We start from the raw sequence: 115,343 nt of genomic DNA on the forward strand, positions 1-115,343 counted from the left end.
GGACGGAGGCGGTGGGCAGCCACCAGGGGGCGAGCACCGGGTTGGTCACCCCGGCCTCCTCCAGGCTGCGCCCGCACCGCTGCCACAGCTCCAGCGCGCCGTCGAGGTCACCGCGCTCCCGGCGGACCCGGCCCAGGGTGTAGAGGTGGTGGTGCCATTCCCAGATCCGCCGGTCCACCCCGCGCCGGCCGCCGTGGGCGAGGGCGGTCTCGGCGCGTTCGAGCTGCCCCTGGGAGAGCAGCGCGCTGCCGAGGGCTATGTAGGGCAGGGGCGAGGAGGGGCCGCGGACCGTCTCGGCGAGGTCGACGGCGGCGCGGGCGTCGACGGCGGCGCCGCCGACGTCCCCGATGGAGTGGCGGACGACGGACCGGCCGGACAGCGCCGCCATGTGCAGGCCCGGTTCGTACCGGTCCCAGCTGGAGGACAGGACGCGGCCGAGCCCGGTCAGGGCCTCGTCCGTCTCGTCGGCGATGCCGAGGACGAGGGACGCCCCGAACACCCACCAGCCGACGGGCGCGGGCTCCTCGACCTTCAGGGCCCGGCGGGCGAGGGCGACGGCCTGCCGGGCGGGCCTGCCGTCGAGGGCGGCGAGGACGCCCATGCCGGACAGCAGCCGGCGCTCGGCCGGGCTGTCCCCCGGGGGCACGGGCCAGGCCGCGGCCCGTTCCTGGACCCCGGCCAGGGCCGCCTTCTCGTTGACGGCGGTGACCAGCAGGGTGGCGGCGACGGAGGTGCGCAGCTCCGTGTCGGCGGGGTCGGTGCCGGGCTCCGGCTGGAGGGCGGTGAGCGCCTCGCCGAGGACGCGGACCGCGTCGGGGGCGTCACGGGTGCCGAGGGCGGTCATCCCGTACTCGACGGCGATGGGGGCCCGTTCCCCGGGGGTGGTGGCGTCGGCGAGGGCCTGCCGCAGGTGGCACAGCGCGGTGGCGGGGGCCACCGGGGCCGAGGCGCGGGCCAGTTCGATGCGGACGACCTGGCGCTGGGTGCCGGTGAGGTCCGCGTCCAGGGCACGGCGCAGATAGCGGATGGCGGCCCGGGAGGTGTCGCGGTCGGGTGCCTCGGCGGCCGCGTCGCGCAGGACGGCGAGCATCCAGGGCTCGGCGAGCTCCTTGAGGAGGAGGAGCTGGTCGGCGACGTCGGCCGCGGGGCGGCCCGCGTCGTTGAGGACGCGGGCGGCACGGGCGCGCAGCGACTCCAGGCGGGCGGCCGGGAGGCCGGCGAGGACGGCGTCGCGGACGGCGTCGCGCATGGTGACGACGGGGTGGCCGGCGGCCGGTCGTACGACTCCCCCGGTGGGGCCGCCGGCGGTGTCCTCGGGCGGGCCGTCGACGACGCCGTTGCGGCGCAGGGCGTCCAGGGCTTCGGTGAGGCGCCTGCCGGTGACGCCGGAGAGGGCGGCCAGCGGATCGGAGCAGGAGCGGCCGAGGACGGCCAGGGCCTGGGCGACGGCGCGTTCGGGGCCGGGGCAGCCGGCCAGGTGGGCGGTGACGGACTCGGCGAGGACGGCGTCGCCGGTCCGGCGCAGATGGCGGGTGCCCGCGGCGTCGGGCCCGAGCCCGGCCGCGCTCACGCCGGTGAGGAGGCGTACGAGCCGGGCCGGGTTGCCGCCGCTGATCTCCGCGCAGTGGCGCAGGAAGGATTCGTCGGCGGGGCGGCCGAGGGTGCGGACGGCCATCCTGGCGGTGTCGGCCCGGGTGAGCGGACCGAGGTCCAGGGTGGCGCAGCGGCCCTGGGCGAGGAACTCGGCGAGCATGTCCGTGCCGGGGCCGTGGCATTCGGTGCGCTGGGCGAAGAGCACCAGCAGGGGCAGGGCGGTGGCCCTGCGGAGCACGAAGTCGACGCTGCGGAGGGAGGCTTCGTCGCACCACTGGGCGTCGTCGACGACCAGCGTGAGCGGGCCCGCCGCGAGCAGACCGGCGAGGTGCCGGTGGAAGCGGCGGTGGAAGGCGTAGGCGGCGTGGGCGGCGGGGGTGCCGGGGAGGGTGGCGGCGGGCTCCGGGAGGGCGTGCGGGTCCTGGCCGAGGAGCCGGCCTAACACCCGCCGGCCGTCCTCCGCCTGCTCGCTGCCGGCGCAGTACCGGACGGCGCCCCCGGCCGCGGCCGACCGGTCGGCGAAGGCGGCGAGCAGGCTGGTCCGGCCGATGCCGGCCGGGCCGCGGACCAGGACCGCCCGCGCGCCCTCCCGGCGCGCGCCCTCGGCGTGACGGGCGAGCGTGGCGAGCTCGGCGGAGCGGCCGACCAGGAACCGGGGGGTCTCCTTGCCCTTGTCGCTGATGACCGCCACGGCGTTTCCTTCTTTCGTGAAGCCACACTCGAGCTCCGTCGATCGACGTGGCGGAGACGGTTCCTAAGACGGTTCCAAGTCCCGACTTGCACGATCAAGATCAGAAATGACGGTAACAGGACAGCTGATGGGGACCCATCACCTTTGAGACAGAATGCGAAGCATCCATGGCCAAAGATGAACGCTGAGTTCCCGGCCGCCTACGCGGCGTGGTGCCCCCTCAGTCTGCCGCAAGTGAGCCGAAACCCGTCCGCGCCAAGAATGCCGACATCCGCTTGTCATTCGCTTGCCGTACGCTGCACCGTCCGTCCCGACGGCCCGGCGGACCCCGCCGCCACCGGCACGGACGCACTGAACACGGCGTCCCGGACCGGGGCCGGCGGAAGCGCCCGCCGGGGCACGCGGCGCGGCCGGACCGGAACCCGGAACCGGGAGAAGACGGACGGGAAAGGGGCTGCCGCGTGGGCGGACTGCTGGAGCTGCTCGAAGACTATTACGACGCCGTGCCACGCGGTACGGCGCGCGCCGAGGACTTCGGCCCTCTGACCCTGTTCGTCCGGGAGGGCGAGGGCTGGCCGTACTACGCCCGGCCCGCCCGGTCCTGGCGCGGCCCGGTGACCGCGGCCGACGTCCGGCGGGTCCGCGACCGCCAGCGCGAACTGGGCGTCCCCGAGAGCTTCGAGTGGGTCGCCGAGACCACCCCCGCGCTCCGGGCCGCCGTGACGGAGGCGGGCCTCACCGTGTGCGAGCACCCGCTCATGGCGCTGGACCCGGCGGCCGGGACGGAGGGCACGGACGGACTCCCCGAGGGGCTTTCGGTGCGGGTCGTCGGCCCCGGCGACCCGGCCCTGCCGAGCGCCGTGGCCGTACCGAACGTCGCGTTCTCCGAACCCGGCCCGGCCGTCGGCGGGGCGGGCCCGGCCGAACTGGCCGCGACGGTCCGGAAGCTGAGCGCCGACGGCTCCGTGGACCGGCTGGCCGCGCGCGTCGAGGCGGGCCTGACCGTGCTGGCCGCGGCCGTCCGGGACGGCACGGCCCTGTGCGCGGGGCAGCACCAGCCCGTGGGCGACGTCACCGAACTCGTCGGCATCGGCACCCTCCCCACGGCCCGCCGCCAGGGGCTCGGCCTCGCGGTGACGGCGGCCCTCGTGGCGGACGCGCGGTCGCGGGGGGTGCGGACGGTCTTCCTGTCGGCGGGGGACGAGGTGACGGGGCGGGTCTACGGCCGTGCGGGGTTCCGGCGGGTCGGGACCGCGCTGATCGCTGGGCCGGGGTAGGAGGCGGGGGCTTTTTCCCCCGCCCCTTCCCGAACGGGGCTCCGCCCCGGACCCCGGTCCTCAATCGCCGGACGGGCTGATTTTCAGCCCGTCCGGCGCTTGAGGACATTCGGGAAGGGGCGGGTAGGGGAAAGCCCCGCGCAGCGGCACCCCGTCAGCGGATACCCACCCCCGACACCGCCCTCGCGATGACCAGCCGCTGAATCTCGCTCGTGCCCTCGAACACCGTGTAGATCGCCGCGTCACGATGCATCCGCTCCACCGGATACTCCCGCGTATAGCCGTTGCCGCCCAGGATCTGCATGGCCTGCGCCGTCACCGTCTTCGCCGTCTCCCCCGCGAAGAGCTTCGACATCGAGCCCTCCGCCGAGGTGAAGGGGCGGCCCGCGGTCGCCATCCACGAGGCGCGCCAGACCAGCAGGCGGGCCGCGTCGATACGGGTGCGCATGTCCGCCAGCTGGAAGGCGACGCCCTGGTTGTCGATGATGGGGCGGCCGAACTGGACCCGGTCCTTGGCGTATTCGAGGGCCACCTCGTACGCGGCGCGGGCGATGCCCACCGCCTGCGCGCCGACGGCCGGCCGGGACGCCTCGAAGGTGGCCATCGCGGCGTTCCGGGCGCCGGCGCCCGTCTCGCGCTCGCCCTTCGCCCGTTCCCGGGCGCGGGCCAGCCGGTGCTCCAGCTTCTCGCGGCCGCCGAGCAGGCAGTGGCCGGGGACGCGTACGCCGTCGAGGACGACCTCGGCGGTGTGCGAGGCGCGGATGCCGTGCTTCTTGAACTTCTGTCCCTGGGACAGGCCCGCCGTGCCCGGCGGCACGATGAAGGAGGCGTGCCCGCGCGCCCCGAGGGCGGGGTCGACCACGGCGACCACCACATGGACGCCGGCGATCCCCCCGTTGGTCGCCCAGGTCTTGGTGCCGTTCAGCACCCATTCGTCCTTCGCCTCGTCGTAGACGGCGCGGGTGCGCATGGCGGAGACGTCCGAGCCCGCGTCGGGCTCGGAGGAGCAGAAGGCGGCGACCTTCACCTCGGCGGCGTCCCCGTACATCTGCGGGACCCAGGTGCCGATCTGCTCCTCGGTGCCGTTGGCGAAGACGCCGACCGCCGCGAGGCCGGTTCCGGCGATCGCGAGGCCGAGGCCCGCGTCGCCCCAGAAGAGCTCCTCCATGGTCATGGGGATGCCGAGGCCGGTGGGGTCGAGGAATTGCTGGGCGAAGAAGTCGAGCGAATACAAGCCGATCTTGGCGGCCTCCTGGACCACCGGCCAGGGGAACTCCTCGCGCTCGTCCCACTCGGCCGCCGCCGGGCGCATCACGTCCTCGGCGAAGCCGTGGAGCCAGTCCCGCACCCCCCGCTGGTCCTCGTCGAGCTCCATGGTGAACTCCGCCATGACCCCTCCCACCCCTCATTACTCAAGGTAACGCGAGTATGTTACCCATGGGTAGAGGTGTCAACCGCCCCCGCCTCCCCGATTCGCTCGGTGCAGCGGGTGTTACGTTGCGCATGCGTGACGATTCGCAGGGGCGGGGAGGCATTCCTATGGAGAACAACAGTCAGCGGGACGATCAGCAGCGTGCCGCGGAACGGCGGCGCAAGGAGCTGCTGGAGGCCGCGGACCGCGTGGTGCTGAGGGACGGCCCCGGGGCGTCGATGAACGCCATCGCGGCCGAGGCGGGCATCACCAAGCCCATCCTCTACCGGCACTTCGGCGACAAGGGCGGGCTCTACCGCGCGCTCGCCGCCCGCCACACCGACGCGCTGCTCATCGGGCTGCGCGCCGCGCTGGACGCCCCGGCGGACCGCCGGGAGCGGGTCGAGACCACGCTGGACAGCTACCTCGCGGCGATAGAGGCCCGGCCGCAGGTCTACCGCTTCCTGATGCACCCGGCCGACGAGGCCCACCCGGCGGAGCAGGGCTTCGACGTCGGCCGGCACTCCGCGCCCCTGCTGCGGCGGATGGGCGAGGAGCTGGCCCAGGTCATAACCGAGCGGGTCGACCTCGGCCCGGGCAGCGAGGAGCTGGCCCGGGCCTGGGGGCACGGCATCGTCGGGATGATGCACGCGGCGGGCGACTGGTGGCTGCGCGAGCGGCCCTTCCCGCGCGCACACCTCGTACGGCATCTGGCGGACCTGCTGTGGGGCAGGCTGGCGGCGGCCGGGAACCTGCCGGGCGGCCCGGGCTTCTAGGGCCGCACCCGGGCGGCGCCCCGCCCACCGGGTACGGCCTTCCCACCCGGTTCCGGGCACGGCCTTCCCCGCCCGGTTCCGGGCCCGGGCTCAGCCCTGCCGGCCGCCGAGCGGAGCCCCTGCGGCGGGCGCGAGCCCGCCCCGGCGGGCGGCCCGCAGCGCGCGCCGGCGCCGCAGCCCCGTCAGCCGGTCCAGATACAGCCCGCCCTCCAGGTGGTCGCACTCGTGCTGGAGGCAGCGCGCGAAGAACCCCGTGCCGCTCACCCGCACCGGGGAGCCGTCCACCATGAAGCCCGCCACCTCCGCGTGGTCGAAGCGCTCCGTGCCCGCCTCGACGCCGGGCACGGAGAGACACCCCTCGGGCCCGCGGAAGGCGATGCCGTCCGCCGTGACGAGCCGGGGGTTCACCAGGTGCCCGAGGTGGCGGACGTCCTCGTCGTCCGGGCAGTCGTAGACGAAGACCCGAAGCGGTACACCGATCTGGTTGGCCGCGAGGCCCACGCCCCGCGCCGCGTACATCGTCGCGAACATGTCCTCGACGAGCTCCGCGAGGCCCGCGTCAAACTCCGTGACCTCCTCACAGGGGGTCGCGAGACCCTGATCTCCGAGCAGCCGCAGGGGCCGTACACGTCCTGAACCACCGGGAATCGAGCCTTTGCGCATGGGGGCAACCCTACGTTCCGAGGACTGCGGGTTCGGGCCCACGGCCGGATCTCGATAGGCTGATCCCCGACCGAGGCCCCCTGGCCGACGTTCGGCTCGGAGGGGGCGTTCCACCGGCGGACCAGGAACAGGCAGCGGCGCCGGATTGCAAGGAGGATCTAGGACGATGGCAGGCAACACGGGGCCGCTGTCGCCGCGGGCCAAGCTGGCCGTGACGGCGGGCAAGGCAGCTGCGGCGGTGTCGCGCGCCGCGGGCCGCGGCAGCGGATCGGTGATCGGCGGCAAGGTCGCGCTCAAGCTCGACCCGGATCTGCTGGCCCGGCTGGCGACCCACCTGGACGTGGTCCTGGTGTCGGCCACCAACGGCAAGACGACCACGACCCGGCTGATCGCCGAGGCACTGCGGGCCAGCGGGCCGGTGGTGTCGAACGCGCTGGGCGCGAACATGCCGGCCGGCATCACCTCCGCCCTCGCAGGCGGCTCGGACGCGCGCTACGGCGTGATCGAGGTGGACGAGAAGTACCTGGCGGGTGTCGCCCGGGACGTCTCGCCCAAGGCCATAGCGCTGCTGAACCTCTCGCGCGACCAGCTCGACCGGGCCGCGGAGACGCGCATGCTCGCCGAGAAGTGGCGCGAGGGCCTGGCCGGCACCAAGGCGGTGATCATCGCCAACGCCGACGACCCGCTGATCGTCTGGGCGGCGTCCTCGTCGTCGAACGTGGTGTGGGTGGCCGCGGGCCAGGAGTGGAAGGACGACGCCTGGTCGTGCCCGTCCTGCGGCGGTGTGATGCAGCGCCCGGGCGACGACTGGTTCTGCGGTGAGTGCGGCTTCCGCCGGCCCACCCCGAGCTGGGCGCTGTCCGGCGACTACGTCCTCGACCCGCACGGCAGCGCGTGGCCGATCCACCTCCAGCTGCCGGGCCGGGCCAACAAGGCGAACGCCACCACCTCGGCCGCCGTCGCGGCCACGTTCGGGGTGCCGCCGCAGGTGGCCCTGGAGCGGATGTACCAGGTGCAGGCGGTCGCGGGCCGGTTCGACGTGGTGCAGTTCCTGAACCGGGACATCCGGCTGCTGCTGGCGAAGAACCCGGCCGGCTGGCTGGAGACGTTCTCGCTGATCGACGGGCCGCCGGCGCCGGTGATCCTCGCCGTGAACGCCCGGGGTGCGGACGGCACGGACACCTCGTGGCTGTGGGACGTGGACTACACCCGGCTCGCCGGGCACCCGATCTTCCTCCTCGGCGACCGCAAGCTCGACCTCGCGGTGCGCCTGGAGGTCGCGGGGCTGGACTTCCGCGTCTGCGAGACCGTCGACGAGGCCGTGCAGGCGGCGCCGCCCGGCAGGATCGAGCTGATCGCCAACTACACCGCGTTCCAGGACGTCCGCCGCCGCGTCGGCAACTGACCCCACGACAGGATTGTGAGCATGAGCCAGAACAGTCTGCGGGTGGTGTGGGTCTACCCCGACCTGCTGAGCACCTACGGCGACCAGGGCAATGTCCTGGTCCTGGAGCGCCGGGCGCGTCAGCGCCGGCTGGACGTCCAGCGCGTGGACATCCGTTCCGACCAGCCGATCCCCACCTCCGGGGACATCTATCTGATCGGCGGCGGTGAGGACCGCCCGCAGCGGCTGGCGGCCGAGCGGCTGCGCCGCGACGGCGGTCTGAACCGGGCGGTCGCCAACGGCGCGATCGTCTTCTCGGTCTGCGCGGGCTACCAGATCCTGGGCCATGAGTTCATCAACGACCTCGGCCAGCGGGAGCAGGGCCTCGGCCTGCTCGACGTCGTCAGCACCCGCGGCGAGGGCGAGCGGTGCGTCGGCGACGTGCTCGCCGACATCGACGACCGGCTGGGGCTGCCGCCGCTGACCGGCTTCGAGAACCACCAGGGCATCACCCACGTCGGCCCGAACGCGCGCCCCTTCGCGCGCACCCGGATCGGCAAGGGCAACGGCACGGGCGACGGCACCGAGGGCGCGTACAACGACACCGTCTTCGGTACGTACATGCACGGTCCGGTCATGGCGCGCAACCCGCATATCTCGGACCTGCTGATCAAGCTGGCGCTGGACGTCAACGCCCTTCCGCCGGTGGACGACCGCTGGTACGAGGCGCTGCGCAACGAGCGGATCGCGGCGGCCAGCCAGCCTTCCTGACGGACCGGGGCCGTACGCGCGCCCGGATGACGGACGGCTGTGTCCCCCCGCCACCTCTCGCTTGTATGGTGGCGGGGATCCAGCCGGACGACGGGGTCCGGTCACCCGCCCTGTTGTGAAGGTTCCCTGTCATGCGCATCGGCGTACTCACCTCCGGTGGCGACTGCCCCGGTCTGAATGCCGTCATCCGGTCCGTGGTGCACCGCGCCGTCGCGGACCACGGTGACGAGGTCATCGGCTTCCACGACGGCTGGCGGGGGCTGCTGGAGGGCGACTTCCGCAAGCTCGACCTGGACGCGGTCGGTGGCATCCTGGCCCTCGGCGGCACCATCCTCGGCTCCTCCCGGGTCCGGCCCGCCGATCTTCGCGACGGCGTCGAGCGGGCCCGCGGCCATGTCGCGGACCTGGGCCTGGACGCGATCGTGCCGATCGGCGGCGAGGGCACCCTCAAGGCGGCCCGGCTGCTGTCGGACGCCGGCCTGCCCATCGTGGGCGTCCCCAAGACCATCGACAACGACATCGCGTCGACCGACGTGACCTTCGGCTTCGACACGGCCGTCGGGGTGTCGACCGAGGCCCTGGACCGGCTGAAGACCACCGCCGAGTCCCATCAGCGGGTGCTCATCGTGGAGGTGATGGGCCGCCACACCGGCTGGATCGCCCTGCACTCGGGCATGGCCGCGGGCGCCCACGCGATCGTCGTGCCGGAGCGCCCCTTCGACATCGACGAGCTGGCCGAGGTGGTCGGCCGCCGCTTCGAGGCGGGCAAGCGCTTCGCGATCGTGGTGGTCGCCGAGGGCGCCAAGCCCCGCGCGGGCTCGATGGCCTTCGAGACCGGCGACACGGACTCCTACGGCCACGAGCGGTTCGCGGGCGTCGCCCGGCAGCTGGCCGTCGAGCTGGAGCGGCGCCTCGGCAAGGAGGCCCGCCCGGTGATACTCGGCCATGTGCAGCGCGGTGGCACGCCCACCGCGTACGACCGGGTGCTGGCGACCCGCTTCGGCTGGCACGCCGTGGAGGCGGTGCACCGCGGGGCCTTCGGGATGATGACGGCGCTGCACGGCACGGACATCACCCTGGTGCCGCTGGCGGCGGCCGTGGAGCGGCTGAAGACCGTTCCGGCGGAGCGCTACGCCGAGGTCGAGTGCGTCCTGTGAAGTGATCTTCGCGTACCTCGCCGTACCGCCCCCGGCCGGAGCTCCGGCCGGGGGCGGCTCTACTCTGGTCCCGGCGCATCGGTACGAAATGGGAGAGACGCGGATGGATCACAGCGGGCACGGCATGATGATGGACATGCCGCCGTTCACGCTGGGACGGGGTCTGGAGTTCAGCGGCGATCCGTTCTTCATGATCGGTTGCTTGCTGGGGCTGGCCCTGTACGGCTGGGGTGTGGTGCGGCTGCGGATGCGCGGTGACGCCTGGCCCGTCGGCCGTACGGTCGCGTTCGTGCTCGGCGTGCTGACGGTGTGGCTGGTGATGTGTACCAAGCTGAACGACTACGGCATGGTCATGTTTAGCGTGCACATGGTGCAGCACATGGTGATCAGCATGCTCTCCCCGATCCTGCTGCTGCTCGGCGCCCCGGTGACGCTGACGCTGCGGGCGCTGCCGACGGCGGGACGCGGGCGCAAGGGCCCGCGGGAGTTGCTGGTGGCGCTGCTGCACAGCCGCTACATGCGGATCATCACCCACCCGGCGTTCACGATCCCGCTGTTCATCGCGAGCCTGTACGCCCTGTACTTCACACCGCTGTTCGACTTCCTCATGGAGTCGAGGACCGGGCACATCGCGATGATGGTGCACTTCCTCGCGGTCGGCCTGGTGTTCTTCTGGCCGATCATGGGCGTGGACCCGGGTCCGCACCGGCCGGGTTATGTGATGCGGATGCTGGAGCTGTTCGCCGGCATGCCCTTCCACGCGTTCTTCGGCATCGCCCTGATGATGGGCACGGAGCCGATGATCAAGACGTATATGCACCCGCCGGCCTCGCTGGGCATCGACGCGCTGGAGGACCAGCAGGCGGGCGGCGGCATCGCGTGGGCGTTCAGCGAGATCCCGTCGGTCGTGGTGCTGCTCGCGCTGGCCTACCAGTGGTACCGCTCCGAGCAGCGCCAGTCGCGGCGCTCGGACCGGGCCGCGGACCGCAACGGCGACAAGGAGCTGGCGGAGTACAACGCCTACCTGGCCTCGCTGCAGGCGCGCGGGCGCTGAGCCGGGGGCACACCCGGGGGCACGGGTATGGCGGTGAGGGCCGCGGCCGGGAGACGATGGTCTTCTGGCCGCGGCCCTCTCGCGTCCGCGCGTCGGGCCGCCGTGAGGAGGTGCGGGCATGCCCGGATCGGCGAAGGCGATGACGGGGCTGACGGTGGGGGGACTCGTCACGGTGACCGCCTACACGGTGACCATCGGGAGCGACGGCTGGCTGTGGTTCACCTGGGTGGTGCTGATGCTGATGACGATAGGCACCCTGGTGGCACGGGGGACGTGACACGGGGCCCGGGCACCGGGGCGTCCGCCGGCTAGAAGCGGAACACCGCTCCCGTCGCCACGTCGAGCCCGCACGCGTTGGGGTACGTCTTGTGCCAGACGACGGGCCGGTCGTTCCAGTCACCCTCCACGGCGGCGGTGACGGGGTCGTACTCCCTGGTGCACAGGTGGCCCTCGCCGGCGAGCGCGTCCGGCTCACCGTTGGCCCGCTGGAGGTCGGCGCAGGCCGCGGCCGCGTGCGGGTGGTGGCCGCCCGCCTCGGGGCAGGCGAGCTGCACGCCCCGGATCCAGGTGTTCCGCGCGCCGGAGACGGTCAGGAGCAGCCGCCCGCGTTCGGGCTCGCCCGCCGTCGCGGGGCCCGCGGCGAGGCAGAGGAGGGCGGTGGCGGTCGTCGCGACGGCCACGGGGGTGCGTACGGACATGCGATGCCTCCTGGGGCGCGGGGATGCCCGGTACCAGGCCATCGCGCGCGGGGGCCGCGGGGCAAGCGGCCGCACCGGGGAGTCCCCCGGACGGCGGCGCACTCCCACCCGGACGGGCCCATGGGCAGGCGCACACCGTACCGCCACGACGACCACCACCCGACCACCCGGACCGGCCCCGGGCGCCTGTGCCGCCACCGGCCTGCGGGAAGGCCCGCGGGCGGCGACGGCGGGCAATCCGTACGAGCGGTCCCGCGCGGGCCCGTGGTTCAGCCCGCGAGCCTCTTCTTCAGTTCGGTCACCTGGGGGCCGGAGTCCTTGGCCGGGATCTCCCAGCGGAAGGTCTTGCCCTCTCCGTCGGTGTAGACGAGGGTGCCGCCGCGCTGGTGCTCGTTGATGTCGAAGGTCCTGGCGCGCCATTTGGCGGTGCCGGCCGGGATGGGGCCGCCGGCGTCGAAGCCGCTGAGGAAGACGTTCGCGGCGTTGCCGTCGCCCGCGCCGACGGCCTGGCCGTCGGCGGCCACCCACTGCCAGCCGCCCCGCTGGGCCGGGGCCGTCTCGGCGACGGCCGACGCCGACGTCGGGCGGTCCCGCACGGACACGATGACGAAGAGGCCGTTGGTGGGCTTGTCGGCCATCGCCTTGTTCGCGTAGACGACGCTGGTGGGCGTCACTTCGAGGCGTCCCACGCCGCCCGATCCCACGGTCGGGGCGCCCTTGCCCATCGGCTGGACCCCGCCCTCGGGGCTGTCCCCCGTGGTGGCCGAGGAGGCGGTGGCGCTCGCGGACGGCTTGTCCTTCGTCTCGGTGCCGCACGCGGTGAGCGGCAGCGCGGCGACGAGGCAGACGGCTATGACGGTGCTGGTGCGCATGTATCCCCTGAGGTCTGGACGGACCGGCGAAACGTACCGCCGGTAACAAGCCCTACCGCGAGGTCTGTTCGAATCGTGATCAGTCCGCGACCGCACCGCGACCCGCCGCGCCACGCCACCCGCTACGCAGAAAAGCCTCACCCCGGCCCTTACCGGACCGGGGTGAGGCTCGCTATGTCGTGCTGTGTTCCGTTACGCCCAGGGCTACTTGGCCGCGGCGGCCTTCGGCGCCGGGACGGCGTGCGGGGCGCACGTCACGTCCTTGGCATCGACCTTGCCGTCGAGGAGGTAGGCGTCGACCCGGGTGTTGATGCAGGGGTTGACGAGCCCGGTGACGCCGTGCGAGCCGGCGCCCTTCTCGGTGATCAGGCGCGAGCCGCGGAAGCGCTTGTGCAGCTCGACGGCGCCGGCGTACGGGGTGGCGGCGTCACGGTCGGACTGCACGATGAGGGTCTGCGGCAGGCCCTTGTGCGTGGTGACCTCGACCGGCGTCTGCTGCGGGGCCTTCCAGGTGGCGCAGGGGAGGTTCATCCAGGCGTTGGCCCAGGTCATGAACGGGGCCTTCTTGTGGATGCGGGTGTTGTCCCGGTCCCACTTGTTCCAGCTGGTGGGCCACTTGGCGTCGGCGCACTCGACCGCGGTGTAGACCGCGTTGCTGTTCTCCTTGTCGATGTTGCCGGCCTTGTCCGCGAGGTCCGGGCCGGCCTCCGCGATCAGCGGCTTCTCGTCACCGGCGACGTACTTGCTCCAGGTCTCGGCGACCGGGACCCACGAGGAGTCGTAGTACGCGGCGCTCTGGAAGAAGTTGATCAGCTCGGCCGGGCCGACGACCCCGCCGATGGGCTTCTTCTTGGCGGTGGCCCGGATCTTCTCCCAGCCCTTCTGGACCTCGGCCTGCGTCTTGCCGAGGTGGAAGGCGTCGTCGTGCTTGGCGACCCACGCCTCCCAGTCCTTGAAGCGGCCCTCGAAGGCGACGTCCTGCTCCAGGTTCGCCTCGTACCAGATGTTGTCCGTGGCCGGGTTGACGACGCTGTCGACGACCATGCGGCGGACGTGGGACGGGAACAGGGTGCCGTAGACGGCGCCGAGGTAGGTGCCGTAGGAGACGCCCAGGTAGTTCAGCTTCTTCTCACCGAGCGCGGCGCGCACGACGTCGAGGTCGCGGGCCGTGTTCAGGGTGGTGAGGTACGGCAGCAGGTCGCCGCTGCGCTCGGCGCAGCCGTCGGCGTACTCACGGGCCAGCTTGCGCTGGGCGCGCTTGTCGGCCTCGCTGCCGGGCACCGGGTCGGCCTTGGGGGCGCCGACGAACTTCTGCGGGTCGACGCAGGAGATCGGCGCGGAGTGGCCCACGCCGCGCGGGTCGAAGCCGACGAAGTCGTACGCCTTCGCGGTCTTGGTCCACAGCGGGCTCTTGGTCGTGATCCGCTTGGGGAACCGCATGCCGGAGCCGCCGGGGCCGCCCGGGTTGTAGATAAGCGAGCCCTGGCGCTCGTCCGCGGTGCCGGTGGAGCGCACGCGGTCGACGGCTATCTCGATGGTGCGGCCGTCGGGCTTGGCGTAGTCGACGGGGACGCGCACGAAGCCGCACTGGATCGGCTTCTCCAGGCCCCAGGAGGCCGGGCAGTCCTGCCACTTGACGCCGGTCTTGGCCGCGCGCTCGGCGGCTATGCGTGCACCGCGCGCCTCGGCGGCACCGCCCGGCACGCGCTCGCCGGCGCTGGCGGCCGGGGCGGTCAGGAACCCGGCCACCAGCGCGCCGGTCACCAGAGTGCCGGCCGCGCCGAGTATGGATGTAGCTCTCACGTAGGAATCCCCCTGCTGAGTGCGCCGCTTGGAGCGGCGTGATCGCAATGCACTGCTTGCCGGGATCCTTCCGTCTCCCATGCCACATACAACAGGTCGTACGGGTGTTTCTTTACTAATTCGTAAGGATGACGTCATAAAAAGCGGCACACGTGGCGCTGTTCACCACTCCTGCCCCCAAAAGCCCCCATCACGGTATTCCCCGGCGCATTCCTCCAGCCCCCGGTCCAGGGCCCCGCGCAGCTCCAGGCCGTCCCGCGCCACCGCGCCCACCACCACGGCCGGACCGGCCAGCGGCAGCAGCGCGGCGCCCCCGCCCAGCACCCGGGACGCCATCGGGCGGGCCTCGAAGGCCGGGTCGACGAGGAGCAGTTGACCGGCCGCCCGGTGGCCGCCCAGCACCGCCCCGCCGTCCCATCCGGGCACCCCCGGCCCGTACGCCAGCTCCTGGTCGAGCAGGACCCGCCCGGCCCGGCGGACGGTCAGCCGGGACCGGAGCCGCCCCGGCTCCTCCCCCGCCCGCCCGAGGATCTGCTCCTCCCGCAGCACCAGCCGGGCCGTCGGCGCGAGGTCGACCCGGGTGGTCGTCCGCAGATCGCTGCCGCGCGCGGAGATCAGCGGCTCCGGCAGCCAGCGCAGCGTGGCGCCTTCGCCGACCTCGATCCGGGTGTCGTACGTGGCCGGTTCCCCGGTGCGGCCCGGCAGGGCGAGGGTGGCGGCCGTGGTGGTGAAGGTCAGCGCGGTGCCGTCGCCCACCTCGGCGGTGAGGGCGAGCCGGTCGCCGCCGAGCGGTGCGCTCATCGCCCCGACCAGCGCGACCCGCGCCCCGGGCCCGTACGGCCGCAGCCTGCGCAGGGCGAACGGGCCCGCGCCGTCGAGGACGGGCAGCGCGGTGCCGCCCCGGCCGTCCGCGGCGGCGACGATCCGGGCGGTGGCCCGGACCCCGGCACCGGGGCGCGGGGCGGCGGCCGTCACGGCCTGGCGGCCCAGTCCGCGAGCCGCGCGCGCACCCACTCGACCACGGGTGTCACACCGCCCTCGGTGACGAGGGAGGTGAAGGCCACGGGCAGGTCGCCGCGCTGGGCCGCGGCGTCGCGCGCCATGCCGTCCAGGTCGGCGCCGACGTACGGGGCGAGGTCCGTCTTGTTGACGACGAGCAGGTCGGCGGTGGTGACGCCGGGGCCGCCCTTGCGGGGGATGTCGTCGCCGCCCGCGACGTCGATGACGAAGATCTGCGCGTCGACCAGGCCCTTGGAGAAGGTGGCCGTGAGGTTGTCGCCGCCGGACTCGACGAGGATCAGGTCCAGCGGGCCGACCGCGTCCTCCAGGTCCTCGACCGCTTCGAGGTTGGCGGAGATGTCGTCGCGGATCGCGGTGTGCGGGCAGGCCCCGGTCTCCACGGCGGTGATGCGCTCGGGCGGCAGGACGGCGTTGCGGAGCAGGAACTCGGCGTCCTCACGGGTGTAGATGTCATTGGTGACGACGGCGAGCGAGAGGCCGTCGCGCAGTTCGCGGCAGAGCGCGGCGACGGTCGCGGTCTTGCCGGAGCCCACGGGCCCGCCGAGTCCGATGCGCAGGGCACGGCGGGTGCCGTCGGCGCGGTGGGGGTCGGCGGCGCTGTAGGTGTGCCGATGGGGGTAGCCGTCGGCGTGGTCGAGGTGCACGGGGGTCTCCGGAGGGTCGGGGGTGCGGGGGTTCGAGGGTTCGGGGTCGGCGGGGGGCACGGGCGCCGCGCCCGCCCGTCACGAGGCGAAGAGCCGTACCGGCCAGGCCGCGTGCTGCTCCGCCATGATGTCCAGGAGCGGCGCCGAGGGTGCCGGGAGGGCGTCCGGGCCCTCGCTCAGGGCCCGTAGCGCGGCCTCGGCGGCCCGGGTCGCCACATGATCGAGTTCGGGTGCCAGGCGGGCCTGCGCGGCCGTCGCGTCGAACGGGTCGAGGCCGAGCAGCCGTACGGCCGCCGTGGTGGAGCCGCTGACCGTCTCGTGGGCGGCGGCGAGCGCGGCGTCCAGCGGTCCGAGGCCGGCGGCGCGCGCGGCGAGGCCGAGGACGACCGGCTGGTGGGCGCCGCGCGGCCGGGCGGCGGCCAGGGCGTCCAGCTCGGGGGACGGCCAGGTGGCACGGGCGGCGCGCAGCAGCTGGCGGCCGAGCCTGCGGGCCGCGGCCCGCAGGGCGGGCGCGGGCGTGCGGGCGTCGGCGGCGGCGTCCAGGCCGAGCGGGTCGAGGCCGGCGGCCGCGGCGGCGGCGAGGGCCGCGGCCGTGAGCCCGGCGGTGTGCAGCCGCCCCCGGCAGAACTCCTCGAGCGTCCGGGCGTCATGGATCCGCCCGGCCTTGACGGCGGCCTCGGCGCCGCCGGAGTGCGCGTGACCGCCCGCGGGGAACCGGCCGTCCGCGAGGACGAGGAGCGCGGCGCGACTCCCGGCGGCCGCGGGGAAGCGGACCGGCGCCGGCCCGGGCACGGCGTTCAGGACACCGGGGGAAGCACTCGTCGGAACCACCCCCATCAGAAGAGGAAGTAACGCTGGGCCATGGGAAGTTCCGCCACGGGGTGCGGGTCGACGGGGTCACCGTCGACGGTGACCGTGAAGGTGTCGGGGTCCACCTCGACGCGCGGGCGGGCGTCGTTGTTGCGCATGTCGGCCTTGGTGAGGCCGCGGGTGGAGCGGATGGGGACGAACCGCTTGCCGAGGCCGAGCCGTTCGGGCAGGCCGTCGTCCAGGGCCCATTGGGTGGTGAAGTTCAGCGAGTTGGCGGCCGGGGCCCGGCCGAGGGCGCCGAACATGGGGCGCGGCAGCACCGGCTGCGGGGTGGGGATGGAGGCGTTGGCGTCGCCCATCTGCGCGTACGCGATCTGTCCGCCCTTGAGCACCAGCAGGGGGCGGACGCCGAAGAACGCCGGTTCCCACAGCACGAGGTCGGCGAGCTTGCCGGACTCCACGGAGCCGATCTCGTGGTCGAGGCCCTGCGCGACGGCCGGGTTGATGGTGTATTTGGCGACATAGCGGCGCGCCCGTGTGTTGTCGGCCGGCCCGTCGCCCGGCAGCGCGCCGCGCCGCCGCTTCATGGCGTGGGCGGTCTGCCAGGTGCGCAGCACGACCTCGCCGACGCGGCCCATGGCCTGGGAGTCGGAGGAGATGATCGAGATGGCGCCGAGGTCGTGCAGGACGTCCTCGGCGGCGATGGTGCCGGGCCGGATGCGGGACTCGGCGAAGGCGAGGTCCTCGGGGACGGCCGGGTTGAGGTGGTGGCAGACCATCAGCATGTCGAGGTGTTCGTCGACGGTGTTGACGGTGTGCGGGCGCGTGGGGTTGGTCGAGCTGGGCAGGACGTTGACGGCGGAGACGACGGTGATGATGTCGGGCGCGTGCCCGCCGCCGGCGCCCTCGGTGTGGTACGCGTGGATGGAGCGGCCGGCGATGGCGGCGAGGGTGTCGCCGACGAAGCCCGCCTCGTTGAGGGTGTCGGTGTGGATGGCGAGCTGGGCGCCGCTCTCCTCGCAGACGGACAGACAGGCGTCGATCACCGCGGGGGTCGCGCCCCAGTCCTCATGGATCTTGAAGCCGACGGCTCCGGCGCGCAGTTGGGCGCGCATCGAGTCGTACGAGACGGTGTTGCCCTTGCCGAGGAGGCCGATGTTCAGGGGGTACCCCTCCATCGCCTCGAACATCCGGGCGAGGTGCCAGGAGCCGGGCGTGATGGTGGTGGCCTTGCTGCCCTCGGCGGGGCCCGTGCCGCCGCCGACCAGCGTGGTGACGCCGGAGGCGAGGGCCTCGTCGGCGATCTGCGGGCAGATGAAGTGGACATGGGCGTCCACGGCGCCGGCGGTGAGGATGCGGCCGTTGCCGGCGATGACCTCGGTCTCGGGGCCGATGACGAGATCGGGGTGGACGCCGTCCATGGTGTCGGGGTTGCCGGCCTTGCCGATGCCGGTGATCCGGCCGTCACGGATGCCGATGTCCGCCTTGACGACGCCCCAGTGGTCGAGGATCACGGCCCCGGTGATGACGGTGTCGGGGGCACCCTCGGCGCGGGTGACGCGGGACTGGCCCATCGACTCCCGGATCACCTTCCCGCCGCCGAACACCGCCTCGTCGCCGGCGTGGCCGGGGCCGCCGCTGCGGTCCTCCTCGATCTCGACGAGCAGGTCGGTGTCGGCGAGCCGGATCCGGTCGCCGGCCGTCGGACCGTAGAGCTCGGTGTAGGCGGCGCGGCCGAGCTCAGTCATCGAGCGGCCCTCCGCACTCGCCGCGCAGGCCCTCGACGACGCGCTTGCCGCCGATGGGCACGAGCTCGACCTCGACGGGGATGCCGGGTTCGAAGCGCACGGCGGTGCCGGCGGCGACGGAGAGCCGCTTGCCGTGCGCGGCGGCGCGGTCGAAGACCAGGCCGGGGTTGGCCTCGGCGAAGTGGTAGTGGGAGCCGACCTGGACGGGCCGGTCGGCGGCGTTGAGGACGGTGAGCCGGGTGCGCGGCAGCCCTTCGTTGAGGCGTACGGGCCCGTCGGCGGTGAGGATCTCGCCGGGAATCATCGCGGTGCCCCCGTCAGCCGATGGGGTCGTGGACGGTGACGAGCTTCGTGCCGTCCGGGAAGGTGGCCTCGACCTGTACCTCGCGGATCATCTCGGGGATGCCCGCCATGACGTCGGCCCGGGTGAGCACCTGCCGGCCGGAGGACATCAGCTCGGCCACGGTGCGGCCGTCGCGGGCGCCTTCGAGGACGTGGACGGTGATGAGGGCCACCGACTCCGGGTGGTTGAGCAGCAGCCCCCGGGCGCGGCGCTTGCCCGCCACGTCGGCGGCCACGTGGACGAGCAGGCGTTCCTGCTCGTGCGGGGAGAGTTGCATGGGTCCACCTCACTGACGAACCGGGGTCCCGGTCGAACGCACCAGGCGCACAGTCGAGTTCAACACACTGTTGACCTGGGGTTCTTCTTCCGGTGACCAGGGATTGCAGATTAGGGCGGAACCTTTTCCAACGCGTTAACTGACCCTTTGCACATCCATGGCCAGGGGTGCCGGATCCAGGGAAACGTCACCCGGAGCCCGCGCGGACACGGGACACTCGCACCCCACCCCTCTCCCCCGCCCCGGACGGGCACGGACCGATCGGCTGCCGTCTGCAACTACGGGATCTTCTGGGCCGGATCAACTCCGCACGCGCGCATGACACGTACGGCGGTCTACGGGCCGCGCAGACCTTGGTCGTCGCCGCCGCGGGACCGCCCGGCACGCCCGAACCGGCGTTCGGCCCGGGCCGTCGGGAGTGGCACGCGGTACGCCCTGACGCGGGCGGTGCCGGTGCCGGCCGGGGTGCGGCGGGCGCACCAGGGCGCTGTCCCGCTCACGCTCCCGCCCGCACCCGCGGCACCCTGGTCGGCGGGCGGATAAACACCGCTCCCGCAGACGCCGGACGGTGTCGTAGACGGCGCGCGGTGATCGATTTCAACCGGGCACGCACACCGCGCCGGAGCAGGTCCGACGGCCCGCAGGCCAGGGCCTCAACAGGGGAACCCGGACATGATCGAATCGCCGCGTGTCCACCGGAATCGCCCAGGAGTGATCAGGCTCACATACCTCTGGTTCCGCTCGGCATCCGTACCAGGGCTGCGCCAAGATCCGGTCGACGACAAGACCCCGCCATCCCGGCGGGGCGGTCCAGGCGGACGCCGAACCCCGCCGCTGTCTGGATGCCGGGTCGACCGAATTCATCGGTGGGGATGGAGGACCCAAGCACGGTGGGACGACCAAGAGTAGTGCGGTCGGCCCTTGGGGTGAAGCCGTTGACACGGCCGGGCAACCTTCGCCTGCCCGAACCCGACAGGTCATCCTTCACAGGCGGCTGACGAAGGGTTGGCACATGGGCGCGCACAAACGTCCGTCAAAGCTGTCCAAGGCCGGCGCAGCCTCGGCCCTCACACTCGCCGCCGTCGGCGCCACGGTGCTGGTGCCCGGCGGCGCGGCCGAAGCGGAAGCCTCGTCCGTCTCGACCACGGCGCTGAGCGTCGCGGCCTCGAAACAGGGCTCCCCCTACCAGTGGGGCGCCACCGGCCCCTACCGCTTCGACTGCTCGGGCCTGACGCTCTACTCCTTCAAGCGGGCCGGGAAGTCCCTGCCCCGCACCGCCGCCCAGCAGTACAACGGGACCAACCACATCCCGCGCGCCGCCCGGGAACGCGGCGACCTCGTGTTCTTCGTCTCCGGCCGGGGGATCTACCACGTCGGGATATACGCGGGGAACGGCAAGATCTGGCACGCCCCCAAGACCGGCACCGTCGTCCGCCTGGAGCGGATCTGGACGAACAACGTCCTCTACGGCCGGGTGGACTGACCGCCGGCGGGCCCCGCCCGCCCCACCGGAGCCGGGACCGGTCGTCGCGTGCCACGCGGGGGCCGGCCCCGGCCCTGTTCGCCGCACTGAGCGCTCAGCGCTCGGCGACCACCTGCGCCGTCCAGGGCAGCGAGATCCAGACCGTCTTGCCGCCGTCCGAGGTCGGGGTGAAGAACAGCCGCCCGCCGTACTCCGCCGTGAGACAGCGGATGATGACCAGGCCGCGGCCGTTGTCCTGCTGGACGGCCGCGGGCAGCCGACGCGGGAAGCGCGGATGGCTGTCCGTGACCCCGATGCGCAACTGCTGCTCCTGGTCGAGCCGGACGTCCACGGTGAAGGTCGGCGACTGACCCCGGGTGTGCTGAACGGCGTTGGTGGCGAGCTCGGAGACGATCAGCCGGACGGTCTCGGCGGTGTCCGTGCCCCCCGGCAGCCCCCAGTCCGCGAGCACGCCCGCCACATAGCGGCGGGCCGTGGAGACCGAGGCGGGGGCGCTCGGCAGAGTGACGGTGGCTTCTTGATGGTCGGCCATGACCTGTCCCTTTCCCACCGAGACCGGATCCCGACGCATCGCGTAGCGGGCGATTGCCGAAAGTGGGGTGCGGTTCTCGGACGGCTCTTCGCGACAGAGTGCCACTGATAACAGCAGTGATGTGAGCGATCCACCGAGATATGCATATATCTGTCGCCCGAAGCGGTGAACTCTACGACGGAAGACCGGATTTGGACGGCACACTGGTCTATCGACACCGACGTGACGTGTTCGCCCCGCCCGCCGGGAGTTCACCTCGATCACCTCGGGCGGTAGGGAGGGCAGATGCGATACGGACCCGCGGTGCGCCGCCGCAAACTCGGTGCGGAGCTGCGCCGCCAGCGCGAGCTCGCCGGGCTGACGAGCCTGGAGGCCGCGCGCGCGGTGGGCTGGCACCAGTCGAAGGTCAGCCGGATCGAGACGGGCAGCAGCGGGGTGAAGTCCACGGACGTGGCCCTGTTGCTGGACGCCTACGGAGTGACGGACACCGAGCTGCGAGCCCTGCTGGGAGCGCTGTGCGGGGCCGGGTCGGCCGATGCCGAAGGCGCCCGCCGGGGCTGGTGGTACGCCTATCGCAATCTGCTGCCACCGGCCTATCTGGACTTCATCAGCCTGGAGTCGGAGGCGTCGCGCTTACGGACCCTGGAGACCACGGTGGTGCCGGGGCTGCTGCAGACTCCCGCCTACGCCCGTGCCGTCACCCGCGCGGCCCTGCACGATCCACCCGCCGAACAGGTGGAGGAGCTGGTGCGGGTGCGCATGGCGAGGCAGTCGGTGCTGCGCGGCAGGCAGCCGCTGGAGCTGTGCGCGGTGCTGGACGAAGCGGTGCTGCGCCATGAAGTGGGCGGGCGGAAGGTGATGGCCGGGCAGTTGCGGCACCTGGTGGAGACGGGAGCGCAGCGGCATGTGCGGCTGCACGTTCTACCGTTCACCAGTGGTGGTCATCTCGGTATCACCGGGCCTTTTGTTATCTTCTCATTTCCGCGCATTGCTGATCTGGATGTGGTTGTTCTCGACCACTTGACGAGTAGCCTCTACTTGGAGCGGAAAGAAGACCTCCGGGCGTACGTCACGGCATTCACCACGCTGCAGGCGCACGCCCTCTCGCACGAGAACTCGTTGGAATTCATCGCCGGGATCAACGACGGCGCGTAAGGAGGCACCATGTCCGCAATGCCTCGGTACGTTCCCTCTACATCGACCCTGGGCGCCGCAGCGTGGCGGCGCAGCAGCCACAGCACCGGAATGAACAACTGCGTCGAGACGGCGGAGCCGGCCCCCGGGTTCCTGGCCGTGCGCGATTCCAAGCGCGCGGCGGGGCCCGCCCTGCTGTTCACCCCGGCCGTCTGGTCCTCGTTCGTCGGAGGGCTGAGCGAAGGGGCGCTCCGCCCCGTCGCCGGTCACTGAGCGAGCGGCCCCGAGCGACCCGTCGCACCATATGCCGGACGGCACGGCGTCGAACGGCCCGGGCGGACCCGCGCGGCAGGCGGGCGGGCCCGGGTGGTCCCCGAACAGCGCGGCTCCGAGCACTCAGGCGGCCGGCGCGGTCCTCAGGACCGTGGCGGCCGCCTCCGCTATCTGCCGGTCCGACAGGTCCGCCCGGGCGGTCAGCCGCAGCCGGGAGACGCCGTCGGGCACGGACGGCGGCCGGAAGCAGCCCACCGCGAGCCCCTCGGCCCGGCAGTCCGCCGCCCAGGCCACCGCGGCCTCCGGGGACGGCGCCCGTACGGACACGACGGCGGCGTCGGGGCGTACGGACAGGTGGCCCGCCGCGGTCACCCTGCGGTGGAGCTCGCCGGCCACGTACCGGACGCGGGCCGCCCGTTCCGGCTCGCGGCGCAGCACCTCGAGGCTCGCGAGGGCCGCGCCGACGGCGGCCGGGGCGAGGCCGGTGTCGAAGATAAAGGTGCGGGCGTTGCTGACGAGGTGGCGGATCACCCGGGCGGGGCCGAGGACCGCACCGCCCTGACTGCCCAGCGACTTCGACAGGGTGACGGTCGCGACGACGTCCGGGGCGCCCGCGAGACCCGCCGCGTGGAGGGCGCCGCGGCCGCCGTCGCCGAGGACGCCGAGCCCGTGCGCGTCGTCGACCAGGAGCGCGGCGCCGTGCGCGCGGCAGGCGTCGGCGAGGGCGGCGAGCGGCGCGGCGTCGCCGTCCACGGAGAAGACGGAGTCGGTGACGGCGAGGGCGGGGCCCCCGTGGGCCTCCAGGGTCTTGCGGACCGCCTCCGGGTCGGCGTGCGGGACGACCGCCGTCCCGGCGCGGGCGAGCCGGCAGCCGTCGATGAGCGAGGCGTGGTTGCCCGCGTCGGAGACCAGCAAGGGCCCGGGCCCGGCCGCGTCCGCGGGCCCGGAGAGCGCGGTGACGGCGGCGAGGTTGGCCGTGTACCCGGAGGAGAACACGAGCGCGGCCTCGAAGCCGCAGAAGTCCGCGAGCTCCGCCTCCAGGCGGGCGTGCAGTTCGGTGCTGCCGGTCACCAGCCGGGAGCCGGTCGCGCCGGCGCCCCAGCGGCGGGCGGCCGCGGCGGCCGCGGCGGTGACCTCGTGGTGGCGGGTGAGGCCCAGGTAGTCGTTGCCGGCCAGGTCGATCAGGGACGGGTCGGCGGGGCGCGGGCGAAGGGTCCGCACAAGCCCGGCGGCACGGCGTCGCGCGTGGTGCCGGTCGATCCAGTCGAACGGGTCCTGAGCCAGCGGAGCCATCTGCCGCCCTTCGCGTCGTGTCGTCCCCTGCCGCGCCCCGGCGCGCTCCCCGGGCCGCGCCGCTGTGGCGATCTTCGTAGTGAACGGGGTCGCCTTCTGTACGGTCCCACCAGAGCACATGGGATCTTCCTAGAACCTAGCCCCGGTCCCGCCTGGTCAGGGTGTGGCAATACACACACCTCGAACACCCGGTGTTGTGTGATTCCTCCCTGGCCCAGGGTGGTGGGGGTGGGGAAGGATCTCCGCCATGGACCTGCTGAACACGCTGGTGGACAAGGGGCTGCGGCGGGAGCTGCCGACCCGCGAAGAGGCGCTCGCCGTACTGGCGACCTCCGACGACGAGCTGCTCGATGTGGTGGCCGCCGCGGGCAAGGTGCGCCGCAGGTGGTTCGGGCGCCGAGTGAAGCTCAACTATCTGGTCAACCTCAAGTCCGGGCTCTGCCCCGAGGACTGCTCGTACTGCTCGCAGCGGCTCGGCTCGAAGGCCGAGATCCTGAAGTACACCTGGCTCAAGCCGGACGAGGCGTCGAAGGCGGCGGCCGCGGGTGTCGCCGGCGGCGCCAAGCGGGTCTGCCTGGTGGCCAGCGGCCGCGGCCCGACGGACCGGGACGTCGACCGGGTCTCCAAGACCATCGAGGCCATCAAGGAGCAGAACGAGGACGTCGAGGTCTGCGCGTGCCTCGGCCTCCTCTCCGACGGGCAGGCCGAGCGGCTGCGCGCGGCGGGCGCCGACGCCTACAACCACAACCTCAACACCTCCGAGGCCACCTACGGCGGCATCACCACGACCCACACCTACGCGGACCGGGTCGAGACCGTGCAGCAGGCCCAGGCGGCGGGCATGTCCGCCTGCTCCGGCCTGATCGCGGGCATGGGCGAGAGCGACGCGGACCTGGTGGACGTGGTCTTCTCGCTGCGCGGGCTCGACCCCGACTCGGTGCCGGTCAACTTCCTGATCCCCTTCGAGGGGACGCCGCTGGCCAAGGAGTGGAACCTCACCCCGCAGCGTGCGCTGCGCATCCTGGCGATGGTCCGCTTCGTCTGCCCCGACGTCGAGGTACGGCTCGCGGGCGGCCGCGAGGTGCACCTGCGCTCGATGCAGCCGCTCGCCCTGCACCTGGCCAACTCCATCTTCCTGGGCGACTACCTCACCAGTGAGGGCCAGGAGGGCAAGGCCGACCTCGCGATGATCGAGGACGCGGGCTTCGAGGTGGAGGGCGCGGGCACCACGACGCTCCCGCAGCACCGGGCCGACGCGCTCGCCGAGGCCGGCGGCTCCGCCTGCGGCGGGCACGGCGGTGGCGGCTGCGGCCCGTGCGGTGACGGCGGCGCCGAGTCCGCCGCGGCCACCGGGACCGCCGCTCCGGCGCCCGCCGAGGTGCCGGCGCCCGCCGGTGAGGTCCGTACGGACCTGGTCGCCGTGCGCCGCCGCGGCGCGGGGACGGACCTGCCGCCCAATGCCTGATCTCACCCCCCGTGAGCTGCTCGCCCTCGACCGGCAGCATGTCTGGCACCCCTACGGCCCGATGCCGGGCCGGCAGGAGCCGCTGGTCGTCGCCTCCGCGTCGGGGGTGCGGCTGCGGCTCGCCGAGCCCGTCGCCGGCCGGCCGGAACCGGCGGAGCTGATCGACGGGATGTCGTCGTGGTGGTCCGCCGTCCACGGCTACAACCACCCGGTGCTCAACGAGGCCGCACAGGCGCAGCTGGGGCGGATGAGTCATGTGATGTTCGGCGGGCTCACCCACGAGCCCGCCGTGCGGCTGGCCGCCCGGCTGGTGGAGATCACCCCCGAGGGGCTGGAGCACGTCTTCCTCACCGACTCCGGATCGGTCTCGGTCGAGGTCGCCGTGAAGATGTGCCTGCAGTACTGGCGTTCCCTCGGCCGGCCCGCCAAGCGCCGTCTGATGACCTGGCGCGGCGGCTACCACGGGGACACCTGGCAGCCGATGTCGGTGTGCGACCCGGACGGTGGGATGCACGAGCTGTGGTCGGGGGCGCTGCCCCGGCAGCTCTTCGCGGACACCCCGCCGGAGGGCTTCGACGCCGGCACCGACCCGGCGTACGCGCGGCACCTGTGGGATCTGATCGGCCGGCACGCCGACGAGCTCGCGGCGGTCATCGTCGAGCCGGTGGTGCAGGGCGCGGGCGGCATGCGCTTCCACGACCCGGGCTACCTGCGGGTGCTGCGGGAGGCGTGCGACGCGCACGACGTGCTGCTGGTCCTGGACGAGATCGCGACCGGTTTCGGCCGTACGGGCGCGCTGTTCGCGGCCGACCACGCGGGGATCACCCCCGATGTGATGTGCCTGGGCAAGGCGCTGACCGGCGGTTACCTCACGATGGCGGCGACGCTGTGCACACCGCGCGTCGCGGACGGCATCTCCCGGGGCGAGGTCCCGGTGCTGGCGCACGGCCCGACGTTCATGGCCAACCCCCTCGCCGCCGCCGTGGCGAACGCCTCGATCGACCTGCTGCTGTCCCAGGACTGGCGGGCGGAGGTCGCACGGATCGAGACCGGGCTGCGGGCCGGCCTGGCGGACGTCGCCGGCCTGCCCGGCGTACGGGACGTCAGGGTGCTCGGCGCCATCGGCGTCGTCCAGCTCGACCACGGGATCGACATGGCGGCGGCCACCGCGGCCACGGTCGGTGAAGGGGTCTGGCTGCGGCCGTTCCGGGACCTGATCTACACCATGCCGCCCTACATCACGACCGACGAGGACGTCGCGCGGATCTGCGCGGGGGTCCGGGCGGCCGCGCGGGCGGGCTGAGCCCGGGGCCGCCCACCGGCCCGGGAATCGAAGAACGACGGAGGGATGTTCATGTCGGTACTGGTCGTCACGGGGACGGGCACCGAGGTCGGGAAGACCGTGGTCACGGCGGCCGTCGCGGCCGCCGCGCTGGCCGCCGGCCGCTCGGTGGCCGTGCTCAAGCCGGCCCAGACCGGTGTGGCCCCCGGGGAGCCGGGTGACGTCGCGGAGGTGCGGCGGCTGGCGGGCCCGGTGACCGGTGCCGAGCTGGCCCGCTTCCCCGAGCCGCTGGCCCCGGACACGGCGGCCCGCCGGGCGGGCCTCGCGCCGGTCGGCCCGGAGGAGATCGCGCAGGCGGCACGGGAACTGGCGGCCTCGCACGACCTGGTCCTGGTCGAGGGCGCGGGCGGACTGCTCGTCAGGCTGGACGAGGCGGGCGCCACGCTCGCGGACGCCGCGGGGCTGCTGGACGCCCCGGTGCTGGTCGTCGTCCAGGCCGGGCTGGGCACGCTCAACACCACGACGCTGACCGGCGAGGCGCTGCGCTCGCGCGGGCTGGCCTGCGCGGGCGTCGTCATCGGCAGCTGGCCGGCCGAGCCCGACCTGGCGACCCGCTGCAACCTGGCGGACCTTCCGGGGGCGGCGGGGGCACCGCTGCTGGGCGCGGTGCCGGAGGGGGCGGGCGCGCTGGGTCCCGAAGCGTTTCGCGCTGCGGCGCCGGGGTGGCTGGGCGCGGACCTGTCGGGGACGTGGACGGCGGAGCGGTTCGCCTCGGAGTACGCGGCGGGCCCGTACAGGGGGTGATCCCCAGCCCCGCCCCTTCCCGAATGTCCTCAAGCGCCGGACGGGCTGATTTTCAGCCCGTCCGGCGTTTGAGGACCGGGGTCCGGGGCGGAGCCCCGTTCGGGAAGGGGGAAAAGCCCCCCGTCGCGGGAACAATCGCGGTAGCCGTCGGTTCCCTTCACGAAAGGGTGTGCCATGCCGCTTCGCCCCAGCCCCTCGAACGACCCCGTCCACCACCCGGTCTTCTCCCGCGTCTACGCCGCCCTCAGTCCCCGCCTCGACGTCCGGGCCGGTGTCGCCGCGCACCGGCGGGAGCTGCTGGCCGGGCTGTCCGGCCGGGTGATCGAGATCGGCGCGGGCAACGGGCTGAACTTCGCGTACTACCCGGAGACCGTCTCCGAGGTGGTGGCGATCGAGCCCGAACGGCGGCTGCGCAGACTGGCCGTGGAGGCCGCGGTGCGGGCCGGTGTGCCGGTGGACGTGGTGCCGGGCACGGCGGAGGCCCTGCCGGTGAAGAGCGAGGCGTTCGACGCCGCGGTGCTGTCGATGGTGCTGTGCTCGGTCCGGGACGTCCGGCGCTCCCTCATGGAGTTGCGACGGGTCGTCAAACCGGGCGGTGAGCTGCGCTTCTTCGAGCACGGGCGGGCGTCGGGGCGGGTGCCGGCGGCCGCTCAGCGGATCCTGGACGCGACGGTGTGGCCGACCCTGTGCGGCGGCTGCCACACGGCGCGGGACCCGCTGCGGTCGATCTCGGCCGCCGGGTTCGAGGTGGGCGCGTACCGGCGGCTGCGGGTGCCGGAGAGCCGGATTCCGCTGCCCGCGTCGGTGTTCGTGCTCGGCACGGCACGGCGCCCGGCCGCCGGGCCGGAGGACCCCCGTTCGCCGTGAGCGGCTCCGCACGGTCTTCGTCTCCTCAAGCGGCCTCGTACGGCCTCGCGCGCCGTGGGCGCCCCCTCCCCCGTGAATTGGATCACGGCGTTTCCGGGCGAACGGCGGGAAATGCGGATCATGAACACACGCCTCCGCGAGGACCGGCGGGCCGCACCGGACTAACCGGAGCCACCCTCCGGTAAGTTGTCCGCACCACCGTCGTCCTGGGGGATCCGATGACACGACCGTTCCGTTTCGCCGTCAACATGCTCACGCCCGGCTCCGCCGCGCAGTGGCGCGAGAAGTGCCGTAAGGCCGAGTCCCTCGGCTACGACGTCATCCTCGTACCCGACCACCTCGGCATGCCCGCGCCCTTCCCCTCGCTGGTCGCCGCCGCCGAGGCGACCGAGCGGCCGCGCCTGGGCACCCTGGTGCTCAACGCCGGCCTGTGGAACCCGGCCCTGCTCGCCCGCGAGGCGGCGACCACGGACCAGCTCACCGGCGGGCGCCTGGAGCTGGGTCTCGGCACGGGCTATGTGAAGGAGGAGCACGACCGGGCGGGGCTGCCCTTCGGCTCGCCGCGCGAGCGCGTGGACCACCTGGAGCACATGGTCACGGAGCTCGACCGGCTGCTGACCGACCCCGGGCACGCCCCGTCGCCCGCGCAGGCGCCGCGCCCGCCGCTGCTGCTCGGCGGCAACGGCAAGCGCATGCTGCGGCTGGCCGCCCGGCACGCCGACATCGCGGCGTTCAGCGGGGCCGCGTCCTCGGACTCGGGGGCGCTGAGCCTGCTGAGCCCGTCCGTCATGGACGAGCGGATGGCCCTCTACCGGAGCTTCGCGGCCGGGCGCGAGACGCCCGCCGAGCTGAACATCCTGGTGCAGGTCGTGGCCACAGGCGCGGACCGCCGTGCCACGGCGCGCAAGCTGGCCGGGCAGACCCCGGACCTCACCGAGGACGAGGTGCTGGAGCACCCGGTCGTCCTGGCGGGCTCCGTCAAGGACATCGCCGACCAGGTGCGCGCCCACCGGGAGCGGTTCGGCTTCAGCTATCTGACCGTCCTGGAGCCGAACCTGGAGGCGTTCGCGCCGGTGCTGGAGGAGCTGCGGGGCTCCTGACCGGCCCCTGACCGGCCCCTGACCGGCCGGCGGCGTGGAGCTGCCGGCCCCGGCTGCGGCGACCTGCCGTTTTGCTGGTCCTTTACCATGGTAGGCAGTAATTGCCACCCGGTACCCACGCGTACCCCCCGTTTGAAAGGTGTGAGCGTCCGCCCATGGGCGAGCCTCCCAGTAGCCGACACCGCGCGACCCACCCGCCTCTGCCCGACCATGGGACGGAGGTGAACCGATGACCGAAGTGCTCCTCCTGGTGGCGGCCCTGGTGCTCACCCTGGCCTGCGCCGTCTTCGTCGCGGCGGAGTTCTCGCTCACCACCGTCGAGCGCGCCGAGCTGGAGCGGGCCGCCGAGAACGGCGACCGCGGCGCGGACAGCGCCCTCAAGGCCGCCCGCAGCCTCACCTTCCAGCTCTCCGGCGCCCAGCTGGGCATCACCGTCACCGGCCTGATCATCGGCATGATCTCCAAGCCGTCCATCGCCGCCCTGCTCACCGGGCCGATGGAGGCGCTCGGCCTCGGCGCCTCGGCGGCGGCCTCGACGGCGCTGGTCCTGGGCACCGTGCTGTCCACCGTCGTGCTGATGGTGATCGGCGAGCTGGTCCCCAAGAACTGGGCGATCTCCCGCCCGCTGCCCGTGGCCAAGAAGGTGTCCGGGGCGCAGCGCGCGTTCAGCGCCGCGTTCGGGCCGCTGATCCGGCATCTGAACAACACCGCGAACCGCGCCCTGCACCGCATGGGCCTGGAGCCCGCCGAGGAGCTGGCCACCGCGCGCGGCCCGCAGGAGCTGGCCGCGCTGGCCCGGCACTCCGCCAAGGAGGGCACGCTGGAGGCGGACACCGCCGAGCTGTTCGTGCGGACCCTGAGCCTGGCCGGGCTGACGGCCGAGAACGTGATGACCCCGCGGGTCCAGGTCACGGCGCTCGATGCGCAGGCCACCGCGGAGGACGTGGCGCACGCCACCCGCGCGACCGGCCTGTCCCGCTTCCCGGTGTACCGCGGCAATCTGGACACCGTCATCGGCATCGCGCACATCAAGGACGTGCTGGCGATACCCGCCGAGCGCCGCCCCCACCACCCCGTCACCGCGATGCTGCGCGAGCCCCTGCTCGTACCGGAGTCGCTGACCGTGGACCGGCTGCTGGACCGGCTGTCCGGCCGGCGGAGCATCGCCGTCGTGATCGACGAGTACGGCGGCACGGCCGGGGTCGTCACCCTGGAGGACATCGTGGAGGAGGTCGTCGGCGAGGTGCGCGACGAGCACGACCCCGACGAGCTGCCCGACCTGGCACCGGCCGGCACGGACGCCGAGGACCGCCCGCTGTACGACGCGGACGGCGCGGCCCGCACCGACCAACTGGAGATCATCGGGCTGCGGGCACCGCACGGGCCGTACGAGACGCTGGCCGGCCTGGTCGCCACCGAGCTCGGCCGGATCCCGGCCGAGGGCGACACCGTGGAGGTGGCCGGCTGGCGGATCGACGTCGTCGACGCCTCCGGCCGGCGCGCCGCGCGCGTACGGCTCACGGCGCCCCGCACGGGCGGCCCGGACGCGACGGACGGGGAGGCCGGCCGATGACCTTCGTCCAGTTGCTCATCGGCCTGGCGACGCTCGTCGTCAACGCCTTCTTCGTGGGTGCCGAGTTCGCCATGATCTCGGTGCGCCGCAGCCAGATCGAGCCGTACGCCGACCAGGGCGACCGGCGGGCCCGCAGCGTGCTGTGGGGCCTGCGGCACGTCTCGGCGCTGATGGCCGCGGCCCAGCTCGGGATCACCCTGTGCACGCTGGTGCTCGGTGTGGTCGCCGAACCGGCCATCGCCCATCTGCTGACGCCGCTCTTCGACGTGGTGGGCGTGCCGGAGGGGCTGGTCCACCCGGCGTCCTTCGTGATCGCGCTGGCCGTGGCCACGTATCTGCACATGCTCTTCGGCGAGATGGTGCCGAAGAACATCGCGCTGGCCGAGCCGGTGCGCACCGCGCTGCTGCTCGGCCCGCCGCTGGCCGCCCTGGCCCGGGCCCTGCGCCCGGTGGTGTTCACCATCAACTCGCTGGCGAACGGGCTCCTGAAGCTGATGCGGGTGGAGCCCAAGGACGAGGTCGCCGCGACGTACTCGGACGACCAGCTGGCCCGGATCGTCGCCGACTCCAGCGCGGCGGGGCTGCTCGACGACCGCTCGACCGAGCGGCTGCGGGACGCCCTGGAGCTGGGCACCCGTCCGGTCATGGACGTGGTGACGCCCGTCGAGCGGGTCGTCTCGGCCCGGCTCGGGGTCACCCCGGAGCAGCTGGAGCGGCTGTCCGCCGAGTCCGGCTTCTCCCGCTTCCCGGTCATCGACGGCGCGGGCCGGATCCTCGGCTATCTGCATGTGAAGGACGCGCTGGACGCCAAGCCGCGCGACCTGCCGTTCCCGCTCCAGCGGATGCGCCGGATCGCGACCGTGCGGGCGTCGACCCCGCTGGACGACGTGATCACAACGATGAGCGGCACCGGCACGCACCTGGCGGCGGTCATCGGCGAGGACAACCGCCTGGCGGGCCTGGTCACCCTGGAGGACGTGCTGCGGGAGCTGGTGGGACGGCGGGCGTGAGGGGCGTGCCCGCCCGCCCCGGACCGAAGGGCCCTGCCCACGGTCCGGGGCGGGCGTCCGCGGGGCGCGGGGATTCGGAGTAGGATCTCCGCGCCATGCAGATGAATGCCACGTACACCAGTTTTGTCGCGGTCGGGGACTCCTTCACGGAGGGCATGTCGGACGGGCTCCCGGACGGCACGTACCGCGGCTGGGCCGACCTGCTCGCCGCGCGGCTGGCCGCCCGTACGCCCGGCTTCCGGTACGCGAACCTCGCGGTGCGCGGCAAGCTGATCGCGCAGATCGCGGACGAGCAGGCGACGGCGGCCGCCGCGATGGGCGCCGACCTGGTCACCCTGGTCGGCGGGCTGAACGACGCGCTGCGGCCCAAGTGCGACGTGGACCTGGTGTGCGCCCGGCTGGAGGAGGCCGTCGGCCGGCTGGCGCCGGACTGCAAGCAGCTGGTGCTGATGCGCAGCCCGGGGCGCCGGGGTCCGGTGCTGGAGCGGTTCCGGCCCCGCATGGAGCAGCTGTTCGACTTTATCGAGGAGCTGGCCGGCCGGCACGACGCGCTGGTCGTGGACCTCTACGGCGCCGAGGCGCTGGGCGACCCGCGGATGTGGGCCGAGGACCGGCTGCACCTGAACGCCGAGGGCCACCGCCGGGTGGCCGAGGCGGTGTGGCAGGCGCTCGGGCACGAGCCCGAGGAGGACTGGCGGCGGCCGCTGCCCCCGGCCGCGCGGCCGGGCTGGGCGAGCCGGCGGGCCTCCGACGCCCGCTTCGCGCGCGAGCACCTCGGGCCGTGGATCGGCCGCCGGCTCACGGGCCGCTCCTCGGGCGACGGCCGCCCGCCGAAGCGCGCCGAGCTGCTGCCCTACGACGCCTCCTGACCACGCTTCGTAGCAAGCTACGAACCGGGGCGCGGCACGGACCTGCGCGAACCGCCAGTAGAATCCGGTCACGTGACTGCTGCGTCTTTGAAGCCCCGCATCCCGAACGTCCTCGCCGGCCGCTACGCCTCCACCGAGCTGGCCGTCCTCTGGTCCCCCGAGTACAAGGTCAAGCTGGAGCGCAAGCTGTGGCTCGCCGTGCTCCGCGCCCAGAAGGACCTGGGGATCGAGGTGCCGGACGCCGCCCTCGCCGACTACGAGCGGGTCCTCGACCAGGTCGACCTGGCCTCGATCGCCGAGCGCGAGAAGGTCACGCGCCATGACGTGAAGGCCCGGATCGAGGAGTTCAACGCCCTCGCCGGCCATGAGCACGTCCACAAGGGCATGACCTCCCGCGACCTCACCGAGAACGTCGAGCAGCTCCAGATCCGGCTCTCGCTGGAGCTCGTGCGCGACCGCGCCGTCGCCGTCCTGGCCCGGGTGGGCCGGCTCGCCGGCGAGCACGCGGAGCTGGTCATGGCGGGCCGCTCGCACAACGTGGCCGCGCAGGCCACCACGCTCGGCAAGCGCTTCGCGACCACGGCCGACGAGCTGCTGGTCGCCTTCGGCCGGCTGGAGGAGCTGCTCGCCCGCTACCCGCTGCGCGGGATCAAGGGCCCGGTCGGCACCGCCCAGGACATGCTCGACCTGCTCGGCGGCGACGCCGCGAAGCTGGACGAGCTGGAGGGCCGGATCGCCGCGCACCTCGGCTTCGCGCACGCCTTCACCTCGGTCGGCCAGGTCTACCCGCGCTCGCTGGACTACGACGTGGTGACCGCGCTGGTGCAGCTGGCCGCCGCGCCGTCCTCGCTCGCCAAGACGATCCGCCTGATGGCCGGGCACGAGCTGGTCACCGAGGGCTTCAAGCCGGGCCAGGTCGGCTCGTCCGCGATGCCGCACAAGATGAACACCCGCTCCTGCGAGCGCGTCAACGGCCTGATGGTCATCCTGCGCGGCTACGCCTCGATGACCGGCGAGCTGGCGGGCGACCAGTGGAACGAGGGCGACGTCTCCTGCTCCGTGGTGCGCCGCGTGGCCCTGCCGGACGCCTTCTTCGCGCTCGACGGCCTGCTGGAGACCTTCCTCACCGTCCTCGACGAGTTCGGCGCCTTCCCGGCCGTCGTCGCCCGTGAGCTGGACCGCTACCTCCCGTTCCTCGCCACCACCAAGGTGCTGATGGGCGCGGTGCGCGCGGGTGTCGGGCGGGAGGTCGCCCATGAGGCGATCAAGGAGCACGCGGTGGCCTCCGCGCTGGCGATGCGCGAGCTGGGCGCCGAGCGCAACGAGCTGCTCGACAAGCTGGCGGCCGACGAGCGGATCCCGCTGGACCGTGCGGCCCTGGACGCCCTGATGGCCGACAAGCTGTCCTTCACCGGTGCCGCCGCCGCGCAGGTCGCGCAGGTGGTCTCCCGGATCGAGGAGATCGCCAAGCGGCACCCGGAGGCGGCCGCGTACACCCCGGGGTCGATCCTCTGACACCGCCGGGGAAGCGATTCCCCGTGCACGGCCGAGGGGCCGGTGGACCTCCACCGGCCCCTCGGCCGTACGGACGTCCGCGCGTGCCGCACACCTTGGGCGCGGTGTCCCGAATGTAGCGTTCTGCGTGCCTCATCGGACGTCCGGACGCCAGGGAGCCGACCGTGTTCAAGGGTTTCAAGAACTTCGTCATGCGCGGTGACATCGTCACCGTGGCCGTCGGCCTGATCATCGCCCTGGCGATGAGCACCCTGATCAAGGCGTTCACCGACTTCGTCGTCAACCCGGTCATCACCCGCCTCCAGGGCGGGCATTCGATGGGCCTGGGCTGGCAGCTCGGCCGGCCCGGCAACAGGGCGACCTATCTCGACCTCGGGTCGTTCCTCTCCGCGGTGATCTACTTCCTCATCTTCATGGCCGTCGTCTACTTCTTCGTCGTCGTGCCCTACAAGCATGTGCAGGCCCGGCGCGGCCAGGTCGTCTTCGAGGAGCCGGGCCCGCTCAAGACCTGCCCGGCCTGCCTCTGCGAGGACCTGCCCGCGGCCGCCTCCAAGTGCCTGCACTGCGCCTCCGACCAGCCGCCGGCCGGCCCGGCGCGGACGGCGTAGGAGGGCGTAGGAGGGCGCCCGGGGCGGCCCGGGCCGGACGCCGGGCCCTGCGTATCATCGGGAGGACCGCCTTCCCGAGCCGCCAGGAGAGCCGCCCAGTGATCGGTGACGTGATCGCCGAGGACCTGCGGGTCCTCTTCTGCGGGATCAACCCCGGGCTGATGTCCGAGGCCACCGGCCACCACTTCGCCCGGCCCGGCAACCGGTTCTGGCCCGTCCTGCACCTCTCCGGCTTCACCCCGCGCCGGCTCGCGCCCGCCGAGCAGGAGGAGCTGCCGGCCTACGGGCTGGGCATCACCAATGTGGTGGACCGGCCCTCCGCGCGGGCCGACGAGCTGAGCCGCGAGGAGTACCGCGAGGGCGGCCTGATCCTCGCGGAGAAGGTCACCCGGCTGCGCCCGCGCTGGCTGGCCGTCGTCGGCGTCACCGCCTACCGCGCCGCCTTCGACGACAGGCGCGCGGTGATCGGCCGGCAGGAGCGGACGATCGGCGACACCAGGATCTGGGTGCTGCCCAACCCCAGCGGGCTCAACGCCTCCTGGTCGCTGCCGAGGATGACCGAGGAGTACGAGCGGCTGCGCGCCGCCGTCGACGACGAGGGCTGAGCCCGGCCGCACCGAGCCCGCTCGGGCGCCCCGGCGGCACATCACCCACCGGCCGGCGCCGCCCGGTCCACGCGCCGAGCGCCCCTTCGGGTGCGGCGTGCGGGATCCGCCCGCGGTGACGGCGCGGCGCGGTCCCAGATCTCGCCGCCCCGACCGTCACCCGATACGATCCGCCAGACAGCAAAGAGCGCGCAAAGCGGCGCGGAACGAGGAGGCGGCACGTTGGCGCGGCTGACCGGTGGGGACCCGTCCCTGCTGCGGCGGATCAATTCGGCCGTGGTGCTGCACGCGCTGCGTACGGCGGCCCCGGCCGCCGCCCCGACGCTCACGGACCTGGTCAAGGTGACGGGACTGTCCCGGCCGACCGTGGAGGGCGTCGTCGAGGGGCTGATCGACGCCGGCCTGGTGGTGGAGGCCGCCGCCGAGGAGGGTGAGGCCCGGCGCCAGGGGCGGCCGGCACGGCGCTTCCGGTTCCGCCGGGAGGCGGGCCATCTGCTGGGCATCGAGATCGGGCCGCACCGGATCGCCGTCCTGATGGCGGACCTGGGCGGCCGGGTGATGGGCTCGGCGGCCCAGGAGATCGCGGCGACGGCCTCGGCCGACGAACGGCTGGACGGCGTCCTGGCCACGGTCTCCGACCTGCTGCGGCGTTCGGGCGTACCGCGCGGCCAGCTGCGGGCGGTGGGCGTGGCCACGCCCGGCATCGTCGAGGCCGACGGGACCGTACGGCTGGGGACGGCGCTGCCCGGGTGGACCGGGCTGCCGCTCGGCGAGCGGCTGCGGCGCTCGTTCCGGTGTCCGGTCCTGGTGGAGAACGACGCGAACGCCGCCGCGGTGGCGGAGCACTGGAAGGGCGCGGCCACGGCCTCGGACGACGTGGTGTTCGTGCTGGCGGGGCTGAGCCCCGGGGCCGGGTCGCTGATCGGCGGCCGGCTGCACCGGGGGTACGGGGGCGCGGCCGGCGAGATCGGCGCGCTGCACCTGCTGGGCCGGGAGGCCACCCCGGAGCAGGTCCTGTCCACGACGGGCGAGCCGCTGCACCCGCTGGACGAGGCGCAGGTGGCACGGGTCTTCGCGCTGGCCCGGTCGGGCGACGAGCGGGCCGAGGCGGCCGTGGAGCGCTTTATGCGGCGGCTGGTGCACGACGTGGCGGCGCTGGTGCTGGCGCTCGATCCCGAGCTGGTCGTAGTGGGCGGCTGGGCGGCCGGTCTGAGCGGGGTCCTGGGCCCGCTCCGCGCCGAGCTGGCCCGCTACTGCCTGCGCCCGCCGCAGGTGGTGCAGTCGCTGCTGGGCGAGGCGGCGGTGGCGACGGGCGCGCTGCGGCTGGCCCTGGACCATGTGGAGGAGCAGTTGTTCGCGGTGGAGAGCACGGTCACGGCCCGGCGCTGAGCGGCCGGGCCGTGCCTTCCTGAACGGGGCTCCGCCCCGGACTCCTTCCGCGCTGACGCGCGATGTCCTCAAGCTCCGGACGGGCTGATTTCAGCCCGTCCGGAGCTTGAGGACAATTCGGGAAGGGGCGGGGTGGGGAAAACCCCCGCCGTCAGCCCGCCAGCAACTGCATCCCCGCGTCGCCGAACGTCAAGCGGCACGTGTCCGCCCGGTACGTCGCCACCGCGACCGCCGCCGTACGGCCCGCCACGATGTACCGCGTCGTGACGAGGAGGACGGGCGCGCCGGGCAGCCGGTCGAGTTCCTTGGCGTCGTCGGCGCGGGCGGAGCCGAGCTCGACGGACTGGTCCTGGCCCTCCAGCGGCAGGCGCTGGAGTTCGCGGAGGACCAGGCGGGCGCGGGCGGGGCCGGTCGGGGCGTCGATCCCGGTGAGGCCGGGCACGGAGCGCGCCGGTACGTACAGCAGCTCGGCGGCGACGGCCTGGCCGTGGCTGCGGCGGATCCGGCGGACGGTGTGCGCGAGCTCGCCGGGGACGGTGTCGAGCAGCCGGGCGACGGCCGTGGGCGGGGCGGCCGCCTCGCTGTCGACGGGCTCCCAGGTCTCGGTGCCGGGCCAGGTCTGCCCGGTGTCGCCGACGGCCACGCCCACCCGGGGCGGGGCGACGGTGGTGCCGACGCCGCGGCGGCGCTGGAGGCGCCCCTCCAGTTCGAGCTGTTCGAGGGCCTGGCGGAGCGTGGCCCGCGCGACGCCGAAGCGGGCCGCGAGCTCGCGCTCGTTCGGCAGGATCTCGCCCACGGCGAACTCGGAGTCGAGTGCGTCGGTGAGCACGGTCTTCAGGTGCCAGTACTTCGGCTCCGGCACCGATTCCAGCTGCGTGGTCCCCACCCTGATCCTCCGCAAAGGCTTTTTGCGCGCTTCTTTATTAAAGGTTGTTGCAGTATGCCTGCGACCATAGGACGACGCACAGACTTGGTCAAGACCAATGCCTTTCCTTCCCCGCGAGGTCGGATACGGTCGTTGATCATCCGATGGTGCGACAAGGAGTGTGCGCATGGGCCAGGTCACCGTGGTGACGGGCGGCAGCAGGGGCATCGGCGCGGCGGTCGCGCTGCGACTGGCCAAGGATGGCCACGCCGTCGGCATCGGCTACGAGCGGGCACGGGAGGCCGCCGAGGCGACGGCCGAGGCGGTCCGCGCCGAGGGCGTCGGCTGTGTGACCGTCCAGGTCGACACTAGTGTCGAGGGCGAGGTCGACGCCCTCTTCGACGAGGTGCGGGAGCGGCTCGGACCGGTCACCGGCCTGGTCAACAACGCGGGGATCACCGGTCTGCTGGGCCGGTTCACCGAGACGCCCGTGGAGCGGATACGCCGGGTCGTGGACGTCAATGTGACGGGCGCGCTGATCTGCGCCCGGCGCGCGGCCCGGGAGCTTTCGACCCGTCACGGCGGGCCGGGCGGTGCGATCGTGAACATCTCCTCGGGCGCCGCCACCCTGGGCTCCCCCGGTGAGTACGTGCACTACGCGGCGAGCAAGGCGGCCGTCGACGCGATGACGATGGGCCTGTCCAAGGAGCTCGCCGCGGAGGGCGTCCGCGTCAACTCCGTACAGCCGGGGATGATCGTCACCGACATCCACGCGGCGATGGGCGACCCGGAGCGGCCGTGGCGCGACTCGGGCCGGGTGCCGATGGGGCGGCCGGGCGAGCCCGAGGAGGTCGCCGGGGCGGTCGCCTGGCTGCTGTCCCCGGAGGCGTCGTACACCACCGGGGCCGTCCTGCGGGTGGCCGGCGGGCTGTGACCGGCGGCCCCGGCCTATGGGAGGAGCCCCATGAGCTTGTCGGGGTTGCGCTGGATGTAGACGGCCGTGACGAGGCCGTCGGCCACGTCGAGGCCGAGGACGGTGTGCGGCCGGCCCTGTGACAGGACGAGCAGCGCCGTACCGCCGTTGATCTCCATGAAGCGGTACTCCGGCTCGGGCATCTCCGTCCCCGCGACGGCGATGAGGAAGCGCCCCACCTTGTCGGCGGATTCGATGACGCGCAGCGGGGCCTTGGTCTTGCCGCCGCTGTCGCCGATCAGGCGCACGTCGGGGGCGAGGAGCTCCAGCATCCGCTCGATGCTGCCGCCGGTGGCGGCGGCCAGGAACCGCTCGGTGAGGTCGCGCCGGACGCCCGGGTCCACGGTGAAGCGCGGCCTGCGCTCGTCGACGTGGCGGCGGGCCCGGCCGGCCAGCTGGCGGACGGCCGCCTCCGAGCGGTCGAGCGCCTCGGCGATCTCCTGGTACGGGAAGCCGAACGCCTCGCGGAGCACGAAGACCGCGCGCTCCAGCGGGGAGAGCGATTCCAGGACGACCAGCACGGCGAGCGAGACGGAGTCGGCCAGCACGGCCCGTTCCGCGGTGTCGGGCACGGTCGTGCCGAGGTCGGTGGCGACCGGCTCGGGCAGCCACGGCCCGACGTACGCCTCGCGGCGCGTCCGTGCCTGGCGGAGGCGGTCGAGGGCCAGCCGGGTGGTGACCCGTACGAGATAGCCGCGGGCGTCGCGCACCTCGTCCCGGTCGGCCGCGGACCAGCGCAGCCACGCCTCCTGGACGACGTCCTCGGCGTCCGCGAACCCGCCGAGCATGCGGTAGGCCACTCCGTTCAGAAGGGAGCGGTGTTCCTCGAAGGCGTCCAGGACTGTTTCACGTGCGGTCACGGTGCCATCCCAGCGGAACGGATGCGCGCTTGTCCAGACGGGCCCCGGCCAGGCCGTGAACGGGGCCCTGTGATGGGATCCGGACAGGGTCTACCCAGCGGTAACCGTTGCTGACATCCTGTCTACAACCTGTCGCGGACGACGGACCCGAGCGGACGACGAGGAGCCTCCATGGCCGACACGGTCGCCTTCCCCATCGGCACCCCCAGCGGGACACGCACGGTCGAGGTGTCCTACGAACGGCGCGGCGGCGGGGCACCCCTCGTCCTGCTGCACGGCATCGGCCACCACCGCCAGGCGTGGGACCCGGTCACCGCCCTGCTCGCCGCCGAGCGCGAGGTCGTGGCCGTCGACCTGCCGGGCTTCGGCCGCTCCCCCGCGCTGGCCGACGGCGTCCCCTACGACCTGGACCACGTGGTCCCCGTCCTGGGCGCCCTGTTCGAGGCCCTGGAGCTCGACCGGCCGCATGTCGCGGGCAACTCCCTGGGCGGGCTGCTCGCCCTGCTGCTCGGCCGGGACAAGCTCGTACGGAGCGTCACGGCGCTCTCCCCCGGTGGCTTCTGGACCGAGGCCGAGCGCCGCTACGCGTTCACGGTGCTGCGCGCGATGCGGCGCGGCGCGGTGACGCTGCCCCCGCGGACCGTGGCCCGGCTGGCCGGCACGGCGGCCGGGCGGGCGGCGCTCACCGGATCCATCTACGCCCGGCCCGGCCGCCGTTCGCCCGAGGCGGTGATCGCCGAGACCCGGGCGCTGCGCGAGTGCACCGGGTTCGCCCCCACGCTCGCGGCCGGCCGCGAGGTGCTGTTCACCGACGACGTGCCGGACGTCCCGGTGACCGTCGCCTGGGGCACGGCCGACCGGGTGCTGCTGCGCCGTCAGGGCGTCCGCGCCAAGAAGCTGATCCCCGGCGCCCGGCTGGTGCGGCTGCCCGGCTGCGGTCATGTGCCGATGAACGACGACCCCGCGCTGGTGGCGCGGGTCATTCTCGACACGTCGCGCTGACGCGTTCAGGCCGAGGGACGCGGCGCGGCGGCGTTCCCCAGCGCGGCGGAGTTGGACCAGTCACGGGTGGAGAGCACCAGGCGGTAGCCGTCGGGGTCCTCCACCGTGACGCCCCAGGTGTCCCAGTAGGGGTTGTGGGCCGGGATGAAGTGCAGTGTCTCGACTAGTACGGATGTTCTTATGCTCGGTAATAACTCAACGGCAGTACGATCGCGCGTATGCAGCTTCGATACCAGTTCCGCGTCTATCCGACGCCTGGTCAGCGCATCAGCGCGGCCAGGGTGTTCGGGTGCAGGCGTGTGGTCTGGAATGACGCGTTGGCCCGGATCAAGCCGGTCAAGGCATCGAACAAGCTGCTCGGGAACCCGAAGGGCCGCACCGCGCAGGGCCCGTACCAGTTCGTGCCGAAGAACCCTGACCTGTCCAAGGCTCTGATCACAGAGGCGAAGAAGACCCCCGAGCGGGCGTTTTTGACGGATTGCCCGGCCCCGGTTCTCCAGCAGACTCTTCGGGACCTGGACGCGGCGTGGAAGGCGCACGAGGACTCCAAGACGGGCAAGCGGAAGGGGCCGAAGGTCGCGCCGCCCCGCTTCAAGTCGAAGAAGGACAACCGGCAAAGCGCGCGGTTCACTGCGAACTCCCGCTTCAAGATCACCGAAGGCGGCAGGCTGAGGCTGCCGAAGATCGGCGACCTGAAAGTGAAGTGGACCCGCGATCTCCCCTCCGGCCCCACGTCGGTGACACTGATCAAGGACCGCTCCGGCCGGTACTTCGTCTCCTTCGTGGTCGAGTCCGACCCGGCCGCGGACATCCTTCCTCCGGTCGGCGGGGATCAGGGCATCGACCTGGGCCTGACCCGGTTCGCGGTCCTCGCGGACGGCTCGCACATCGCCTCGCCGAAATATCTGCGCCGTGCGGAGAAGAAGCTGAAGAAGCGGCAGCGGGAGCTGTCACGGAAGGAGAAGGGCGGCAACAACCGGGACAAGGCCCGGGTCAAGGTCGCTCGCGCACACGCCGCCGTGGCGGATGCGCGCCGCAACTTCCACCACCAGTGGTCTCACAAGCTGACGAGCGAGAACCAAGCCGTCCACTGCGAGACCCTGAACGTGCGTGGACTGGCGCGCACCCGGCTGGCCAAGAGCGTGCACGACGCGGGCTGGGCACAGTTCGTGATGTTCTGTGAGTACAAGGCGACCCGGCGCGGAAGAGACTTCGCCAAGGTCGACCGGCACTTCCCGTCGTCCCAGATCTGTTCCGCCTGCGGGCACCGCGACGGCCCCAAGCCACTCCACGTCCGGCAGTGGACGTGCCCGAACTGCAAAACCCGGCACGACCGCGACTGGAACGCCGGGCGCAACGTCAGGAACGAAGGCCGCCGCATCCTCGCGGCGACAGCACCATCCACCCCAGGACCTGGGGCCCGACGCCGGTAACGGCGCCGGTAAACGCCTGCGGAGCGCACATAAGACCAGGCAGCAGCCAGGCAGCGCGCACAACCCCCACCCCACGTGGGAAGGAACCAGGAACCCACCCGGAGCGGGCAGCCCTCACCTGCGGGGACCACTCACAGACGGAGAATCCTCGCCCTCAGGGCGATGGAGGAGGTCAAACCGAGAAGAACGTGGACGTCCTCGCCGCCCGGTCGGTGCGCGCCTTCGGCGAGTACTTCCCGCTCTCGGCCCGCCGCCCGGACGGCGACGGCCGGCTCTACCGGGTGCTGCGGCACGGCCCGCTGCTGGACGTCTTCGTCCTCGACATGCGCTCCTACCGCAACGCCAACTCCCCGAACCGGCGGCCCGACGACACCCAGGGCATCCTGGGCGCCCGGCAGCTCGCCTGGCTCAAGCGCGAGCTGGCGGCGTCCCGGGCGGTGTGGAAGGTGATCGCCGCCGATATGCCGCTGGGGCTGGTGGTCACGGACGGCCCGGCGAACTTCGAGGCGGTGGCACAGGGCGACCCGGGGGCGCCGCTGGGCCGCGAGCTGCAGATCGCGGAGCTGCTGCGGCACATCAAGCACCGCCGGATCACCGGCACGGTCTGGCTGACGGCGGACGTGCACTACACCTCGGCGCAGCACTACGACCCGGCGCGGGCGGCGTTCAAGGACTTCGCGCCGTTCTGGGAGTTCGTGTCGGGCCCGCTGAACGCGGGCGGCTTCCCGGCCAACGCCCTGGACGCCACCTTCGGCCCCGAGCGGGTCTTCCTCAAGGCACCCGCCACGGCGAACGTCCCGCCCGGCCGGGACAGCCAGTTCTTCGGCGAGGTCGCCATCGCGGGCGACGGCGGCGAGCTGACCGTACGGCTGCGCGACGAGACGGGCGCGGTGCTGTTCACCAAGGTGCTCCAGCCGGGGCGCGTCGGACAGTGACGCCCCGGGGCGCCGGTGGGAAGGTGGGAGCGGCCCAGCGGTGCGAGCGGGAGGTCCGGTGTCATGGCCGAGCAGGTGGACGTCGTCGTCATCGGCATGGGGCCGGGCGGTGAGCACGTGGCCGGGCGGCTGGCCGAGTCCGGGCTGAGCGTGGTGGGCGTCGAGGCGGAGCTGGTCGGCGGCGAGTGCCCGTACTGGGGGTGCGTGCCGAGCAAGATGATGATCCGGGCCGGGAACCTGCTCGCGGAGGCGCGGCGGGTGCCGGGCATGGCCGGCGCGGTACGGGTCGAGCCGGACTGGGCCCCGGTGGCCGGCCGGATCCGGGACGAGGCCACCGACGACTGGAACGACCAGGTGGCGGCCGACCGCTTCACCGGCAAGGGCGGCCGCCTGGCGCGCGGGCGCGGCAGGCTGGCGGGGCCCGGCCGGGTGGTGGTGGACGGCCCCGGCGGCGGGGAGTTCCAGGCCCGGCTCGGGGTGGTCGTCGCCACGGGCACCAAGCCCTCGGTGCCACCGGTGCCGGGGCTGGCCGAGGTGCCGTTCTGGACCAACCGGGACGTCGTCGCCGCGAAGGAGGTGCCGCGCTCGCTGACCGTCCTCGGCGGCGGCGCGATCGGCCTGGAGCTCGCCCAGGTCCTCGCCCGCTTCGGCACCCGTGTCGAGGTGGTGGAGGCCATGGCCGGGCTGCTCCCGTCGGAGGAGCCGGAGGCGGGCGAGCTGCTGGTGAAGGTGCTGCGCCGGGACGGCGTGGTCGCGCGGACGGGGGCGCGGGCGACCGGGGTGCGCCACCACGGCGACACCTTCACCGTCACCCTGGAGAGCGGCGACGACGTGACGGCGGACCGGCTGCTGGTGGCCACGGGCCGCCGGGTGGACCTCACGGACCTGGGGCTGGAGACCGTGGGCCTGGACCCGGGGGCCCGCGCGCTGCCGGTGGACGGCCGGCTGCTGGCGGCGCCCGGCCTGTGGGGCGTGGGCGATGTGACGGGGCACGGGGCGTTCACGCACGTCGCGATGTACGAGGCGGAGATCGTGGTGCGGGCGGTGCTCGGTGAGCCGGGCCCGGCGGCGGACTACCGCGCCCTGCCGAGGGTGACGTTCACCGATCCGGAGGTCGGGGCGGTGGGGCTGACGGAGCGGCAGGCCCGGGAGAAGGGGCTGCGGGTGCGCACGGGGCTGGCCCAGGTGCCGGCCTCGACGCGCGGCTGGATCCACAAGGCGGGCAACGAGGGCCTGGTCAAGCTGGTCGAGGACGTGGACCGGGGCGTCCTGGTCGGCGCCACCACGATCGGGCCGGCGGGCGGCGAGGTGATGTACGGCCTGGCCGTGGCCGTACAGGCGGGGGTGCCGGTCGAGGCCCTGCGGCACATGATCTACGCCTATCCGACGTTCCACCGGGGGGTGGAGGAGGCGCTCGCCGATCTCCGGTCGGGTGACACCCCGGAGTAGGCCCGTACCGCCGGGAGCCGGGGCGGCGACCCGCCCGGGAAACCGGACGGATACCTACAAGAGCCGTGCTTTTACCCGTCGGTCACAGGCTGTTTGTGATCACGCAACACCGCTCGGTCAAGGTGGGCCCATGACCGACGAGACCCGCGCGAAGCGATCCCACCGCACCCCTCACTGGCGCCGGGACGTGGTCGAGCTGGCCGCCCTGTTCACGGCGGTCGCCACCGCCGAGTGCGTGGCCGGCACGGTGGCGCACGCCCCGGACGGCCCGGCCGTCCTCGTCGCGTCGGCCGGCGCCCTGCTGGCCGCTACCGGCTTCCACACCTGGTGGTCGCGGCTGCCCGGCCGCGCCGAGCGGGAGACGGCCGCCCCGGAGCCCCCCGCGCCGGAGGTCCCGGCCGCCGCCCCCGAGGGCGGCACCGCGCTCTGGCGGATGCGCACGACCGTGCGCGACGAGCCCGGCAGCCTGGCCGCGCTGTGCCTGGCCCTCGCCCGCCACCGGGTGGACATCCTGGCCCTCCAGACCCACCCGCTGGCCGACGGCGCCGTGGACGAACTGCTGCTCCGCGCCCCGGAGGCGCTGACCGACGCCGAGCTGAAGGAGGCCGCGACCACCGGCGGCGGCAGCGCGACCTGGCTGGAGCGGGCCGACGCCCACGACCTCGTCGACGCCCCGACCAGGGCGCTCACCCTCGCCACCCGCACGGCCCTCGACACCGCCGAGCTCCCGCTCGCGCTGCGGCAGCTGTTCGGCCGCTGCACCGTCCGCTCGACGCCGGCCCGCTCCCCGCGCGGCGGCGCGCCGGCCGCGCCGGTGCCCGCCGAGGGGGTGTGGGAGGACACCGTGCTGCGGCTGCCGGACCCCTCCGGCGGGACGCTCACCATCGAGCGCCCGTACCTGCCGTTCACGCCCGCCGAGTTCGCCCGCGCCCGTGCGCTGGTCGAGCTGGACGCCCGGCTGGGCACCCGGGTGCCGCCGCGCGGCGAGGTGCTGACGCTGCCCGAGGGCGAGGAGATCACCGTCCGGCGGGCCGACCCCGGCGACCTCGCCGCGGCGCGCGAGATGCACGACCGCTGCTCCGCCACCACGCTCGCCCGCCGCTACCACGGCCCGATCGGCGACGCCGACCGCTATCTGCGCCACCTGCTGAGCCCCCGCTTCGGCCGGACGCTCGCCGCCCACACCTCCTCCGGCCGGCTCGTGGCCCTCGGCCATCTGCTGTGGGACGGCGAGGAGACCGAGGTGGCGCTGCTCGTCGAGGACGCCTGGCAGCGCCGCGGCGTCGGCGGCGAGCTCCTCGGCCGGCTGGTGGCCCTGGCCGCCGAGGCGGGGTGCGGACGCGTCTACGCCGTCACCCAGTCGTCCAACACCGGGATGGTCGCCGCGATGCGCGCCCTGGACCTGCCGCTGGACTACCAGGTCGAGGACGGCACCCTCGTCGTCACGGCCCGGCTCGCCCCGGCCCGCGTACCGGTCCTGCCGGCGGCCGCGCCCGGCGCCGCCACCGCATGACCGGTATCCCCCGAGTCCTGACATAACCCCGCCTGTCAGGGGTCCGAACCAGGAATGCCCATGACGCGGCGGCACCCCGCGTACGAGGATGGCCGCATGCCCAACGACACCAGCAATCACCTGCCCCGACAGGTCGCCGACGCCTACGTCGACGCCGTCATCGAGCTCGACCCCATCACCGGCACCTTCCTCGGCGTGCCCGGGTCCGCGCGCCGGCTGCCGGACTACTCCCCGGCCGGCAGCGCCGCCCTCGTCGGCCTGGCCCGGGAGACCCTCGGCCGGCTCGACGACGCCGAGAAGCGGCCGGGTGCCGACAGCGACATCGAGCGGCGCTGCGCCCGGCTGCTGCGCGAGCGGCTGACCGCCGAACTCGCCGTGCGGGACACGGGCGAGCCGCTGCGCAACGTCAGCAACATCGAGTCGCCGCTGCACTCGGTGCGCGAGGTCTTCGCGATGATGCCGGTCGACACCGCCGAGGACTGGTCCGCGATCGCCGAACGGCTCCGCGCCGTGCCGGCGTCGCTGGAGGGCTACCGCGCCTCCCTCGCCGAGGGGCTGCGGCGCGGGCTGCCCGGCGGCCCGCGCCAGGTGGCCACCGTCCTTACGCAGCTGGGCGAGTGGATCGGCACGGACGGCGGCTGGTTCGCCGACTTCGTCGCCCCCGGCCCGGCGGAGCTCCGCGCCGAGCTGGACCGCGGCGCGCGGGAGGCGACCGAGGGCCTGGCCGTGTTCCGCGACTGGCTGCGGGACGTCTACGCCCCGGGCGTCGCCGGTGCCCCCGACGTCGTCGGCCGTGAGCGCTACGCCCTCTGGGCGCGCTACTGGAACGGCGCGGACCTGGATCTCAACGAGGCGTACGCGTACGGCTGGTCGGAGTTCCACCGGCTGCTCGGCGAGATGCGCGAGGAGGCCGAGAAGGTGCTGCCGGGCGCGCGGACGCCGTGGGAGGCGATGGCCCACCTGGACGCGCACGGCACGCACCTGGAGGGCGTCGAGGAGACGCGGGTGTGGCTCCAGCGGATGATGGACGAGACGATCGAGGCGCTGGACGGCACCCACTTCGACCTCGCCGAGCGGGTCAAGCGCGTGGAGTCCCGCATCGCCCCGCCCGGCGGCGCCGCCGCGCCGTACTACACGGAGCCGTCCGAGGACTTCTCCCGGCCGGGCCGCACCTGGCTGCCGACCATGGGCGAGACCCGCTTCCCGCTCTACGACCTGGTCTCCACCTGGTACCACGAGGGCGTGCCGGGCCATCACCTCCAGCTCGCGCAGTGGGTGCACGTGGCCGACCGGCTGTCCCGCTACCAGACGACGCTCGGCGGGGTCAGCGCCAACTGCGAGGGCTGGGCGCTCTACGCGGAGCGGCTCATGGACGAGCTGGGCTTCCTGACCGACCCCGAGCGGCGGCTGGGCTATCTGGACGCCCAGATGATGCGGTCCACCCGGGTGATCGTCGACATCGGCATGCACCTGGAGCTGGAGATCCCGGCGGACTCCCCCTTCCACCCCGGCGAGCGCTGGACGCCCGGGCTCGCCCAGGAGTTCTTCGGGATGCACAGCGGCCGTCCGGCGCACCACATCGAGAGCGAGATGGTGCGCTACCTCGGCATGCCGGGGCAGGCGATCGGCTACAAGCTGGGCGAGCGGGCCTGGCTGGCCGGGCGCGAGGCGGCCCGGAAGGCGCACGGCGAGGCGTTCGACGCGAAGGCGTGGCACATGGCGGCGCTGTCGCAGGGGTCGCTGGGCCTGGACGACCTGGTGGCGGAGCTGTCGGTGCTCTGACGGCCCGCGGGACGGGCGGGCGGGCCCCGTACGGCGGTACGGGCCCGCCCGTTCCGGGAACGGCTCCGTCCCGCGCGCTCAGATCCGCCAGGCGCGGATCCGGTCGGCGCACTCGTAGACGTCGACCCGGTACTCCTTGATGTCCCGGGCCAGGTCCACTATGGAGCCGTACGGCGGGTCGATGCCCTCGCCCGCCGCGGCCATGTAGGCCACGACGACCATGCACGCGTAGAGGCTGCTGCGCACGGGGAGCGGCTGGAGCCGGACGAGGGTGTGCATCAGGGCGGCGGCGCGCCAGGCGGCGTCGGGTTCGTGGTCGAACTTCGCGACGTCGAAGGCGTGCCGGGAGACGGCCGCGGCGAGGGCGGTGTAGTCGTGCACGGCGGGCTCTTCGTACAGCTTCTGCTCCTGTACGCCCAGGAGCCAGGGCAGGTCGATGAGCAACGACATCAGGCGGCCGCACCGCCTTCGGACGTCGGCGCCTCCTCGGGGAAGGCGGCGTCGAATTCCTCTATGTGCTCGTTCCAGAACTTGGCGGCACGTTCCACGAAGCGGCGGCGCTGCTGCTCGCGCACCGACAGGTCGTGCACATACGCCTTGATGCTCTTCCCGTCGGCGGCGGCGGCCTCGCGGATGGCCGCGAGTTCCTCTTCCGTGAATTCGATGTTGAGTGCCGGCATGGCTCCAAGGTACCGGCACAGTACCGGCGTCGGCAGCGGCTCGTGGCGCGCGCCGTTACCGGCCTTTTCCCCCGTGCGCCGTTCCGCCGGGGCGGCGGGCTCGGCAGAGTGGGGTCCGCCGGCCGGGACGGCCGGAGCCCGAGAACCGACAGCACGAACAGCACGAACGGGACAGCCTGGATCTCTAGGAGAGGACAGACACGTGCGTTCGAGACTGTGGATCGTTCCCGTACTCACCGCGCTGGTGGCCGTGGCGGCGGCGCTGCCCGCGGTGCCACGGCCCGCGTCCGGCCCGGCGGGCACGCCCCCGGGCGGGCCCCGACCCGACGCCACGGGCGTGGTCCTGGCGGTGCACGGCGGGGCGGGCACCGCGCTGCGCCGGGGGGACACCGACGCGCGGACGGAGAAGGCGTACCGCGACGGCCTGGCCGCCGCCCTGCGGGCCGGCCGGAAGGTGCTGCGCGAGGGCGGCGGCAGCGTGTCGGCGGTCGAGGCGGCGGTGCGTGCGCTGGAGGACGACCCGCTGTTCAACGCGGGCAAGGGGGCGGTGTTCAACGAGGACGCCGGGCACGAGCTGGACGCGTCGATCATGCGTGGCTCGGACCGGGCGGCGGGGGCCGTCGCGGGGGTGCGCTCCGTGCGCAACCCCGTCTCGGCGGCCCGGCTGGTGATGGAGAGGACGCCGCACGTGCTGCTCGCGGGAGAGGGCGCCGACCGCTTCGCCGAGCGGAACGGGCTGGCCCCGGTGACGCAGGACTACTTCTGGACGCAGGCGCGGTGGGACAGCCTGATGAAGGCCAAGGAACGGGCGAGGAGGAGCGGTGGGAAGGCCGTGGGCGGATCCGGGCCGGGCGAGGCGGCGCTGGGCACGGTCGGGGCCGTCGCCGTCGACCGCGGCCACGGTCTGGCGGCCGCCACCTCGACGGGCGGCATGACCAACAAGATGGTGGGCCGGGTCGGCGATTCACCGCTGGTGGGCGCGGGCACGTACGCGCAGGACGGCACGGTGGCGGTGAGCGCCACCGGCGCGGGCGAGGCGTTCATCCGGAGCGCCGCGACGGCCACGCTCGCACATCTGATCGAGTTCGGTGGGAAGGACGTGGTGGCGGCGGCCCACGAGGTCGTCGGGAAGCGGCTCACCGGGCTGGGCGGCAAGGGCGGGGTGATCGCCCTCGACCCCCGGGGCGTGCTGTCCGCGCCGTTCAGCAGCGAGGGCATGCTGCACGGCTTCCTCACGGACGACGGCCGGATCGTCACCCGGGTGTTCCCCGACGAGTCGCCCGGTCACCGGTGACACGGCGCCGCCCGGGTTGCGCTGGAGCGCACTCCAGCTCGTAGCGTCGGAGGCACCACCCGCCCGGGAGCGGACGGGCGCGGAGACGGAACGGGGAGCATCGTGCGGTACACATTGTTCGGCAGGACCGGTCTGCGGGTGAGCGAGCTGGCCCTCGGGGCCATGACCATGGGCTGGGGCGCCGACAAGGAGACCAGCGGGCGGATCCTCGACGCCTACGCGGACGCGGGCGGCAACTTCGTCGACACGGCCGACATCTACGCGGGCGGCGACTCGGAGACCATCGTCGGCGAGCTGCTCGAAGGCCGCCGGAACGGCTTCGTCCTGGCGTCCAAGTACACCTGCGCCACCCGCCCGGGTGAGGTGAACTCCGGGGGCAACCACCGTAAGAACCTGGTCCGTTCGGTCGAGGAGAGCCTCGGCCGGCTGCGCACCGACCATCTGGACGTGCTGTGGGTGCACGCGCGGGACAACTTCACCCCGGTCGAGGAGACCGTACGGGCGCTCGACGACGTCGTACGGGCGGGCAAGGTGCTCTACGTGGGGGTGTCCGACTGGCCGGCCTGGGAGATCGCGCAGGCGAACACGCTGGCCGAACTGCGCGGCTGGACGTCCTTCGCGGGTTCACAGCTGCGTTACAGCCTGCTGGAGCGGACGCCGGAGCGCGAACTGCTCCCGCAGGCCCGCGCCTTCGACCTGGCCGTCCTCGCCTGGGGCCCGCTCGCGGGCGGCAAGCTGACCGGCAAGTACCGCCGGGGCGAGGCGGGCCGGTACACCGCCGACGGCGGCGGGGCGGTGGACCCGCGCGAGGAGGCGGTGATCACGGCGGTGCTGGAGATCGCCGAACAGGGCGGCTGGAGCCCGGCGCAGGTGGCGCTGGCCTGGCTGCGCGGCCGGCCCGGCAACATCGTCCCGATCGTCGGCGCGACCCGGGAGAGCCAGCTCGCCGACAATCTGGCCGCCCTGGACGTCACGCTCGACGCCGGCGCCGTGGCACGGCTGGACGCGGTGAGCGCGGTGCCGCTGGGGTTCCCGCACGACTTCCTGCGGGAGCCCGGCATCGTGGAGAACGTCTACGGCGACCGCTGGGCGGCGATCGAGGACCGCCGCTCGACGTACCGGCGGACGGCGCACGACGTCCTGTAGGGCGCGGCGGGCGGCGGGTCCACGGGCCCGGCGACGGACCGTGCACATGTGATCCCCGGCAAAACCCTTGTTCAACCGGTGATTTCACTGCTAGACATCGCACATGACCGGCTATTCCCCTGACGCCACCGACTGGCGCATTCTCGACGCCCTCCAGACCAACGGCCGCGCGGGCTTCGCCGAGTTGGCGCGCACCGTGAACATGTCCCCCAGCGCCGTGACCGAGCGGGTCCGCCGGCTGGAGGACGCGGGCGTGATCGGCGGGTACACCGCCGTCGTCGACCCGGAGAAGCTGGGGATGCCGGTGCTGGCGTTCGTCCGCCTCCGCTATCCGAACGGCAATGACAAGGCGTTCCACGATCTGCTGGAGACGACGCCGGAGGTACTGGAGGCGCATCACGTCACGGGGGACGACTGTTTCGTCATCAAGGTGGCGGCGCGTTCGATGCGGCATCTGGAGGAGGTGGCGGGGCGGATCGGGGTGCTCGGGTCGGTGACGACGAGTGTGGTGTATTCGTCACCGCTGCCGCGGCGGGCGCTGGGGCGGTGACGGGTGCCGCTGCGCGGGGCGTTTCCCCAGTCCCGTCCCTTCCCGTAACCGGGGCTCCGCCCCGGACCCCGGTCCTCAAGCGCCGGACGGGCTGAATTTCAGCCCGTCCGGCGCTTGAGGACATTCGGGAAGGGGCGGGGCTGGGGAAAAAGCCCCGCGCAGCGGCACCACTAGCCCGCGTCCAACACCCGGTGCCGCACCACCGACCCCGACCGCCCCTTCACCACCTGCAACTGCGCAGCAACCCGCTGCCGCAGATCCGCCACATGACTGACGATCCCCACCGTACGGTCCCGCTCCCGCAGCGCGTCCAGAACGTCCAGCACCTCGTCCAGCGTCTGCTCGTCCAGGCTGCCGAACCCCTCGTCGATGAAGAGGGTGTCCAGCCGCACCCCGCCCGCCTCCTCCGTGACGACGTCGGCGAGGCCCAGCGCGAGGGCGAGGGAGGCGAAGAACGTCTCTCCGCCGGAGAGTGTCGCGGTGTCCCGTTCGCTGCCGGTCCAGGCGTCGATGACATGCAGGCCGAGGCCCGAACGGCGGGCTCCGGCGCGGGCGTCGGAGTGGACGAGGGTGTAGCGGCCGGAGGACATCCGCCGCAGCCGGGTCGTGGCGGCGGCCGCGACCTGTTCGAGGCGGGCGGCGAGTACGTAGGACTCCAGGCGCATCTTCCGCTCGTTGAGGGCGGAGGTCCCGGCGGCGAGCCCCGCGAGACCGGCCACCCGGTGGTGCTCGTCGCGCAGCGGCGCGAGGCCGCGGGCGTCGGCGGCGGCCCGGCCGGAGAGCAGGTCGAGCTCCTCGCAGCGGGTACGGGCCGCGGACTCCTCGGCGGAGGTGGCGCGCAGCCGCCGGGTGGCGGCCGCCAGCAGGGCGTCGGCGGCGGCCGGGTCGGCGGGCGGCTGCCCGGCGGCGGCCGCGACCCGCGGGTCGGCGAGCTCGGCGGCGGCCCCGGCGGCCTCGCCGTGCCAGCGGTCGAGGCGGTCCTGGAGCTCCCGCTGGGCGGCGGCGCCCAGCAGGGCCTCGGCGGCGAGCCGGGGGGTGTCGAAGCCGGCCCGGACGGCTGCGTCGGCGAGCCGTGCCGTCGCCTTCGCCAGGTCGTCGGCGGCCGCGGCGGCGGCCCGTACGGCGTCGAGGGCACCACCGAGACCGGCCAGCTCCCGCTCCAGGAGCGCGGCGCGGCGGGCGACGCTCGCCTCGCCGCCCCGTGCCAGGAAGAGCTCCTCCTCCAGCGCGTGCAGCTCGGCGTCGAGGTGTTCCCGGCGGGCGGTGCGGGCGGTGATCCGCAGCTGGGCGTGCTGCCGGGCCTCGACGCGGAGGCCGTGCTCGCGCTCGGCGCGCTCCAGCGCCTCGCGGGCGGCGTGCGCGTCGGCACCGGCGTCCCGGGCCTCGGCGAAGGCGCGCCGGGTGGTGTCGAGGAGGGCGGCGAGGGCGGCGGCGGTGTCCGGGCCCGCGTCGGCGGTGGCCCGCTCCAGGGCGTCGCGCAGCCCCCGGAGCTCACCCTCCGCGTGCTCGCGGGCGGTGTCGGCGCGCTGGGCGGCGTCCAGCGCGCGCTCCTCCTCGGCCCGGTCGACGTGGCCGGCGGCGGTGCGGGCGGGTGCCGGGTGCTCGGTGGCGCCGCACACCTTGCAGGGTTCGCCGGGGCCTAGGCCGGCGGCGAGTTCGGCGGCTATGCCGAGCAGCCGGCGTTCCTTGAGGTCGAGCCACTGCTCGCGGGCGCGCGTGGCGCGCTCCCGGGCGTCGAGCAGCCGGGCCTCAGCGTCGGCGGCGGCGCCGGCGAGGCGGTCGCGCTCCCGGGCGGCCTCCAGCCGGCGCCGGGCGGGGGCGATCTCGCCTTCGAGCCGGGCGGCGTGGGTGGCCGCCTCGTGCGCGTCCTCGACGCGCCGCTCGTGGGCGGCGCGCAGGGACTCCCAGCCGACGAGCCAGTCGGCGGCGTCGGCGAGGGTGTCCTCGTCGGCGAGGGCCTCGCGGTCCAGCCCGGCCCGTTCGGCGGTGAGGGCGGCGGCCCGCTGTTCGGCACGGCGGGCGGCGGACAGCGAACCGAGGTCCTCGCGGAGCCGGTGCTCCAGGGCGGCGAGCCGCTCGCCGGAGGCGGTCCGGTGGTCGGCGGGGAGCCGTTCGCGGGCGGCGCGCTCGGCGGTGAGGGCCGCGCGGTGGGCCCGCTCGGCCTCGTCGCGCAGCTCCAGGGCGGGGCCCACGGCCGCGGCCGCGCGGGCCCGCTCCAGGCGGGCGCCGATCTCACGGCGCTCGTCCTGCCGGGCGTCGAGCGCCTCGGCGCGCCGCCGGGCCTCGGCGTGCCGGCGCTGGAGGCCGGCCAGCTCGCGGGCGGCGTCGGCCCGGCCCTGGGCGGCGTGGTGCGCCTCTTCCGCGGTGCGCGCGGCCAGGGCGGCGATGTCACGCCGCTCGCGCGCGCTCGTACGGGCCAGGGCGGCCCACTCCAGCACGGCGTCGGCCAGGCCGGGGTCGCCGGGGCCAGGGGCTGCGGGTCCTTGCGGGCGGCCGGGCGGGAGGCGCGCCGCGCGGGCGGGGCCGGGGAGGCGGCGGCCGCGTCGCCGGGTCCCGGTGCCCGGCGGGCGGTGGTGCGCGGGCCCGCTGCGCCGGCAGGGCGGCGGGGGCCGGGTCGCAGGCGGCCGGGTCGGCGGTGCCCGGCTCGGGCAGCGTGGGGTCGCCGGCGGCCTGGTGCATCCGGTGGGCGAGGGCGAGGAGCCGCTCGTCGCCGGTGCGGACCTGCTGCTCGGCGGCGCGGCGCAGCTCGGCGAGGCGGTCCTCGACGGCGGCGAAGCGGCTGGTGTCGAAGAGCTTGCCGAGCAGCTTGCCGCGTGCGGTGTCCTCGGCGCGCAGGAAGCGGGCGAAGTCGCCCTGGGGCAGCAGGACGACCTGGCAGAACTGCTCCCGGCTCATGCCGAGGAGCTGGCCGATCTCCTCGCCGATCTCCTGGTGGGAGCGGCTGAGGCCCTGCCAGGTGCCGTCGTCGGTCCGCTCCCGCAGGGTGCTGGCCGCCTTCTCGCGGGTGGAGCCGGTGCCCCGCTTCTTGGGGCGGAGCTGCTCGGGCCGCCGGGTGATCTCCAGGCGGCGCCCGCCGACGGTGAGGTCGAGGACGACCTCGGTGGGGGTGCCGGGTTCCGCGTGGTCGCTGCGCAGGGTCAGCCCGGCGCCCTGGCGGGTGCCGGGCACGCCGCCGTAGAGGGCGTAGCAGACCGCGTCGAGGACGGAGGTCTTGCCGGCGCCCGTGGGGCCGTGCAGCAGGAACAGTCCGGCGGCCGACAGCTCGTCGAAGTCGATGTGCTGGGTGCCGCCGAAGGGCCCGAAGGCGGTGATCGTGAGCTGGTGCAGCCTCACCGGGCGACCTCGCGGGCGGTGTCGTCCAGCCGTACGGCGTCGAGCGCGGCGGTGAGCACGGCCCGCTCCTCGTGGTCGGGGCCGCGCCCGGCGCGCACATGGGCCACGAAGTCCTCCGCGATCTGCTGGTCGCTGCGGTTCCGCAGCCGCTGGGCGTAGGAGGCGAGCGGGTCCTCCGGCGCCCGGTCGGGCTCCAGGGCGAGGCTCACGACGTGCGGGAAGCGGGTGGCGAGCCTGGCCATGGGCTCGTCGGGGCGGTGCGGGTCGGTGAGGGTGGCCTCGACCCAGGCGTCCTCGTGGCGGTCGAGCGCGGGGTCGCGGAGCAGGTCGTCCAGGCGGCCGCGGATCCGGGCGAGGCGCCGGGGCACGGGGCAGTCGAGGCGCTCGCCGGTCACCCCGCCCCGGGCGTCGAGGTCGATCAGCCACATGGTCTTGCGGTGGTCGGCCTCGGAGAAGGAGTAGGCGAGCGGCGAGCCGGAGTAGCGGACGCGCTCGGTGATGGTCTGGCAGCCGTGCAGGTGGCCGAGGGCGGTGTAGTCGACGCCGGCGAAGACCTCGGCGGGGACGGAGGCGACGCCGCCGACGGTGATGTCGCGCTCGCTGTCGCTGGGGGCGCCGCCGGCGACGAAGGCGTGGGCGAGGACCACGGACCGGGTGCCGGCGGGCCGGGTGGCGAGGTCGGCCCGGACCCGCTCCATGGCGGCCTCCAGGACGGCGGTGTGCCCGCCGCGCCGCGCGCCGAGCTCCTCGCGGACCAGGGCGGGCTCCAGGTAGGGCAGCCCGTAGCAGGCGACGTCGCCGTGGGCGTCGGCGAGCAGCACGGGGGTGCCGCAGCCGGCCGGGTCGGTGCGCAGGTGGATCCCGGCCCGCTCGATGAGCCCGGCGCCGACGCCGAGCCGGCGCGCCGAGTCGTGGTTGCCGGAGATCATCACCGTGGGCACGCCGAGATCGGCGAGCCGGTGCAGGGCCTCGTCGAAGAGCTCGACGGCGGCGAGCGGCGGTACGGCCCGGTCGTAGACGTCCCCGGCGACGAGGACGGCGTCGACCTCGTGCTCGCGGACGGTGGCGACGAGGTGCTCGACGAAGTCGCGCTGGGCGCGGAGCAGGCTGATCCGGTGGAAGGAGCGGCCCAGGTGCCAGTCGGACGTGTGCAGGATTCTCAAGACGGGCGCTCCGCTCCTCCGCGCTCTGGTGGGCACCGACCCTGCACGGTACTCGATGGCACTGACAGAGGGGGCCGGAAGCGTCGGACGGGGCCCGGCCCGGCCGGAGGCGCCCCTGGCGGGGCCCGGCCCCGGCGCCGCGCCGGGAGGCCCGTACCCCGCTTCCCGGCACGAGGGGGGGGAGGGCCCGTGCCCCCGGCCGCCACGAGGTGCCTCTCCGACAGGGCCGGGCCGCATCCGGATCGGCTTCCGGCCCGTCCGGCCCCCGGCGCCACGGCGCGAAGCGCGGCGAGGAGCCCCCGGAGCGCGAGCCCTGGGCGGGGACGGCGGGGGACGGCAAAGTCCCGTCACCGCCGGACCTGACCCGGACCTTCCCCGGACGTGTTCCGGGACGCCTAAGCGCTCCGCGCAAAGTCCGGTGCGCCGTCCGCGGGTGCGTCGTGGCTGGTCGCGCAGTTCCCCGCGCCCCTTCGGGCGCTGCCGAACCGCACCGGACTTCGCCAAGCCCGCTTAGCCCGGCCCTTCGCCGGGACACCCGGAAGCCCTCGCTCCCGGCCCGTCCGGCACTCGCGGAGACCGCGCCCGGCACGGTGGGGATCCGGGGCACGGGGCACGGGCCGGCCTCCGGCCCGTCCGGTGTCCGGGGACACCGCGCGAAACGCGGACGGGCCGGGGCGCAGGCCCCGGCCCGTGGGGCCGTCCCGAGGGCTTACGGCGCTACTTCAGAGCCGACCGCTTCTGCCACTGGTCCCACGTCTCCATCCACACCGACAGCCCGTTCCCCGGGTCCGTCACCTTGGTGCTGGTCGTGTTCTTGACCTCGACCGTGGAGCCGACGGGCAGGAAGTCGTAGACCCGCTTCGCGTCGGACGTCGTCATGCCGAAGCAGCCGTGGCTGTTGTTCTCCACGCCGATCGACTGGTTCCACGGCGCGGAGTGCAGGAAGGTGCCGGAGGCGGTGAGGTGCGTGACCCACTTGGAGTCGAGCATCCACTCGTTGCCGTGGCCGATGGTGGCCGAGTCCATGGTCTCGTCGGCGTTCTTGCTGCGGACGGTGTGGACGCCGCCGCGCGTGGGGTCGACGGGCGAACCGGCGGAGCCCTTGATGTCGCCGACCGGCTTACCGTTCTCGTACATGGTCAGGGTGTGGGAGGGGACGTCGATGACGGCCTTGTGGTCGGCGCCTATGGTGAAGCCGAAGTCGTAGTTCTTCGCGAACCAGCCGCCCTCGCCGGAGTTCACACCGGACAGCAGGCCCTTCACCTTCACCTTGGTCCCGGAGGGCCAGGTCTCCTTGGGCCGCCAGTCGATGCGGTCCTGGCCCGACCAGTCCTTGACCCAGCCCCAGGCGCCCTCCACCTTCGGCGTGGAGGTGACCGTCAGGGACTTCTCTATGTCGGCGCGCTTGCTCTTGTCGATGGGGTGGTCGAAGAGGATCGAGACCGGCATGCCCGTGCCGACGGTCTCCCCGTTGGCCGGAGCGTTCGTCAGCTTGTTGACGCTGGGCGCCTGCTGGGTGGTGAAGGTGGCCGTCGAGGAGGTCTCCTTGCCCTTGCCCTCCTTGCCGGCCTTGGCCGTGGCGCGCACGGTGTAGGTGGTCTTCGGGCCCGCCTTGCCGTCGGACGTCCAGGTCGAGCCGTCCTCGGCCACCCGGCCGGTGACCTCGTTGCCCTTGTCGTCCTTGGCCTCGACCTTGGTGATCCGGCCGCCGTCGGCCTTCACCGTGATCGGGCTGCCGAGCGCGACGTCCGTGCCGCTGCCCGGGGTGACGGTCAGTCTGGCCTCGGCCTTGGCGTCGGTGGAGTCACCACCGGAGCCGCCCGAGCAGGCGGAGAGCGCCAGGGACCCCATGAGGGCGGTTGCCAGCAGGGCGGAGCGACGACCCGATACGGCGTGCACGTGAGTCGGCCTTTCTACGGCGGCGGTGCGGCGGACCCCGGCCTCGGTGCCCGCCCTGTGTGACGGCGTTTCGCGCCACGTCACTACAGATGACCTGCACGCTTGTGCGGTTGCACGGAAATGGAAACATTTGTGCGCACCCTTTCTTTACGTCAGGTCTACGTCAGGTCCGGGTGAGTGCCGTCAGGCCGCCTCGGCCACCGCCGTCGCCTCCGCCGCCCTCTGTTCGCGCACCCGTACGGCGTGTTCGTCGGTCCGCTGGTCGTAGGAGAGCAGCTTCGGGAGCGCGACGGCGAGCAGTCCGACGGAGGCCAGGCAGGCCAGGCCGCCGGCCCACACCGAGGTGCGGGCGGTGGTGAGCGCGGCCGTGGCGCCCACCCGGACCTGGCCGAGCTGGGGACCGACGGAGTACGAGAGCAGCTCGATGCCCGCGAGCCGGCCGCGCAGTCCGTCCGGGATGCTCTGGTCCCACATGGTGGAGCGGAAGAGGCCGCTCACCATGTCGCAGCCGCCGGCGGCCGCGAGGAACAGCAGCACCAGCCGGACGTCGTGCACCCAGCCCGCCAGGGCCATCGCGAGGCCCCAGCCGAGGGCCGAGCCGACCACCATCCGGCCGTGCCGGTGGACCCGGGAGGCCCAGCCGCCGGTCAGGCTGACCACGAGGGAGCCGACGGCACCGGCCGCGTACATCGGGCCGAGCGCCCAGGGCGCGCCCAGGTCGTCCGCGAGGAAGGGGAAGACCGCCGTGGGGTAGGCGAAGAACATGGCCGCCAGGTCGACGGCGTAGGTGCCGAGGAGCTCCTTGCGGCTCCAGGCGTAGCGGGCCCCTTCCAGGACGCCCCGGAGCGAGGGCCGTTCGGCTCCGGGCGCGGCGGGCGACGGGGCCAGGCCGAGGGTGAGGGCCGCCGAGAGGACGTAGGTCGCGGTGTCCAGGACGTAGGCGGGCCGGACCCCGGCGAGGGTGATGATCACCCCGGCCAGGGAGGGGCCGGCGATCGCCCCGACCTGCCAGCGCATGTGGTTGAGGGTGGTCGCGGCGGGCAGCTGTTCGTGGGGGACGATCCTGGGCACCATCGCCTGGAGCGCGGGGCGCTGAAGCCCGGTCAGCGCGCTGACCAGCGCGGCCACCGCGTACAGCGGCCAGACCAGCGGGTGCGGCAGCAGGGTGTTGAGGAACAGGACGCAGGTCAGGACGCCTAGGCCGGCCTCGGTCCAGAGGATCAGCCGGCGGCGGTCGAGGGCGTCGGCGAGCGCGCCGCCGTAGAGTCCGCAGACGATCAGGGGGGCGAGCTCGGCGGCGCCGACCGCGCCGACCGCGAGGGCGGAGCCGGTCAGCTCCTTGAGCTGGAGGGGCACCGCGACGAACGTCAGGAAGCTGCCGAAGACCGTCACCAGGCCCGCCAGCCACAGCAGCCGGAAGTCGCGGGAGGTCCGCCAGGGCGTCAGATCGGGCAGGAGCGCGCGCATCCGGCGGGGGGCGACCGGTCGCAGGGCCCGGACGGACCGCAGGGCCCGGACGACCCGGACGCCCGTGACGGGAGGGAAGAAGGAGCGCCCGCCGCGAGGTGTCCCGCGCTCCTTCCGGCCGGCGGGTTCGCCGGGCTCCTCGGACGCACCGTCAGGCATATCGGACGCATCAATCGTTTCGGTCACGCCACCTCATGCTTGACGCCCGGAAAGATCGAAACAATCGATATGTCCAAATAAACACCATTTGGTCTAGTTTGACGTTGGGAAGGTCGGGAGCTCCGGGGCCCTCGCCGCGCGCGGACGGCTGGGCCATACTCGGTGTGCCCGATCCGGAAGCGCGAGCGGAGGGAGTTGGGGAAGCGTGTCGGAGGCGACGCTCCTCGTCATGGGCAACACCGCGATGACGCCCTGGGCCCGGGACCAGATCCGGCGGCTCAGCGCACAGGCCCGGCGCCGGGGAGTGCGGCTGCTGGGCGCCGACACCGCCGCCAATCTGCGGCGGGCCGCACCCGGGGAGCTCTCCCTCGTCGACGAGGTGGTGGCGCTCGACGTCTACGACGGCGACGCCTGCCGGGCCTGGGCGGCCGGCCGCCCGGCCGTCGACGCGGTGCTGACGATCCGGGAGCTCTCGGTCCTCCCCGCCGCGCTGACCGCCGAGGCCCTGGGGCTGCCCGGCAACGACCCGGAGGCCGTGCGGCGGGTCCGCAACAAGGACCTGTGCCGGCAGCGGCTGCGGGAGGCCGGGTTCCCCCAGCCGCTCACCGCCCTGTGCCGCGACGCGGCCGACGCCGAGTGCTTCCTGCGCGACACCCCCGGCCCGTGGATCGTCAAGCCCCGGGACGGCCTGGCCGGCATCGGCGTCTCGCGCGTCGACGACCCCCGGGAACTGCCCGCCGCGCTGGCCCGGTTCGCCGCGCCGCCACCGGCCATGGGCCCGCTGCCGCCGTCCCCGTACTTCCTGGCCGAGACCTTCGTCGAGGGCGAGGAGTATTCGGCGGAGGGCGTCGTGCTGGGCGGCGAGCCACAGGTCCTCGCCCTCACCCGCAAGGGCACCGCCGGCGGGTTCGTCGAGGTCAGCCAGCGGGTGCCGGCCGGGCTGGACAGGCACACGGCCGACCGCGCGCGCACCGCCGTCGGCGCGGCCCTGACCGCCGTGGGCGTCACCCGCGGCATCTTCCACGTCGAGTTCTGGGTGACCGCCTCCGGGATCGTCCTCGGCGAGCTCCACGACCGGGGCGGCGGCGACTACATCCACGCCCTCGTCGAACACACCCGGCCCGGCCTGGAGCTCTACGGAGCCCTCGTCGACGACCTGCTCGGCGCCGCCCCCCGGCCGTTCCCCGAGCCCGTCGGCAGCGCCCGCGCCGAGTTCCTCCTCGCCCCCGCCGGACGGCTGCGCGCCGTGCGCGGCTGGGAGGAGGTCGCCCACCACCCCGCCGTCGTCGCCGCGCACCTCCAGGTGGCGCCCGGCGACGTCATCGGGCGGGCGAACGACTCCTACACCCGCTCGGGCGTCTTCGTCGCCACCGCCGACACCCCCGGCGGCGTCGACACCCTGGCCACGGCCCTCGCCTCACGGATCATCTTCGACACCGAGTGACCGCGACCGGCGGCCGCCGGGAAGGGCGTCGGCGACCGCCCGCGCCACGGGCCTGCGGAGGAAGCCTCATGGACCCCATGCTCAGCAATCTGCTCTACGACCACCCGGAACTGTACGAAGAGGTCTACCCCGACACCGAGACGGACATCCCGGGCATGTGCCGGCGGCTCTTCGCCGAGCACGGCGCCCCGGCGCCCGGGACCCTGCTCGACATCGGCTGCGGCACCGGCCGGCACCTGGAGTACTTCACCGGGGCGGGCTACGCCTGCGTCGGCGTCGACTGCCAGGACGCCATGGTCGGCTACGCCCGCGGCCGCCGCCCGCACCTGGACTTCCGGGTCGGCGACATGCGGACGCTGCGCCTCGGCCGCACCTTCGCCGCCGTCACCTGTCTGGGCTGGGCGCTCTCCAACATCCACAGCAACGCCGACCTGCACCGCGCGATGGAGACCTACGCGGCGCACTCCGGGCCCGGCACCCTGCTGTTCCTGCACGTGCCCAACGCCATCGCCACCCCCGAAGGCCATGCCTTCCAGCAGCGCTTCAGCATCGACACGCCCGCGTTCCGGGCCACCGCCGAGGCCGACTACCGTCTCGACCGCCGCAACCAGCTGCTGGTCCGCACCCGCGACTGGCTCATCCCCGGCCGGGCGCCGATGCGGGACCACGTACGGTTCCGGCTGCTCTTCCCCAAGGAGTTGGAGGGCTATCTGACGGCGCACGGGTTCACCGTGCTCGCCATGTACGACAACACGGCCGCCGCGGCGAGCGAGCTGGCCGGTGCGGCGCTCTACGTCCTCGCGCGCTTCGGCGGCGCGGCGCCGGCCGCGCACCCGTGACGGCGCGGCCGGTCCGCTCCGCCGTCACTCCGCCAGGTTGACGGTCACGGTCTTGGGCCGCTGGTACTCGGTGACGGCCAGCACGCTCAGGTCCGTGCCGTTGCCGGACTGCCGGCGCCCGCCGTGCGGCAGCTCACCCGTCTGCTCCAGATGGCAGTTGACCCACACCTCCCCCGCGTCCAGCCGGGTGGCGAGGCCGAGCACCTCCGGCACCGCCCGGCCCCACACGCTGGCGGCCAGCGCGTGCGGCACCCCGTTGGCGGCCTCGACCAGGGCGTCCGGGCCGTCGACCGCCTGGACGGTGAGCACCGGGCCGAAGACCTCCGTCAGGACGGCCGGGTCGTCGTCGGGCAGCTCGGCCAGGATCATGCCCGGGCGCCAGTAGCCGCCGCTCTCGTCCTCCGCCGTGGCCACGTCGCCGACGTACCGGGCGCCGGCCCGGCTGGCGTCGACGATGCCGTCGAAGCGCTTGAGCTGCTCGGGGTTGTTGAGGGGGCCGAAGTCCCGGCCGGCCCGCCGCCGCCCCATCGCCGTGGCGAGGCCGGCGACCGTCCGCTCGTAGGACTCCCGGAGGGTCAGCACCCGCGCGGGGGCGGCGCAGCTCTGGCCGGCGTTGTAGGTGGCGGCGCGCACCAGCCGCTCATAGGTGTACTCCGGCGCGTCGGGGAGCACCAGCGCCGCGCAGTTGCCGCCGAGTTCCAGGCTGACCTTGCGCAGCCCGGCGCGGGCCGCGACGTCCAGGCCGCCCGCGCGGCTGCCGGTGAAGGCGATGCCGTCCACCCCGTCGTGGCCGACGAGCGTACGCCCCGTGGTGCGGCCGCCGGGCAGCGCGGTGAGGACACCGGCGCCGAGGGTCTCCCGGGCGTGCGCGGCGGCCAGCAGCGCGCTGTCCGGGGTGGTCCCGGCCGGTTTGAGGACGACGGTGTTGCCCGCCGCGAGCGCGGGCGCGAACCGCCACACCGCCATCAGGAGCGGATAGTTCCAGGGGACGACGGCCGCGACGACGCCGAGCGGTTCCCAGCGCACCCAGCTCTCCCGGCCGGGTAACCGGTGCCCGCCGCCGGGCGCGAGGTCGGCGCGGACGGCACCGGCGTAGAACCGTACGAGGTCGACGCACTGTTCGAGCTCGCCCGCCGCCTCGGCGGCGGGCTTGCCGGTGCCGGCCCGCTCCGCGCGGACGAGCCGCTCGGCGTCGTCCTCCATGGCCGAGGCCAGGCGCAGCAGCCGGCGGGAGCGCTCGCCGGTCGTCAGCCCGGCCCAGCCGGGCAGCGCGGCGCGGGCGGCCCGGACGGTCGCGTCGACGGCGCGCGGGCCGGAGGCGGTGGGGTGCGACCGGTCGCGGCCGTTCCTCGGGTCGGTGAGCACGGTCTCGGCCTCCGGGAAGTGGGCGGGGGCGCGCCGACCGGGCCGGCGCACCCCCTCGGGGACGGGGTTCATCGCCGGGGCGCGGGCCCGCCGCCGGGGCGGGCGGTGCCGCGGACCGCGTCGAGGACGGCGGTCCACAGGCGGGCGCGGGCCCGGAGCGCGTCCGCCACCGCGTGCGCGCACTCGTCCCACCGGCCGGAGTCGTCACCGCACAGGTCCACGAGCAGGCGCATGGCCATCGGGGTGTGTTCGTCGGCGTCGACCTCGATATGCCGGGACAGGTAGTCCTTGAACCGGGTGAGGGTGGCGTGCGGGTCCTCGATGCGTACGACCTGTTCGAACATCTCCGGGATCAGGTCCTCCCGGCCGAAGGCGAAGACGGCCGCCTGGCAGTGCACGGGCTCGTCCTCCAGCACGGTCCAGGTGGCCGAGAGGAAGTCGGCGGAGGCCCGGGGCGCGCCGGCCGCCTCCAGCGCCTTGCCCACGGGGACGCCCTCGCGCAGGGCCCGGACGAAGGAGTCGATCGGCCCGGTGTCGGCGCCCGCGTCGGCCATGCCGGCGCGGTAGAGCTCGAAGTGGCTGAGGTAGCCGTCCCCGAGCTCGTCGCTCTCCTCCACCAGGACGATCTCGTTGATCAGCCGCCGGCCGGCCGCCGTGCCCTCGGGTACCCAGGGCACCCGGACGCAGGTGAGGTGCCGCTGGAGGCTGGTGAGGAGCGACATGAAGTCCCAGACGGCGAAGACGTGGTGCTCCATGAAGACCCGGGCGGCGCCGGTGGTGGTGATGCTCCGGTAGACGGGGTGGCGGACGACCTCGGTGCGGACGGGTTCGATCCGCTGCTTGAGGGCGGTCAGGCCCGGGTGGGTGATCCGGGCGTGGTAGCGGGAGAGTGTCATGGTGTGTGCTTCCGGTGTCGGCGCGCGGCCGGTTCGGGCCGCGGCTCGGGGCGGGCAGGGTCGCGGTTCAGTGCCGCGCGTGGTCCGCCCGCGCGCACGACCGGCACGGGCAGTGCGCGCACCCGACGTCGTGCAGATAGTCGGGCGGCTGGGACTTGCTGTCGCAGATCAGGCAGTGCAGTCCGCCGATCTCGCTCAGCACCTCCTCGTAGGCCACGACCTCCATCCGCCGGTCGGAGTCGACGGGCATGTGCGGGGCGCCGATCGCGAGGATCACATGGTCCGTGAGGGCGCCGACCGCGTGCGAGACCGCGCCCTCGACGAGGTAGATCTCACCGGCCGCGGTGCGGTGCACCCGCCCGTTGTAGGTGATCGTGCCCTCCCCGCCGAGGACGACGAGCACATGGTGGCCGGGGTGGGTGTGCGGGGGGAACCCCGCGCCGGCCGGGAGCCGGATGATGTCCGCCCCGATGGTGCCGTTGCTCACCAGGCCCAGCCCGCTGGCGGCGGCGCCGTGCATGGGCACCGGGCGCTCGTCGTGCGGGATGTGCAGCGAGGTGGCGGTGTCGCCGATGGTGGCCGCCGCCCACCGGACGATCGACAGCTCCTCCTGCCCCGGCCGCTCCAGGCCCCGGGTCACGACGCCCCGTCCTTCCCGCTCTCCGTGAAGTACTCGGCGTTGATGGTGGCGAAGTGCTCCCACTCCGGTGGCAGTTCCTCCTCCCGGAAGATCGCGTCCACCGGGCACACGGTGGCGCAGAGGTCGCAGTCGACGCATCGCTCGGGGTCGATGAACAGCTGCCGGTCCTGGTTCTCGCCCTCGATGCAGTCCACCGGACAGACGTCGACACACGCGCCGTCCTTGACGTCTATACAGGGCTGAGTGATCACATACGTCACGTGCGGTCCTCTCCTTGTGAGCGGCCCTCGTCCCGGACCGCCGGCGGTTGTCGTCCCGCCCGTGGTCACCCGGCCCCGGGCGGCCCATGCTCGGCGATCGCCAGGTCGGCGCACTGGGGCCCGCGCACCCGGCACCCGGTGCGCAGGTCGAAGGTGGCGCCGTGCCAGGGGCATTCCAGGAAGGCGCCGGTGACGACGCCCCGCGCCAGGGGGGCGCCGCGGTGCGGGCAGCGGGCCGGCACCCTGACGGTGCGGTCGCCCACCCGCACCGCCAGGGCGGTCCCGTCCGGCAGTTCCTCGATGGAGCCGTGGGTCCTGTCGCTCATGCGTCCCTCGTACGTCCCGGGCCGGCCGCGGCCGGCCGCCGTCAGATGTCGAGATCCTTGACCTTGTCGGTCCACTTCTCCTCGAAGTGCAGGCCCCTGCGGTACGTCGCGTCGGCGACGCCCTTGGCCCACTGGGTGTAGCGGTGGCCGAGGATCATGTCGCGGGGCAGGAAGCGGTTGTCCCGGTGGTACGCGGACCGGTTCAGGCGGACGTCCGCCAGCCCGTTCCAGTCGGTTCCACCGTGCGTGACCGTGATCGGGAGCCGGCAGGCGAGCCGGATGCCGGTGGCGGTGTGGCCACCGTGGTTGGCGTCCTCCGCGACGGCGATGTCCGGGAGGTTGAACCCCTGGGGCGGGAACCGCATGACGGGCGCGTAGTTCTGCGCTTTCTTCACCGCGTTGTAGCGCATCCGCTGGGCGATGACGTTGTACATCAGCACACGGTTCGCGGCGATTCCGAAGTCCTCGGGCCGGAATCCCTCGCGGAAGCCCGTGTAGCAGAACAGGTCGGTGAACTCCATGGTCCACGGCTGATCGAGTTTCCGGCCGTGCGGCACGGTGAAGATGGCGAGATCCACGGGAAGATCCCGGGCATTGGCCGCCCAGTGCGCGATTTCCTGTACGACCCGGGTCGGGCTGCCGCCCGCTTCCAGGACGAGTTCCAGGAAGCGGTCCCATTCGGCCGGAATACCGCTGCGCCCGGGAAGTTCGACGCCCGTCCGGTCATACAGCTGGGCGCATAATTCCTCCGGTACCGGCCGGACCCGCCGGTATTCGGAGAGCGGCAGCAGGAACTCGCGGCGCTCCCAGTTGCTGCCGTCGAAATGCAGGCAGCGTTCGTGCGTCCGCTCGACCTCGGTACGCACCCGGCCCAGCCGCCGGGCCAGGCCGACGGCGCCCTCGGGTCCGTCGAGGTCCGGGGGCTCCCCGGCGGCCCGGCCGCCCGGCAGCCGGGCTCCGTACTCCCGGAACTTGCGCACCAGGAACAGGGCGAGCGCGGGGAAGGAGAGGAAGGACTGGTTCAGCTCCTGGAGGACGAAGCCGGCCTCCTGCCAGCACCACAGCTGGGTCATCAGGGCCAGGGAGGTCTCCGGCCAGTCCGCGACCGGGAGCTTCCGGCACTCGGTGACCAGGGCGACGACGCCCCGGTTGTCGACGGGGGTCTCGTCGGTCAGGAACCTCACCCGCTCGATGGAGGAGACCCGCCGCTCGAAGGTGGCGAGCAGTTCGTCCCGCTCCTCGGCGGCCAGCCGCGCCCAGGCGTCCGCCGAGGTCCGCGGCAGGTGGCCCAGCGCGGGCGGCGGGCCGAGCCACAGGCCGGGACGCCCGGCCCGGTCCGCCGCGCCCTCGCCGGCGGGCGCGCCCGCGGTCCTGACGTCGAGGCCCGCGCGCGGCCCGCCTCGCGGGCGGCCGCGACATCGGCGACGGCGAGGAGCGGCGCCCCCAGCCGGACGGCGGCGGTCAGCGCGGCGAGGTCCTCGCCCTCCGCGTCCGTGACGAACACGACGCCGCCGCGCCGGCCGTGGGCCGGGCCGGGCACCTCGGCGGCGCGGGCCAGGGCGGCCGTGGCGTCGCCGGGCCGGGGGCCGAGCCACTCCGTCATCCGCAGCAGGGCCCGGTCCACCCGGTCCTCCCGGCGGAGCGCCAGACAGAAGAGGTGCCACCAGACCAACGACGCCCGCGCGTAAGGGACCTTGAAGTGGTACCAGAGCCGCTGGAAGCGAGAGAATTCCTCCGGTGGAATGCCGTACCGGGCCGGATCGAAGGGGCCGCCGGAGCCCGCTCCTGCCGGTCCGTCGAGGACGGTGACACCGACCTTGCCCGCGGCGACCATGCCCGCCAGGACGACGAGATCGCCGTCGTCGGTCAGCATTTCCAGTCGGCGGGCGAGATCTCTCTCCACTCCGGCTATCTCGGTCTCGGCTGCGCCCAGGAAATCCGAGGGGGATCGCGGCGAGATCGACGGTGCCATGGCGCCTCCAGAGCATGACGACGACTCAATGGAGCGGCGAGCCCGGTAAGCGGGCTTCGGCGGTGGGAATTCCTTCACGAATGACGGGGCCGTGGCGCATGCGGGCCCTAGCCAAGCGTCAGAGCATCCGATGTGATTGTCAATGGGCGGCATCCGGCGGTTGGCCGGATGTCCGTCAAGGAATCGTCACGGCGGACCGGGCGGCACCGGCCGTCCGGCGGCGAGCGGCCGGGGGCGGCCGCGGGCCGTCGCGGGCCCGGCACCGCCCGCCGGGCACGCGGGCGCCGTCACCCGGACGCCCGCGACCGGCTCCTCTCCACCCCGCGCACGAGCCGCTACTCTTCGTCACCTGGACAGCTGGAGGAAGAGGGTTGGCCGATATGGCAGATGCGACGCTCCTCGTTCTGGGCAACGCCGGGATGCCCGCCTGGGGCCGGGACCAGATCCGGCGGCTGAGCGCGCAGGCGCGGCGGCGGCGGGTCCGGCTGCTGGGCGCCGACACCCCCGAGGCGCTGCGCGCGGCACCGGCCGCCGAACTGGCGCTCGTCGACGACGTGGTGCCGCTGGACGTGCACGACGCCGAGGCGTGCCGGGCCTGGGCGGCCGCCGTACGGCCGCCGGTCGACGCGGTGCTCACGGTGCGGGAGCTGTCGGTGCATCCGACGGCGGTGGTGGCCCGGGAGCTGGGCCTGGCGGGCAACGACCCCGAGGCCGTCCTGCGCGTGCGCCGCAAGGACCTGTGCCGCCGGCGGCTGCGCGAGGCGGGCTTCCCGCAGCCGGACTCCGCGGTGTGCCGGAGCGCCGAGGAGGCCGGGCGCTTCCTGCGCGAGACCGGTCCGGGCCCGTGGATCGTCAAGCCCCGGGACGGCCTCGCCAGCATCGGGGTGACCCGGATCGAGCGTCCTCGTGAACTGGACGCGGCGCTGCGGAAGCTGGCCGAGCCCGCCCCGGCGATGAGCCCGCTCGCGCCGCCGTCCTCGTGCTTCCTGGTCGAGACCTTCGTGGCAGGCGACGAGTACTCGGCGGAGGGGATCGTGCTGGGCGGGGTGCCGCAGGTGCTCGCGCTGACCCGCAAGCGCGTCACCGACGGGTTCATCTCCACCAGCCAGCAGGTGCCGTCCGGCCTGGACAAGACGACGGCGGACGAGGCCCGGGACACCGTGGAGCGGGCGCTGACCGCGATCGGCATCACGCACGGCGTCTTCCACGTCGAGCTCTGGGTGACCGCCTCCGGGGTCGTCCTCGGCGAGTTCCACTGCCGGGGCGCCGGCGACTACATCCACGCCCTCGTGGAGCACACCCGGCCGGGCCTGGAGCTCTACGGCACCCTCGTCGACGACCTCCTCGGCCGCACCCCGCCACCGGTCCCGGGCCCCGCCGGCGCCGCGCGCGTCGAGTTCCTCTTCGCGCCCGCCGGGCGGCTGCGCGCGGTGCGCGGCTGGGCGGAGCTCACCCGCCATCCGGCCGTCATCGCCGCCCACCTCCAGGTGGCACCGGGCGATGTGATCGGAGAGGTGAAGGACTCCTTCAACCGCTCGGCCGTCTTCGTGGCGGGCAGCGAGTCCCCCGACGACATCGACGACCTCACGGCCGGACTCGCCGCCGGGGTCACGTTCGAGACCGAATGACGCCCCGGGGGCCGCCCGGGCGCGGCGGCCCCCGATGGGCGTACCGGGCGAGCGGCGGCCGGAACCCGCTGCCAGGATCCGGAATATGCGCCTCATATGTCGTGTGCCCGTCTCGCGCGGGCGCCGGTCCGCCGCCCGGCTGCTGGCCGTTCTCCTCCTCACCGGCACCGCCGCCTGCTCCACCCCCGCCCCGCAGGGCTCCGAGGACGGCCAGGCCCCGGCCGGGAAGGCGTCCTCGCGCCGGCAGCTGGCGGCCGCCGCGAAGAAGTGGGGCCTGGAGCGGCCGCCGCTTGCGGCCCCGCCGCCGCCCAAGGAGAAGCTGCGGCCGCAAACCCCGGAGTCGCTCGACCGGGGGCCGGACCTCATACCGGTGTTCGCCCGCGTACCGACCACCGACAAGGTGGTCTTCCTGACGGTGGACGACGGCGCGGCCAAGGACCACAGCTTCCTGGAGATGGTGCGTGAGCTGAAGGTGCCGATGAGCGCGTTCCTCACGGACGAGTCCGCGGCGAGCGACTACGGCTACTTCCGCGATCTGCACGCGCTGGGCGTCCCGGTGCAGAACCACACCCTCACCCATCCGCAGATGACCACGCTGACGGCCGACGAGCAGTACGACGAGGTGTGCGGCCAGCAGGACGTCCTCGAGGAGGAGATCGGCGTCCGCCCGTGGCTCTTCCGGCCGCCCTTCGGCGACTACGACGAGGACACCCTGATCGTCGCCGAGGAGTGCGGCGCCCGCGCCGCGCCGCTGTGGACCGAGGAGGCGTTCCCGGACCGGATGGAGTACGGGAGCGACGACGCGAAGTTCCACCCCGGCGACATCATCCTCAGCCACTTCAACGGGCCCCACACCTGGGGGGCGCCCATCACGGAGATGCTGCGCCTGGTGCTGCGGGAGGTCACGGCGCAGGGCTACGCGCTGGCCCGGCTGGAGGACTACGTCTGAGCGCGGGGCGGGCGGGGTCCGCCGCACGTCCCCGCGCTCCGGGCCGGCCGGGGGCCGGCTCAGGCGTCGCCGTACGCCTCGCCGCCGAGCGTGAGGCCCGCCGTGCCGGCGGTGGTGTCCGCGAGCCAGGCCCGGAAGCCCTCGACGTCCGCCTCGGGCAGCCCGACCTCGATCCGCACCTCCGCCCCGTAGCTCACCTCGCGCACGGCCCGCCCGGTCGCCCGCAGGTCGTTCTCCAGCCTGCCGGCGCGCTGGTGGTCGACGGTGACCGTGGCCAGCCGGAACCGCTGCCGGGTGACCGTGCCCAGCACGTCGAGCGCCTCGCCGACGGCTCCGCCGTACGCCCTGATGAGGCCGCCCGCACCGAGCTTGACCCCGCCGAAGTAGCGGGTGACGACGGCGACGACGTACCGGACCTCGCGGCGCATCAGCATCTGGAGCATGGGCACGCCGGCGGTGCCGCCGGGCTCGCCGTCGTCGCTCGCCTTCTGCACCGAGCCGTCGGCGCCGAGGACGTAGGCGAAGCAGTGGTGGCGGGCGGTGGGGTGCTCCTTGCGGACACGCGCGATGAACGCCTGTGCCTCCTCCTCGGTCGCGGCGGGGGCGAGGGCGCAGAGGAAGCGCGATTTGTTGATCTCGATCTCGTGCACGCCTTCGTGCGTGACCGTCCGGTACTGCTCGTGCATCCGCCCAGCCTAGTTCGCGCCCGGCGGGCGGCTCTCCCCCACCCGCCCCCTCCGGGCGCCGGCGGGCCGGGCTGCCTAGCATCGGATCATGATCACGACTCGATTCGCCCGGCCCGAGGACGCCGCCGAGATCGTCCGGCTGCGCCGCCTGATGTTCGCCGCCATGAGCGGAGCCGACTCCTCCGGCGACTGGGAGCACGCCGCGCGCGAGACCGCCCGCCGGCAGCTGTCGGCGGCGGAGCCCCGGCTGGGGGCGTTCGTCGTCGACGGGGACGCGCCGGGACCGGCGCACCTCGCCGCGTGCGCCGTGGGGTGCGTCGAGGAGCGGCTGCCCGCGCCCGGCCACCCCACCGGCCTCTTCGGCTTCGTCTTCAACGTGTGCACCGACCCCCGGTACCGGGGCCGGGGGATGGCGCGGGCGACCACGGAGGCGCTGCTCGACTGGTTCGCCGCCCGGGGCGTGACCCGTGTGGACCTGCACGCCACCGAGGACGCCGAACCCCTCTACCGCGGCCTGGGCTTCGCCGAGCACTCGCTCGCCCTCTCCCTCGACGTCTCCCGCCGGGCCGGGGTCAGTCCTCCGGACGTGCCCCGCCAGGGCGCGGCCTCGCCCGTACGTGCATCCGCTCGCCCTGCCGGCCCAGCAGACTGAGGACCTCCACGGGCTCCCCGCCCGCGCTGCCGAACCAGTGCGGCAACCGGGTGTCGAACTCGGCGGCCTCGCCCGGGCCCAGGGTCACGTCGTGGTCGCCGAGTACCAGGCGCAGCCGGCCGGCGAGGACGTACAGCCACTCGTACCCCTCGTGGACCCTGGGGTCCGGGTGGCAGCGGTCCGGCGGGATGACGATCTTGAGGGCCTGGAGCGGGCCGGGCCGGCTGCTCAGCGGCACCACGGTCGTGCCGTTCACCTCCCGGGGCGTGAGGCGGACCCGGGGGTCGCCGGACTCCGGCGCGCCCACCAGCTCGTCGAGCGGCACCTGGTGCGCCCGGGCGAGCGGCAGGAGCAGTTCGAGGCTCGGCCTGCGCTGCCCGGATTCCAGCCGGGACAGGGTGCTCTTGGAGATGCCGGTGGTCTCGGCGAGCGCGGCCAGGGTGACGCCCCGCCGGGTACGGAGGCGGCGGAGCCGGGGGCCGACCTCGGACAGGGTCTCGGCGATCTCGGGTGGGTGTGCCATGCGCCCAGCTTCACCCCGCCGTCCCGGAAACGGCAACAAACATTGCCGGTCCCGCACCGGCGGGCGCAGGCTGCGGCCCATGACCACACACCACACCGCGCACCACGCGGGACACGGCGCCGGACAGCACCGCGGACACCACTCCGACGACCGCGACTGGGCGGCCGTCGGGGACCAGCTGGAGCGCTCGGCCCGGGTACGGACGCCCTTCCTGGAGGCGGCGGCGGACTGGCTGGCCGGCGCCGCGGACGGGGAGGTCCGGCGCGTCCTCGACGTCGGCAGCGGCCCGGGCGTCGCCTCCCTCGTCCTCGCCCGCCGGTTCCCGGAGGCCGGCGTCGTCGCCGTCGACGCGGAGCCCCGGCTGCTGGCCCGGGCGGCCGAGCTGGCCGCCGGGGCGGGCCTGGCCGGCCGCGTGACCACCCGTCGCGCCGACCTGCCGGACGGCCTGGAACCGCTCGGCGCGGCCGACCTGATCTGGGCGGGACAGGTCGTCCACCACCTCGGCGACCAGACGGCGGCGCTGGCCGCGCTCGGCCGCTCGCTGCGCCCGGGCGGCCTGCTGGCCGTCGTCGAGGGCGGGCTCGCCCCGCGCTTCCTGCCCCGGGATGTCGGCATGGGCCGGCCGGGGCTCCAGGCCCGGCTGGAGGCGGCCATGGAGGACCTGTTCACCGCGATGCGCGCCGGGCTGCCGGGATCCGTCCCGGTGACGGAGGACTGGCCGGCCCTCTTCAGCGCGGCGGGCCTCGCCCCGGCCGGCAGCCGGACGTTCCTGGTGGACGTGCCCGCCCCGCTCGACGCCCTGGGCCGGTCCTACGCGTACGACCGGCTGAACCGTATGCGGGAGGGTCTCGCCGACGTGCTGGCGGCGGAGGATCTGGAGGTCCTGGACCGGCTGCTGGACGAGGAGTCGGAGACGGGCGTGCGGCGGCGGCCGGACGTGTTCTGCCTGGAGGGGCTGACGGTGCACGTGGGGCAGCGGGTCTGAGCGTCCGTACGACACGCGCCACCGCCGCGGGGGCTTCGCCGGGGGCCGGTCCTCGGCACCCGGCGGGCGTCCCCGCCGGGGGTTCCCGCCGGGGGTTCCCGACAGTCGTCACCCGCCGGGCAGCTCTTCCGCCCGACAGGCTGATCCCCGACGGGGGTTCCCGCCGGGCATTCCTGACGGGCGTTCCCGCCGGGAGTTCCCGACGGGCATCACTTGACGGGCGTTCCTGACGGGCGTCACTTGACGGGCCGCTGTCCCGCCCAACGGACCGATCCCGACAGGCGGTCCCTGGCAGGCGTTCCCTGACGGGCGTCTCCTGACAGGCGTTCCCCGACGGGCCGCTGTCCCGCCCTGCCCGGCGGCCGTTCGCCCACGGCCCCGCCCGGAGGCGCCTCCCAGGGGCGGCTCTCCCGGGAGGTGCCGGAGGGGGATTCAGGCCCCGCCCCGGTCCCCCGGCTGCGGCGGCAGGTCGGCCACCGACAGCAGCTGCTCGTGCGTCACCCCGCCGGGGACGGGCGACGGAGCGGGCGTCCGCAGCGGCGGCACCCAGCCGCTGTCCGCGTCCCAGCGGCGGACGATCTTCGCCGGGGCGCCCGCGACCACCGCGTGGTCGGGCACCTCGCCCCGGACGACCGAGCCGGCCGCGACCACGACGTTCCGGCCGAGCCGGGCGCCCGGCAGGATCACCGAGCCGGTGCCCAGCCAGCTGCCGGAGCCGATGGTGACGGGCGCGCTGCGCGGCCACTGCCGGCCTATGGGCTGGTCGGGGTCGTCGTACGAATGGTTGTCGCTGGTGACGTAGACGTAGGGGCCGCAGAAGACGTCGTCGCCGAAGGTGACCGGCGCCGAGGTGACCACATGGCTGCCCCGGCCCAGGACCACGCCGTTGCCGAGCCGCAGCACCGGGTCCGGGCCGAGGTCGAGGCCCGGCATCATCCCGGCGGTCAGGGTGACCTGCTCGCCGATGATGCAGTGGTCGCCCAGCTCGATCCACGCCTCGCCGAAGACCGTGCCCAGCGGGAAGGCGAGCCGGGTGCCGGTGCCGATCCTGCGGAAGCGGTACGGGCCGGGGTGCTCGGCGGTCACCGCGCCCGCCTTCTGGACCCACCGCCAGCCCCGGTGCACGGCCCGCGAGGCGGCACGGCGCCCCCAGGCCGCGAGGGCGGCGGAGGCGTCGCGGGAGAACGTGTTCTGGTCCTTGGGCACCCGCTCACGGTACTCAGCGGGTGCCCCGGCGGCCGGGGCGGGCGCTGTGATCTTCGCCCCACCCCGGCCGCCCCGGGTCCGGCTCAGTCGCGCGGGGCCCGGCCGGTCTCCTCCTCCAGCAGCCCGGCGTAGTCGCGGACCCAGCCCTCGACGGTGGCGCGGTCCCACAGGTCGGCCGTGTACTCCACGAAGCCGGTGTACACGTCCCCGGCGGGGACGAGCCCGAAGCTGAGCTCCGTGCGGCTGGCGGCGGGGGCGAGGTCCGCCACGGAAACGGTCAGGCCGGGCAGCTCGATGTCCGCCTCCAGGGAGTTCTGGTAGGCGAAGCCGAGCGGGAGCGGGGCCGGCATGTCGACGCCCAGCCGTTCGCGGAGCGCCGGGGCGAGGTCCCGGGGCGGCACGACGTGCTCGACGGCCTCGACCGAGGCGCGGGCCACCTGGTCGACGAGGTCGCCGAAGGACGCGGCCCCGGCGACGCGGACGCGCAGCACGAACGCCGCGGTCGTGCAGGACACCAGCTGTTCGAACTCCCGCCGGTCCCGGCCCGCGTAGGGCACGCCGAGCACCACCTCGGGCTGGCCGGCCTTCCGGGCGAACAGCAGGCCCAGCGCCGCCGCGGTGACGGCGTACGGGGTCGTGCCGCGCCGCCTGGCGAAGGTCTCCACGGCGTCCCGCACCCTGGCCGGGACGGTGAACATGACGACTCCGCCGTGCCCGCTGAGGGCCTCCGGGCGCGGCCGGTCCAGCGGCAGCGCGTGCCGGAAGACGGCACCGTCCAGTTCGCGCGTCCAGTGCTCCAGCCTGGTCTCGGTGGACTTCGCCGGTGTGTGCTCCCGCTGCCACCGGGCGAAGGCGGCGGGCTGGGGCGGCGTCGAAAGGCCGTCGGGCGTGCCGGTGACGGCGGCCCGGTAGAGGGCCGCGAACTCCTTGAGCAGCAGGCTGACGGCCCATCCGTCGCACATGGAGTGGTGCAGCACGACCAGCAGCGTCCAGTCGGTCTCCCCGGTCCGCAGCAGGCGGAGGAGCGGTGCGGTGGTGCCCCCGGCCAGGTCGAAGGGGGTGTCGGCGAGCTCGGTGGCGATCCGCGCGGCCGCGTCGCCCGCCACGTACTCGACCGGGAGGTCCACCGGGCGGGCCCGGAGCACCTCCTGGTACCACTCGCCGCCCTCCTCGACGTAGCGGGTGCGCAGGGACTCGTGCCGTGCGACGAGCCCGCTGAGGGCGGTCCGCAGCGCGGCGACGTCCGGCTCGCCCGACAGGGTGATCCGCAGGGCCACGTTGAACACCTGGGGCAACGCGTGGGCGCGGTGCGCGGTGACGAAGCGGATCTGCTGGGAGGTGGCCGGTGCCCGGCCCTCCACGTCGTCGTCCCCGACCTGGGCGGCCAGCCGGTCCGTCATGGCCCGCAGGGTGGGCTCCCGGTAGAAGGAGACCATCGGGTAGTCGGTGCCGAAGGCGTCCCGGACGCGGTTGATCAGCCGGATCGCGGTGATGGAGTGCCCGCCGAGGTCGAAGAACGACGCGTCGGGGTCGAGGGTTCCGGGTTCGACGCCGAACTGGTCGGCCCACAGCTCGCGCAGCAGCGACTCGACGACCGGCCCGGCGGCGGGCGGGGCGGTGCCGGGCTCGGCGGCCGCACGCCGGCCGGCGGCGGTCACGGCCCCGGCCGTCCGGGCGGTGGCCGCCCCGGGGGTAGCCGCCCCGGGGGTGGTTGCCCCGATGGTGGTTGCCCCGATGGTGGTGGCCACCCCGGTCACAGCTGCCCCTGGAGCCGTCCCCCCGGGCACAGCCGCCCCGGTGACGGTCGCCTTCGTGACGAGTCCCGCCTCCGGCAGGGCGGCCCGGTCCAGCTTGCCGTTGGCGCTCAGGGGCAGGCCGGCGAGCACCGCCCAGGCGCGCGGTACGAGGTACTCCGGCAACCGGGCGGCCAGTTCGTCGGCCATGAGGTCGGCGAACGCCTGCCGGTCGGCGGCGGTCTCCCCCACCGGGTCCGCCGGTACGGCGAAGGCGGCGAGGAACGCCTCGCCCCGGCCGTCGCGGCGGGCCAGCACGACCGCCTCGCGGACGCCGTCGAGGGAGCCGAGCGCGCGGGAGACCTCCCCGGGCTCGACCCGGAAGCCCCGGATCTTCACCTGGTCGTCGGTCCGGCCGTGGAAGCGCAGCCCGCCGTCCGGCGTCCAGCGCACCAGGTCGCCGGTGCGGTGGAGCCGGTCGTCCGGGCCGCCGTCGGGGTCCGGCAGGAAGCGCTCCCCGGTCTCGGCGGGCCTGCCGAGGTAGCCGCGGGCCACGCCGGGCCCGCCGACGTACAGCTCGCCCACGGCGCCGACCGGGACCGGCGCGCCGGAGGCGTCCAGCACCCGCAGCCGGACGTTGTCGACGGGCCGGCCGATGCCGATCTCCTCGCCGCCGGGGCCGGGGAGGACGGTCTCGACGGTGCATAGCACGGTGACCTCGGTGGGCCCGTACACGTTGACGGTCTCGTACGGTGCCTCGGGCCGGGGCCGGACGCGCAGGACGTCACCGCCCGTCAGCAGGTGGCGCAGCGGCGGCTGGACGCCCGCCGGGAGCTCCAGCACGGCCTCGCCGAGCGCGGTGGGCAGGATGGTGAAGGTGACGCCCCGCTCGGTGTACCAGCGGGCCAGGGCGAGCGGGTCCTTCCGTACGGACTCGTCGGCGACGGCGATCGAGGCGCCCGCGGTCAGGGCGGGCCAGATCTCCAGGACGGCGGCGTCGAAGCTCTGGCCGCACACGGCCGCGAACCGGTCGTCCGGGGTGGTGCCGAACCGCCGGTGGTGCCAGTGGCAGAGGTCCACGACGGCGCGGTGCGGGACGGCGACGCCCTTGGGGCGGCCGGTGCTGCCCGAGGTGTGGACGACATAGGCGAGGGACCCGGGGTCTGCGGCGGGGCCCGTGGGGGCGGTGGGGCCTGTGGGGGCGTCGTCGGGGGTCACCACGGCCAGTCCGGCGGGCAGGTGGAGCTCCGCCGCCGCGGCCCGGGTGCTGATCAGGGTCCGGGCGCCGCACCCGGCGAGGACGGCCTCGGCGCGCGGGCGGCCGAGTGCCGGGTCCAGCGGTACGTAAGCGCGGCCGGCCTTCAGGGCGGCGAGCATGGCCACGACGAGGTCGGCCGAGCGCGGCAGCCAGAGGACGACGGTCTCGTCGGGGCCGGGCGCGCCGGACCGCTCGCGAATGACGGCGGCGAGCCGTTCGGCCCGTTCCTCCAGCTCACGGTAGGTCAGCACGGTGGCGCCGGAGAGCACGGCGGTGCGGTCCGGGCCGGCCGCCGCCTGCCGGGCGACGAGCGCGTGGAGGGTGGCGCCCGCCGGGTCGTCGGCGGGCGGGCGTACGGGGCCGCGCTGCCAGGCGCCGGGGACGGGGTCGCCGTCCGCCACGGGGGCGGCGAGCCGGGAGAGCGGGGTCGTGGGGGCGTCGGCGGCGGCGTCGAGGATGTCCCGGAAGGTCGCGAAGAAGCGGTCGACGGTCTCCGGGTCGAACAGGTCGGTGTTGTACTCCAGGTGGCAGCGGACGCCCTGGGGCCCGTCGGTGAAGTAGACGGTGAGGTCCGTGAGGGCCTTGTCGGGTCCGGCGTCCAGCGGGGTGGCCGTGACGCCCGGCAGTTCGAAGCGGAACGGTTCCTCGCGCTGGAACTCGGCGAGGACCTGGAAGACCGGCGTGCGGTCGGTCGCCCGGCGCGGTGCGAGGGCGCGGACCACGGTCTCGAAGGGCACGGCGGCGTGGTCGTAGGCGTCCAGGGCGACGGTCCGCACCCGCTCCAGGAGGGTGCCGAACGCCGGGTCGCCGGAGAGGTCGACGCGCAGGGCGAGGGTGTTGACGAAGAAGCCGAGCACGTCCTCGGCCCGCTCCGGCCGGTTCGTCATCGGGGTGCCGATGACGAGGTCCTCCTGCCCGGTGACCCGGTGCAGCATGGCCGCGTAACCGGCGAGCAGGGTCATGAACAGGGTGGCGCGGTGACCCCGGCCCAGGTCGCGCAGGCGCGCGGACAGTTCGGGGCCGAGGGTGCGGAAGACGGCCCTGCCGTGGGACGTCATCGTCGTGGGGCGCGGTCGGTCGGTGGGCAGTTCCAGGTCGGGCGGCCCGCCGCCGAGCGCGCCGAGCCAGTACGCGAGGTCGGCGCCGTCCCCGTCGGCCGTGCCCCGCTCGTGCTGCTCACGGGCGTAGTCGGCGTAGCTCCAGGCCGGGGCGGGCAGGGCGGCGGGGGCGCCGTCGCGCTCGGCCCGGTAGAGGGCCGACAGGTCGCGGGCCAGGATCGTGGCCGAGGCCGCGTCGACGACGATGTGGTGCAGGGACAGGACCAGGACGTGCCGGTCCGCGCCCTCGCGCACCAGGCGGGTGACGAAGAGCGGCCCGTCGGCGAGGTCGAAGAGGCGGGCGCTCTCGGTGTCCAGGACGTGCCGCAGGGCCTCGCCGGAGTCCGTGCCGTCGACGACCTCGAAGTCGGGTTCGCCGGGCGGCAGGACGAGCTGCCGGGGCTCCCCGGCGATCTCGCGGAAGACGGTGCGCAGCCCCTCGTGCCGGGCGACGAGGCCGCGCAGGGCGGCACGCAGGGCGGGCACGTCGAGCGGGCCGTCGAGGCGGACGGCCTTGGTCTCGTTGTACGCGGTGCGGCCCGGGAGCATCCGCTCCAGGAACCAGATGCGCTCCTGGCCCGGGGAGAGCGGGGCGCCCTCGCCCCCGGGCCGGGGGCGTTCCTCCTGGTGGCGGCGGCGCAGCGCGTCGGCGTGCACGAGGCCGGCGCGCAGCGCGTCGGGGGCCACGCCGAAGTCGACGAGGGAGACGATCTCGTCGGCACCGGCCGCGGTGACGGCGTCGACGACGGCCGAGACGCTGTCCACCGAGCCGATGAGGGCGCGCTGGTCGCAGTAGCGGTCGTAGGCGCGGCGGAAGAGCGTGTCGAGGTCGTCCTCGCTGAGGGCGGCCAGGTCGACGTTGTGGCCGAGGCTGTTGGCGACGCCGCCGAAGAGGGACAGCGAGGCCCGCATGTAGCGGGACAGCGGCTCGTACGCCTCGGCGCGCGCGGTGTCGTGGTCGGCGGCCAGGTAGGTGTGCAGCAGGACGGCGACCCGGCCGGCGGCCGGGTCGAGGCCGTGGGCGGCGCGGGTGCGCCGGTAGAGCGCGACGTTCTCGCGGAGCTGTTCGACGCTCTGCGTCATCAGGTTGGTGACGATGCCGAGGCCGTGCCGGGCCGCGAGCTCGTACGAGGCGGGGTTGCCGACGACGGCCGTGTACATCGGCGGGGTGTCCTGCACGGGCCGGGGGAAGAGCCGGACGTCGGTCTCGCCGTCGCCGGTGACGCGGGTGAGGGCCTCGCCGTGCCAGAGCCGGCGGACGTCCTCCAGCTGTTCGTACATCAGCTCCCGGTGGCGGCCGAAGCGTTCGGGGAAGAAGACGAAGTCGTGGGCGTGCCAGCCGCTGGCCACGCCGATGCCGATGCGCCCGCCGGAGAGGTTGTCGACCATCGACCACTCCTCCGCGACCCGGACGGGGTCGTGGAGGGGCAGGACGACGGAGCCGGCGTTGAGCCGGATCCGCGCGGTCTCGCGGGAGAGCGCGGCGGCGAGCACGGCGGGGTTGGGGAAGAGCCCGCCGAAGGAGTGGAAGTGCCGCTCGGGCATCCACAGGGCGTGGAACCCGTTCCGGTCGGCGAAGCGGGCGGTCTCCATCAGGAGCTCGTACTTGCCCTGGCGGGGGGCGTCGTCGTCCTGGGGGTAGTCGCCGAAGAAGTAGATGCTGAAGTCGGTGGTGCGGGGGGCGGCTTGCGCCGCCGGGACCACGGGGCGGGTGGCGACCGCGTTGAGGGCCATGGCCGGGACGATCGCGGCACTCGCCGCAGGCGCGGCACTCGCCGCAGGCGCGGCACTCGCCGCAGGCGCGGCACTCGCCGCAGGCGCGGCACTCGCCGCAGGCGCGGCACTCGCCGCAGGCGCGGCACTCGCCGCAGGCGCGGCACTCGCCGCAGGCGCGCACTCGCCGCAGGCGCGGCACTCGCCGCAGGCGCGGCACTCGCCGCAGGCGCGGCACTCGCCGCAGGCGCGGCACTCGCCGCAGGCGCGGCACTCGCCGCAGGCGCGGCACTCGCCGCAGGCGCGGCACTCGCCGCAGGCGCGGCACTCGCCGCAGGCGCGGCACTCGCCGCAGGCGCGGCACTCGCCGCAGGCGCGGCACTCGCCGCAGGCGCGGCACTCGCCGCAGGCGCGGCACTCGCCGCACTCGCCGCAGGCGCGGCACTCGCCGCAGGCGCGGCACTCGCCGCAGGCGCGGCACTCGCCGCAGGCGCGGCACTCGCCGCAGGCGCGGCACTCGCCGCAGGCGCGGCACTCGCCGCAGGCGCGGCACTCGCCGCAGGCGCGGCACTCGCCGCAGGCGCGGCACTCGCCGCAGGCGCGGCACTCGCCGCAGGCGCGGCACTCGCCGCAGGCGCGGCACTCGCCGCAGGCGCGGCACTCGCCGCAGGCGCGGCACTCGCCGCAGGCGCGGCACTCGCCGCAGGCGCGGCACTCGCCGCAGGCGCGGCACTCGCCGCAGGCGCGGCACTCGCCGCCGCAGGCGCGGCACTCGCCGCAGGCGCGGCACTCGCCGCAGGCGCGGCACTCGCCGCAGGCGCGGCACTCGCCGCAGGCGCGGCACTCGCCGCAGGCGCGGCACTCGCCGCAGGCGCGGCACTCGCCGCAGGCGCGGCACTCGCCGCAGGCGCGGCACTCGCCGCAGGCGCGGCACTCGCCGCAGGCGCGGCACTCGCCGCAGGCGCGGCACTCGCCGCAGGCGCGAGCGCTGCGGCTCGTGCCTGCGGCGTCCGGCCTCCGCCCGGGAAGAAACCCGCGCCGCGCAGCTCCCGCAGGGCCCCCTTGACGGCGTCCGCGACGAATTCGATGTCGCCGTCGGAGTGCGCGGTCGAGAGGAAGAAGTTGCGCCATTCCCAGACGTGCACGCCGCGCAGCATCAGGTGGTGGTAGAGCAGCTCCATGTCCGCGCGGTGGTCGAAGCGGAACTGCGAGCCGAAGTGGCTCATCCGCAGCGGGTACTCCTCGGCCTCGAAGAAGGCGTTGAGGGTGGCGGCCAGCTCGTCCGTACGGGCGTTGAGGCGCTGCTGGAGCGTGGGGCTGTGCTCCTTGAGGTGGGTCAGCACGGCACGGGCCGCGACCATCGACACCGGGTGCTGGATGTAGGTGCCGCCGAAGAAGGTGGTGTCGGCGGGCGGGTAGCTGTCGTCGCCGTACGACCAGTGGCCGCCGTCGACGCCGTCCATGATGTCCGCCCGGCCGGCGATGGCGCCGATCGGGAAGCCGCCGCCCAGCAGCTTGCCGTAGGTGGCGAGGTCGGGCGTGACGCCGTAGAGCTCCTGGGCGCCGCGCGCGGCGGGCCGGAAGCCCGTCAGCATCTCGTCGAACATCAGCACGATGCCATGGCGCCGGGTCAGTTCCCGCAGGGCGCGCACGAACCCGACCGGCTGGAGGGACGGGTGCCGGCTCTGCACGGGCTCGACGACGACCACGGCGATCTCGCCGGCCAGCCGCTCGATGGCGTCCAGCGAGTCCTGGCTGCCGTAGTCGAGGACCAGCAGATCGGCGACGGCGCTGTGCGGGATGCCGCTGGAGACCGGCACGGTGAGCCGGTCGGCCCCGGCGCCCGAGGAGCGCCCGAGGACGGTGTCGGCGTGGCCGTGGTACGCGCCGTTGAAGATGACCATCTTGTCGCGGCCGGTGGCGGCGCGGGCCAGCCGGATGGCGCCGGAGTTCGCCTCGGTGCCCGAGTTGGCGAAGGCCACCCGCTCCATGCCGGTCAGCCCGGCGAGCAGCTCGGCGGACTCGCCGGTCTCGATCGTGCGGGGGCCGAGCTGGATGCCGCGCGACAGGTGCTCGCGGACCGCCTCGGTCACGAAGGCCGGTTCGTGGCCGAAGAGGAGCACGCCGAAGCCCATGGTGATGTCGACGTACGCGTTGCCGTCGACGTCCTCCAGGCGCGAACCGCTCGCCCGGCGGCCCGCGATGGGGTACAGCATCTCCTTGGTCCCGCTGCGGAAGCCCACGACGGCCCGGCTGTCGGCGAGCACCCGGCGGTAGCGCTGGGCGATGCTCTTGGACGTCGGGGACTTGGCCGTGTAGCGGCGGACGAGGTCGTCGAGGTGGTCCTGCTGCGACCTCGGCGAGGCGCCGCGGACCATGCCGGAGGAGCGCGCGACGTCCACCCGGGGGCCGTGCGAGCGCTGCGGCGGCGCCTCCGGGGCGGCAGCGGCGGCCGGGGCCTCCGCGATGTCCGTGGTCGCCGGGGCCGTCGCGGCCTCCGGTGTGCCCAACTGGCGGGCGATGCGCTGCGAGAGCTCGGCCATGGCGGCCAGGTCCCGGTCGAGGGCCGCGGAGGCGGCGCCGAGCCCGGTCACCGGGCGGCCTTGCCGTTGCCGAGGCCGTTGGCGCCGATGACGTTGTCGACGCCGAGCCCGGAAGTCGCGGCGGCCGTCTGGAGGGCGAGCAACTGCGACAGCTGGGACATCATCTGGAGCTGTATCTGCGATATCTGGTGGAGCTTGTGCGCGAGGTCCTCCAGCTCGGCCCGGGTGGCGTACTCGGGAGCGGGCGCGGAAGCGGCCGGTGCCGGCTCGGGCGCGGGCGGCTGCCGCAGGACGGGCCGGGCCGCGACCGGCGGCTCCGGGAGGACAGGCTCCGGGGCCGGCGGCGCGGGCACCACGGCCGGCTCCTCTCCCCGCTCCGGCCGCGGCATCCGGCCGACGATGAGCTCCGCGAGCTGCCGGGGGGTGCCCGTCTCCTCGAACAGCTCCCGCATCGCGACCTTGACCCGGTGCTCCTGCTCCAGCTCCCGCAACACGCTGATCATCTGCAGCGAGTCCGCGCCGAGGTCGAAGAAGGAGGTCTCGCCGTGGATCGCGGCCGGGTCGTGGCCGAGGTGCCGGGCGGTCGACTCGACGATGCTGCGGAGAACCCGTTCGACCGCTGCCTGGTGCTGTACCACTGTGACTCCATCTGTCGCTGGTGTTCCGGTACGCGGGGCCGTCGGCGCCGGCCCCGTCCAGTAGTGCTGGTGCTGGAACCGATAGCCGGGCAGCGGGATCCGCCGGCCTCCGCACCCCGCGAGGAGCGGGCGCCAGTCGATGTCCGCCCCCGCGCAGTGCAGCTCCGCCGCCGCCGACCACAGCGCCGCCGTCCCGGCGCCGCGACGCAGCGTGGGCAGGGCCCGTACGCCGGGCAGGGCCCGCCGGGCCGGGCCGCTGAGCGTGGTGTGCGGTCCCGCCTCGACGACGGCGGCGAGGCCGCGCTCGCCGAGGGCGCGCAGCGCCAGGTCGAAGCGGACCGGTTCGCGCGTCTGGCGCAGGCAGTAGCCGGCGTCCGGGGTCCAGCCGGGGCCGTGGACGCGCCCGTCGAGCCCGCTGACGAAGGGGACCGTCACGGGCCGGAAGGTCACCTCGGCGAGGACCGCCCGTAAGGGTGCCAGGGCCGGGTCCATGGCCGCGGTGTGGAAAGCCCGGTCGACCGGCAGCCGTTCGCCCCGGATCCCCCGCTCGTCGAGCAGGGCGAGGAGCGTGTCCACGGCGGCGGCGGGCCCGGCGAGCACCTGGCCGCGCGCGCCGTTGGTGACGGCGTGCTCCAGGCCGGGCACCTCGGCGGCCAGCGCCGCCGCGGCGGCGCGGTCGAGGGGCACGGCGACCATTCCGCCCGGCGCGCAGCGGTGCCGCATCAGCCGGCCGCGCTCCGCGGTGAGGCGGAGGCCGTCCTGGACCGAGAGGGCGCCCGCCGCGTGGAGGGCGGCGTACTCGCCGACGCTGTGGCCGGTGACGGCGTCCGGGGCGAGGCCGGCGTCACGCCAGAGCCGGACGATCGCGCACTGGAGCGCGAAGAGGGCGGGCTGCGCGGTGTCGGTGGGCCACACCCCGTCCCCGGGCGGGGCGCCGGTGCCGAGCAGCCCGTCGAGGAGCGAGCCGCCGTAGCGGTCCGCGTGAAGGCGCTCGCAGGCGTCGAGGACCTCGCGTACGGCGGGGAACCGCTCGTACAGCGCCGTGGCCATGCCGGGGTACGGGCTCGCCTGTCCGGTGAACATCAGGCCGACGGGGGCGGCGCCCTCGCGGGGCGCCGTGCCGGTGACGGCGGGGGCGGTGGCCGGGTCGGTGAGCCAGGCGTCGAGGGCGTCGGCGAGCGCGGTGGGGCTCTCGCCCCGGACCGCGAGCCGGTGCCGGCCGTGGACACGGCCGAGCGCGGTGGTGGTGACGAGGTCGGCGAGGTCCGTACCGGGGTGGCGCCGCAGGTGGTCGCGGAGGGCGCGGGCGCCTTCGGCGAGGGCCCTCCCGTCGCTGCCGGAGACCGGCACGACGCCGGGCGGGCGGGCACGGCCGGTCCGGGGCGCGGGTTCCGGCGCCTGTTCGAGGACGAGGTGGACGTTGGTGCCGCCGACGCCGAGGGAGGTGAGGCCGGCGCGGCGCGGGGTGTCGCCCCGCGGCCAGGGGGTGGCGGTCCGGGGGATGCGGAAGGGGCTGCCGGCCAGATCCAGCAGGGGGTTGGGGGTGCTGAAGTTCGCCATCGGCGGGATGACGCCGTACCGGAGCACCAGCAGGGTCTTGACCAGGCCGGCGAGTCCGGAGGCGACGTCGAGGTGGCCGATGTTGGCCTTCACCGAGCCGAGCGCGCAGTAGCCGGTCCGCGCGGTGTCCTCGCGGAACGCGGCGGTGGCGGCGTCGAACTCGATGGGGTCGCCCTTGAGGGTGCCGGTCCCGTGGGTCTCCAGATAGCCGACGGTGTCCGCGCCCACGCCGGCCCGCTCCAGGGCCCGGCGGATCGCCGCCCGCTGGCCCTCGGCGCTGGGCGCCGCGTACGCCTTCTTGCCCGCGCCGTCGTTGGTGACGCCCCAGCCGCGGATCACGCCGTGGACGGTGTCCCCGTCGGCGACCGCCCGGTCCAGGCGCTTCAGGACGACGGCCACGACGCCGGTGCCGCCGACGGTGCCGTCCGCGGCGGCGTCGAAGGCCCGCAGCCGGCCGCTCCTGGAGAGGATGGACCCCTTGACGTAGCGGTAGCCGAGCACCTGCGGCACATGGACGGCGGTGGCGCCGGCGAGGGCGACGTCGCAGTCGCCGAGGAGCAGCGCCTGGGCGGCCTGCTGCACGGCGACCAGCGAACCGGAGCAGCCGGTCTGGACGCTGACGGCGGGTCCGGTGAGCCCCAGGCGGTAGGCGACGCGGCTGGCGGTGAAGTCGGTGTAGTTGCCGACCATGATCTGCATCCGGGAGAGCCAGTCGTCCCCGGTCTCGCCGGGGAGGACGTTGTTGAGCAGGTAGTTCTCCATGGAGTACAGGTGGTAGCCGGTGGTGGCGTAGACGCCGATCCGGGTGCCGTCGCGCTCGCCGGGGTAGCCGGAGTCCTCCAGCGCGTGCTGGGCGACCTCCAGGAACATCCGGTGCTGGGGGTCGGTGAGCCGGGCCTCGCGGGCGCTCATGCCGAAGTGCGGTGCGTCGAAGCCGGCGATGTCGTCCAGGATCCCGGCGGCCCCGACGAAGTCCGGGGCGCGGTACTTCTCCTCGGGGACGCCCGCGGCGGCCAGCTCGTCCTCGGTGAAGCGGGTGACGGCGTCCGTGCCGTCGCGGACGACGCGCCAGAGCGCCTCGGGGGTGTCGGCGCCGCCGGGGAGGCGGAAGGCCGTCCCGATGACGGCGACGGCCGGGCCCGGGCCGGGGGCCGGGGCGGTGGTCGTGCTCATGCGCTGTGTCCTTCCGCGGTGGGCAGGTCCCGGCCGGCCGCCGCCTCCCGCGCGCCGCCGTCCCCCTCGCGCCGCGCGAGCGCGGACCCGCGCCGGAACAGCACGGCGAGGAGGACCAGGCACAGGGCGATCGCGCAGCCGTGGAAGACGGACACCACCGGCAGGGGGGCGAAGTGGTCGAGGAGGGCGGCGCTGACGATCATGCCGAGGCCGAAGCCGGTGTTCTCGGCGGAGGCGGAGAGCCCGAACAGCCGGCCGCGCTGCGCGTCGGGGGCGGCCTGGAGCCGGGTCACGTACACGATCTCGGTGAAGCCGTCGGCCGCCCCGGCGACCAGCGCGGCGGCGATGGCGGGGACGGTGGGCAGCCCGCAGAAGACCAGGATGAACCCCGCCGACATCACACAGGACCCGACGGCGAAGGCGCGCTCGCCCGGTGAGCGGCGGCCCTTGGTCATAAAGCGGCCGCACAGCTGCTGGGCGACGATGTTCCCGAGCGCCCAGGTGGCCCAGAACTGGCTGACGAAGGTGGCGGGGTGGCCGGGGTCCAGGCTGTCCGAGTAGAGGGGCAGGGCGACGTTGTGGGACGAGGAGCCCAGTCCGTCGACGGCCCGGACGGCGATCATCACCGCCAGCAGCGGCGCCGTCCGCAGCAGGAGGCGGACGCCCCACTCGGCGGCGCTCCCCTCCTCCGTCGCCGGAGCGTCCGGTTCCGCCACGGCGCGGGTACGGATCGGCAGCAGCAGGAGGACGGTCGCGGAGACGAGGAAGGTGGCGGCGTCGAGCGCGAAGGCGTAGCCGTAGCCGAGCCCGGCGACGACCACGCCGGAGGACGCGAATCCGGCGATCATGGCGAGCGAACGGCCGGTGACCAGCAGGCCGTTGGCCCGGGTACGGAGCCCGGGGCCGACGATCTCCGGGACGCTGCTGCGGAGCGCCACCTGGGACAGGGTCGAGCAGGCGCCGGTCACCACGGCCAGCGCGAAGAGCAGGGGTACCCGTCCGGCGCCCGGGGACAGCAGCAGGAGCAGCAGGGCACCGGCCTGGGTGAGGTCGGCGCCGACCATCAGGCGCTTGCGGTCGTGGCGGGAGACCAGGCGCCCGGCCACGAAGCCCGCCAGCACGTTCGTCACCAGGCGTACGGCCATGAAGAGGCCGGCGACCAGCGCGCTGCCCGACACGTGGTAGACGAAGACGTTCAGCGCCACCATGTTCAGGTAGCTGCCGTAAGCCGAGATTCCGTTCCCGACGACGAGCAGCCGGAAGTGCCCCACGCGCGTTCCCCCTCCAGTCGGCCTCCGATGGGCGCCGCGGTCGGCGGAGGTCGCGTCCACAGTCGCCCGGTTCGAAGCGGGTCTGGAGCCACGCGAGTTGGGGACTTGACATCCTCCCCCCGACCCCTCCTGCTCTGTCTCACGGGAGTCGGCCGGTGAGAAGTGGGCGGCGCCACTTTTTGCTTGCTTTTCACCGGTCTCGTGGTTAGATCCTGGTGTGTCACACGGGGATTGCGCTGTGCGCACGGCCGGGCCGGGCCACAAGCCGGGCAGGCCGCGCGGTACGGCGTGCCGGCTCCACCGCCATACCCATGGAGAGAGATGATGCCCGGCCACACCGCGCGGAGCGGGCTGCCCAGCCTGTCACCCCGCGAGCGCGAAGTACTGGCGCACATCGGCGCCGGTCTGACCTACCACCAGATCGCCAGGCGGCTCGGCATCAGCGTGCACACCGTGGGCACGTACACCCGCCGCATCCGGGCCAAGCGCTCCGCGCCGACCCTCGCCGACCTGGTGCGGCTGAGCATCACCCAGGCGGGCGGCTGAGCCGCCCCTCCCCGCGCACGCGAAGGCCCCCGGCTCCCCTGCTTCCGTTCTAGTGGTCGTCGCAACACCCCAGCTCAGGGGATGCGATGGACCACCAGATCCGGGAGGACCGGAAGCCGCAGGGACGGAAGAAGCTGACCGCTGAGCGGGCGGCATACTTCCAGCTCGTGCAGCAGGGTTACAGCAACAAAGAGGCATGCCGGATCGTGGGGATCAACCCGCGGACCGGCAAGGTGTGGCGCAACGGCCGCCGCGCCCACAAGGGCTTGTCGAAGGCGCGTCCCCCGGTCCACCGGGAGCCGTCTTCGGCAGGCCCTGGCCGCTATCTGCGGGAGTCCGAGCGCATCCACATCGCCGACCGGCTGCGCGAAAGGGCATCGATCCGGACCATCGCGGGCGAGCTGGGCCGCAGCCCCTCGACGATCAGCCGGGAGATACGCCGCAACGGCATGCCCCTGCGCGGGAACGCGTCCCGCTGGGCCTATCGTCCACACGCCGCACAGTCCCGGGCCGACGCCCGCCGACCCCGCCCGAAACCGGGAAAGCTCGGCCAGAACCCCGAGCTGCGGGACTTCGTCCAGCGCCACCTCGAACGTCGCTGGAGCCCAGAGCAGATATGTCACGCTCTGCGGGCCCGCTTTCCCGACCGGCCGGAGATGCACGTGGCCCACGAGACGATCTGCCAAGCCCTCTACGTCCAGGGCCGCGGTGAACTCCGCCGCGAACTGACCCGTGCCCTGCGGACCGGACGTGCCATGCGCCGGCCGCACCGCCAGTCGGCCAAGCGACAGCCCCGCATGGCGAAGGACATGGTGATGATCAGCGAGCGTCCGCCGGAGGTCTCGGACCGCGCGGTCCCCGGCCACTGGGAGGGCGACCTGATCATCGGCAAGGCCCATAAGTCCGCCATCGGCACCCTCGTCGAGCGTTCCACCCGCTTCGTCGCCCTGGTCCACCTCCCCGACGGCCGCCAGCCCGCCCAGATGCGCGACGCGCTCATACAGGCCGTCTCCGCACTGCCCACTCAGCTCAAGCGCTCCCTCACCTGGGACCAGGGCTCCGAGATGCACCTGCACAAGGAGTTCAGCTCAGCCACCGACATGCCTGTCTACTTCTGCGACCCAGGCAGTCCCTGGCAGCGAGGCTCGAACGAGAACACCAACGGCCTGCTCCGGCAGTACTTCCCCAAGGGCACCGACCTCGCCCGCTACAGCCGTCAGGAACTGGACACCGTCGCGGCCGAGCTCAACAGCCGCCCACGCAAAACGCTCGGCTGGGAAACCCCAGCCGAGCGTCTCGCTAAGCTCCTGGCCACAGCCAATTGATCACCTGTGTTGCAACGACCCCTCGAATTCGCCCTGGGGGAGCCGGGGGCCTTCCCGGCGCTTCAGACGATCGCGCTCCGGTTCACTCGGCGGCGGCGACCGCCTCGGTCCCGGCCGGGCGTGCGGCGGCCTCGGCCTCGGCGGACCGGGCGGCCTTCTTGGCCTTGATCCGCATGACGACGAACGACCCCAGGCCGAACAGCACGGCGGCGACCAGGCCGAGCCAGGAGAACTTCTTCAGCCACTCCTCGGCGACCTTGCCGACGCTGTAGATCACCGCGACGGTGCCGCCCGCCCAGACGATGCCGCCCAGGACGTTGGCGATGAGGAACTTCCAGTACGGCATCTTCAGCACACCGGCCAGCGGGCCGGCGAAGATCCGCAGCAGGGCGATGAAGCGGCCGACGAAGACCGCCCACATGCCCCACTTCTGGAAGGAGCGCTCGGCGGTGGCCACGTGGTGCGGGCCGAAGTGCTTGGGGAACTTCCGGCCGAGCCACTCCAGCAGCGGCTTGCCGCCCTTGCGGCCGATCAGATAGCCGATCGAGTCACCGACGATCGCGCCGGCGATGGCGCAGGCGCCGAGCACGTAGGGGTTGATGTGGTCCTGCGTGGCGGCCAGCAGCGTGGCGCTGACGAGGACGATCTCACCGGGGAGCGGGATGCCCAGGCTCTCCAGCCCGATGACCCCGCCCACCAGGAGGTAGACGGCGACCGCCGGTACTGTCTCTAGCCATTCCTGGATGTGCAACGCCGGTTCCTCCCGATTGACGACCGCTTCCCGGCGCGCGCCCGTGGAGGGGACGCGCGCCGGGAAGCCTACTGGAGGGGAGGACTCCCCCGGCGTGGCCGGGGTTGCGACGGAGGGGGCGACGGTTCGGTCACAAGTCGGTACGGTGACTCCACGGACACGTAAAGTCACCTACCGTGATCACTCCCCGGCCGGGGGCTCCGCGGCGCCGGGCGTGTCCTCGGCGGCCGGGACGCCCTGCGGGGCCTCGGCCGTGGTGGAGTTCCGCTCGATCTTCCAGTAGCCGTTGCTGATCGGATTGCCCGGCTTCCACCGGAAGATGTACCCGCGGTCACCGTCGTAGTCGTAGGCCGGCGCGTAGAGGTATCCCCCCTTCTCGGTGTTCTTCATGCTGATCGTGTCGTAGTGGGCGAGCACACCCTTGCCGCCCCGGGTGACGTCGCCGTCGGCGTTCAGCGAGCCCGTGACCTTGAGGGAGCCGGTGACCGCGCCGTTGACCTGCATGTCCTTGCCGACGACAAGCTTGGACGGCGTATAGACCGTGACGTTGTGGTAGAAGACGGACTCTCCGGCGGTGCCCGTCGTGAACGTCTTGTTGACCTGGACGTCCCCGTCCGCGGTCAGCTTCCCGGTGATCCCGGCCGTGCCGCCGACCGAGGCGTTCCCGTCGACGCGCAGTTCGCCGGTCGCGGTCAGCTTCTTGGCGTTCAGGACGGAGACCGGGTGGTTGAACTTCGTCTCGCCTGCGCTGCCCGTCGTCAGGCTGCCATTCGCCTGGAGGGCCCCGCTCACCGTCAGCGCGTCCAGCGTCTGGTCCGTGACGCACACGGTCAGGTGGTCCCAGCGGACCACGAAGCCCCCGTCCGGGGTGGGGGTGACGGTCTTCAGCGCGAACGCGGTGTCCCGCCGTACGGTGTCGGCCGGGACGTCGTACTTGCTGCCGCCCGCGATCCCGGCGTCCGTGACACGCCTGCCGTCCATGTACAGCTCGTGGCTGTCGCCGCGCACGTGGTGCCACTCCAGGCGGACCGGCGCGTTCGCGGCGACGCGGGTGGCCGGCGGGCCGCCCTGGCTCGTGAGGGCGACCAGGGCCCGGCCGATGCCCGGGGCCGGGTCGGCCCCGCTGCGGAAGGGGAACTTCGCGACGTCGAGGGTGGTGGTGCGGGGCGTGTCGGGGATCGTCCCCTCCTCCGTCGCCCACTCCTCGATCTCGATCCTGGCGACGCCCGCCTTGTCGCTGACCATGATCCGGCGGAGCGTGAGGTACAGCCCGTCGACGGTGACCTCGCTCTCCCCGCCCCGCGGCGCGATGCTGAACCGCACCTTCGAGGGGCCTTCCGCGCCGGCCGCCGGGAACACCGCGGTCTCCGCCGTCGGCACCGCGAGCAGGACGTCCGACTGCACGTCGACGACGGTCCAGCCCGAGTCGGGCTCGACGTAGGCGGAGATGCCCTCGCCCGTGAGCGCCAGGTCCTGCGCGAGGGTGCCGACGGGCAGCACGATGGCGATCTTGCTGCACCGTACGGGCGTACTGCCGCTGTTGGAGATGACAAGGTCGATGTCGGCGTAGGAGTTCTCGTCCTCGTCGCCGGGCTTGACGTTCGGCGGGCTGGCGGTGAGCGGGTTGGGCACGGTCGTCAGGGCGTAGGTGAGCAGGGGGCCCTGGTCCGCTCGGGGCGCGTCGGTCATCGGCGGTCTCCTTCGGTCTCGGCGGCGGTCTCGGCGGCAGTCTCGGCGGCAGGGGTGGGGCGCAGGGTGAGGCGGCCGGTGCGCAGGGCGGGTACGGGGTGCGGGTGGTGGGCCTCGCCGTCGGCGGCGTAGGTGTCGGCCTCGGTCCACCGGTCGCCGGTGGCGCTCTCCACCCAGGTCCAGGTGCCGTGCCGGTCGGAGGGGCGGGGCAGCAGGAGCGCGGGCGGGTGGGCGGCGCGGCCGCCGTTGCCCGCGGGGTCCGGCTCGGGCGCGTACGGGGTGGCGGGCAGCGGGCCCAGCCGGAAGGAGACCGGGAGCTCGGCGAGGGGCGGCTCGACGAGCCGGGCGGGCAGCCGTACCTCCGCCGTGGGCAGGATGTCGGTGGTGGCGTGCACGGTGCCGCGCGGGTCGGCGAGCAGGGTGAGGAAGGCCGCGTCCCGGTTCTCGGGGTCGCTGCCGGGCGGCCGGGCGGGCAGCGCGAGGGAGGCGCCGGTGCCGATGGGGGCGAAGTAGTCGCGGGCCTCGGCGGGGAGCTCCCGGCTGTCGAGCACGGTGTGCAGCAGCTTGTAGTCGGTGGCGCGGTGGTCGCCGTGGAAGTAGCCGACGAGGCCGTCCGCGAGCTCGTTGCGCTCGCCGAGCCGGACCGGCCAGCGGTAGGAGGGGTAGCCGGGCGGGGTCCCCTCGCGCAGGTTCCGCCAGGCGGGGTCGGCGTACGGCGGGCCGTCCAGGTCGATGCCGAGGCGGACGCGCAGGAGCGCGAGCGGGCGGCCGAGCAGGACGCTCGGGGTGTGCGGCGGCGGGGTGTCGCCGAGCGGCGCGGTCGTGGACAGGGTGCGGTCGATGACCGTGAGGAGGGCGCGCAGGGCGGCCGGGCCCCGGTCGGCGGCGGTCAGGGCCACCAGGAAGTCGTGCAGGTGCCGGTGGTCCTCCCGCAGCTCGTCGACCGTGCGGTAGCGGGAGTACGGCAGCGGGTGCCAGGTGGCCCGGGGGACGCCGTCGGGCGGGAGCGTGGTGCGCAGCTCGCCGAGCGGGGCGCCGTCGGGAGCGTAGGCGTACAGGGCCCGGTCCAGGTGGCCGGGGACGAGCCAGGCCGCGACGGCCGTGGTGTCCGGGTCGCTCGACGTGGTGAGCGGGTTGAGGTCGTCCCGGGCGTCGAGCAGGGTGAACCCGGCGCGGGCCGGCTGGACCAGGCGCGGGGTGAGCTGGGTGAAGCGGTACCAGGTGGGCGGGTTGATGGTGTGGTGGCCCTGGCCGGGCCGGTCCGGGTCCTTGAGGGAAGGGGTGAGCTCCTCGGGGAGCTCGGGGGCGAAGCGGCGGGCGGGGACGCCGACGCCGATGACGTCGCCGGGTTCGTTCCCGGCCGCGAAGAGCAGGGCGCGCGGGTCCGGGAAGATCGCCGGCAGGGTGTGTCCGAAGCGGTCGATCACGGCGAGCCGCTCGAAGGCGAACTGCCCGGCGCGCAGCGGCTGGTAGAGGGAGGCGTTCCAGCCGGTGAAGGGGCGAGGCCGGGCGCCGGGGTCGGGCGGCAGGGTGCGGGCGGCCGCCTCGGTGAGCGCGGTGCGCAGGCCGGGCGAGAGCCGGGAGTGCGGGTTGAGGGAGGCCGGGGTGTGGCCGCGCGCCGCGAGCTGCTCGGTGAAGCCGACGAGGGGCTGCGCGAACAGGCCGGCGTCGTCGGCCTGCCGGGCCAGGGCGCGCAGGGCCGCGGCGCCCGGCCCCGGGTGGGTACGGGCGTACTGGCGCAGCGCGGCGGCCGTGGTCTTCCCCGGGGTGGGGGTGAGGAACTGGCGGCCGCGCAGGCTGACGGGGACGGGGTGGGCGCCGGTGCCGAGCCAGCGGTAGGAGGTCCCGTCGAAGCTCCAGTTGGCGCGCCCGGCGCCCCCGCCGCCCGGGTCGCCCTGCCACTCGATGGGGAAGTGGTCGACCTTCCACTCGAAGAACAGCGGTGACCAGGGCTGGCGCCAGGCGGCGGTGTACGCCCCCGGGGTGCCGACGGCGTTCTCCTCCGGGGCCCGCATGGCCTCGGCGAGCGCCGTCACGTCGCCCTGGTAGCCGGCGGCCCGGGCGAGGGCGCGGGCGTTGGAGGAGGCGAGGTGGAGGAGCTCGCGGAGCAGGGCGCCGAGGACGCCGGCCAGGCCGTCGGGGGCGGGCAGATGGGGTGGTACGGGGGTGTCCGCCTGGCCCGCGGAGACCGTGGTGCCGGCGACCCGTACGCCGGTGACGAGCGCGGCCGGCCAGCGGCAGGCGAGCGGCGGGTCCTCGTCCTCCTCCTCTTCGCCGTACGCGCCCTCGGGAACCGTGTAGAGGCCGGCCGTGGCGGGCTGCTCGGGGTCGGGCGGGAGGGGCCGGTCCTTGGTGCCGCGGATCACGACGACGGGGTCGTTGGGCAGTTGGAAGCCGGGCAGGACGTCCCGTTTGAGGACGACCTGGTCGGCGGGCAGCCCGTGGGCGTCCTGGTAGGCGCGGACGGCGTCGTCGAGGTCGCCGGGCGAGGCGCCCCAGGGGATCGCGGCGCGCAGTGCCGCGACGGTGTCGCGCCTGGCCCCGGCCTCCTCGGTCGTGGACCGCACCAGCGTGTCGAGCCGTTCGCGGTAGGCGCCGGCCGGTTCGCCCGGGGCCTCGGGGACCTTGGGCAGGTTGGCGGCCCACCACAGGTCGTAGAGCCTGCGCTGTGCGGCGATCAGGTCCTGGACGGCGGCGTCGTGGGCGGCCTGGGCGGTGTTGAGCCGGGCCAGGACCTCGGCGTACGCGGTCCGGGCGGTACGGGTCCGGCGTCGCGTGCCCCGGGCGGGTGTCTCCGGCGGGACGTCCTCCAGCACCCAGGCGTAACCCGCGTGGGTGGGGGTGAACCAGGAGGCGTGGACGGCGCGTTCGGCCTGGAACTGGCCGTCGGGCTCCTCCAGCAGGTCGAGCACGCCGGAGTGGACGGCCGAGAGGAGCGCGGCGAGCTCGGGCGGGGCACCGGCCCGGCGGCCCGCGTGCTCCTCGATCGCCTTGGTGGCGTGCTCGGTGTTGTTGCCGACGCCGATGGTGACGTAGTCGGGCCGGTCGGAGGCGGGCAGCGGGCTGCCCTGGCGCTGCCAGGCCAGGTCGAGGACGGTGCCGTGGCAGACGGTGCGGGCGGTGTCCGGCGGGGTGCCTTCGGCGGTCCAGCGGAGGGCGGCCATGCGGGCGGCGAGGTCACCGGCCAGCGGGTCCGCGGCGGGGTCGCCGTACCAGCCGGCGACGAGGTAGTTCAGCTGCCACGCGGCCCGCGGGTCGAGGTCGTCGGTGGGGTCGTGCACGGAGAACACGTCGGTGTTGTAGGGCTGGTAGGCCGCGAACGTGGGCAGGCCGGGGCCGACGGCGGTGAGGAAGAGCCCGCCGGGGGTGCCGGGTTCGCTCCACTCCCCCGTGGCCAGGTCGACACGGCGGCCGATGCGGGTGAGGCGCCCTTCGCGGTCCATGTAGGGGCTGGCGCCGTGGGCCGGGTCGAGGAAGTCGCTCTCGACGATCCAGCCGGTGTTGGTGCGCTCCTCGGACCCCGTGGCGACGGCCTGGCGGACGACCAGCCACCGGTTGGGGACGAGCGGGAAGACGGGGACGCCGTCGCCGTCGGTGTCGGTGCCGTGCGTGAGGGCCTCGGGCAACTGCCAGTGCAGATAGACGCCTTCGCGCGCGGGGTCGGAGTTGAAGGCGGTGTCCGTGTTGGAGAACGCGGGCGGTTCGGGCGACAGGTTGAGCCGGGTGAGGGCGTAGTTGGCCTGCCAGCGCTGGAAGACCTCCGCCAGGCGGACCCGTTCGTTGACGGCGAGGGCCTCGATCTGCATGGGGACGACGAGCGGCTGCCGTGCGGCGGCCGCTTCCGGGGTGTCCGTCACTGCGCCTTCCTGCCCTTTCTGTGGACGGTGTGCGGTCATCGGGCCGGCTCGCGGGTGATGAGCTGGCGGAGGGGCGCGTTGACGAGCTGAGTGGCCAGTCCGGCGGGGCCGAAGTCCGCGGCGGCTTCCTGGCCGAGGGCGGTCAGCCGGGCGCCGAGCGCGCGCAGCAGGCCGGCGCCGTCGGCGGGGCGCAGGTCGAGTACGGCGGGGCGGCCGGCCGGGTCGGGGCGCAGATGGGCGTCGAGCCCGCCGGGGCCCGTGGGGTGCGGGAACGCCTCGCCGGTGATCTCCTGGGCGACGGGGGCGTCGACGCGCCGCAGGTTGATCGTGCGGCGGCCCTCCAGGTCGGTGTCGATGCCGAAGGAGAGTCCCTCCGGCGGCTCGGCCAGCTCGATCTCGTCGGGCACGTTCTCGAAGAGGACGAGGAGGACGTCGGGGCCGAGGGTGTCCTGGCGGAGCACGGCGATGGGCTTCCGGGTGTCGCCGTGGCCCCGGTAGGGGCGGACGAGCAGGCCGGGGCACTCCCGGACGAGCGCGGAGCGGATGAGGACGCCCGCGCGCGGGGTGACGGCTTCGTCGCCGCGTGCCCAGGGTGCGGCGATGCGGGCGACGGCGGCGTCGAGTTCGCCGGTGATCGCGATGCCCGCGGCGCCGGAGACCAGGGCGGTGAGCCAGCCGGGGTCGACGTAGAACACCCGTAGGGACTCGGCGGGCAGGGCGCTCTCGTCGGGGACGAGCGCGGAGAAGGGCAGATCGTGCAGCAGGCGCAGCTTCCGGAGCCAGGCGGTGACCGGTTCGGCGGCCTCGGCGAGCTGGGCGGCGAGGGCGGTGCGCAGCGCGGTGGGCGGGTCGGCGAGGAGGGCGGCGGTACGGGCGGCCCGGCCCGCGCCCCGGTGCCCGGCCGCGGGGCGTGCCGGGCGGGTCCGGCGGTGGTGGGACGGGCCGGGCGACGGCGGGGTGGGTGGCCGCGCGCAGCAGGCGGGCGGCGGTGCCGTCGGCCGCGAGCTCCTCCAGCAGGCCGCCGAAGGGGCGCGGGCCCAGGGCCCGGGCGTGGAAGGCGGCGGCGTCGCGCGCCGAGGCGGGTGTGCCGAGGCCGGGCGCGGCGAGCCGCTGGGCCATGGCGGCCGCGCGGGCCCGGGCCCTGGCGTGCCAGGCGGACAGGGTCGCGGCGAAGTCGGCGTCGGCGAGCGCGAGGGCCCGGCCGAGCGTCCAGGCCGCGCCCCAGCCCGCGTCGAAGAGGCCCCAGGCCCGCTCGTAGACCATGAGCTGGGCGGCGCTGGTCCAGCCGGACTCCGGGGTGTCGGGGAGCTTCTGGGCGGGTTCGGCGGTGAGCGGTCCCCGGTACCAGGCGTAGGTGTCCTCGCCGGTCTCCAGCCGGTGGGGCAGCGGCACCCGGCCGGACTCCAGGCGGGCGAGGGCGGTCGTGCGGGCCGGGGAGCCGTCGCCGGCCGGCGGCGGGGGCAGCCGCAGCAGCAGGTCGCGTTTCTTGCCGGTGGAGTCGAAGAGGAAGTGGCGCACCCGGCCGGCGAAGCCGCCGCCGGGGGCCGGGTCGCTGGTGAAGGACCAGCTGTGCAGCGCGGCGAGCCGGACGGTGACCTCGTGGGTGAGCCGGCCCTCGTCGGCGTCGGCGAGGATCGACCGGCAGCCTTCCAGGGCGACGAGGTGTGCGGCGTACCGCGCCTGGACGGTCCGGTCGGGCAGCCGGGAGGAGACGGCGACGGCGTACGCGCCCTCGGCGAGCTGTTCGCCGCGCAGGCCGGTGTCGGTGGTGACGTCGCGGACGTGCAGGAGGTGCCGGAGCTCCTCGGTGCGGGGCACGACGGCGGCGAAGACGTCGCCGGGGATGTCGACGGTGCGGCAGGGTGCGGTGGGGTCGCCCTCGATCTGCGAGGGGGCGATGCGGGGGTGCCGTACGCCCTCGGCGTCGGTGAGCAGCTCCTCGGCGGTCATGGTCACGGTCACGGCGTCGGCGCGGGGGTCGGCGGGGAGCTCGCCCTCGGCGAACACCAGCAGGGCGAGCCAGGGTTCGGCCGGTGCCGTGTCGGCGCGGCCGGGTTCGTCCAGGCGCCGCATCCAGGGCAGCAGCGGGTTGGTGAGGGTGAGGTGGGCGAGGGTCGTGGAGTAGTCGGAGTGACCGCCGGGGGCGGGGTTGACGGCGTGCACCTGGTCGTCGGCGAGCGCGAACTGCGGGGCGCGGACCTCGAAGACCTCCTCGACGGGCGCGAGGTAGTCGCCGGTGTCCACGCCGGGCAGGGTCTGGGTGGCGCGGATACGGTACAGCCCGGCGTCGACGGCGGGTTCGCGGTTGTCCCGGAAGTGCAGGACGAAGCCGGGGTCGGTGACCTGGACGGGTGCGTCGAGCTGGTCCGTCATCGTGCGGCCCCTTCCGAGGCGGTGGCGGAGAAGGTGGTGAACAGGGCGGCGGAGGCGGCGGTGCCGGGCGGCAGCTGCCAGCGCCCGGTGACGGCGGGCCCGTCGGCGCCGAGGTCGACCACGGCGACGGTCGCGTCGTCGCAGGCGACGAACGCCCGGCCGCCGTCGGGGGTGAAGGTGAGGGACAGCGGTGCGGCGCCGAGCGGGAGTTCGGCGAGCAGTTCGCCGCCGGCCACGACGGACACGGCGGTCGCGTGCCGCACCCAGGCCCGGTCGCGCGGGTCCAGGACGAGGGCCAGCGGGTCGGTGCGCAGGTCGACGGCCGACTCCATGAGGGTGACGGGCGGGGAGGAGTGCGGCCGCTCGTAGAAGGTGACGACGTGGCCGGTGTCCCCGGTCCTGCGGAGGACGACGGCGCGCCGGGCCGAGGTGGTCAGCATGGCCAGGGCGGTGCCGCGGACGGGGAAGTTGTACGGCGTGTACGAGGCGCCGCTGGTCGGCACCGGCATGACCTGCACCTGGCCGTTGCTGCCGGCGGCGGCCCCGTAGACGTACACCCGGCCCGGCTCCCCCGGTGTGACGAACGTGGGTGTGGCGGGTCCCCAGACCTTGCCCCGGAGTTCACCGGCCGAGGTGTCGTAGGTGACGGTGCTGCTGGCGTCGTTGGCGTTGACGTACAGGCGCCCGGCCTCGACGTCGACGGCGATGCCGCCGAAGTTGCGTACGTCCTGGTGGTCGACGCGGGTGTGCACCGGCGGGGTGTCCCCGGTGAGATCGACGGAGGCGGCCGCCCAGGGTGCCGGGCAGGCGACGACCGCGCGGGTGGCGTCGCGCCGGACCGCGAGGACGGTGGGCCCGCCGCCGAGGGTGAGGCCGGTCCGTGGCGGCCTGGCCCGCTGGGCCACGATGTCGATGACGGCGAGCCGCCGGCCGTCGGGACCGGCCGCGTACAGGGTCGCGCCGTCCACGGAGGTGACGGCGAGGTACGGGCCCGGCGTGCCGACCTGGACCCGGCCGATGACGGCCGTGGTGAGCGGGTCGACGGTGAGGATCTGCCCGGTGGTGTCGTCGAGGACGAGCAGGACGGGGTCCGGGTGCGGCGGCGCGGGATCCTCGGTGAGCAGCAGCGGGTCGGCGTCGAGGCCGAGGGTGCGGGCCCCGTCGGCGTAGGCGCTCACGGTGCCGTTGGGGAGCGGGCTGCCGGGCAGCAGATCGGCGAGGGCGCTGTGCATGCGGGTGCGGGCGGTGCCGGCGGAGAGCGTGGCGAGCTCGTCGGCGAGGACGCCGACGCCCGCGCCGAGGGGCTTCGCCAGGTGCACCGGGGAGCCGCCGGGCCCGGCGCCGGGGTCGAGGGGGAGCGTCGCGTCGGGGCGGAGCTTCTCCTGGGCGATGTCCCGCTCGGCGATGGGCCCGAGGTCCTGGCCGACGGTCTTGGGGCCGGGCACGGTGACGCGCAGTCCGGTGATGTGGTCGAGCAGGGGTTCCTGGCCGAGCGTCTTGTCCTGGGGGACGTCGGGGTCGCCCCAGAGGGCGAACGGCACGTTGCCGCGCTGGGTCTCGACGCGCCAGAGCTCCTCGCCGGGTACGGCGCGCCAGTTCGCGGTCCGCCCGCGGCGGGTGTCGCTGAAGGCGACGGTGATGTGCAGCAGCCCGGTGATGTCCTTCTTGCCCATCGGCCGGATGTCGACGGTCTCCTCCCCGGTCTCCGCGCGGTCGTTGAACCGCGCGCGTGCCGTGGGGACGACGGTGGAGACGGCGAAGGAGAAGCCGGCGGGGTCGGCGAGCCAGGGTTCCGTGCCGGCCTCGACGCGTGCGGCCCGCAGTTCGGGGTCGGCGTCGGCGTCGGTGAGCAGGCCGGTGAGAGCGTGGGCGGTGAGCGGCTCGGCGGGCGGCAGGAGCTGGCCGCGGAACTCGTTCCAGTCCAGGTGCGCCGGGCCGGTCAGGGAGGAGCCGAACCGCACGGTGACCTTGATGAAGACGAACTTCGCGGTGACCGTGCCGCCGGTGGGCGGGCCCCAGAGGTCGAGCGAGGCGCCCAGTTCGCCGCTGACCGTGAACAGCAGCCTGACCCTGGCGCCGACGCGGACGGAGATCCCGGCCCGGAAGTGCAGGGGCGCCCATTGGACGAGGATGTCGGCCTTGGCGGTCAGCCACGCCTCGACGATGCCCGCGTTGTAGCGCACGTCGAGCAGGCCGCCGGCCATGACGGCGTTGGGGGTCAGCGCGAAGTAGGCGGCGCCCGTGATGGAGACGGCGGAGCCGACGGACCAGGTGAAGCCGAGGCGCGGGACGACCGGGAAGTGTTTCTCCGGCTTGTAGTCGGGGTGGTAGCCGCCGACGGTGAGGACGAAGTCCCCGGCGTGGGTGCTCGGGCCGAACCACGAGGAGAACGCGAAGCCGCCGGTGAGGACGCACGACGGGTCGATGACGTAGGAGTCGACGAGCTGGGCGGAGGCGGCGAGTTCGCCGCGCGCCGACTGGAAGACCACCCGCAGGTCGACGCCGATGCGGGCGTAGGCCCTGCCCTTCTTGGGGAAGCTCGCCACGGCGTGGCCGAGGAGGGCGAGGGTCAGGTCGTGGCCGGCCTCTAGGAGCAGCAGCACCCGGGCGCGCAGGAACTCGAAGGAGGTGAAGTCCAGCCCGCCGGCGAGCCAGATCTGGCCCTCGCGGTCGGTCACCCAGGGCCGCGGCCCGTCGGTGAGCCGGGCGAGCGCCTGCATGGGGTCGTCGGGCAGGTCGCCGTCGAGCCCGGCGACGAAGGGGAACTCGCTGACCTCGTCCTGGCGGGGGACGCGTACCGAGCTGTTGTAGCCGAAGCCCAGTGCCACGCCGGTCACCCGGAACGGGGGCGGACCGCCGAACGCGGCGGTGGCCCGGCCGAAGACGAACATCGAGGCGGCGCCGCCGGTCCGGCGCTGGTAGGCGCCGACGGCGGTGACGCCGAAGGTCGGCATCTCGATGGCCAGCTGCCCCTGCACCATCAGGTCGTAGCCCGGCTTCCTGCGGGTGATCAGTCCGCCGCCGACGCGCAGCGGCGGCCTTTCGAAGGAGACCAGCAGCCCGTCGAGCCGGGGCTCCGGCAGGGGGTCGTCGAGGGCGAAGCCGAGCCCCAGCCCCAGCACCGCGATGTCGAGTCCGGCGGCGCCCAGGGAGCCGTCGAACATGAACCACAGCTTGCCGTGCTCGTAGGACAGCCCGATGCGCTGGATCTGTACGGGCCCGAAGGCGCGGCCGACGTCCACCCACAGGCCACCGCGGTCGGCGGGCGGTACGGCGGAGACCACGGCGGGCAGGTCACGGGTGGGCGGTGTCCCCGGTGCCACCGGGGCGGCCATCCCGGCGGACAGCTCCAGGACCGCCGGGCCCAGCCGCAGATCGGCCCGGGCGGCGGGCCCGGGCTTGAGCCCGGCGACGGGCAGCGGGCCCGCCCCGGCGGTGGCGAGGAGGCGGTTGACCGCCGCCGTGGTCGTGGCGTCGAAGTCACCGGAACTGTAGACGACTTGCAGGTTCTCGATGCCCAGGTCGCCGGCCGCGGGGAGGTGTTCGCCCACGAGTGGGAGGGCGGTGAGGTCGAGGCGGGCCGAGAGGTCGACGCCCACGCAGAAACGGGCGGGGGCGCCCGGGGGTTTGACGCGTACGAATTTGGCGGTGTCGAGGGCGAGGCTCAGATCGACGGGGATGCCGTCCGCGGCCTCCGGGAAGAAGGCGGCGATCCAGTCGCGCAAGGAGACGCGCAGCGGGTCGTCACCGGAGTTCCGGTACGTGGCGGCGAAGACGTCCGCGCCGGCCCCGGCCGTGTCGAAGAGGAGGTCGAAGCGGAAGCCGTCGACGTCGAGGGCGCCGCCGTAACGCACACCGGTGGAGTCCCGGGTGACGGTCGCGCCGAGGGAAGCGGTGAGGCCGTCCGCGATCGTGAGGCCGCCCTGGCAGACGAACTCGGTCCGCCCGGTGCCCGTGGTGTGGGAGACCCAGAGGCTGGTGAGCGCCAGGCTCTCGACGGGGCCCGGGACATCGGTGAGGCCGAGCGCGGACACGACGTCCCGCATGCCGAAGGACGTGCCGGCGGTGAGCCCGCCGTAGAAGGACCAGCCCTGGCCGCCGCCCGCTTGGGCGGCGGAGACGTCGACGCTGATGGCCTGGCCCAGCGACACCGTCCCGCCGAACCGGGCCACGAACTTCTCGTCGTGGCTGTAGTACAGGTCCAGGGAGAGGCCGCGCAGCGTCAGCCCGGGCGCGATGTCCCAGGAGCCGGTGAGCTTCGTCCGGACGAGGTAGGCGTCCCCGAAGTCGGCCGCGAAGCCGAGCTCGGCGCTGCCGAGCCCTTCCGGCACCTCGGCCACGGGCATGCCGAAGGAGGTGAGCAACTGCCGTACGTCGACGGCTTCGCCGCCGCGCAGCCGGCCGGTGACGCGCAGGTCGGGGAACCACAGGGAGATGTCGAGGCCGAGGGCGGTGGCGCCACCGGGCGCCTTGAGGTCGAGTGCGGCGACGACGGCCATGGACGTCGCGCTGTACGCCCCGTCCTTCCTGTCCAGCCGGTAGTCGAAGCCGGCGACCTGATCGGGCGAGAACGCGAACTCCTGGAGGCCGGCCGCGGTGGCTTCCCAGACGGCGTCACCGGCGAAGGCGCGGCCGAGGGCTTCGAGGGCACCGGCGAAAGCGCCGGGCTGTACGGGCCGTACGGCGGCGGCGAGCCGGCCGGGCCCGTCGGCGGTGACCGTGGCGGTCACGTCGGTCTTGTCGTGGACGGCGTCGAGGAGGAGCGTCGTCGCGCCCTCGGCGGTGACGGTCACGGTCACACCGGTCACGACGAGGGCCATGGTCGTGCCGGCGGGCCACTCCTGGGAGGCGCAGACCAGGGGGAGGGTGAGGCGGGTGCCCTCGGGGTCGATCTCGGGGGGACCTGAGCCCGCGGCGCCCTGGAGGGTTCCGTTCGGGAAGGCCGTGAGCACGTCCCGTAAGGAGTCGGGTAATTGGGCGTCGATGGAGATCAGGGTGGGCGGGGAGCCCAGGGTGAGGATGTGGGCGCGCAGCGCTTCCAGGTCGACGGGGGCCTGGCCGCCGGTGTGCGGTGCGTTCATGCCGGTCTCCGCTCTGTCGGCAGGGGAGGGTGGGTCATTCACCGGCTTCGGGACGCCATTTGGCGCCGCCGCCGATCATCGCTTCGGCTTCGACCTGGACGATGTCCTTGCCGAGGAGGTTGAAGGTCTCCGTCCCGCCGTTCGACTTCTTCGTCGTCTTCTTCCACTTCAGGATGGCGTCCCGGAAAGGCGGAGTGGTGTAGTTCCGGTACTGCCCCGGGGAGTACTGCAGCTCGACGGTGACCGTGTAGTCCTGCTTCAGCCCCGCCGCCCACTTCTGTGTGAAGGACTTGGCGAACAGGCCGAACCTGGCCATCTCCGCCGTCATCCGGGCGATCACGTGCAGCGCGGCCTCGGCACCCGCGTTGTCGGCGCGGCGCTCGGCGACCACGTCCACGAGGTAGGTGTGGAGCTTGCCCAGCCGCCCTTCCATCGTGCTCCGCGACAGGGTTTCCTTGTCGGCGTCCTTGGCGTACTCGGACTTCAGGAAGTCCGACCCCTTCCTCAGGGTCATCCCGGTGGGTATCCGCTCCCTCCGCTGCGCGTCGGTGAGAGCCCTCTCCTCGCCGTCCCAGGCGCCCATGAAGTCCGTGCCGCCGTCGTGCGTCCAGCCGCGCAGGTAGAGGTTCCGTTTCAGGAAGTAGAGCTGGATCGTCCTGGTCGCGTCCAACCGGACGTCGGCCATGAAGAAGCGCGCGTCGCCGGTCTGTCCCGGCGCGAATGTCGCGTACCGCCTCCGGAGGAACACCAGCATTTCGCTGACCCTCTTCGCCCCTGCGGCACTCGCCGGACTGAAGTCCAGTGCGTTCCGAAGAATGTCGTCATCTGCCAGGGCCATATACAAACCCCTCCCACCCCAGGTGCGGCCGATACGCAGGGCGCTCATGTAGTCACACCGGGGGTATGCCCGACAAGTATGCGTTCGGGCGAGGGCGGCGTTTCCGGACATAGATGAATTGCGGACCTCCGCGTCGGACGCCCGTCGAACCACCGCCCGGCGGCGCCGGCCGGCGGCCCGTCAGCCCGCCGGCTCCCCCGCGTGCGGAGTCAGGACCTCCGCCCCCACCAAGGCGAAGAGAAGGAGACCCAGCAGGATCCGGTAGACCACGAACGGCATAAAGCTCCTGGTCGTGATGTAACGCATAAACCACGCGATCACCGCGTACCCGACCACGAAGGCGATCACCGTGGCGAAGAGCGTCGGGCCCCACGCCGTGTGGCCGTCGCCCGCGTCCTTCAGCTCGAAGAGGCCCGAGGCCAGGACGGCGGGCACGGCGAGGAGGAAGGAGTAGCGGGCCGCCGCCTCGCGGGTGTAGCCGAGGAGGAGGCCGCCGCTGATCGTCGCGCCGGACCGGGAGACGCCGGGGACCAGGGCCATCGCCTGGCAGACGCCGAAGATCAGGCCGTCCTTGACGTTCAGGTCCGTCAGTTCCTTGCGCGGCCTGGCCGCCCGGTGCCGGCCGCCGGTCTCGTCGCGCGCCGCCAGCCGGTCGGCGGCGCCCAGCACCAGGCCCATGATGACGAGCGTCGTGGCGATCAGCCGCAGATCGCGGAACGGGCCCTCGATGGCGTCCTTCAGCACAAGACCCAGCACGCCGATCGGGATCGAGCCGACGATCACCAGCCAGCCCGTGCGCGCGTCCGGGTCGTCCCGGATCAGCCGCCGGTCGGACAGGGAGCGGAACCACGCGGTGACGATGCGCGCGATGTCCGCGCGGAAGTAGAGGAGGACGGCGGCCTCGGTGCCGATCTGGGTGACCGCCGTGAACGCCGCGCCCGGGTCGGGCCAGTCGGCGAAGGCGGCCGTCAGCCGCAGATGGGCGCTGGAGGAGATCGGCAGGAACTCCGTCAGCCCCTGGACGAGTCCGAGGACGAATGATTCGAACCAAGTCATGAGGCTTGTGCCATCCCGGTGACGAGCGCGGACGCGTCCCGGCCGCGGAGGCGCGCCCGGCACGGGTCGGCCGCCCGCCCTGTTCGAGGTGCCGGTCGGAAGGGATCATCCACCGGGTGGGAGGCGGACCGGCGTCCTACGGGTGAACGGAGGCCGAAGCCGGGGGCCCGGGGCCGGTCCGGCGTCAGGCTTGGCCGGTCTCGAAGCGGCTGATTTTGCCGTCGTCGACCGAGAACCGCCACGCGGTCCGCATCTCCCCCCAGGTGTCGTTGCGGTAGCGGGCGACGAGGGCCCGGCCGCCGTCGGCCTCGGACTCCACGTCCAGGTGCCCGCCGGACGAGAAGATCTCCCGCTCGGACCACTCCTCCAGGTTCCGGTCCGAGCCGTCGTCGGACATCGTGGCGCCCGGGGTCAGGGCGGCCCGGAAGGCGGCGTGGTCATTGGCGTTGATCGCGGCGACCAGGGCGCGCACCGCCGGGTCGGACAGCTGGTCGGTGGGGATCACTGGTTCTCCTGGGCGTCCGGGGAGGGAACGCCCTCACGCTAAGCACGTACCGCGCCCCCTGCCACTCGGACGATCACCACGGCCGGGCCGTGCCGCGCGCGTGGCCCGGGGCCGCCTCTCGGCTTCCCGTGCTCCGGTAGTTCCCGCCGGCTACGCGCGCGTGCCCCGGGACGGCTTCGGCGCGGTACGCCTCGGCCTCCTCCGCGGGCTACCCGCGCGCGTGGTCCCGGCGGACGGAGAGGTGGACGAGGCCGGGGATGGTCCGCGGGCTACGCGCGCGCGTGGCCCCGCTTCCGCCACGCCACCACGACGGCCGCGAGCCCGGTGACCCCGATGAAGGCCATGGCGGCCAGGAAGGCCGGGGACGTCGGCGCCGACGCGTGGCTGCCCGCGATCACGTACGCGGCGGTGTTGGGCACGCTGCCGATGCCGGTCGCCAGGAGGAAGGGCGCCCAGCCCATCCGGGACACGGCGGCGCAGTAGTTCGCGGCGGCGAACGGCACGCCCGGGAACAGCCGGATCGCCAGCATCGACCGGAAGCCGTGCCGGCTCAGCTGCCGGTCGGCCGCCGTAAGCCAGCGTCCGCGCAGCAGCGGCCGCAGGGCGTCCTGCCCCAGCAGCCGGCCCAGGCCGAAGGAGATCCCCGAGCCCAGCACCGTGCCCGCCACGGCCGCCGCCGTGCCGAACGGGGAGCCGAAGAGGGCGCCCGCCGCGAGGTTGAGGATGGGGCGCGGCACGAACGCCGCGGTGCACAGCCCGTACGCGACGGCGAACAGCACCACCGCGGCGCCGCCGGACAGCTGCGGCGGCCAGCCGCCCGCGAGCAGCCGCTCCGGGCGGACGGCCAGCACGGTCGCCGCGGCACCGGCGAGCAGCGCCACGAGCAGGCCGAGGCGGAACCACGGGGACAGCAGCGCACGGGAACTGCGCGCGGCGAGCCCGGTGGGTCCGGCGGGGGGCGCGGCGGATCGGAGCATCGATGGAGCGTAACCGACCGGGGCGGGCCGCGGCCCCGAAGTCCGCGAGCCGGTACGGAACCAGCACACTCCGGCACCGCGGGTTCGCCCGTCCGCCACCGCGCCGTCCGCACCGGGGCCCGGTCACCGGCGCCCGGGGAGGCCCGGCCGGGGAACCGGCGAGGGGCCGCCGCGCGGCGAAAACCGTTCGACGCGCCGCACCCCGCGCGCCAGCATCGACGGTGTGCGCCGGGCTGTGCTGGTCACACGCCCCGCACCACCGCTCCAGGGAAAGGAACCATGCCCAAACCGGCCTATGCCCGTACCAAACCCCACCTCAACATCGGCGTCATCGGCCCGCAAGGGCACGGCAAGACCACGCTCACCGCGGCTCTCGCCCGGACCCTCGGCACCACCACGCCCGTACCGCACGGTGCCACCGCCCGCCCCACGACCGGCATCACCCGCGTCGCCTACGAGACGGGCACCCGCCACTACGCCCACGCCGACCTGCCCGGCGATCCTCGCTACACCACGAACCTGCTCACCGGCGCCGCCGGGCTCGACGGGGCCGTCCTCGTCGTCTCCGCGCTCGACGGCGTCGTCCCGGAGACGGCGGCCCACCTGCTGCTCGCCCGTCAGGCCGGGGTACGGCACCTCGTCGTCGCGCTCACCAAGGCGGACGCCGGCGGCCCCGAACTCACCGACCTCGCCGAGCTGGACGTCCGCGCGCTGCTGACCGCCCACGGCCACGACGGCCGGCACGCCGCCGTCGTCCGGGTCTCGGCGCTGCGCGCCCTGGCGGGCGACCCACGCTGGACCGGCGCGCTCGAAGCGCTCCTCGACGCCGTCGACACCTATGTGCCCACGCCCGTGCGCCGTACCGACGCGCCCCTCCTCCTGCCCGTCGAGCGGGCGTTCGCCCCCGCCGCGCGGGGCACCGTCGTCACGGGCACGATCGAGCGCGGCACCGTGCGCCCCGGCGCCCGCGTCCGGCTGCTCGGCCCCGGGGGCGGCCCGCGCGACGCGGTGGTCACCGGCCTGGAGACCTTCGGCCGGCCCATGGCGGCCGCGGAGGCGGGCGACTGCGTGGCACTCCTCCTGGGCGGGGTACGGCGCGCGGACGTGCGCCGCGGCGACGCCGTCACCGTGCCCGGCGGCGCGATAGCCCGGCGGCGCTTCACCGCCCGGGTCCGGCTGCCCCTCGCCGCGCACGGCGGCCGGCGCACCCCCGTGGCCAGCGGCTACCGGGCGCAGTTCCACTTCCGTACGGCCGATGTCACCGGCACCGTCGGCCTCGGCCCGCGCGCACGCGCCCGGCCCGGCGAGACCGTCGTCATGACGGTCGTCCTGGACCGCGCCCTGCCGCTGGAGACCGGGCTGCCCTTCGTGGCGCGGGAGGGCGGCCGCACGGTGGGCGTGGGGGCGGTGGCGGCCTTCCCCGGGGGGCGGCGCCCGGCACAATAGGGGCGTGGAAGAACCGATACCCGTGACGCGGGACGTGGACGGGGGCACGGCCAAGCTGATGCCCGACGTGGACCGGCGGCGGGCCTGGCTGCTCACCGTCGACGGGGCGCCGCAGTCCTACGTGGACCTGGACGACCCGACGCACCTGGAGTTCGAGTACGCCCGGCGGATCGCCCACGTCCTCGACGCGGCCGCGGCGCCGCACCGCGCCCTGGACGTACTGCACCTGGGCGGCGGCGCCCTCACGCTGCCCCGCTATGTGGCGGCCACCCGGCCCGGGTCCCGGCAGCTGGTGGTCGAGGCCGACCGGGGGCTCCTCGCGCTCGTCGCCGAGCACTTGCCGCTGCGCGAGGGCTCCGGGGTCGAGGTGCGCGCGGCGGACGCGCGCGCCGAGCTGGAGGCCGCGCCCGACGCCTCCGCCGATGTGATCGTCGCGGACGTCTTCGGCGGCTCGCGGGTCCCCGCGCACCTGGCCTCGCTGGAGTACGCGCGGGAGGCCGCCCGGGTGCTGCGCCCGGCGGGCCGCTACGCCGCCAACCTCGCCGACGGCGCGCCGTTCACCTTCCTGCGCTCGCAGGTGGCCGGCTTCGCGGCGGTCTTCGCCCATGTGTGCCTGATCGCGGAGCCGTCGGTGCTGCGCGGCCGGCGCTTCGGCAACGCCGTCCTCGTCGCGTCGCACGGCGAGCTGCCGGTGGCCGCGCTCGCCCGCCGGGCCGCCGCCGACGTCTTCCCGGCCCGGGTCGAGGACGGGGCGGCGCTGGAGCGGTTCACGGCCGGGGCCGGGGCCGTGCGGGACGCGGACGCGGTGGCCTCGCCGGAGCCGCCGGGCGGGTCGTTCGGCATCGGCTGACGCGCGCCCGGCGGGCTCCGGTCCGAAGCCCTCGCCCGGGAGCCCCGGATCAGGAGCTCTTGAGCGGCCGGAGCGAGCTCATGATCTTCTTGATGGTGTCGTCCGACAGGTCGTCACCGGTCCCGGTCGCCGCGTGCAGCACCCAGGTCGCCAGGTCCCCGGCGGAGTCCTTGTACGTCACCGTGAAGGACTTGCCGTCGGTGTCGCACTTGTCGCTCTTCGTCACACCGGTCACCGTCGCGGTGGAGGTGTAGCCGGTGAGCCCGTGGTCGCTCTTGAAGGGCTTGGCGTCGGTGCTCTCCAGCTTGCCCGTCTGCTTGAGGTCGTAGCCGGCGATCAGCCAGTTCTCGGCCTCGATCTTGGCGGCGTCGGCCATGCTCTTGGCGCCCTGGGCGCCCTTCGTGCCCGCGGCGCCCAGGCTGCCGTTCGGCCGGCAGGCGGCCTTCTTGTAGCGGGCGGTGCCGCTCATCAGGACCAGGCCCTTGCCTTTCTCGTCCTCGAAGCCGATGGACTGCGAGGGCGACTCCACCATCCAGTCCGGTGGGACGTCGAAGGCGTCGTGCCGCTTCTGGTTGGTGACGACCTTCCAGCCGTCGATCACCGGCTTGACGTCGTCGCCGCCGCTGCGCGGGTTGTCGAGGGGGGCCTCCGAACCGGACGGGGACGGGCCGGTGGAGGCGGGCGCGGAGGCGGCGGACGAGGGCTTCGTGTCGCTCTTCGCCACGTTCTCCGTGTCGTCGTCCTTGAGGACGACGACACCGGTGACCACTGCCGCGGCCACGACGGCCACCGCCGCGCCGATCGCGATCACGGTGGTGCGCCTGCGGTTGTCACCCGGCGGGCGCGGCGCCCCGGGCGGACCCCCGGCGGGCCACTGCGGCACCGTGCCGGGCTCCCCCGGCCGCCCCGGCTGCGGTCCGCCGGGCTGCTGGTACGGGTTCGGCTGCTGCTGCCCGTAGCCGGGCTGCGCGTATCCCGGCTGCTGGTACGGGTTCGGCGGTGGAAACCCCGGCTGAGGCCCCGGCGTCTGGTACGGGTTCTTGTCCTGCGGGTTCTGCTCGCCCCCGGGCGGCTGCTGTCCTGGCCACATGGCCGATAACCATAGAGGCAGCCACCGCCTTGTGTGACGGGCGCCCCTTCCCGCCGAGGCTACCGACTGGTAACTTGCGGCTATGTCTGAGACCAAGTCCCCGATCGGCGACATGCTCGCGTCCACCGTGCCCATGGTGCGCACCCTGAACCTCGCCTTCGGCGAGATCACCCCGGAGCGCGCCGTCGTCAGCCTCCCCGACCAGCCCGACTACCACAACCACGTCGGGGGCCCGCACGCCGGCGCCATGTTCACCCTCGCCGAGTCCGCGAGCGGCGCCATCGTGCTGGCCGCCTTCGGGGACCAGCTCGGCCGCGCCGTGCCGCTGGCCGTGAGCGCCGAGATCGGCTACAAGAAGCTCGCCAAGGGCCCGGTCACCGCCACCGCCGAGCTCGGCCGCCCGGCCGCCGAGGTCGTCGCCGAGCTGGACGCGGGCGAGCGCCCCGAGTTCCCGGTGCGGGTCGCGATCACCCGTGCGGACGGCGCGGTGACGGGCGAGATGACGGTCGTGTGGACCCTGCGGCCCAATTCGTAGCCTCCGCCCCGGGAAGACGCTGATCCGCCGCTTCCGCAGCGGCTCCACTTGAGGTGCCGCCTTCAGACGGGTACGCCCTGGCTCTCGGGAACTCATGTGAGGTGGCGTACGAAGAGGCCGGTCTTGGGGTAGGGGTCGCCGGGGGTGGGCAGCGCCGACCGGCCACTGAAGAGCGCGCTGTCCCCGCTTCGACTGATTCCCAGTGCGCGGGAGCGGTCCGGCCGGTTCGGCGGCCGCCGGTAAGGCCGTGGCGCAGGTGCTCAGGAGCACCGTCGCCGCGGCGGCGTGCCTGAGGTGACGCATGGGTTCCCCCTCGTGAGGTCGCACATATGCGGCTGACCGATGCCGGGGCAGCCAACCTCCCGCCGGGTCCCCCGGTCAATGGAGCGGAGGTACGACCCGGTCACCTCGCCATGCCGGACGTGGAGCCAAGTGCCGGACGGCCGCGCGGCGTTCGAGCGTTCCTGGAGAGAACGGGCCTTCTCCCGGACCCAGCAGGCGGATTGGCGCCTCCCCGCCCCACAAGACGCCCCCGATGCCTCACCATCTCTCCATGACCGGAAATGGGTTCGACGCCGAGCTCCCTTCACCGCAGCGGGAGTTCGTGGCGCGCCTCCGCGGCTTCGCGGGGCGCGAAGGGGAAACGGCGCGGCCGTCCCTGTTACGGGACGCGGCCATGGAGTCGGCGCGGGCGGCGCTGCTCGCCGACAGCGAGCTCGGGCGCTGGGGCGACGTCGTGAACGTACAGCTGCTGGGGCTGCTCGCCTGGTGCCGCGCCCTGGACGGCGGAGACCGCGAGGAGCTGCGGTTCGCCGCCGAGTGGCTGGAGATGACCTTCCGCTGCGCACCCGGCCTGCTGCCGGAGCCGCTGCGCTCCGCGCGGCGCGAGCGGTTCACCGTGGACGGGCTGTCGGCACTGGCCGACGACCGGGGCCGGGCCCTCGGCCGGGCGGCGGAGTTCATCCGTGCCGGGCTCGGCTGGGGAGAGGCACGGCGGGAGGTCGCCGCCTACGTCCGGTCCAGGAGGCTCCTGCGGACGGAGCCGCCGGACTACGCCGCCTCGGCCCGGCTGGCGCAGCAGGTCGCCGCGCGGCTGCCGGGGAGCCACTGGCTCGGGTTCGCGGCCCGGGTGCGCGCGGCCCGCAGTCTCGGGGGCGTCGCGATCGCGGCCGGCAGGATCGGCTCCGAGGACGCGCTGCGGGCGGCGCGGGAGGCCGTCGCCGCGCTCCCGGAAGGACATCCGTGGGAAGCGACGGTCCTGTTGCTGTTGCAGATCCACCTCAACGGGGTGGTTCTGCGCGAAGGACAGGACTCCGCCACTGCCGGCCTGCGCCCGCCGCCCCTCGACGCCTGTCTGAGGGCGGTGGAGGTGGGACGTCGCGCGCTGGCCGTGGTGGAGGACGACGACCCGGACCGGCTGCGGCTGCTCCGTACACAGACCGCGTCGTTGGGGCAGTCGCTGCTCGCACGGCCGGGGGATCCCGCGGCCCGGGACGAATTGCGGCGGCACGGCCGCCTGGAAGCCGCCGAGCAGCACGATCCCGCCGGGCGGTCGAACGCCTGGTTGCAGCTGTCCCAGTACATGTTCCTCCTCTTCATGCACACCCGTGACGAGTACTTCTTCTCGGAACAGGCCACCGCCGCCGGGAACGCGTTCGGCTGCGCACCGCCCGGCTCCGTGGAACATGCGCGGGCCGCACGGGAACTCGGCAGGGTCAAAACCATGACGGCGAGCCGATCGCCTGACCCGGCAGCCTTCGACGAGCCGATCGACTTCTACCGTTCCGTCATCGAGGGCGTCGGGCGCCCGGTGGCCACCGACTCGGCCGAGGACGCCGCCGAACGCGCCATCACGCTCGCCAACGCACGCGGAATCCTCAAGGAAGTGCTCGAAGCGCGGTACCAGCGGACCGGGGAATGGGATTCCCGGCTGGACGTGCTGCTCACCGCCGACGCGTCCGACGCCTCGGCGCCCGCGCCGCCCGCCGTCCTCGCCGCGGGGGACCTGACCGGCCGGATGAACCGCAGACAATGGATCAATGAGGCCCTCCGGGAGGCCATGACCTCCTTGATCAGCAAGTTCGAGCAGGCGCAGGAGGACGGGAGTCCGGCGGCCTTGCGGGCGGCGGGCGAGGAGTTCCTCGCCCGTGTCGACGAACTGGCCGCCCTCGCCCCCGACGACCGGCAGATCCAGGAGACCGCCGTCGGGTACCGGGGCATGGCGCAGCACGCCGAATCCGGGGCACACGGGATGGAGACCGGCGAGGACATGCCGTTCGAGCGACTGGTCGCCATGGGACGGCAGCACAAGGAATGGATAGCACCCCGCCTGGGAGCGCCGGCTCCCCACGCCGGTCCGGTCGGCCCGGAAGAGGACGAGGACCGCCGCCTCCGGCGCCTCTCCGCCCACCAGCTCAAGGACCACGAGGTCGCCAGGGCCTTGGAACTGGTCGCCCGTACCGAGGTGATGCAGGCCGTCAGAACCGAGGGGGAGGAGTCCGCGGACGCCTGGGCCCGTGCCCTGGAGACCGGTCGGCAGCTCACCACGCATCCGGCCGTTCCCCCGATGACGCTGGTGTTCCACGCCCGCCTGATGGCCGCGGCCGCCGAGCGGCTCGACGACTGGCCCGCCGTCGCGCCCGTGCTCGCCGCCGCCGTACGGGCTGCCGGGGAGCTGGTGTCGCCACGGGTCGCTCCCGGTGACCGGGAGCGGATGCTGGCCGTGTACACCGGCGGGCTGTCCGACCAGGCCTGCGCGGCCGCCCTGTTCGCGGGGGCCACCCCCGAGGAGGCGCTCGTCCTGCTGGAGTCGGCGCGTGGGCTGCTGACAGCCGCGCGGCTCGGTTCGATGAGCGATCTCGGCACGCTGCGCCGCGCGTTCCCGGCCTCCGCCGGCCGGTTCGAGGCGGCCTCGGCCGAGCTGGAGGAAGCACGCAACGACTCCGTCCGGCGGCGCAGAGCCGCCGCCCACTGGGAAGCCGAGCGGAAACACATCCGCGGGCTCCCCGGCTTCGAGGACTTCCTCGGCCTCCCCACCGGACCGCGCCTGCGCGAACTCGCCGCCGACGGCCCGCTGGTGGCCGTCACCCTCCACCAGCGTCGGTCCCACGCCCTCCTCGTCACCCCGGACGGCGTCGATGCCGTCCCTCTGCCGGGCGTCACGCACGAGCAGGCGGGCGACTGGACTTCCCGGCTGACCGAGGCCACCGCCGAGGCGGTGCGACAGGTGCTCGCCGAGCTGTGGCAGAGCCTCGCCGAACCCGTGCTCGACGCCCTGGGACACCCCGCGCCGCCCACCGCGCCCGACGACCGGCCCCGGCTGTGGTGGATCCCCTCCGGCCCCGCCGCCTTCCTCCCCCTGCACGCGGCCGGACGGTTCGCCGGAGACGTGCAGGTCGCGGGGGAGAACGTCCTGGACCGCGTCGTCTCCTCCTACGCACCCACCCTGCGCTCCCTGCGGCACGCGCGGCTGCGCACGGCGCCGGCCGGGCCGCCCGGTGTGCTCTCCATCGCCGCGCCCGGCGCCGTCGGCCATCCGCACCCGCTGAGAGAAGCCGTGGAGGAGGCCGAGGACGTACGGGAGCTGGTGCGCGGCGGACATGTCCTCCTCGCGGACAAGGCCGACAGGGACTCGGTACTGGCCGCCCTGCCCGGCCATCCGTGGCTCCACTTCGCAGGTCACGCGATCGCCGCGCCCGACGGCACACGGGCCACCGCCGCCGGCGGCCTGGTCCTCGGGGACGGCACGCTGTTGTCCCCCGAGACCGTGGACGGGCTTTCCCTGCCCGCGGCCGGTCTCGCCTTCCTGTCGGGCTGCGGAACAGCCCGGGGCGCGACGGCACTGGCCGACGAGTCGCTCCACGTGACGGCCGCCCTCCACCTCGCCGGATACCGCGACGTGATCGGCACCCTGTGGCCCGTGCGCGATGCCGCGGCAAGCGCGATCGCCAGAAGCTTCTACCGGGAGACGAACCCGAGGAGCCCGGCCCGGGTACGGGCGCCCGGTCCCGCACACGCACTTGACGCGGCCCTTCGCGCCGCCCGCTCCGCCGCCCCGTCCCGGCCCGAACTGTGGTCCTCCCACCAGCACATCGGCCCGTGATCAGCCGCCACCGGACAAGGAATACACCCATGCGCCTGGACGAACTTCGCCACCGCTACCGCACACTGATCGACCCGAGCGCCGGGCCGGGCCCTCACACCCCCGCCTCCTTCCGCATCGACCCCGCCGACCCGCCCCTGCGCGGCGACCTCCGCGCGTCGCTCACCGAGCTCTTCGCGCGGGAACCCGGCATCGACGCCGTCGCCCTGGTCGCCGACGGCACCACCATCGGACTCGTCCCGCGCGACGCGACGGGCGATCCCGAGGAGCCGGGGCTCCGCTCGGACGGCGGCACCGGGGGACCTCTGCCCGGCTACGCCACCGGCTACGAACTGCTCTACTTCACCTGCCCGCAGTGCACCGGCCTCCAGGTCCTCACGCACTTGGACGACGGCGAACCGCCGCTGTGCGCCCGGGTCCCCGAGCACGGCCGCGTCACGCGGGTCGATCGATGACCGCACTCCTCCCGGTGCCGGGAGTGGGTCGCCCGTGAACCTGGAGTCCCTCGCCAAGCCCGTCACCTCGGCGCTCACCGGCCGGTTCGTCCTCGTATCGCTCCTGCCGACCACGGCGGCGGCCGCTCTTCTGCTCACCCTGTGCTGGGCCGGCGCCCCCGGCCCCGTACGGTTCGCGCGGGCCTGGGACACGGCCGGACGCCTCGGGGGCGGCGAAGCCTTCCTGCTGCTCCTCGCCGTCCTCCTGGCCGGTCTGGTCACGATGCCGCTGCAACTGCCGCTCGTCCGCTGGCTGGAGGGCTACTGGCCGCGCCGGCTGGCATGGCTGAGCACCTGGTGCATCGCCCGGCAGGAGCGCCGCCGCGGCACCATCGGCGCCGAGATCGTCACGGACCCGCCGTCCCCGGAAGCCGCCCGGCGCCTGGCGCAGCGCATGGGCGAGCGCGGCGACCGGCAGCGTGCCCGCTTCCCCACCGGCCCCGGACTCCTCCGGCCCACCGCCCTCGGCAACGCGCTCACCGCCGCCGAGGCCCGGGCAGGACGGCGGTACGGGCTCGACGCCGTCGTGGTCTGGACCCGGCTCGAACCCCTCCTCGACGACCGGGTCCGGGCGACGGTGGCCGATCGCCGCACCACCATGGACGCGGCCGCCCGGCTCAGCGTCACCGCCGCTCTCTGCACCCCCCTCTCCGCCTGGCTGCTCTGGCGCTCCGGCTGGTGGCTGCTGCTCGCGGCCGCGCTCCTCGCCGCCGCCCGGATCGCCTACACGGCCGCGGTCCACGCCGCGATCGACTACGGGGAGTCCGTGGCCGCCGCCTTCGACCTCCACCGCTTCGACCTGCTCACCGCCCTCCATCTGCCCCTGCCCGCCGACCTGGACGAGGAACGCGCCGCCAACCAGGCCCTCAGCGACCTCTGGCGCCAGGGCGACAGGCGAAACCACCCTTTCCGCTACGAGCACCCGGACGCATCGCCGCCCGCATCCGGGTAACACCCACCTGCCCGCCGTCCCGGCCGACCGTACGGGGAGGTGGCGCGGCGGCCCGGTTCGCGGGTCAGGACCACAGCGGCGAGGACAGCGGCTTGCCCGTCTCGAGGTAGGTCTTGAGGTTGGACAGCACCGCCGTCCAGCCGCCGGCGGCCTGGCGGTGCTCGGCCTCGTCCCGCAGGTTCTCGTGGGTGACGGTGAGCCGGACGACGGTGTCGCCGAGCG

The 115,343-nt window shown here is 74.3% G+C and carries 91 protein-coding genes, 3 pseudogenes and 1 riboswitch (2 of these 95 running past the window's edge); of the genes and pseudogenes, 46 read left to right on the forward strand and 48 right to left on the reverse strand.

The window, feature by feature from the left end; genetic code table 11:
• Nucleotides 1-2,284 carry the 5' portion of a helix-turn-helix transcriptional regulator gene (locus tag AF335_RS27020; RefSeq protein ID WP_102921041.1) on the reverse strand. 632 nt of this gene lie to the left of the window's left edge, so 2,284 of the gene's 2,916 nt are visible here — the first part of the coding sequence; its start codon is at nt 2,282-2,284; the stop codon falls past the left edge of the window.
• Between the two features lie 461 nt (nt 2,285-2,745).
• Between AF335_RS27020 and AF335_RS27025 the strand changes: the two genes are divergently transcribed.
• Complete coding sequence (locus tag AF335_RS27025) at nt 2,746-3,561, forward strand: GNAT family N-acetyltransferase (protein WP_102921042.1); 816 nt, start codon at nt 2,746-2,748, stop codon at nt 3,559-3,561.
• A 154-nt stretch (nt 3,562-3,715) separates the two neighbouring features.
• Here AF335_RS27025 and AF335_RS27030 read toward each other — a convergent pair whose 3' ends face one another.
• The gene (locus AF335_RS27030) at nt 3,716-4,951 is read right to left on the reverse strand and encodes an acyl-CoA dehydrogenase family protein (RefSeq protein ID WP_102921043.1); all 1,236 of its coding nucleotides are present in this window, start codon (nt 4,949-4,951) and stop codon (nt 3,716-3,718) included.
• Between the two features lie 149 nt (nt 4,952-5,100).
• On the opposite strand from AF335_RS27030, the gene AF335_RS27035 reads away from it, so the two are divergent.
• A complete protein-coding gene (locus AF335_RS27035) occupies nt 5,101-5,748 on the forward strand; it encodes a TetR/AcrR family transcriptional regulator (RefSeq protein WP_102921044.1) in 648 nt (215 codons plus the stop codon).
• Between the two features lie 90 nt (nt 5,749-5,838).
• On the opposite strand, the gene def is transcribed toward AF335_RS27035, so the two are convergent.
• The gene (gene def / locus AF335_RS27040) at nt 5,839-6,411 is read right to left on the reverse strand and encodes a peptide deformylase (protein ID WP_102921045.1); all 573 of its coding nucleotides are present in this window, start codon (nt 6,409-6,411) and stop codon (nt 5,839-5,841) included.
• A gap of 166 nt (nt 6,412-6,577) precedes the next feature.
• Here def and AF335_RS27045 point away from each other — a divergent pair, with 166 nt between their 5' ends.
• The 5 genes from AF335_RS27045 to AF335_RS34870 all read left to right on the forward strand — a co-directional run bounded on the left by AF335_RS27045 (nt 6,578) and on the right by AF335_RS34870 (nt 11,054).
• Entirely contained in the window at nt 6,578-7,816 is a 1,239-nt protein-coding gene (locus AF335_RS27045) for a MurT ligase domain-containing protein (protein WP_102921046.1), read from the forward strand.
• A gap of 21 nt (nt 7,817-7,837) precedes the next feature.
• Nucleotides 7,838-8,566: a type 1 glutamine amidotransferase gene (locus AF335_RS27050; RefSeq protein WP_102921047.1), complete on the forward strand. Its 729-nt coding sequence runs from the start codon at nt 7,838-7,840 to the stop codon at nt 8,564-8,566.
• A 131-nt stretch (nt 8,567-8,697) separates the two neighbouring features.
• The gene (locus AF335_RS27055; RefSeq protein WP_102921048.1) at nt 8,698-9,723 is read left to right on the forward strand and encodes a 6-phosphofructokinase; all 1,026 of its coding nucleotides are present in this window, start codon (nt 8,698-8,700) and stop codon (nt 9,721-9,723) included.
• Between the two features lie 103 nt (nt 9,724-9,826).
• A complete protein-coding gene (locus tag AF335_RS27060) occupies nt 9,827-10,777 on the forward strand; it encodes a cytochrome c oxidase assembly protein (protein ID WP_102921049.1) in 951 nt (316 codons plus the stop codon).
• Between the two features lie 118 nt (nt 10,778-10,895).
• Nucleotides 10,896-11,054, forward strand: coding sequence for a hypothetical protein (locus AF335_RS34870; protein WP_170127818.1), 159 nt, complete (start codon nt 10,896-10,898; stop codon nt 11,052-11,054).
• Nucleotides 11,055-11,085: 31 nt separating this feature from the next.
• Here the strand turns inward: AF335_RS34870 and AF335_RS27065 are convergent, their stop codons facing one another.
• The 9 genes from AF335_RS27065 to AF335_RS27105 form a co-directional block, all read right to left on the reverse strand.
• The gene (locus AF335_RS27065) at nt 11,086-11,475 is read right to left on the reverse strand and encodes an SSI family serine proteinase inhibitor (RefSeq protein WP_102921050.1); all 390 of its coding nucleotides are present in this window, start codon (nt 11,473-11,475) and stop codon (nt 11,086-11,088) included.
• Between the two features lie 269 nt (nt 11,476-11,744).
• Nucleotides 11,745-12,347 carry a hypothetical protein gene (locus AF335_RS27070; protein ID WP_102921051.1) on the reverse strand — a complete coding sequence of 201 codons (603 nt, stop codon included), beginning with the start codon at nt 12,345-12,347 and terminating at the stop codon, nt 11,745-11,747.
• 204 nt (nt 12,348-12,551) lie between these two features.
• Nucleotides 12,552-14,150, reverse strand: a complete 1,599-nt coding sequence (locus AF335_RS27075) for an alpha/beta hydrolase (protein ID WP_244927175.1) — start codon at nt 14,148-14,150, stop codon at nt 12,552-12,554.
• A gap of 162 nt (nt 14,151-14,312) precedes the next feature.
• On the reverse strand, nt 14,313-15,125 hold the full coding sequence (locus AF335_RS27080) for an urease accessory protein UreD (RefSeq protein WP_244927176.1): 813 nt from the start codon (nt 15,123-15,125) through the stop codon (nt 14,313-14,315).
• Nucleotides 15,122-15,814 (reverse strand): urease accessory protein UreG, encoded by a 693-nt coding sequence (ureG, locus tag AF335_RS27085; RefSeq protein ID WP_102921053.1) that lies wholly within the window; start codon nt 15,812-15,814, stop codon nt 15,122-15,124. Before ureG ends, AF335_RS27080 begins: the two co-directional genes overlap by 4 nt.
• Nucleotides 15,815-15,892: 78 nt before the next feature.
• On the reverse strand, nt 15,893-16,606 hold the full coding sequence (locus AF335_RS27090; RefSeq protein ID WP_244927177.1) for an urease accessory protein UreF: 714 nt from the start codon (nt 16,604-16,606) through the stop codon (nt 15,893-15,895).
• Nucleotides 16,607-16,650: 44 nt separating this feature from the next.
• Complete coding sequence (locus AF335_RS27095) at nt 16,651-18,372, reverse strand: urease subunit alpha (protein ID WP_102921055.1); 1,722 nt, start codon at nt 18,370-18,372, stop codon at nt 16,651-16,653.
• The gene (locus AF335_RS27100; RefSeq protein WP_102921056.1) at nt 18,365-18,676 is read right to left on the reverse strand and encodes an urease subunit beta; all 312 of its coding nucleotides are present in this window, start codon (nt 18,674-18,676) and stop codon (nt 18,365-18,367) included. The genes AF335_RS27095 and AF335_RS27100 overlap by 8 nt, the downstream gene beginning before the upstream one ends.
• Before the next feature lie 13 nt (nt 18,677-18,689).
• A complete protein-coding gene (locus AF335_RS27105; protein ID WP_102921057.1) occupies nt 18,690-18,992 on the reverse strand; it encodes an urease subunit gamma in 303 nt (100 codons plus the stop codon).
• An 842-nt stretch (nt 18,993-19,834) separates the two neighbouring features.
• Nucleotides 19,835-20,000: riboswitch (cyclic di-AMP (ydaO/yuaA leader) on the forward strand.
• A 4-nt stretch (nt 20,001-20,004) separates the two neighbouring features.
• Between AF335_RS27105 and AF335_RS27115 the strand changes: the two genes are divergently transcribed.
• Nucleotides 20,005-20,475, forward strand: a complete 471-nt coding sequence (locus tag AF335_RS27115) for a C40 family peptidase (protein ID WP_102921058.1) — start codon at nt 20,005-20,007, stop codon at nt 20,473-20,475.
• Between the two features lie 94 nt (nt 20,476-20,569).
• On the opposite strand, the gene AF335_RS27120 is transcribed toward AF335_RS27115, so the two are convergent.
• Entirely contained in the window at nt 20,570-21,007 is a 438-nt protein-coding gene (locus tag AF335_RS27120; protein ID WP_102921059.1) for an ATP-binding protein, read from the reverse strand.
• 285 nt (nt 21,008-21,292) lie between these two features.
• Here AF335_RS27120 and AF335_RS27125 point away from each other — a divergent pair, with 285 nt between their 5' ends.
• Both AF335_RS27125 and AF335_RS27130 read left to right on the forward strand, forming a co-directional pair.
• On the forward strand, nt 21,293-22,162 hold the full coding sequence (locus tag AF335_RS27125; protein WP_102921060.1) for a helix-turn-helix domain-containing protein: 870 nt from the start codon (nt 21,293-21,295) through the stop codon (nt 22,160-22,162).
• Between the two features lie 9 nt (nt 22,163-22,171).
• Nucleotides 22,172-22,414: a DUF397 domain-containing protein gene (locus AF335_RS27130; protein WP_102921061.1), complete on the forward strand. Its 243-nt coding sequence runs from the start codon at nt 22,172-22,174 to the stop codon at nt 22,412-22,414.
• Nucleotides 22,415-22,537: 123 nt separating this feature from the next.
• Here AF335_RS27130 and AF335_RS27135 read toward each other — a convergent pair whose 3' ends face one another.
• Nucleotides 22,538-23,698, reverse strand: a complete 1,161-nt coding sequence (locus AF335_RS27135; RefSeq protein ID WP_102921196.1) for an 8-amino-7-oxononanoate synthase — start codon at nt 23,696-23,698, stop codon at nt 22,538-22,540.
• Nucleotides 23,699-23,954: 256 nt separating this feature from the next.
• On the opposite strand from AF335_RS27135, the gene bioB reads away from it, so the two are divergent.
• The 12 genes from bioB (at nt 23,955) to AF335_RS27195 (ending at nt 36,794) form a co-directional block, all read left to right on the forward strand.
• On the forward strand, nt 23,955-25,172 hold the full coding sequence (gene bioB, locus AF335_RS27140) for a biotin synthase BioB (protein WP_102921062.1): 1,218 nt from the start codon (nt 23,955-23,957) through the stop codon (nt 25,170-25,172).
• Entirely contained in the window at nt 25,165-26,475 is a 1,311-nt protein-coding gene (locus AF335_RS27145) for an adenosylmethionine--8-amino-7-oxononanoate transaminase (protein WP_102921063.1), read from the forward strand. Before bioB ends, AF335_RS27145 begins: the two co-directional genes overlap by 8 nt.
• 51 nt (nt 26,476-26,526) lie before the next feature.
• Nucleotides 26,527-27,258: a dethiobiotin synthase gene (bioD, locus tag AF335_RS27150; RefSeq protein WP_102921197.1), complete on the forward strand. Its 732-nt coding sequence runs from the start codon at nt 26,527-26,529 to the stop codon at nt 27,256-27,258.
• Nucleotides 27,259-27,432: 174 nt separating this feature from the next.
• Nucleotides 27,433-28,125 carry a class I SAM-dependent methyltransferase gene (locus AF335_RS27155; protein ID WP_102921064.1) on the forward strand — a complete coding sequence of 231 codons (693 nt, stop codon included), beginning with the start codon at nt 27,433-27,435 and terminating at the stop codon, nt 28,123-28,125.
• A 218-nt stretch (nt 28,126-28,343) separates the two neighbouring features.
• Nucleotides 28,344-29,225, forward strand: a complete 882-nt coding sequence (locus AF335_RS27160) for an LLM class F420-dependent oxidoreductase (RefSeq protein WP_102921065.1) — start codon at nt 28,344-28,346, stop codon at nt 29,223-29,225.
• A 229-nt stretch (nt 29,226-29,454) separates the two neighbouring features.
• Entirely contained in the window at nt 29,455-30,798 is a 1,344-nt protein-coding gene (locus AF335_RS27165) for a hemolysin family protein (RefSeq protein WP_102921066.1), read from the forward strand.
• Nucleotides 30,795-31,808 carry a hemolysin family protein gene (locus tag AF335_RS27170; protein WP_102921067.1) on the forward strand — a complete coding sequence of 338 codons (1,014 nt, stop codon included), beginning with the start codon at nt 30,795-30,797 and terminating at the stop codon, nt 31,806-31,808. Before AF335_RS27165 ends, AF335_RS27170 begins: the two co-directional genes overlap by 4 nt.
• 95 nt (nt 31,809-31,903) lie before the next feature.
• The gene (locus tag AF335_RS27175; RefSeq protein WP_102921068.1) at nt 31,904-32,677 is read left to right on the forward strand and encodes an SGNH/GDSL hydrolase family protein; all 774 of its coding nucleotides are present in this window, start codon (nt 31,904-31,906) and stop codon (nt 32,675-32,677) included.
• A gap of 72 nt (nt 32,678-32,749) precedes the next feature.
• Nucleotides 32,750-34,192, forward strand: coding sequence for an adenylosuccinate lyase (gene purB / locus AF335_RS27180; protein WP_102921069.1), 1,443 nt, complete (start codon nt 32,750-32,752; stop codon nt 34,190-34,192).
• A 164-nt stretch (nt 34,193-34,356) separates the two neighbouring features.
• Nucleotides 34,357-34,800 (forward strand): large conductance mechanosensitive channel protein MscL, encoded by a 444-nt coding sequence (locus tag AF335_RS27185; RefSeq protein WP_102921070.1) that lies wholly within the window; start codon nt 34,357-34,359, stop codon nt 34,798-34,800.
• Nucleotides 34,801-34,856: 56 nt separating this feature from the next.
• Complete coding sequence (gene mug, locus AF335_RS27190; protein WP_376697867.1) at nt 34,857-35,405, forward strand: G/U mismatch-specific DNA glycosylase; 549 nt, start codon at nt 34,857-34,859, stop codon at nt 35,403-35,405.
• 222 nt (nt 35,406-35,627) lie between these two features.
• A complete protein-coding gene (locus AF335_RS27195) occupies nt 35,628-36,794 on the forward strand; it encodes an ROK family protein (RefSeq protein WP_102921071.1) in 1,167 nt (388 codons plus the stop codon).
• A gap of 151 nt (nt 36,795-36,945) precedes the next feature.
• Here AF335_RS27195 and AF335_RS27200 read toward each other — a convergent pair whose 3' ends face one another.
• Nucleotides 36,946-37,680: a GntR family transcriptional regulator gene (locus AF335_RS27200; protein ID WP_102921072.1), complete on the reverse strand. Its 735-nt coding sequence runs from the start codon at nt 37,678-37,680 to the stop codon at nt 36,946-36,948.
• A gap of 166 nt (nt 37,681-37,846) precedes the next feature.
• On the opposite strand from AF335_RS27200, the gene AF335_RS27205 reads away from it, so the two are divergent.
• Nucleotides 37,847-38,593: an SDR family oxidoreductase gene (locus AF335_RS27205; RefSeq protein ID WP_102921073.1), complete on the forward strand. Its 747-nt coding sequence runs from the start codon at nt 37,847-37,849 to the stop codon at nt 38,591-38,593.
• Between the two features lie 14 nt (nt 38,594-38,607).
• On the opposite strand, the gene AF335_RS27210 is transcribed toward AF335_RS27205, so the two are convergent.
• Entirely contained in the window at nt 38,608-39,492 is an 885-nt protein-coding gene (locus AF335_RS27210; RefSeq protein ID WP_102921074.1) for an RNA polymerase sigma-70 factor, read from the reverse strand.
• A 171-nt stretch (nt 39,493-39,663) separates the two neighbouring features.
• Between AF335_RS27210 and AF335_RS27215 the strand changes: the two genes are divergently transcribed.
• Nucleotides 39,664-40,494 (forward strand): alpha/beta fold hydrolase, encoded by an 831-nt coding sequence (locus AF335_RS27215; RefSeq protein ID WP_102921075.1) that lies wholly within the window; start codon nt 39,664-39,666, stop codon nt 40,492-40,494.
• A 5-nt stretch (nt 40,495-40,499) separates the two neighbouring features.
• On the opposite strand, the pseudogene AF335_RS36730 reads toward AF335_RS27215, so the two are convergent.
• A pseudogene (locus AF335_RS36730) lies at nt 40,500-40,640 on the reverse strand (hypothetical protein); the annotation flags it as partial.
• A gap of 72 nt (nt 40,641-40,712) precedes the next feature.
• Here AF335_RS36730 and AF335_RS27220 point away from each other — a divergent pair.
• The 5 genes and pseudogenes from AF335_RS27220 to AF335_RS27240 all read left to right on the forward strand — a co-directional run bounded on the left by AF335_RS27220 (nt 40,713) and on the right by AF335_RS27240 (nt 47,606).
• Nucleotides 40,713-41,927, forward strand: a complete 1,215-nt coding sequence (locus AF335_RS27220; protein WP_102921076.1) for an RNA-guided endonuclease InsQ/TnpB family protein — start codon at nt 40,713-40,715, stop codon at nt 41,925-41,927.
• A 170-nt stretch (nt 41,928-42,097) separates the two neighbouring features.
• Nucleotides 42,098-42,862 (forward strand): annotated as a pseudogene (locus tag AF335_RS27225) (alkaline phosphatase D family protein); the annotation flags it as partial.
• A gap of 63 nt (nt 42,863-42,925) precedes the next feature.
• Nucleotides 42,926-44,311, forward strand: coding sequence for a dihydrolipoyl dehydrogenase family protein (locus AF335_RS27230; RefSeq protein WP_102921077.1), 1,386 nt, complete (start codon nt 42,926-42,928; stop codon nt 44,309-44,311).
• 130 nt (nt 44,312-44,441) lie between these two features.
• Nucleotides 44,442-45,824 (forward strand): GNAT family N-acetyltransferase, encoded by a 1,383-nt coding sequence (locus AF335_RS27235; RefSeq protein ID WP_102921078.1) that lies wholly within the window; start codon nt 44,442-44,444, stop codon nt 45,822-45,824.
• Between the two features lie 96 nt (nt 45,825-45,920).
• Nucleotides 45,921-47,606, forward strand: a complete 1,686-nt coding sequence (locus tag AF335_RS27240; RefSeq protein ID WP_102921199.1) for a DUF885 domain-containing protein — start codon at nt 45,921-45,923, stop codon at nt 47,604-47,606.
• 78 nt (nt 47,607-47,684) lie between these two features.
• On the opposite strand, the gene AF335_RS27245 is transcribed toward AF335_RS27240, so the two are convergent.
• Both AF335_RS27245 and AF335_RS27250 read right to left on the reverse strand, forming a co-directional pair.
• Nucleotides 47,685-48,056 carry a toxin Doc gene (locus AF335_RS27245; RefSeq protein WP_087929196.1) on the reverse strand — a complete coding sequence of 124 codons (372 nt, stop codon included), beginning with the start codon at nt 48,054-48,056 and terminating at the stop codon, nt 47,685-47,687.
• Complete coding sequence (locus tag AF335_RS27250) at nt 48,056-48,286, reverse strand: hypothetical protein (RefSeq protein ID WP_087929195.1); 231 nt, start codon at nt 48,284-48,286, stop codon at nt 48,056-48,058. Before AF335_RS27250 ends, AF335_RS27245 begins: the two co-directional genes overlap by 1 nt.
• 202 nt (nt 48,287-48,488) lie before the next feature.
• On the opposite strand from AF335_RS27250, the gene AF335_RS27255 reads away from it, so the two are divergent.
• From AF335_RS27255 to AF335_RS27265, 3 genes are all read left to right on the forward strand, one after another.
• Nucleotides 48,489-49,580 (forward strand): isoaspartyl peptidase/L-asparaginase family protein, encoded by a 1,092-nt coding sequence (locus tag AF335_RS27255; RefSeq protein ID WP_244927178.1) that lies wholly within the window; start codon nt 48,489-48,491, stop codon nt 49,578-49,580.
• Nucleotides 49,581-49,682: 102 nt separating this feature from the next.
• A complete protein-coding gene (locus tag AF335_RS27260) occupies nt 49,683-50,726 on the forward strand; it encodes an aldo/keto reductase (RefSeq protein WP_102921080.1) in 1,044 nt (347 codons plus the stop codon).
• A gap of 103 nt (nt 50,727-50,829) precedes the next feature.
• Entirely contained in the window at nt 50,830-51,276 is a 447-nt protein-coding gene (locus tag AF335_RS27265; RefSeq protein WP_102921081.1) for an Lrp/AsnC family transcriptional regulator, read from the forward strand.
• A gap of 170 nt (nt 51,277-51,446) precedes the next feature.
• Here the strand turns inward: AF335_RS27265 and AF335_RS27275 are convergent.
• From AF335_RS27275 to AF335_RS27295, 4 genes and pseudogenes are all read right to left on the reverse strand, one after another.
• A pseudogene (locus AF335_RS27275) lies at nt 51,447-54,609 on the reverse strand (AAA family ATPase).
• The gene (locus tag AF335_RS27285; RefSeq protein WP_102921084.1) at nt 54,606-55,772 is read right to left on the reverse strand and encodes an exonuclease SbcCD subunit D; all 1,167 of its coding nucleotides are present in this window, start codon (nt 55,770-55,772) and stop codon (nt 54,606-54,608) included. The pseudogene AF335_RS27275 and the gene AF335_RS27285 overlap by 4 nt, the downstream one beginning before the upstream one ends.
• 717 nt (nt 55,773-56,489) lie before the next feature.
• The gene (locus tag AF335_RS27290) at nt 56,490-57,671 is read right to left on the reverse strand and encodes a L,D-transpeptidase family protein (protein ID WP_244927179.1); all 1,182 of its coding nucleotides are present in this window, start codon (nt 57,669-57,671) and stop codon (nt 56,490-56,492) included.
• 183 nt (nt 57,672-57,854) lie between these two features.
• Entirely contained in the window at nt 57,855-59,138 is a 1,284-nt protein-coding gene (locus AF335_RS27295; protein WP_102921200.1) for an MFS transporter, read from the reverse strand.
• Between the two features lie 364 nt (nt 59,139-59,502).
• On the opposite strand from AF335_RS27295, the gene AF335_RS27300 reads away from it, so the two are divergent.
• Nucleotides 59,503-60,741, forward strand: a complete 1,239-nt coding sequence (locus AF335_RS27300) for an ATP-grasp domain-containing protein (RefSeq protein ID WP_102921086.1) — start codon at nt 59,503-59,505, stop codon at nt 60,739-60,741.
• Between the two features lie 68 nt (nt 60,742-60,809).
• Nucleotides 60,810-61,580, forward strand: coding sequence for a class I SAM-dependent methyltransferase (locus AF335_RS27305; RefSeq protein ID WP_102921087.1), 771 nt, complete (start codon nt 60,810-60,812; stop codon nt 61,578-61,580).
• A 24-nt stretch (nt 61,581-61,604) separates the two neighbouring features.
• Here AF335_RS27305 and AF335_RS27310 read toward each other — a convergent pair whose 3' ends face one another.
• The 7 genes from AF335_RS27310 to AF335_RS27340 form a co-directional block, all read right to left on the reverse strand.
• Complete coding sequence (locus AF335_RS27310; protein ID WP_102921201.1) at nt 61,605-63,017, reverse strand: aldehyde dehydrogenase family protein; 1,413 nt, start codon at nt 63,015-63,017, stop codon at nt 61,605-61,607.
• Nucleotides 63,014-63,841, reverse strand: a complete 828-nt coding sequence (locus AF335_RS27315) for a DUF3050 domain-containing protein (RefSeq protein WP_102921088.1) — start codon at nt 63,839-63,841, stop codon at nt 63,014-63,016. The genes AF335_RS27310 and AF335_RS27315 overlap by 4 nt, the downstream gene beginning before the upstream one ends.
• Before the next feature lie 67 nt (nt 63,842-63,908).
• Complete coding sequence (locus tag AF335_RS27320; protein WP_244927180.1) at nt 63,909-64,481, reverse strand: cupin domain-containing protein; 573 nt, start codon at nt 64,479-64,481, stop codon at nt 63,909-63,911.
• Entirely contained in the window at nt 64,478-64,741 is a 264-nt protein-coding gene (locus AF335_RS27325; protein ID WP_102921089.1) for a ferredoxin family protein, read from the reverse strand. The genes AF335_RS27320 and AF335_RS27325 overlap by 4 nt, the downstream gene beginning before the upstream one ends.
• 65 nt (nt 64,742-64,806) lie before the next feature.
• Nucleotides 64,807-65,067, reverse strand: a complete 261-nt coding sequence (locus AF335_RS27330) for a Rieske (2Fe-2S) protein (RefSeq protein WP_102921090.1) — start codon at nt 65,065-65,067, stop codon at nt 64,807-64,809.
• Between the two features lie 41 nt (nt 65,068-65,108).
• The gene (locus AF335_RS27335; protein ID WP_102921091.1) at nt 65,109-66,251 is read right to left on the reverse strand and encodes a hypothetical protein; all 1,143 of its coding nucleotides are present in this window, start codon (nt 66,249-66,251) and stop codon (nt 65,109-65,111) included.
• Nucleotides 66,248-67,039 carry a hypothetical protein gene (locus AF335_RS27340; RefSeq protein WP_146045626.1) on the reverse strand — a complete coding sequence of 264 codons (792 nt, stop codon included), beginning with the start codon at nt 67,037-67,039 and terminating at the stop codon, nt 66,248-66,250. The genes AF335_RS27335 and AF335_RS27340 overlap by 4 nt, the downstream gene beginning before the upstream one ends.
• Before the next feature lie 380 nt (nt 67,040-67,419).
• Here AF335_RS27340 and AF335_RS27345 point away from each other — a divergent pair, with 380 nt between their 5' ends.
• Both AF335_RS27345 and AF335_RS27350 read left to right on the forward strand, forming a co-directional pair.
• Entirely contained in the window at nt 67,420-68,667 is a 1,248-nt protein-coding gene (locus tag AF335_RS27345) for an ATP-grasp domain-containing protein (protein WP_146045627.1), read from the forward strand.
• Nucleotides 68,668-68,752: 85 nt separating this feature from the next.
• Entirely contained in the window at nt 68,753-69,616 is an 864-nt protein-coding gene (locus AF335_RS27350) for a polysaccharide deacetylase family protein (protein ID WP_102921094.1), read from the forward strand.
• Between the two features lie 59 nt (nt 69,617-69,675).
• On the opposite strand, the gene AF335_RS27355 is transcribed toward AF335_RS27350, so the two are convergent.
• On the reverse strand, nt 69,676-70,302 hold the full coding sequence (locus tag AF335_RS27355) for a YigZ family protein (RefSeq protein WP_102921095.1): 627 nt from the start codon (nt 70,300-70,302) through the stop codon (nt 69,676-69,678).
• 88 nt (nt 70,303-70,390) lie between these two features.
• Here AF335_RS27355 and AF335_RS27360 point away from each other — a divergent pair, with 88 nt between their 5' ends.
• On the forward strand, nt 70,391-70,954 hold the full coding sequence (locus AF335_RS27360; protein ID WP_102921096.1) for a GNAT family N-acetyltransferase: 564 nt from the start codon (nt 70,391-70,393) through the stop codon (nt 70,952-70,954).
• Here AF335_RS27360 and AF335_RS27365 read toward each other — a convergent pair.
• Nucleotides 70,875-71,477 carry a helix-turn-helix domain-containing protein gene (locus tag AF335_RS27365; RefSeq protein ID WP_102921097.1) on the reverse strand — a complete coding sequence of 201 codons (603 nt, stop codon included), beginning with the start codon at nt 71,475-71,477 and terminating at the stop codon, nt 70,875-70,877. The two genes, AF335_RS27360 and AF335_RS27365, sit on opposite strands and share 80 nt — an antisense overlap.
• A 79-nt stretch (nt 71,478-71,556) precedes the next feature.
• Here AF335_RS27365 and AF335_RS27370 point away from each other — a divergent pair, with 79 nt between their 5' ends.
• Nucleotides 71,557-72,462 carry a class I SAM-dependent methyltransferase gene (locus AF335_RS27370; RefSeq protein WP_102921098.1) on the forward strand — a complete coding sequence of 302 codons (906 nt, stop codon included), beginning with the start codon at nt 71,557-71,559 and terminating at the stop codon, nt 72,460-72,462.
• Between the two features lie 432 nt (nt 72,463-72,894).
• On the opposite strand, the gene AF335_RS27375 is transcribed toward AF335_RS27370, so the two are convergent.
• The 5 genes from AF335_RS27375 to AF335_RS27395 all read right to left on the reverse strand — a co-directional run bounded on the left by AF335_RS27375 (nt 72,895) and on the right by AF335_RS27395 (nt 86,654).
• A complete protein-coding gene (locus AF335_RS27375) occupies nt 72,895-73,668 on the reverse strand; it encodes an acyltransferase (RefSeq protein ID WP_102921099.1) in 774 nt (257 codons plus the stop codon).
• A gap of 83 nt (nt 73,669-73,751) precedes the next feature.
• Entirely contained in the window at nt 73,752-79,460 is a 5,709-nt protein-coding gene (locus AF335_RS27380) for a MupA/Atu3671 family FMN-dependent luciferase-like monooxygenase (protein ID WP_244927184.1), read from the reverse strand.
• Entirely contained in the window at nt 79,349-82,012 is a 2,664-nt protein-coding gene (locus AF335_RS36000; protein ID WP_244927185.1) for an aspartate aminotransferase family protein, read from the reverse strand. The genes AF335_RS27380 and AF335_RS36000 overlap by 112 nt, the downstream gene beginning before the upstream one ends.
• A 47-nt stretch (nt 82,013-82,059) precedes the next feature.
• Nucleotides 82,060-85,383 carry a type I polyketide synthase gene (locus AF335_RS27390; protein WP_102921100.1) on the reverse strand — a complete coding sequence of 1,108 codons (3,324 nt, stop codon included), beginning with the start codon at nt 85,381-85,383 and terminating at the stop codon, nt 82,060-82,062.
• Nucleotides 85,380-86,654 carry an MFS transporter gene (locus tag AF335_RS27395; protein WP_102921101.1) on the reverse strand — a complete coding sequence of 425 codons (1,275 nt, stop codon included), beginning with the start codon at nt 86,652-86,654 and terminating at the stop codon, nt 85,380-85,382. The genes AF335_RS27390 and AF335_RS27395 overlap by 4 nt, the downstream gene beginning before the upstream one ends.
• Nucleotides 86,655-86,978: 324 nt before the next feature.
• Between AF335_RS27395 and AF335_RS27400 the strand changes: the two genes are divergently transcribed.
• A complete protein-coding gene (locus tag AF335_RS27400; RefSeq protein WP_102921203.1) occupies nt 86,979-87,200 on the forward strand; it encodes a response regulator transcription factor in 222 nt (73 codons plus the stop codon).
• An 86-nt stretch (nt 87,201-87,286) separates the two neighbouring features.
• A complete protein-coding gene (locus tag AF335_RS27405) occupies nt 87,287-88,525 on the forward strand; it encodes an IS30 family transposase (RefSeq protein WP_102921102.1) in 1,239 nt (412 codons plus the stop codon).
• Between the two features lie 82 nt (nt 88,526-88,607).
• On the opposite strand, the gene AF335_RS27410 is transcribed toward AF335_RS27405, so the two are convergent.
• From AF335_RS27410 to AF335_RS27460, 9 genes are all read right to left on the reverse strand, one after another.
• Nucleotides 88,608-89,276, reverse strand: a complete 669-nt coding sequence (locus AF335_RS27410; protein WP_102921103.1) for a DedA family protein — start codon at nt 89,274-89,276, stop codon at nt 88,608-88,610.
• A 180-nt stretch (nt 89,277-89,456) separates the two neighbouring features.
• Nucleotides 89,457-90,965 (reverse strand): polymer-forming cytoskeletal protein, encoded by a 1,509-nt coding sequence (locus AF335_RS27415; RefSeq protein ID WP_102921104.1) that lies wholly within the window; start codon nt 90,963-90,965, stop codon nt 89,457-89,459.
• Nucleotides 90,962-94,822 carry a hypothetical protein gene (locus AF335_RS27420; protein WP_102921105.1) on the reverse strand — a complete coding sequence of 1,287 codons (3,861 nt, stop codon included), beginning with the start codon at nt 94,820-94,822 and terminating at the stop codon, nt 90,962-90,964. Before AF335_RS27420 ends, AF335_RS27415 begins: the two co-directional genes overlap by 4 nt.
• 35 nt (nt 94,823-94,857) lie before the next feature.
• A complete protein-coding gene (locus AF335_RS27425) occupies nt 94,858-95,517 on the reverse strand; it encodes a hypothetical protein (RefSeq protein ID WP_102921106.1) in 660 nt (219 codons plus the stop codon).
• Between the two features lie 1,674 nt (nt 95,518-97,191).
• Nucleotides 97,192-102,276: a DUF6603 domain-containing protein gene (locus AF335_RS27440; protein ID WP_102921109.1), complete on the reverse strand. Its 5,085-nt coding sequence runs from the start codon at nt 102,274-102,276 to the stop codon at nt 97,192-97,194.
• Between the two features lie 34 nt (nt 102,277-102,310).
• A complete protein-coding gene (locus AF335_RS27445) occupies nt 102,311-103,030 on the reverse strand; it encodes a ribosome-inactivating family protein (protein ID WP_170127819.1) in 720 nt (239 codons plus the stop codon).
• 264 nt (nt 103,031-103,294) lie between these two features.
• The gene (locus AF335_RS27450; protein ID WP_102921111.1) at nt 103,295-104,170 is read right to left on the reverse strand and encodes an undecaprenyl-diphosphate phosphatase; all 876 of its coding nucleotides are present in this window, start codon (nt 104,168-104,170) and stop codon (nt 103,295-103,297) included.
• Between the two features lie 184 nt (nt 104,171-104,354).
• On the reverse strand, nt 104,355-104,675 hold the full coding sequence (locus AF335_RS27455) for a nuclear transport factor 2-like protein (protein ID WP_102921112.1): 321 nt from the start codon (nt 104,673-104,675) through the stop codon (nt 104,355-104,357).
• A gap of 269 nt (nt 104,676-104,944) precedes the next feature.
• Entirely contained in the window at nt 104,945-105,652 is a 708-nt protein-coding gene (locus tag AF335_RS27460) for a TVP38/TMEM64 family protein (RefSeq protein ID WP_102921113.1), read from the reverse strand.
• Between the two features lie 279 nt (nt 105,653-105,931).
• Here AF335_RS27460 and AF335_RS27465 point away from each other — a divergent pair, with 279 nt between their 5' ends.
• Nucleotides 105,932-107,098: a GTP-binding protein gene (locus AF335_RS27465; RefSeq protein ID WP_102921114.1), complete on the forward strand. Its 1,167-nt coding sequence runs from the start codon at nt 105,932-105,934 to the stop codon at nt 107,096-107,098.
• Between the two features lie 4 nt (nt 107,099-107,102).
• A complete protein-coding gene (locus AF335_RS27470) occupies nt 107,103-107,948 on the forward strand; it encodes a spermidine synthase (protein ID WP_184744040.1) in 846 nt (281 codons plus the stop codon).
• A gap of 49 nt (nt 107,949-107,997) precedes the next feature.
• On the opposite strand, the gene AF335_RS27475 is transcribed toward AF335_RS27470, so the two are convergent.
• On the reverse strand, nt 107,998-109,038 hold the full coding sequence (locus AF335_RS27475) for a DUF8017 domain-containing protein (protein WP_102921115.1): 1,041 nt from the start codon (nt 109,036-109,038) through the stop codon (nt 107,998-108,000).
• An 82-nt stretch (nt 109,039-109,120) separates the two neighbouring features.
• On the opposite strand from AF335_RS27475, the gene AF335_RS27480 reads away from it, so the two are divergent.
• From AF335_RS27480 to AF335_RS27495, 4 genes are all read left to right on the forward strand, one after another.
• Nucleotides 109,121-109,573 (forward strand): DUF4442 domain-containing protein, encoded by a 453-nt coding sequence (locus AF335_RS27480; RefSeq protein ID WP_102921116.1) that lies wholly within the window; start codon nt 109,121-109,123, stop codon nt 109,571-109,573.
• Between the two features lie 553 nt (nt 109,574-110,126).
• Entirely contained in the window at nt 110,127-113,675 is a 3,549-nt protein-coding gene (locus AF335_RS27485) for a CHAT domain-containing protein (RefSeq protein WP_170127820.1), read from the forward strand.
• Nucleotides 113,676-113,704: 29 nt separating this feature from the next.
• A complete protein-coding gene (locus AF335_RS27490) occupies nt 113,705-114,130 on the forward strand; it encodes a hypothetical protein (protein ID WP_102921118.1) in 426 nt (141 codons plus the stop codon).
• A 34-nt stretch (nt 114,131-114,164) separates the two neighbouring features.
• Complete coding sequence (locus AF335_RS27495) at nt 114,165-115,121, forward strand: hypothetical protein (protein WP_102921119.1); 957 nt, start codon at nt 114,165-114,167, stop codon at nt 115,119-115,121.
• A 64-nt stretch (nt 115,122-115,185) separates the two neighbouring features.
• Here the strand turns inward: AF335_RS27495 and AF335_RS27500 are convergent, their stop codons facing one another.
• Nucleotides 115,186-115,343, reverse strand: the final stretch of a protein-coding gene (locus tag AF335_RS27500; RefSeq protein WP_102921205.1) for an ArsR/SmtB family transcription factor. The gene runs 598 nt beyond the window's last position; 158 of the gene's 756 nt are visible here — the last part of the coding sequence; its start codon lies off the right edge, out of view — the gene reads right to left on this strand; the stop codon is at nt 115,186-115,188.

The sequence above is a fragment of the Streptomyces eurocidicus genome (assembly GCF_002891295.1).
In the GTDB taxonomy this organism is placed as follows: domain Bacteria; phylum Actinomycetota; class Actinomycetes; order Streptomycetales; family Streptomycetaceae; genus Streptomyces; species Streptomyces eurocidicus.

Bases quoted from the DNA above. Each gene is read 5' to 3' on its own strand.
- AF335_RS27365 (WP_102921097.1), bottom strand. From the start codon at position 71,477: ATGGCACACCCACCCGAGATCGCCGAGACCCTGTCCGAGGTCGGCCCC.
- AF335_RS27175 (WP_102921068.1), top strand. From the start codon at position 31,904: ATGCAGATGAATGCCACGTACACCAGTTTTGTCGCGGTCGGGGACTCC.
- AF335_RS27360 (WP_102921096.1), top strand. From the start codon at position 70,391: ATGATCACGACTCGATTCGCCCGGCCCGAGGACGCCGCCGAGATCGTC.
- AF335_RS27355 (WP_102921095.1), bottom strand. From the start codon at position 70,302: ATGCACGAGCAGTACCGGACGGTCACGCACGAAGGCGTGCACGAGATC.
- AF335_RS27145 (WP_102921063.1), top strand. From the start codon at position 25,165: ATGCCTGATCTCACCCCCCGTGAGCTGCTCGCCCTCGACCGGCAGCAT.
- AF335_RS27390 (WP_102921100.1), bottom strand. From the start codon at position 85,383: ATGAGCACGACCACCGCCCCGGCCCCCGGCCCGGGCCCGGCCGTCGCC.
- AF335_RS27415 (WP_102921104.1), bottom strand. From the start codon at position 90,965: ATGACCGACGCGCCCCGAGCGGACCAGGGCCCCCTGCTCACCTACGCC.
- AF335_RS27095 (WP_102921055.1), bottom strand. From the start codon at position 18,372: ATGACTGAGCTCGGCCGCGCCGCCTACACCGAGCTCTACGGTCCGACG.
- AF335_RS27315 (WP_102921088.1), bottom strand. From the start codon at position 63,841: ATGACACTCTCCCGCTACCACGCCCGGATCACCCACCCGGGCCTGACC.
- bioB (WP_102921062.1), top strand. From the start codon at position 23,955: ATGGACCTGCTGAACACGCTGGTGGACAAGGGGCTGCGGCGGGAGCTG.
- AF335_RS27475 (WP_102921115.1), bottom strand. From the start codon at position 109,038: ATGTGGCCAGGACAGCAGCCGCCCGGGGGCGAGCAGAACCCGCAGGAC.
- AF335_RS34870 (WP_170127818.1), top strand. From the start codon at position 10,896: ATGCCCGGATCGGCGAAGGCGATGACGGGGCTGACGGTGGGGGGACTC.
- AF335_RS27105 (WP_102921057.1), bottom strand. From the start codon at position 18,992: ATGCAACTCTCCCCGCACGAGCAGGAACGCCTGCTCGTCCACGTGGCC.
- AF335_RS27055 (WP_102921048.1), top strand. From the start codon at position 8,698: ATGCGCATCGGCGTACTCACCTCCGGTGGCGACTGCCCCGGTCTGAAT.
- AF335_RS27305 (WP_102921087.1), top strand. From the start codon at position 60,810: ATGGACCCCATGCTCAGCAATCTGCTCTACGACCACCCGGAACTGTAC.
- AF335_RS27480 (WP_102921116.1), top strand. From the start codon at position 109,121: ATGTCTGAGACCAAGTCCCCGATCGGCGACATGCTCGCGTCCACCGTG.
- AF335_RS27125 (WP_102921060.1), top strand. From the start codon at position 21,293: ATGCGATACGGACCCGCGGTGCGCCGCCGCAAACTCGGTGCGGAGCTG.
- AF335_RS27465 (WP_102921114.1), top strand. From the start codon at position 105,932: ATGCCCAAACCGGCCTATGCCCGTACCAAACCCCACCTCAACATCGGC.
- AF335_RS27115 (WP_102921058.1), top strand. From the start codon at position 20,005: ATGGGCGCGCACAAACGTCCGTCAAAGCTGTCCAAGGCCGGCGCAGCC.
- AF335_RS27490 (WP_102921118.1), top strand. From the start codon at position 113,705: ATGCGCCTGGACGAACTTCGCCACCGCTACCGCACACTGATCGACCCG.
- AF335_RS27310 (WP_102921201.1), bottom strand. From the start codon at position 63,017: ATGAACCCCGTCCCCGAGGGGGTGCGCCGGCCCGGTCGGCGCGCCCCC.
- AF335_RS27400 (WP_102921203.1), top strand. From the start codon at position 86,979: ATGCCCGGCCACACCGCGCGGAGCGGGCTGCCCAGCCTGTCACCCCGC.
- AF335_RS27165 (WP_102921066.1), top strand. From the start codon at position 29,455: ATGACCGAAGTGCTCCTCCTGGTGGCGGCCCTGGTGCTCACCCTGGCC.
- AF335_RS27265 (WP_102921081.1), top strand. From the start codon at position 50,830: ATGACCGGCTATTCCCCTGACGCCACCGACTGGCGCATTCTCGACGCC.
- AF335_RS27350 (WP_102921094.1), top strand. From the start codon at position 68,753: ATGCGCCTCATATGTCGTGTGCCCGTCTCGCGCGGGCGCCGGTCCGCC.
- bioD (WP_102921197.1), top strand. From the start codon at position 26,527: ATGTCGGTACTGGTCGTCACGGGGACGGGCACCGAGGTCGGGAAGACC.
- AF335_RS27120 (WP_102921059.1), bottom strand. From the start codon at position 21,007: ATGGCCGACCATCAAGAAGCCACCGTCACTCTGCCGAGCGCCCCCGCC.
- AF335_RS27330 (WP_102921090.1), bottom strand. From the start codon at position 65,067: ATGAGCGACAGGACCCACGGCTCCATCGAGGAACTGCCGGACGGGACC.
- AF335_RS27035 (WP_102921044.1), top strand. From the start codon at position 5,101: ATGGAGAACAACAGTCAGCGGGACGATCAGCAGCGTGCCGCGGAACGG.
- AF335_RS36000 (WP_244927185.1), bottom strand. From the start codon at position 82,012: ATGGCCGAGCTCTCGCAGCGCATCGCCCGCCAGTTGGGCACACCGGAG.
- AF335_RS27030 (WP_102921043.1), bottom strand. From the start codon at position 4,951: ATGGCGGAGTTCACCATGGAGCTCGACGAGGACCAGCGGGGGGTGCGG.
- AF335_RS27485 (WP_170127820.1), top strand. From the start codon at position 110,127: ATGACCGGAAATGGGTTCGACGCCGAGCTCCCTTCACCGCAGCGGGAG.
- AF335_RS27050 (WP_102921047.1), top strand. From the start codon at position 7,838: ATGAGCCAGAACAGTCTGCGGGTGGTGTGGGTCTACCCCGACCTGCTG.
- AF335_RS27240 (WP_102921199.1), top strand. From the start codon at position 45,921: ATGCCCAACGACACCAGCAATCACCTGCCCCGACAGGTCGCCGACGCC.
- AF335_RS27235 (WP_102921078.1), top strand. From the start codon at position 44,442: ATGACCGACGAGACCCGCGCGAAGCGATCCCACCGCACCCCTCACTGG.
- AF335_RS27170 (WP_102921067.1), top strand. From the start codon at position 30,795: ATGACCTTCGTCCAGTTGCTCATCGGCCTGGCGACGCTCGTCGTCAAC.
- AF335_RS27220 (WP_102921076.1), top strand. From the start codon at position 40,713: ATGCAGCTTCGATACCAGTTCCGCGTCTATCCGACGCCTGGTCAGCGC.
- AF335_RS27160 (WP_102921065.1), top strand. From the start codon at position 28,344: ATGACACGACCGTTCCGTTTCGCCGTCAACATGCTCACGCCCGGCTCC.
- AF335_RS27445 (WP_170127819.1), bottom strand. From the start codon at position 103,030: ATGCTGGTGTTCCTCCGGAGGCGGTACGCGACATTCGCGCCGGGACAG.
- AF335_RS27405 (WP_102921102.1), top strand. From the start codon at position 87,287: ATGGACCACCAGATCCGGGAGGACCGGAAGCCGCAGGGACGGAAGAAG.
- AF335_RS27245 (WP_087929196.1), bottom strand. From the start codon at position 48,056: ATGTCGTTGCTCATCGACCTGCCCTGGCTCCTGGGCGTACAGGAGCAG.
- AF335_RS27130 (WP_102921061.1), top strand. From the start codon at position 22,172: ATGTCCGCAATGCCTCGGTACGTTCCCTCTACATCGACCCTGGGCGCC.
- AF335_RS27045 (WP_102921046.1), top strand. From the start codon at position 6,578: ATGGCAGGCAACACGGGGCCGCTGTCGCCGCGGGCCAAGCTGGCCGTG.
- AF335_RS27155 (WP_102921064.1), top strand. From the start codon at position 27,433: ATGCCGCTTCGCCCCAGCCCCTCGAACGACCCCGTCCACCACCCGGTC.
- AF335_RS27295 (WP_102921200.1), bottom strand. From the start codon at position 59,138: ATGCGCGCGCTCCTGCCCGATCTGACGCCCTGGCGGACCTCCCGCGAC.
- AF335_RS27070 (WP_102921051.1), bottom strand. From the start codon at position 12,347: ATGCGCACCAGCACCGTCATAGCCGTCTGCCTCGTCGCCGCGCTGCCG.
- AF335_RS27250 (WP_087929195.1), bottom strand. From the start codon at position 48,286: ATGCCGGCACTCAACATCGAATTCACGGAAGAGGAACTCGCGGCCATC.
- AF335_RS27060 (WP_102921049.1), top strand. From the start codon at position 9,827: ATGGATCACAGCGGGCACGGCATGATGATGGACATGCCGCCGTTCACG.
- AF335_RS27440 (WP_102921109.1), bottom strand. From the start codon at position 102,276: ATGAACGCACCGCACACCGGCGGCCAGGCCCCCGTCGACCTGGAAGCG.
- AF335_RS27100 (WP_102921056.1), bottom strand. From the start codon at position 18,676: ATGATTCCCGGCGAGATCCTCACCGCCGACGGGCCCGTACGCCTCAAC.
- AF335_RS27340 (WP_146045626.1), bottom strand. From the start codon at position 67,039: ATGGCACCGTCGATCTCGCCGCGATCCCCCTCGGATTTCCTGGGCGCA.
- AF335_RS27230 (WP_102921077.1), top strand. From the start codon at position 42,926: ATGGCCGAGCAGGTGGACGTCGTCGTCATCGGCATGGGGCCGGGCGGT.
- AF335_RS27065 (WP_102921050.1), bottom strand. From the start codon at position 11,475: ATGTCCGTACGCACCCCCGTGGCCGTCGCGACGACCGCCACCGCCCTC.
- AF335_RS27215 (WP_102921075.1), top strand. From the start codon at position 39,664: ATGGCCGACACGGTCGCCTTCCCCATCGGCACCCCCAGCGGGACACGC.
- AF335_RS27450 (WP_102921111.1), bottom strand. From the start codon at position 104,170: ATGACTTGGTTCGAATCATTCGTCCTCGGACTCGTCCAGGGGCTGACG.
- def (WP_102921045.1), bottom strand. From the start codon at position 6,411: ATGCGCAAAGGCTCGATTCCCGGTGGTTCAGGACGTGTACGGCCCCTG.
- AF335_RS27345 (WP_146045627.1), top strand. From the start codon at position 67,420: ATGGCAGATGCGACGCTCCTCGTTCTGGGCAACGCCGGGATGCCCGCC.
- AF335_RS27205 (WP_102921073.1), top strand. From the start codon at position 37,847: ATGGGCCAGGTCACCGTGGTGACGGGCGGCAGCAGGGGCATCGGCGCG.
- AF335_RS27370 (WP_102921098.1), top strand. From the start codon at position 71,557: ATGACCACACACCACACCGCGCACCACGCGGGACACGGCGCCGGACAG.
- AF335_RS27460 (WP_102921113.1), bottom strand. From the start codon at position 105,652: ATGCTCCGATCCGCCGCGCCCCCCGCCGGACCCACCGGGCTCGCCGCG.